The sequence below is a fragment of the Jiangella aurantiaca genome, assembly GCF_004349105.1.
GTDB classification, from domain to species: domain Bacteria; phylum Actinomycetota; class Actinomycetes; order Jiangellales; family Jiangellaceae; genus Jiangella; species Jiangella aurantiaca.
On record NZ_SMLB01000006.1, the window covers coordinates 1 to 115,343 of the forward strand.

The following is a 115,343-nucleotide window of genomic DNA, read 5'->3' on the forward strand; positions in this document are numbered from 1 at the left end:
TGCCATGACCGGTCCGCATGCCACGGTGAACGGCCGGCCGCCGGAGCGTGCGTCGGCCGGCCGTTCACCGTGGCATGCGGACCGGTCATGGCATGTCCCTTCGTCGTGGACCACCTAGCGGCGCCGACTGGAGCCCGTGCTCATCCTGGGGCGGGCGGTACCTGTCCCGGCGTGGCTCCGAAGATCTCGACCACTATCACCAGAACGATCGCTGCCACCGCGATCGACAGGACGACGGCGGGTGTCGGGTAGCTCCAGAAGACGAGCGCGAGCGCGCCGGCGATCACGACGGCGATCTCCACGGCGCGCTTGTGGCCGTGGAGCCACGTGGCGACCGGCCCGGTGCGCCAGCCGCGCTGGTCGGCCCGGGCGCCCATCCCGGCGATGCCCCGTCGAAGCGCGACTGCCTGCGTCGACGGACCGGTGAGAAGGGCGACGAGAGCCACGATCAGCCCTACGACGAGCACGGTGCGCAGCGTGGTGCGCAGGAACGTCACGACCTGGTCGAAGACGGCCGCGGCGGCGTCGCTGTTCACGGTGGTGGGCAGTGACTCGAGGTAGAGCGGTCTCACAACGGCGAGGGCGATGCCGATCACCAGCATCGCGACCGCCGTCCCGGCGCCGGCGGCGACGAGCGCGCGACGCCGGTTGCGTGCGACGAGCACGCCTGCGGCGATGAGCGTGACCGCAAGGATCGGCAGCCAGGTGCCGAGCTGGTCGACGGCCCGGAACCCGCTCTTGGCGGTGGTGATCCCGTCGGACTGGAAGAGGACGAACTCGGCGTCGACGGCCGGGATCTGCCCGGCGAGCGTGAAGCCGGCCCCCACGAGCGCGTCCTTGACATGAGTGATCAGCGGTTCAAGCTGGATGCTGACGGTGTCGTCACGCACGACGAGCCCGCTGTCCGCGGTCCGGCCGGTCAGGACGGCGACCAGGCTGTCATGCGCGGTGCGGTTGGCCTCCTCCCAAGCCGTGGCGAAGGCGTCGCTCGCGACGATGGTGGCGATCTGGCCGTGCATCCAGTCCTCGACGCCTCCCGCGATCGGCTGGGCCAGGCCCTGCAGCGACGCCGTCACGCGCGGCCGGGCACCTTGCTCGGCGAGCAACTGCGCGGCCTCGTCGACGATCTGCGCCACGTCGAGCCGGGTGAAGATCTCGTTGGTGATCCGGTTCGTCACTGCCGCCTGGACGTCGGAGTCCTCGGCGAGCGGACCGACTGTATCGACGTATCTGTCGGTGTCGGTCACGACCGACTGCAACCACACGGCCGCCGTCGCCGGGATCAGCGTGAGACAACCGAGGGCGATCAGGACGACGGAGACGATCGAGCGCCAGCGGCCGCCGCTGCGTGGTTCGTCACCTGGCGCACGCTGGGCGCGCAGCGCTGCGACTTCGGCGCGTAGCCGCGCCACCTCGCCCTGCTCGGCGGAGTCCGGACCGGTGCCTGCCTGCATGTCGTTCACCGCCTTGTGACCCCATCCGGAGTCGAGAAGTCAACGACATGATCCGTGCGGAGAGAAGGGCCGCGGATCACCCGACGCGGGTGATCCGGCCGGGTCGCCACGAGAACTCGCCTGGGAACGTCGCGACGACGGTGGTGAGCCGGTCCGGGACGCCGCTGCGGCCGGCGCAGGCGATCCTGCGAGCGGTCATGTGCCACCCTTCCGGTGGGCTGTTGTGGGTGCTCGTCAGCCGGCACAGCATGTCGCTGCATGACATCGTCGTCGGAACGGCAGAGGTCTACGACTGGTCGTGCGCTCCACCGGGCGCCGGCGACGACGGCGGACGCCATGGCTGACCGGGGTGCCGGCCTGCTCATCGCCCGGACTATCCGTTCCAGCCGTCGTGGTGTTCTTCGCCGTCTCCTACTACCTGATCGAGCGGAACACACCGGGCGAGTTCGAAGGGCTGGCGACCCGGACCGACGCGTTGTTTTACACCGTCGTCACCTTGAGGACGGTCGGCTACGGCGACGTTCACGCCGCCGGCCAAGCCGCTCGGGCGGGGACGACGGTGCAGATCACTTTCGACCTGGTGGTCGTCGGCGCGCTGTTCGCTGTCGCTTCGGCGCAGATGGTCGACCGGCTGCGGGCGCACTCCGGCAGGGCAGACGGCCGGAGGTGATGCGCCGACGACCCGGTTGCGAGCCCTCGAGGTTCACCCCCTGTGGGTGAGGAGGAAGGGCGCACGTGTCGGCACCGTTGAGATCGGCCGCATCGTCGTGACGCGGACCGTTCGCACACGCCGTGCGATCAGACCGAAGGAGTCCCGATGGACGACTATCCGCTCATGAACCTGTTCCTCACGATGATCTGGTTCTTCCTCTTCGTCGCCTGGATCTCGATGCTGGTCTCGCTGCTGGGCGACATCTTCCGCAGCCGTGACCTGTCCGGCTGGGGCAAGGCGCTCTGGACGCTGCTCATCATCGTGCTGCCGATCCTCGGTGCGCTCATCTACATCGTCGCCCGCGGTGAGGGCATGACCGCCCGTACGCTCGAAGACTACGAACGTCGCGAGCGAGAGTTCGATTCTTATGTCCGCAGCGTCGCCGCCGACTCCCGTCCGAGCGGCGCGGACGAGTTGGCCAAGCTGGCCCGGCTCCGTGACGCCGGCACCATCACGACTACCGAGTTCGAAGGTCAGAAGGCGAAGCTGCTGGCGTGAGTGGCAGGGGAAAACGACGGTCCCGGGCCACCTGCCCCGCTGGGCCGGGGGCCCGGGTCAGTCGGGCAGCTTGCGCATTTCGACGACGCTCAGGCCCAGGTCGTCGAACCGCGCCAGGACGCCGCGCAACGCGGCCTGGTCACGGACGCGGCCGTAGATCGCCGTGCCTCCGGCCGGTCCCTCGACCACGTCGAATTCCGGAAACGCTGCACGGACCGTGTCAGAGACACGGCCCCCGATGAGAAACTCGTAGCGCATCCGCATGGTCCTTCGATGGGGTGTTCGCCTGATCCGAGACTCGCCCCTCGCGCGCCGAAGCGCCTCACCCCGGATGGGTGAACCGGGTTGCGGGGCCGGATCCGCCGCCCACGTCGATGGATATACCTAAAGCGGTCACAAGCGGACGAAGCATCCACTATGGTGGTTCGGGTGGTTGCCAGCGCTGGCAGTAGGGGGCGTGCGCGGGTACAGGAGGCGAAACTTCGGGTACCTCGTTTGCCGGCGAGCGCCGTGCCCCGAACCCGGCTCCTGGCCAAGGTCGACAGCGCCGCGGCCCGAGGGGTCGCCGTCACACTCGTGTCGGCGCCTGCGGGGGCCGGTAAGACCATGCTCCTGGCGCAGTGCTGGCGCTGGGTGCATCAGCGCGGCGATGCCGTCGCATGGCTCTCGCTGGACGACTACGACAACGACCCATTCGTCATGTGGTCGGGCATCCTGCGCGCCTGCGGGCGCGCGGTGCGCGGACTCGACCCACCGGCCGAGGTGCGCCTGGGCGCCCTGCGACCGCCGTCCGAGGCCGGGAACAGCGGGTTTCTCACAGCGTTCTTCGATGCACTCAGCTCTCTGCCCGGCACGCTGTGGATCATTCTGGACGACGTCCATGTGATCACCTCTGCTGCTGGCCTGGCCACCCTGGCGGCACTGATCAGGACCGAGGACCCACACGTACGGTTCATGCTGGGCAGCCGGTTCGATCCTCCGTTGCTCACCGCCCGGATGGTCATGGACGGGCAGGCGTGGGACCTGCGGGCCGCCGACCTGGCCTTCGACCATGCCGAGGCCGATCAGCTCCTGCGCAGTCACGCCATCGACGTCAGTGAGAGGGACCTCGCGCTGTTGCTGGCTCGCACGGAGGGCTGGGCGGCCGGCCTGCGCCTGGCGGCACTGTCCATGGCGTCGCAGGACGACGTGGGCGCGTACATCGCCGACTTCGCCGGTGACGACCGGCCTCTGTCGGACTATCTGGTCGCCGAGGTCCTCACCGCGCTGTCCGACGACACCGTCGACCTGCTCCTCGCCACGTCCGTAGCCGAGACGCTGACCCCCGAGCTGGCCAGCAAGCTGTCCGGGCGCCAGGATGCCGGAGCGGTCCTGGCCCGGCTGGCGCGGGACAACGCGCTCGTCTATCGGGTGGGACCGGCTCCTACGGCGTACCGGCTACATGGGTTGCTGCGCGGTTACCTGCTGGCCGAGGGGAGCAGACGAAACGCGGACGCGCAACGCCTGCACCACATCAAGGCTTCGGAGTGGTTCGCCGAACACCGCCTGCCGGCCCTCGCGCTCGACCATGCCGCTCAGGGTGGCGATTGGCAGCGCGTCGTCGATCTCATCGACACGCACGGCCTGCAGCTGCTGCTGGCCGGCGACGGGTCCTCCCTGTGTCGCATCGTCGACCTGCTGCCCGAGGGATGGCTCGCCAGGCCCGGGACGACATTGATCGCTGCCCTGGCGGCGTTGGAGAGCGGCGCGCTGGCCTCCGCGCGACGCCTCATCGACCACGTGGGACGGCGGCCGGAGGTTCACTCCGATCGTCGCCTCCAGCTGCTGCACACTACGGCGCTGCTCTACGAGGCCAGGCTGCGCGGCGACCGCAGCGACCGCCTGGCGGAGCTCATCGCGCTCAGCGACGTGCCGGTCTCGGGTGAGTCCGATCTGGCGCTGCTGGCCGCCGTCAACCGTGGCATCCTGCGGATCTGGCTCATGGAGTTCCAGCGCGCGAACGCCGACCTGGAGGCGGCGTTGCGGATGGCTCGGCGCGACGCGCGCGACGCTCTCGCGCTCGAGTGCATCTCCTACCTGGCGGTCTGCGCCGCCGCGCTCGGCGACTTCGACGCCGTCGAGCGGCGTGGGGACGAAGCGGTCGAGCTCGCGTCGCAGCGCGGGTGGTCGGCAACGGCGCGAATGGCGCCGGTCTACCTGCTCGCGGCGGGCGCGGCCTGGCAGCGGCTGGACAGCGAGGCCGCCGCGAAATACGTGTCGCTGGTCTCGACCATCGACGCGGACCTCGAGCCGGAGGTCGAGCTCTCGGCTCGGTTGCTCGACGCCTCGATCGCCTTCGAGACCGGCACCAACCGCCGCGACGCCGTCAGGAACATGCGCCAGGCATGGCCGCACGACAAGCCTCAGCTGCTGCCGGTGAGCATCGCCTACTTCTGCCTGAACGAACTGCAGATGGCGCTGTCGGTGGGCGACGGCTTCGCGACGGCGGAGGTCGTGGCCAGAGCCGAACGGCTGCTCGGTGAGACGGGCGACACGTTCGTCATGCGTGCGCTGGTGCACGCTCACCACGGCCGGAAAGCCGCGGCCCGCAACGTGCTCGCGCCGGTGCTCTCCGGCGCAGCGACCTGCGTCGTCGTGAACTGCGAGATCACGGCCTGGTTGCTGGCGGCACACTTCGCGGCGGAGTCCGACGAGCCGGCCCGTGCCCACGACGCGCTCCTGCAGGCCCTCGACCTCGCCGCGCCCCGGCGGATGTACCGGGAACTCATGGCTGCGTCTTCCCGGGTCAAGTCGCTGCTCGTTCGCGGCGAGGGGCGGTTCGGCGAGCACAAGAAGTTCGTCGGCGGCTTCCTCGCGGCCGCGACGGCGACACGAGGCGCGGACATCCTCCCTACCGTCTCCGGCGAGGCGCTGACCGCCCGCGAGCTCGATGTGCTCCGGGACCTCCCGTCCTTGCTGTCGCTGGAGGAGATCGCCGCCGCGCATGTGCTCAGCGTGAACACCGTCAAGACCCATCTGAAAGCGATATATAGAAAGTTCGACGTGAGTAACCGGCGTCAGGCCGTCGATCGGGCACGAGAGCTCGGCCTGCTCTAGCCGGGTCACCCGGTGCGGGTGAGGCGAAGTGGCCGGCTGATACGCATGGTGGAGCAACGACCAAGCTCGGACCAGGGGGTGGCCATGAGCTGTCGTCATGGGGGCTCGGCATGAGATGGGGGCCGGTCGAGGTTCTGATTCTCACGTTTCCGGGTGATCGTGTGGAGCCCGTTGCCGTCGAGGTGCTCAAGGACGTGATCGGCAAGGGCGACGTGACGCTGCTCGATCTGGTTCTGGCCACGCGGGAGCCGAACGGGGACCTGCGGGTGGTGGACTTCGACGAGGATCCCGCCGATTTCGGCTTCGGCGGACTCGAGGTGGTCGGCGGGCGCCTCGCGAACGACGAGGACATCGCCGTCGTCGCGGACGCCCTGGAGCCGGGGATGTCGTGTGCCCTGATCGTCTATGAGCACACCTGGGTGCGGCGGGTATCCGACGCGATCAGCACCGCCGGCGGACAGCTGGCCCTCCGGGCACGCATCCCGGCAGAGACCGCCGAGAGTGCGCTGGGCACGGACACAGAGGGCGACTGAGGCAGGGGAGGCAACGATGGACGGACGGTTCAAACGGCCCGGGTTGCTCGGCGGCGTCACACGGCCAGCGATCATCGACGGCACGGCGCGGGTGATCGCGAACGCACTCAACGGCACGACCGGGCGACGCCTGGCCACGCCGGCCGCAACGGATCCGGAGAGCACCCGCCGGGCTCGCTCCGCGCATTGGTGAGCGGCACAGCTCACCCCCTGCGTGTGAGGCGCCCGCCCGGCCCGAGCCGGACACTCTGGCATGAGATCGGCCTCGCATGGCGCGAATCCTGCGAGTTCGAGCGCCTACAAGACAGGAGACCGCTGTGTCCAGACGAAGAGACCGAACACGGCGCTCGCGGTCGAACCGGCGTCGGCTCATGGCCGTCTCGGGCATGGCCGCCACTGTCGCCGCTGTGCTCGTCCGATTTCGCAAGCGATCCGCCACCAGCAGCACGGACGTCGGCCCGGCCGAGAAGCGCTCATGGCCGACAAGGGCCCGTGCGGCCGTCTCCGCCGGCAAGGAGCGGATGGCGTCCGCGGCCGGGCGGCGGCGCCGCGAACACGACACCGTCGGTGGCGATGCCGGTCCTACCCCGGCCGAACCCGAGGTGTCCCGGGTCAACAGCTGACTGGGCTGCCCGGCCGCTGCTGACGTCCTCACCCGAACAGGGTGAGGACCAGCAAGGACTCGCCCGGCAAGAGTGTTCGCATGCCCAGCCTCGGCACGGCCACGGCTCGCGCCGTGCGAGCCGCCCGGGCGTGGGCGCGCTCGATCAGGCCACGGCGCCGCGAGTTGCGGGCGGACACGCTGGCGGCCGTCCCGAGCGCCGTCGGGAGCATCCCGGACGGCATGGCGTCGGCGGCCCTGATCGGCGTGAATCCGGTGTACGGGCTCTACGCGAGCATCGTCGGCCCGATCGTCGGCGGGCTGCTCTCGAGCACCCGGCTGATGGTGGTGGCCACGACCACTGCGGCCGCCCTGGCCGCCGCCTCCGCGGTGAGCACCGTCGACGGTGCGGATCGCCCGGCGGCGCTGTTCCTGCTCACGCTGATCGCCGGCGTGCTCATGATCCTGGCCGGCGTGTTCCGGCTGGGGCGCTACACCCGGTTCGTCTCGCACTCCGTCATGACCGGGTTCCTCACAGGCGTTGCGGTCAACATCCTCCTTGGCCAGCTCGGCGACCTGACCGGCGCGGCCGTCGACGGAGCGACCAATGTGGCCAAGGCGGCCGACCTCGTGCTTCATCCGGGCCGGATCGATGCGGCCACTCTCGGGGTCGGCATCGGCACGCTGGTGATCCTCGTCTCGCTGGCGCGAACCCGGTGGGCCGCGATGAGCGCGCTAGCGGCGCTCCTGCTACCCACCGCGGCCGTCATCGCCTTCGGCCTGGATACCGTGGAGCAGGTCCGCGACTCCGGTGACATTCCGCGCTCCATTCCGGTGCCCGCGCTGCCGGACCTCGGGTTGCTCTCGTTCGAGCTGGTGGCCGGCGCGGTCGCGGTGGCGATCATCGTCCTGGTCCAGGGCTCCGGAGTCGGTGAGCAGGCGGCCAATCCGGACGGGTCGCCGTCGAACATCGACCGCGACTTCCTCGCGCAGGGCGCGGCCAACGTCGTGACCGGTCTCTTCCGCGGTCAGCCGGTCGGCGGTTCAGTGAGCGGAACCGCCCTGAACGTCTCGATGGGTGCGCGGACGCGGTGGGCCGCGATCCTGTCCGGGGTGCTGCTGCTGCCGATCGTCGTGCTCTTCTCGGGACTGGTCGGCCTCGTTCCGATGGCGGTCCTGGCCGGCGTCCTGGTCTTCGCCGCGGTCGGTTCGATCAGGCCGGGCGGCATCGGCGACATCTGGCGCACGGGCCTCACCTCGCAGATCGGCCTGGTGACGACATTCGTCACGACCCTGTTCCTGCCCGTTGCGGTGGCCGTCGGCATCGGGGTGGCGCTCTCGTTGCTGCTGCAGCTGAACCAGGAGGCGATGGACCTCACGGTGGTCGAGTTGGTGCCGCGGGACGGCGTCCTGGTCGAGCGGCCGGCACCTCGCGTCCTTCCCAGCGGTCGTGTCACCGTGCTCGACGTCTACGGCAGCCTGCTGTACGCCGGGTCGCGCACCCTCGCGGCACGGCTGCCGGACCCGTCGGCCTCGCGCGATGCGGCCGTCGTGCTGCGGTTGCGCGGACGTACCGCGCTCGGCGCCACCTTCTACCGAGTGCTCGCCCGTTACGCGGGCCAGCTGGAGCGCAGCCATGGACGGCTGTACGTCTCCGGCCTCGACGACCGGCTGCAGGAGCAGTTGCGGCGCGTCGGTGCCGTCGATCTCACCGGGCCGGTGCGGGCGTACGGGGCCACGGAGGTGATCGGCGAGTCCACGGACGCGGCCGTGCGGGCCGCCGGTTCGTGGCTGATCCGCACTCGTGCCGCCAGCGCCGGTTCACCCGCATCGCGTGAAGATCCGCCGGCGTGAAAGGCCGACGATGACGCCACGCCGCAGCTCTCGGGGCGGCCGTCGGTGCGCTCAGTGGCTCGCTCGCCGACGCCGGCATCGACGACGACTTCATCAAGCAAACGCGGGACCAAGTGACACCGGGCACCTCAGCCCTCTTCGCCCTGACCAGCGAGGGAGTCGGTGACAAGGTCAAGGATGCCTTCGAGAGCCAGGGTCTGCACCCGACGCTCATCGCCACGAACCTGTCGCACGACCAGGAGAACGCGTTGCGTGAGGCGTTCGCGGAGTGAACCCTCGATCCTCGCCATGGTGTGCGCCGGCAGCGAGACCTCGGCGCCGGCGGAACCGGCGCCGCCGAACCTGCCGGCGCCGGATCTGAGCCGTCACGCGAGGGCGGGCAAACACTGGCCCGCAGGTCGTTCCTGAGGGGCCAGCGTCGGGCATCGACGACCGCATGTGCCACTCGGTATCCCGGACGGCTAGGCCGGCGACATCGGCTTCCGCTGCGCTGCACCGGTCCGACGTCGCACGCGGGGCGTCAGGGCATCGGCTCGGGACGGGGGCCGGGCTGCGGCGGCAGCCGCCTCGCCGCACGAGTGGCGCTGCGCGCGACCCCGGCGATCAGCGTCCCGATGACAAGCCCCACAGCAAGGATGATCAGAGCCGTCGCGAGCCGGGACCCGGCAGTCGCGTCCGACGTGAGCGGAATCAGCGCCGCGATCACCGTCGCGAGCCCGACGACCCAGCTGAGAAACCGGATCGGCTGCGGCGTCGTCAGGATCAGCACATGCGCCAGGCCGGTGGCGACGAGCGCGGCGAGAGCGGCACCGCCGGCGTACCCCCAGGTGCTCGCGTCGCCCCAGACACCGTGGCCCTCCGGGGCCAGGACCGGCACGTCGAAGACGCCGCGCGCGACGACGATCCCGAGCACGGCCGTCAAGGCGGCCACGAGGGCCGAGGCGCAGCCGCCGGCCCACAGGCGGCCGGCGTCGACAGTCGGCCGGGATCCGGCCGCCGATTGGCTACTCATGGCTCATGCCTCCTGACCGACTGACAGTGGCGTAGTGCTCGCCTCATGGTCGTCGGCATCAGCAATGAGAGCATCACCCACGGTGGGTGAGAAGCATGGCACCCGGTCAACTTGATGCTCGCAACCGTGCGGCCGCGACGTCGGGAGGGTTCGGGGCTCGCTCGGCGCCCGACCTCTGGCCGACGCCGTCCAGGTCCGTATCCGCCAAGGTGGGGCCCTTGACGGGGCTTGGTGGCGGGCGTAGCGTCGCGGCAAGATCGCGACGTGTCGCTCCGGACCTCGGCGGCAGCTCAGCTGCAGCGAGGGTCGTCCGGGCGAACAATGAACACGTCGTCTGTTCGTCCCTCGTTCGTGGCCGCCGGGGCTCGCGCCTCAGTGGCGGATGGGTCTTGGCCGGCCGCCATCAGCGGGCGGGCGCGGGCAGCGGGCGGCCAGCGGGGGACGCGCCCGAAGGCGGGCGGCCGGCCAAGACCTGATCGGTTCCGTACCAAGAGCACAGCCTGAAGGCGTCACGGGTCCGAGCCGGGAGCTTGCCCCGAGCTCAGCAGTGCCATCACCGCAGCACGTTCCGGTTCCGGCTGCAGCGGCGGAACCAGTCGCGACGCAGCCCAGAGCTCCGTCGACGCGCAGCAGCACCCGTCCGCCGTGCCAGCCGTCGGGAACGGTGAACGCGCGCCGGTACTCGCCCGTCGGGTTCTCGTCGGGGACCCGGGGTGGGTCAACGGGGAACGGGTAGCGCACGTTGGTCAAGCGGGGGAGGCGTATCCGTGCAGCTGCCAATGGCCGGGAACGGTGATGATGGCCCAGCCGGCCCCTTGGTCGGCGGGGTTCGCGCCGGGTGATGCCGGGGACGGTGACCACGCCAACCGCCAGTCGCCGTCCAGGGCGACGACCATGCACCGGTGGTCACCCGCGCTCGGGGCGGCAGAACGCCGCACGGGGGCGGATCTCTTCGAACGGTCGCGTCGGGGTGGGCGGCCGGAGACGGTGCGCCGGGTAGCGATGAGGTCGCGCTTTCGTCAGAGCATGCCGCCGTTCGGCCGCAACGCCAGTTCCCCTGGCGTCGGATCGAGGACACAGCATGCACAATACTTGCAGAGATCGGACACCATCGGGAGTCGCGAGGCAGGGGAATCATGGCGAAGGTCGGGATCGGAGACGTGGCGAAGGCCGCCGGAGTCAGCGAGGCGACGGTCAGCCGAGTCATCAACAACCGTGGCGTGGTCGCGCCTGAGACCCGCCGAGTGGTCGAGGACGCCATGCGCGCCGTCGGCTACTCACGCGTGTCGCTGGGCAACCTGGTGCTGCTGCTCACGCCGGGCCTGGAGGACCCGTTCTTCGCGAAGCTGGCCGATCGCATGTCGGCGGCGCTCGGCCTGCAGGGCTACCGGGCCGTGATCGCGTCGGCGCCGGTGGGCGGGACGCAGGAGCTCGACTACGTCTCGGCCATGGCCGACGCCGGGGTGCTGGCCACCGTCTTCATCTCCGCCAGCAACACCCTGGCCGACGTCGACCCGGCGGCCTACCGCCTGCTGGCCCAGCGGCGCATCCCGTTCATCTGCATCGACGGACCGGTCGCGGGGACGAACGCGCCAACGTTGTCGACGAACGACCTGCTCGCGGCAGAGCTGGCGGTCGACCACCTGTGGAACCTCGGTCACCGCCGGCTCGGCCTGATCGCCGGGCCGATCGGCAACCGGCCCAGCGACCTCCGGGTCCAGGGCTTCCTCGCGACGGTCGAGGCGAGGGGCGGGAGTCGCGACGATGCCGTCGTGATCCGGCACGAGTACAGCATCGAGGGTGGCACGTCGGCCACCGGGAAGCTGCTCGAGGCGGGCGTGACCGGCATCGTCGCCGCGAGCGACGAAATGGCCCTGGGTGCGATCCGGGCCGTGCGGCGGGCCGGCCTCGAGGTACCGCGCGACGTCTCGGTCGTCGGCTATGACGACGCGTTTCCGCTCGAGTTCCTCGACCCGCCGCTCACCACCGTCCGCCAGCCCATGGAACGGCTGGCCCAGGCGGTCGTCCCGGTGCTCACGCGGCTCGTCCAGGGCCGCCCCGTCGACACCAGCGAGCTGCTTTTCGACCCGGAGCTGATCGTCCGCGGCTCCACCGCGCCGCCGCCACCGTGACGTGTCCGATGACGGCCCATTGAAAGTTCTTGTCGGACACCGGACTTTGTGCTTACATATGCCGCATGACGGCAGAGCGGCTGGGCGTTCCCGGCATCGAGCGTGACCTTCCGGAGTTCCGATCGTCGGAGCCGGACCTCGAAGAGGGTTACGGCTGGGCCGTCCAGCGGGCGCTGAGCTGGGTGCGGGACGACGCCGCCATCGTCCCGTCGTACTGGGCCGGGCTCACGGACCGGCCGATGTTCTACTCCCGCGACGTCGCGCACCAGGCGCTCGGCGCCCACCTGCTGGGCCTGGACCGCGAGAACCAGGCGATGCTGCGGCATTTCGCGGAGTCGGCGACGCCGGCGCGCCGGTGGTACCCGCTGTGGGCGTTCCACTTCGACGGCCGTCCCGCGGAGATCGACTTCCACTCGGACGACGACTTCGTCAGGGAGATCCCCGCGCCGTTCGAGCTGGTCGAGAAGTGCCTGGAGCAGTACCGCTGGACGGGCGACGAGCGCTACCGCACCGACCCCGTCCTCACCGGCTTCTACCGGGCCGTGACGACCGACTTCGTCGCCCTGCACGACGTGCTCGGCACCGGCGTCGCCGGCGAGGCCGGCACCGGCGACATCTTCGCCGGCAGCCCTACCTACAACGAGGGGTCCGCCGCCCCGGGACTACAGGTCGCCGGCGACGGCATCGCCAGCCAGTGGGCGGCCGTGTCGGCGATCCGCGATGTGCTGCCCGGCAGTCCGCTCGCCGAGCACGCGGCCGCCGAGGCGGACCGCCTGGCCCGGCACTTCGCGGACGCCTGGTGGGTCGAGGAGCTGGGGCGGTACGCCACCGGTCTCTCGTCCGCCGGGCCGGTGACGGCGTTCGGCTACGAGCCGTCCTGGTTCCCGGCCGTCAAGGGCCTCGCCGAGTCCGGCCCGCGGGCGTCGGCGCACCTCGACTTCGTCTCACGTCAGCTCGAGATCGCCCCGCCGCCCAACATCGAGGCGTTCACCTACCTGCCCGAGGCGTACCTGCGCTACGGGCGCGACGACGAGGCGCTGCGGTGGATCCGCCACCTCATCGCCTCGCGCGCCGCCTATCCCGAGGTTTCGTACACGCTGGTGGCCCACCTGCTCACCGGCCTGACCGGCCTCGACGTCGCCGCCGACGGCACCGTCACGACCCGCAGCCACCTGACCGGGGGCTGGGTCGAGGTGGCCGGCATCCCGGTCCGCGACGCTCTCGTCAGCGTCCGGCACGACGGCGGCGACGCCGCCACCCTGCGCGTCACCGGGCCTCGCCCGGTCCGCTGGATCGCCGAGGTCGGCGGCGGGAGGGTCGAGCAGGTCGTCCACCCGGGAACCGAGGCCCACGCCGCCGTCTGACACCCCGCGCCGCAGTCGCACACCATCGAGAGTCAAGGAAGAGTCCGATGAAGAGAATCGTGCCCCTCGCCACCATGGCCACCGCGGCCGCGCTCGTGCTCACCGGATGCGGTGGCGCGGCCGACGAAGCCGGCGGCGGCGACGACACCACCATCACGTTCGCCCACTGGGGCAACACCCAGGAGGCCGACACCCTGAAGGCGATGGTCGCCGCCTTCGAGGAGGAGCACCCGGACGTCGACGTCGAGCTGAACTGGATCCAGAGCGACTACGAGCAGAAGCTCCAGGTGTCGATCGCCGGAGGGCAGGCGCCTACGGTCTCGCAGATCTCCAACACCTCCCTGGCCGGCTTCGCCAACGCCTACCAGGAGGTCGACGTCGACCCGAGCGCGTACTACTCGGAGAACATCCCGAACAGCATGATGATCGACGGCTCCTACTGGGCCGTGCCGTTCGTGGTGAAGACCAAGGTGATGGCCGTCAACGGCAACGTGTTCGACGCCGCGGGCGTTCCGCTGCCGCCGTCCGACACCCCGATGACGACGGACCAGTTCGCGCAGGTCGCCCAGCAGCTGACCTCGGGGGAGCCGCCGGAGAAGGTCTACGGCTCGGCCCGGCTCTGGTACGACGGCTGGCTGATCGCCGAGGGCGGCAGCTTCTACGACCAGACCGGCACGCAGTGCATGCTCGACAGCGACGTCGCCATCGAGACGGCCCGGTTCGTCATCGACGCGCAGGCGCCCGACGGGTACGCGCCCACGCAGATCGACGCCGAGGGCCAGGACATGTTCGACTGGCTCAGCATCGGCCGGCTGGCCATGCAGCCCGACTTCGGCCCCTGGGACATCGCCAAGCTCGTGGCCGTGACCGACTCGAAGCTGGCCATCGTGCCGGTGCCGGGCAACGGCGAGCCGATGGAGATCAACGGCCTGGGCATCTCGAAGGACGCCACACCCGAGGAGGCCGAGGCCGCCCGCACCTTCGCCGAGTTCATGAGCACGTCGCAGGCCGCCCAGGACCTGCTGACCACCACCGAGTCCTCGCTGGGCGTCCCGGTCGTCGAGGCGTCGATCGAGACGTTCAAGGCGGCGGCGCCGGAGCTCGACCTGCAGGCGTTCGTCGACGCCGTCGACCAGTCGCAGATCCAGCCGTCGGTGGCCAAGGACGCGCAGATCCGGTCCGACTTCAGCAACGCCCTGTACTCCCGGACCGCACTCGGCTCCGGCACCGAGGATCCGGCCGACGTGTTCCCCGAGCTCGACGAGCAGTGCCAGTCGACGCTGGACTCGCAGTAGGCGCGGGCACCGCGGACCGGAGCGGATCGAGATGAGCGAGATCATCACCGCCATCGAGCAGGTGCTCGGCCGCCTGGGCATGTCGCCGGACGTGCAACCCCTCGGCGCGTTCCTCGTCCTGCTGGCGGCGATCTACGTGCTCTTCCTCGGCCCGCTCTGGTTCGCGGTGCGCCGCCAGTGGGTGCACCGGTCCACAGCCGCGTTCTGGGTGTTCATCTCGCCCTGGGTGTTCGGGTTCCTGCTGTTCACCGTGGGGCCGATGGCCTACTCGCTGGTGCTGTCGTTCTTCGACTGGAACCTCATCGATCCGCCGTCGTTCACCGGTCTCGACAACTACACCGAGGCGGCGTCGGACCCGCTCGTGGCCAAGGCCGTGCAGGTGACGCTGACCTACGCCGCGCTGAGCGTGCCGTTGCAGGTGGCGCTGTCGCTGGGTGTGGCCCTGCTGATGAACGTCCGGGTCCGCGGCATCCACGTGTTCCGGACCATCTGGTACCTCCCCAGCCTGGTCACCGGCGTGGCGCAGGTCGTGCTCTTCCTGTGGGTGTTCAATCCCGGCTACGGCCTGCTCAACGGCGTGCTGCGGGTGTTCGGCATCGAGGGGCCGGCCTGGTTCGCCGACCCCGGCTGGGCGCTGCCTGCCGTGGTGATCATGAGCCTGTGGACGGTCGGCGGCAACATGGTGATCTACCTGGCCGGACTGCAGGACGTGCCGACCGAGCTGTACGAGGCGGCGCACCTGGACGGCGCCGGCGCGGTCCGCCGGTTCTGGAGCATCACGCTGCCGCAGATCAGCCCGGTGATCTTCTTCAACGTCATCACCGGCCTGATCGGCGCCATGCAGACCTTCACCCAGGGCTACGTCGTGACCCAGGCCGGCGGCGGGCCGTCGCACTCCCTGCTCTTCTTCGTCCTGTACCTCTACCAGAACGCGTTCGAGTACTTCCGGATGGGCTACGCCTCGGCGCTGGCCTGGATCCTGCTCGTGATGATCCTGCTGCTGACGGCGCTGATCTTCCGCGGCAGCGCCTTTTGGGTCTACTACGAGAGCACCCGACCGAAGGAGGCCCGTTTTGCCCGCGCCAAGTAGCGCCGGGACGGTCGCGGCGCCGGACACCCGGTCCGCCCGGGCATCCGCCCCGCGGCCGTCGCGCGGCCGTCGCGCGTCCCTGCGGGCCGGCGGCGGTCCCATGGCGCCGTCGCGGCTGCGCCAGACCGGCTCGCTGGTCGTGCTGGTCATCGGCTCGTTCGTGTTCGCGTACCCGTTCCTCTGGATGATCGCGACGTCGCTGCGCACCCGGCAGGGCGTCGCCGAGGCGGGCGTCTCGCTCTGGCCGGTGCAGTGGCACTTCCAGAACTACACCGACGGGCTGTCGTCGTTCCCGTTCTGGCAGTACCTCGGCAACTCACTGCTGACGACAATCCCGCCGGTGATCTTCACGGTGCTGTCGTCCTCCCTCGTCGGGTTCGCGTTCGCTCGGATCCCGGCCCGCGGCGCCGGCGTGATCTTCGGAATCGTGCTGGCCACCATGCTGCTCCCCGGCGAGGTCACGATCGTGCCGCAGTTCATCCTCTTCCGTGAGCTGGACATGATGGACACGCTGTATCCGCTGATCCTCCCCAGCCTGTTCGGCTCGGCGTTCTTCATCTTCCTGTTCCGGCAGTTCTACCTGCGGCTGCCGCAGTCGCTCACCGACGCCGCCATCGTCGACGGAGCCGGCTGGTTCCGCATCTGGTGGTCGATCTACCTGCCGCTCTCGCAGCCGATCATCGTCGCGGCGGCGGTGCTGCAGTTCATGAGCTCATGGAACAACTTCCTCACGCCGTCGATCTATTTGAGCTCGGAGCGGTGGAAGACGCTGCCGTTGGCGCTGGCCGGGTTCACGTCGGCCAACAGCACGGACACGTCGCTGCTCATGGCGACGTCGATCGTCGTCGTGCTGCCGTGCATCGTGATCTTCTTCCTCGCGCAGCGGCACATCGTCGGCGGCATCTCGTTCACGGGGTCGAAATGACGTCGGCGGAGATCATGGCGCCCTGGGCGCCCGGCGCGGCGCGTGACGCCCGGTTGGTGCCGGTCGCGGTGGCCACCGCCCGGGTCGAGATCGCACAAGGGCTGGACGAGCACACCCGCCCGGCGGTCGTCGAGTCCGACGACGGAGGTGTGCTCACGGTGACCGTGCGGCGGTCCGCGCCCGGCCCGGCCCGCGTGCTGGTCCGCCTGGCCGCACCGGACGCCGTCGTGCTGTGGCGGCCGAGCAGCGACCAGGAGCGGGTGCAGCTGCCGCCGGCCTGGGAGGCGGCCCGCGACGTCGGCCCGTTCAGCGGGACGGCGCTGGGCAGCCTGGTCGGGCGGCACGACCGCACGCTGCTGACGTACGGCGCCGTCGCCGGCGACCATCCCGTGCGGGTGCGGGCCGGCATGGTGGAGGAGACGGCCGAGTTCATGCTCGACGTCGATGCGGACCTCGCGGACGGGGCGCCGCTCACGCTGCACCTGGACCTCACCGGCGCCGCGTTCGTCGACGCCGTCGCCGACATCGGCCGGCGGCTGGGACTGACCCGTCGCGCTGTCGCCCTGGAGAACGAGCAGCCGGTGCTGTGCACCTGGTACTCGTTCCACCAGGATCTCGACGCCGCCGCGCTCGACCGCGAGCTCGAGCTGGCCGGCCGGCTGGGCTTCGGCACGCTGATCGTCGACGACGGCTGGCAGACCGCCGACGCCGAGCGCGGCTACGGTTCATGCGGCGACTGGCGGGTCGAGCCGGCCAAGGTGCCCGACGCGCGGGCTCTGGTCGAGCGGGCGCGGGCACTGGGGCTACGGACGATGTGGTGGATCGGGACCCCGTTCCTCGGCTACCGGTCGCAGGCCTACCGCGAGGCGGCCCTGGCGACGCTCTACGACGAGCCGGCCATGGAGGCCGCCGTCCTCGACCCGCGCTCGCCCCGGGCACGGCGCCACCTCGTCGGCCGCGTCACCGACCTCGTCCGGTCCTCCGGTGCGGACGGGCTGAAGCTGGACTTCCTGGAGCGGTTCGCGGCCGTGCCGCCGGCGCCGGGGCCCGCCGACGGCGACCGCCCGGACTCGTCGGCGGGAGCCCTGGCGCTACTCGCCGAGCTGGTCGACGCCGTTCACGCTGTGCGCCCTGAGGCGATGATCGAGTTCCGCGAGCCCTACGTCTCACCGGCCTCGATCCGCGCGGCCACGATGGTCAGGGTGGCCGACTGCCCGCTGAGCCCGGCGCAGAACAGGCGCGGCATCGTCAGCATGCGGGCGGCCACGTCCGGGGTGGCCGTCCACAGTGACCCGATCATGTGGTCGCAGGTGGACAGCCCGGAGCGCATCGCCCACCAGCTGCTCAGCGCGCTGTTCGGGGTGCCGCAGGTGTCGGTGCGGCTGGCCGGGCAGTCCGCGGAAGCACTCGAGGTGCTGTCGCACTGGCTGACGTTCTGGCGCCGGCACGCGCCGGTCCTGTTGCACGGCTCCCTCTCCGTCCGGGGCGTCGCCGACGGCTTCACCACCGTCGAGGCGGCCGGCGGCGAGACTGTCGTCACCGTGCGCTACGCCGACGTCGTCGTGCCCGTCCCGGCCGGCGACTGGTCCGAGTGGCACCTCGCCAACGGCGGTGAGGACGCCGTCGTGGTGGCCGCTGGACCCGAGACGGCGTGCGACGTGGAACTCTATGACTGCCGCGGCCGGCTCGCCGCCCGAGAGTCCGGGACCGGGTTGACCCTGCGAGCACTCCCGATACCGGCCGGCGGCCGAGGGCTGATCCGGCGGTTCTGACCCGCCGCTCGGCGCGGAAGCCGTGCTCGGAGCCGGCGGCCGAGCCCGATGGCGGCGAGCGGTCATGTTCCTCGGCGCCGGCATCCGGCGGTTGTCAGGTCACGAGGTCGCGCACCGTTCTGGTACGTCGTCTCGTCCAACCCGGATTGAGTGGGGTCGTAGTCGACCTCGCCGACGTCGTACATCGTGGTCATCCAGTGATAGAAGTTGTCGCCCCGATCCCGGAGCACCTGGTAGAGCCGCTGCATCATCCGGAGGCGCACATCGGTCATTTCCGGGTGGACGTAAACGTTGAGCAGTTCGTCGGGATCGGTGGCGAGGTCGTACAACTCGTTGGTCGAGTCAGGATTCACGACGAGCTTGAACCGGTCCTCGCGGAGCATGCGCTGCGGGTACGGGAAGTGGTGTCCGTGGAACTCGCAGACGATGTCGTCCGGCCAGGGGACGTCGCGTCCCTCGACGAACGGCACTAGGCTCCGTGAGTCGATCGCGGGCGACGTGTCGATCCCGGCGATGTCGAGGATCGTCGCTGTGCAGTCCAGCAGGCTCACGAACTCGGTGCGGACCTGGCCCTGCGGTGCCCCGGGGATCCGGATGATGCCTGGCGTGCGGTAGATGTCCTCGTACATCGCCGGGCCCTTGTCGTGTAGCCGGTGTGAGCCGGTGAACTCGCCGTGGTCGCTCGTGAAGAACACGGCGGTGTCGTCGACGAGCCCGAGCCGCTCCATGGCGTCCATGACCCGGCCGATCTGCTGGTCGATAAGCGTGACGTAGCCCCAGTAGACGGCGATGAGCTTGCGTGTCGCCTCGATCGGCATCGTGTCGAACGTCCAGTGGGCGCTGTAGTTGCGTTGCACCGGTGGTTTGCCGGCGAAGGTCTCGGCGATCGACCGGGGAAGTGGGACGACGTCCGGGTCGACCAGGTCGAAATAGGCGTCCGGGACGATGTACGGCAGGTGCGGTCCGAAGAAGCTGAGCTGGAGGAAGAACGGCGTGGCCTGGCGGGCGGCATCGTCGGCATACCGTTCGAGCAGTTCGATCGTCCGCGTCGCGAGGTAGTACTCGAACGTCGCCGCGACCGGTTGATGGAGCCGGGCTGCCAGCAGATTGCCCGGCCCGCCATTCGGCAGCGTGCCACGAATGCGATCGCTGATCTCGTACGGCGGCAGGTCGTGCTCACGCAGATACTCGAGGTAGTCCTGGTTCGTGACCGGGTTGTGCCAACCCGGCAGGTCGGGGCCGTCGAACCCGAACACTGCGGCGTTCTTCTCGGTACCGGCATGCCATTTGCCCACGAGCCCGGTGTTGTATCCGTGGTCGCGCAACGCTTCGGCGAACGTGAACGTCCCGTCGGGCAGATCCTCCAGGTAGCCGACATTGCGTTCATGGTTGGCCAGTACCCGGTGCCGGAACGGCGCCTGCCCGGTCAGCAGGCTGGCCCTCGCCGGAGTGCAGATCGCCGTCGGGGTGTACCAGCGGTCGAACCGGGTGCCCGTGCGCGCGAGTTCGTCGATCGCCGGAGTGGTCGCGATCGGGTTGCCGTAGGCCCCGATCGTGTCGGCGCGGTGCTGGTCGGTCATCAGGAAGAGGACGTTCCTCGGTTTCACGTGCGTCACTCACCAGCCGCGAGGAAGAGATCCCCGGTGTAGAAGTCCGCCGGGTCGACCGGATTCTCCAGCTTCCCGGCTTCGACGAAGTAGTCGACCATGCCGGTCAGCCACGTGTCGATGGTGCCGTCCTCGGTGAGCTGGTCGATCTCCTCGAGGGTCAGAACCTGCACGTTGCTCGCGTCGCCCTCGACCTGTGCGACGTCCAGGTCGTTGAACTCGGCCGTCAGCTCGATGGCCTCGTCCATGTTCTCGGCTCGGTAGGTCATCGCGTCTCGGAGTGCCTTGAGCACTCGGTCGACCTTCTCGCCTTCGTTGGCGACGACGTCATTGCCGGCCACGAACGCCGTGGGAAACGCGACGGTGTCCTCGAAGTCGGTGTTGTCCGCGAGTTCGACGAGGTCGGGTACCGACTGCTTGACGGTCGCCAGCGCCGGATACCAGAATCCGGCTCCGTCGACCTGCTTCGACGACAGGGCAGCGACGATGGCGGACGGCTCCATCGGCACGACCTCGATATCGTCCTTGGTCATGCCCGCCTCCTGAAGGGCGAGCGTCAGGATCATGTCGCCCGAGGTGCCCTCGGGCACGGCGACGATCTTGCCCCGGAGATCCTCGATCGATTCGTTGCCGGCCTGGGCGACGACGCGGTCGGCCTGGCCGAGGGTGTTCATCGCGACGATCTTGGCCTGGCCGGTTGCGGGCAACCAGAACGCGCCGGGCCCGATGTAGCCGAAGTCCAGGTCACCGGTGCCGAGCGCCTGGATCTGCAGCGGCCCGTTGGTGAACGACGACGTCGTCACGTCCAGTCCGTACTTCTCCCACAAGTCCTGGTCCTCGGCGATCGCCAGCAGACTCGTCCCGTTGAAGTCCGGGATGAAGCCGAACTCGACCTCGATGACGTCCTCCGAGGAATCGTCCGCACCATTGCCATCCGTCGTGGCGTCGTCACCGGAGCAGGCGGTGGCGAGCAGGGCGACCGCCAGCGTGGCCGTGGCGGTGCCGGCCAACCTTGGGGTGATTCGCATTGCAGTCCCTTCGTCGGGCTGGATCGTGCTCAGGACGACGCGTGACCGGCGGCAACACCGGGCGTCTGGTGGTACACCGAATGCCATACGCGGTTGCGCAGCTCACCGAATTCCGGGCTGAGCCGCACCTCTTCCGTGCGGGGGAAGGGCAGGTCGACGTCGACGATGTCGTAGATGCGTCCTGGCCGGGCGGCCATCACCACGACGCGATTCGCGAGGAAGACGGCCTCGTCGACGTCGTGGGTGATGAACATGACGGTGCGCTTCTCGCGGCTCCAGGTGCCGAGGAGCTGCTCCTGGAGCGTTACCCGGGTGAGCGCGTCGAGCGCGCCGAACGGCTCGTCCATGAGCAGGATCGACGGATTCACCGCATAGGCCCGCGCGATCGCGCAGCGTTGTTTCATGCCGCCTGAGAGCATCTTCGGCAGGGCATCGGCGAACTGGTCGAGTCCGACCATGTGGATGAAGTACTCGGCACGCTGACGTCGCTCGGCCGCGCGCAGGCCCGCGACCTTCAGACCGAACTCGATGTTCTTGCGCACGGTGAGCCACGGGAACAGTGCGTACTGCTGGAAGATCACGCCGCGCTCAGGGCCGGGTCCCCGGACGTCCTTGCCGTCGACGACGGCGTGGCCCGACGTCGGGGTCTCCAGCCCGGCGAGGATGTTCATGAGAGTCGACTTGCCGCAGCCGGAAGGACCGACGACCGTCACGAACTCGTTGTCGGCGATGTCGAGCGACACGCTCTCCAGCGCCACGAACTCCGAGTTCTTCAGGTCGAAGGTCTTGCGGACGCGCCGCACCGAGATCTTCGCGGTGTCTGTCGGTGTCGTGGTCATCGGCGCTCCTGCCATCCGGTGAGCTTGGTGTCCGCGAAGAGCAGCAGCCGGTCCATCACCAGGCCGAGTACGCCGATGACGACGATGCCGACGAAGATCGTCGCAGTGTCGTAGTAGTACTGGGCCTGCTGCATGCGGTACCCGAGGCCGGCCTGCGCCGCGAGCAGCTCGGCGGCAACCAGGGTCGCCCAGGCAGAGCCGAGGCCGACCCGCATCCCGACGAGGATGAACGGCGTTGATGCAGGCACGACGACCCTGAGGAAGATCGTGCCGTTCCTCGCACCGAGCACCCGCGCGGCGTTGATGAGCGTGCGATCCACGTTGACCACGCCCTGATAGGTCGAGATGACGCAGGCGAGGAAGGCGGCGAGGAAGATCACGAACACCTTCGGCAGCTCGCCGATGCCCATCAGGACCAGGACGACCGGAAGCAGGGCCAGCGGCGGGATGGTCCGGAAGAACTGGATCCACGGCTCGAACAGGCCGCGCGCGACGGTGTACCAGCCCATCAGGAACCCGACCGGGATGGCGACGGCCGAGCCGGCGATGAATCCGGCGAGGACGCGCGTCAGACTCGCGACGACGTCCTCCTGGAGGATCCCGTCGTTCCACAGTTCGATGGCCGTCTCGACAACCTCGGGCGGAGTCGGGAACTCGAAGCCGCTCACCGCGAGGGCCCACCAGATCGTGATGCCACCGACGATCGAGACGGCGTTGAGGATGCGCAGTCCGGTGCGTTTGCCTGGCCGGCGCTTGGTGGACCTCCCGCCCGGTGGCGAGGGTGGCTCCGCGGAGTCGGGCGGCTGCGTAGCGGTCGCGCGCGCGTCCTGTGCGGGTGGCTGGGACGCGGGATCGGCGGCCGAGGCCGCCGGGTTGCCGACGGCGCCGTTCCGCGACGTTCTAGGGGTCGAGGCTGTCACCACGTGCTCCTTTGCTGGGTGGCACCGTCGTCGGACTCCGCTGGTTCGGGATATCCGGCGAGGAGTGGGGACTGGTGGAAGATGGCGGCGAGCGCGCCCAGCGCGCCGTCGCTGTCGCGGAGCTGAGACCGCCGTACGACGAGGGGCTTCTCGGCTGGGATGGAGTACAGCTCGTACCGCAGCGCTGCCGCCGCCTGTTCGACGATGACAGGGGCGACGTGGACCACCTCGCCGCCGATGACCACTTCGTTCGGATTCAGCGCCATCGCCGCGGCGCCGAGGACACGACCGAGGGTCGTGCCGACGTCGCGCAGCACGGCGTCGGCCACCGGGTCGCCCTTGGTGACGGCCGCGGCGAGATCGTCCAGGTTCTCGACGTCGACGCCGCGAGCACGACAGCCGGCGAGGATCGCCGGGACGGATGCGACCGTCTCCAGGCAGCCCCGTTTGCCGCACCGGCACTGCGACCCGCCTGGGTTGGCGGTGACGTGCCCGAGTTCGCCGGCGTAGCCTCTGGCGCCAGTCACGAGTCGTCCCGCTACCACGAGTCCGCCGCCGACGCCGTCGGACAGCCGCACGTAGACGAGGTCGCTGACGGGCTCGGGTTCGTAGATGGCCTCGGCGAGGGCGGCCAGCCGGGTGTTGTTGTCGGCGACGACGGGCGTGCCGAACCGCCCGGCGAAGGCCAGGTCGACGCCTTCCGGTGCGGCCTGCGGCCGCCACGTCACCCGCGGTCCGCGGGCACCGGCGCCGGTGTACGGCCCGGGAACTCCGATCCCCACCGCCTGCAGGGCGCCGAGATGAACTCCGCGCGCCGTGCACAAGCCGTCGATCAGGTCGAAGGCCACCCCCAGGCGCACCGACCAGGGCGCGTCGTTGTGGTAGGGCTCGAGGCCGGCAGCGATGATTTCGTGCGCGGCGTCGGCAATCACCACGTGAACGCGTCGATGACCGAAGTCCACGCCCAGGAACTGTCCAGAGGCCGGATCCAGGGCCAGGCGCTCCGCTGGCCGGCCGCTTCCGCTCCGCGTGGCGGCGTCGGTGTCGGCGACGACGATCGCGCCACGCTGGAGGAGGCTGGCCGTGATCTCCGACAACGTCGTCCGTGAGAGTCCGACACGCTTGGACAGTTCGCCACGGCTCATGGCGCCGCCGGCACGGAGAGCGGCGAGAACGCGCTCCTCGTGGGTTCGGCGTACGAGCGCATGAGTCCCTGTCGTCATCGACATGCGGGCGACGCTAAATTCGCGGAATTTTTCCGTCAACAGTTCGACAGAAAAGCTGCCGACTTCTGTTCGTGCTACGTAAGAAAACGCGGGACGCCGACGGGGCGGAACACCAGGTGGCATCCCGCCCCGCCGGTCAGGTCTCTCCTTACGGCGCCCGGTTCGGTCGGTCCACGGCGTACGTCCGCACGTAGTCGAACTGGGCCGTGGCTCCGGCCGTGTTCATGGAGATGACGCCGATACGCAGGTCGGCGCGGCGCGGCAGCGTCCAGACCCCGCCCCAGTCCCACTTCTCGCCGTCGGTGCTCGAGGCCATCCGGACCTCGTACTCGGCGTTCGCGACATCCTCGCGGACGTACAGGCGGAACCACGTCGTCTCGGCGGGCGCGGCACCCCACATGGGCGAGGCGTACACGGCCGTCGGCGGCGTCGTCGTCGGGCGCGGGCCCTCGCGGGTGAACTCGACCTGGTCCGCCACGCTTCCCGGCCGGCGGGCGAGGCCCAGGTGCGAGTGCACGAGCTTGACGAACCGGTCGTCGTTCTCATAGAGGATGAGGCCGGCCTGCTGGTTGACGCGTGTGCCGTCGAAACGCAGCCTAGTCTCGACCATGTAGTCGCCGTCGGGCGCATCACGGAGCAGCACGGAGGCCGTGTTGCCTGCCAGGTAGAGCTCAGCGGCCTGGGTCGGGAAGACGAACGCGCCGTCCTCCACGCGAGCGCCGGGGGCCGGTCCGCGGACCCACGACCACGCCGAGCCCTCGGTTCCGGGTTCGAGAGCGCCGTCGAACTCGTCGGAGAAGTCGGCCAGCAGCCTGTCGGGCGCCGGCTCGTCGACGCGTTCCGTGACGGGGGAGGCCAGTCGCACCAGGCTGATGTTGTCGGCGTCGGCGACGCCGTCGGCGAACACGGCGACGGGCCCCGACGCCCGCGCCCCGGGAGGTGCGTCGACAGAGACGGTGGCCAGCGGCTCGAGGATGTTGTCGGCCGAGACGGCAGCGGTGAGCACGCCGCGGCGCCAGTCGAGCGTCATTACGTGCCAGGTGTCGTACCGGAACTCGTCCGGCAACGGTGCGGCGACCGTCTCGGTCCGCCGGTCCTTGGTGACCTCGACGCGCAGCTCACCCGCGGCGCGGTCGATCCATGCCGCCGCGCGGCTCCGGCGCGCCACACCGATGGCGAGCCCGGCGGCGGAATCCGTGTCGACGAGCCGCAGATCGGCCTGGGCTCGCAGGTCTCCGGTGCCATTGGCGCGACTGGTCAGGGTCGCGTCGTCGAGCCGGATGTGCCGACCGGTGTCGAGGTCGTTCGCGAGGCTGACATCGCCGTCGGGCACCCAGTGGTCCAGCGATGCGTCGGCGAACGTCGTCGTGACGAACCCGGAGGTGACCGGGGCGGGCCGTGGGCCTTCGGACGGGCCGGCGCCGGCGTTGACCACGGGCCACCCGTTGATCCAGTCCAGGCGGTCGATCATGAGCGGCCGCTTCGACAGCCGCAGCGTGCCGCCGCCAGGACCCGTGAACGGCGGGAAGTCGGCGTCGTCCCTGGGGATGGCGTGGTAGACCATCCAGTCCTGGCCCGCCAGGTCGGTGACCACGGAGTGGTGACCGGGCCCGGTGAACCGGTTTCCGTTGCTGGCCAGGACGATGCCGCCCTTAGACGACTCGGCCATGAGGTCGATACCGCGGTCGTCGACGAACGGGCCGCGCGGGTTGTCCCCACGCCCGACCTTCACGGTGTATCCGCTGCTCTCGCCCTCGCAGCAGCCAGCGTCGGAGTACATCAGGTAGTAGTACTCGCCGTGCCGCACGACATAGCCACCCTCCATGCGGCGGCCCTGCGCGACCTGAGTGACAGGGCCGATGAGTTCGGTGCCGTCGGCACTGAGCTCGGAGACGCAGATGAGGTCGTAGCTGCCCCAGTACAGATACAGCGTGCCGTCGTCATCGGTGAACAGCGACTGGTCGATGTTGCCGGTGGGACAGCCCTCCACGGGAGCCGACGGCACGATGAGCTCGTCGTGGTGCGTCCACGGACCGGTCGGCGTGGGTGCCATGGCCAGGGCGAGCCCACCGGTCGAGAGCCCGTAGGTCAGTAGGTACTCCCCGTTCACGTAGCGGATGTCGGGCGCCCAGGCTCGGGAGCTCGACTGCCATGTCGCTGGGGTGGCGCCCGGGATCACGTCACCGACGTAGGTCCAGTCGGCCAAGTCCTCCGAGCGCAGGATCGGAAGGATGTGCTCGCCCTGCTCACCGATGCTGTTGAAGATCGGGTTCTGCGTGCCGTAGGCGTACCAGGCCCCGTCCTTGCCGCGGATCACGGCAGGGTCGGGGAAGGTGTCGACGACTCCCGCGCTCACCGGGTTCGTGTACGTCGGCTCCCCGTGGGCGGGTGACGATGGACTCCGTTCCTGGTTCGACGCCTGCGCTGGCACTATGCCCGCAGAAACCAGGCAGGTCGCGGCCAGGGCCACAGCGGTCCGGGTTCGTGCTGATCGCCATCTCATGATGAACTCCTTCGCCGTTGAAGATCACCGCGCCGGTGACCGGACCGGTCATTGAAGCCGACGGAAGTCATCGATCCAGGCGTAGCCCGGTGTCGCCAGCGCCTGGCCGCGGTGCTGGACCGTCAGCGGGGCGAACACGCTGTTGAGCAGCCAGGGTGCCTTCGTGGGGCTCCAGTCGGCCGTCATCGAGGGGATCTGTCGGAAGCCATACGTCGCCACGGCGAGCCGGCCCGTGCTCCTCAGCAGCCCCATAACGTCGCGCAGCAAGTGCTTCTTGGACTCGAACCATGGGCTCAGCGCGAGCAGGTCGTTCCACTTGTGAGAAGGGAAGGGGTCCTCGATCGCCTCGCCGATGACCTCCCACACCTGAGTCTCAGGGGCATAGCCGTAGCGCTGCGCAAAGGCGGCCGGGATTCGGTCGGTCATGTGCTGTTGCCAGTACCAGACCAGGGAGAACTCCGTCGCCAGGAAGGTCTGGTCGGGACGGAGCCGCGGAATGGTGTAGTCCAGGAAGTCCTGGATACGGGCCTCGTCGGGAACGTGCGGATGGAGATCGACGCCCTCGATCTCAGGCGTGTCGCGCACGAAGGTGAGGTACCGTTCGACGGCGGCGGTGCGGTTCTGGCGTAGGTCCAGCCGGTTCAGTGCCCCCATGTATAGGTGGGTGGGGCAATCCGCGCCGCAGAGGTCGGCCCTGGCCTCGATGACGTGGCGCGCGACGGTCTCGTAGAACTGGTTGAGCCGCTCGTCCCGCTCGGAGGGCATGCTCTCGATGAACGGCTCGTTGCCGATGGTGACGATTTCGACCGTTCCGAGCACGAGCGGCAGCACGCGGTCCAGTCGCGCGAGCTCGGCGGCCATCGCCGCGCTGCCCGGCGAGGGGAAGGAGGTGCCGGCCTTGGGGAACTTCAGGCTCAGCACGGTCCGGAATCCACGGTCGTGGGCCTCGCGGATTCCCCGGAGGGTGGCACTCTGTGCCGGCGGAACCTCGTCGGCCTCAGGCATGGTGTAGAAGCCGCGCACCCAGCTGGCGCGCGCCTCTCGCAGCTCTCGATGATTCAGCTGGTCGAGGTTCTCGTTGTAGTTGGCGCCGAGCGCGCCCAGCGCGGGGAGCTGCTTGCTCTGGCCGCCATTCTCGCCGGCCGCCGGAGCGACGCCAGCGGGAGAGAGCGCGAGCGCCGCGGTGACCGCACCGGCGACGATGCTCCGGGCGATGAGGCGATGACGTGGCACGAGCTGGCTCCTCATCTGTGAGTGGGCGTCATTGCAGGACCGGCGGCCGCATGAAAGGGTCAACCGCTGATCGCGCGACCCCGGCGGCGCTGGACGTAGAGGCGGTTGTTCGTCGGGCCGGTCCACTCCATCCGCACGATGCCGGCGACGGCGGCTTCGTCGATGCGCGACGGATCGGACCAGTAGCCGAAGTTCGGATTCCGGAAGAAGGTCGCCCACACCCGGCCGCCGTGGTCCACGAAGAAGTTGTTGTGACCCGCGCCGACACCGGCGGTCCAGCGCTTCGAATACGGGCCTTCGAGGCGGTCCGAGACGGCGACGACCGCGTCGTACTGGTACTGCGTGCGGCCGGGGCCAGGCGGGTCGTATGCGTACCGCACACTGCCGCCGGGGCTGACCGACGTGCGGTCCCACGCAGCGTGCAGCAGGTAGTACTTCCCGCCGTGCCTGAACACGTACGCGCCTTCCAGATACGGCTCGGGGGCGTACGGCGCCTGCTGGAACCTCGGGAGGTTCGTCGTCGGGACGATGTCCTCCATGTCGTCCTGGAACTCCGCGTACAGGTCGTTGTGCAGCACGAGCCACGCGTCGTCGCCCTCGGTGTAGAGACTGCCGTCGATGTGGTGGTAGGCGCCGGGCTCGATGAACGCGGGCCCGCCGACGATCGGGTCACCGAAGGGCTTGTCGACGTTGCCCTCGATCAGCCGGTACGGTCCCTCGATCCCACCCTCGCTCACCAGCAGGAACGACCCGACCTTCCGCGAGTGGTCGCCCATGCACGCCGCGATGTACCAGGTGCCGCGGAAGTAGTGCACCTCCGGGGCCCAGACCTGACCGCGCTTGCCGAACCGGTCGTCGTACCAGTACTCCTGCCACGGTGCGACGACCGTGCGTCCGGGGCGGTTCTCCCCGACGAACTCCGGCGACCACACCTTGCCCCGCTCGGCGTCGGCGCGGATCCCGGTCGTGTCGACGAGCCGCCACGGTCCCCGCAGGGACGGGGCCACCCACACGAAGATGCCGTCGTTCCACGGCGCCGCCCGGTCGAGCTCGGGCACGCGGCTGGTGCCCGTGGCGACGTACACGGGACGACCGTCGACGACGAAGCAATTGACATAGGTGTCCCGCATCCAGACCCGGCCGCTCGCCTCGTCACGGGGACGCAGCTCGAGCGACAGGATGAAGGAGTTGTCCTCACGTGGCCACAGGTCCAGCCGAGTGTCCGCGAGGCCATAGGGGTCGAGTTCCGGCCAGTTCGACGGGTATGGCCCATTCGGCGAGGCCTGCGCCGGAGCCGACTGCGTGGCATGTGCAGGAAGCGCCACGGTTGCCAACGAGCCGGCCGCACCGACCAGAAAAGACCGTCGGTTCCAGGTGAATCCGTTGTGAAAGCCATTCATCGATCACTCCTGCTTCGACGCGCAGCGCGCGGAAAGGGACGACGTCTCGACGAAGCTAGGCAGGCGAGGTTTTTCCGTCCAGACTCCGGCAGAAAGACTCCTGAAATCGTCCGAAACCTGTGCGATATGGCGAGGTCGTTGGTGATCGACGTGACGATCGGCCGCTCGTGTGGCCTGCGTGTTCGAATGGCGGCGATCGTGGCGATGGCGATGACGTCGGCGCGCACCATGACAGGGTCAGGCCGAACCTCCGATCGAGAGCGCCCCTGAGAGTGCGGCTCTACCCGAACTACTGGCATAGCCGAACGAGCGGACGATCAGAGGCTTCGGCAAGTAGCACGTACTTGCAGGAGCGTCGGAAGGAGCTGGGGCGATGAGCCGGTACCGGAAGTGGCGCGACACCGACCACCTCGAGCGTGCTGTGGAGACCGCTGGTGGTCCGGAGATCTTCGACGACGAGGTTCGGCAGCTACACGACCAGGCTCGCGGCTGGCGGCTCGCAGAGCGACGCAAACGTCGAGGGCTGACGCAGGCCCAGGTCGCCGAGCAGATGGGCACCTCGGTGTCCAGGGTGTCGCAGATCGAGAAGGGCGAAGTCTCAACCCGAGACGTCATGGACCGCTAGGTCGCCGCCCGCGGCTGAACCCTCAACCTCGTCGCTGACTTCGGCGACGAGCAGCTGAACGTCGGCCTATAAGCCGCCACCGCCAGCCCCTTCGCCTTCATCCAGCCTTCCGACGAGATGCGCTCATGTTTCATGTCGGAGCGGCAAGAGCACATCGGGCACCTGATCTGGGGGAAGTCTTGGCGCATCTTGCGTCCTTCGCGGCGATATGACGCACTCCAGGCGCACGCGCGGATCGCGGAGGATGAGGATGGTCGCGCCTACGATCTCGCATCTCGTGCCGAGCCGGTCATGACGGGCTGAGCTTGCGCCGGGGCAGGTCGCGGTGGCCACCATAAGGGATGGCCACAATGGCGCGGCACCGCGGTCGGATGCTGCGGGTGCTCGTGGTGTTTCTGCTGATCGGCGGAGTGGTGGTCGGGATGTTGTGGTGGCTGCAGCGGGAGCTGATCTACTTCCCTGACGCGTCGTCCGTGCCGACGGCCGGTGAGGTGATCGAGGGAGCGCGCGACGTCACGCTGTACACCGCGGATGGGCTCGAGCTGGGTGCGTGGTTCGCACCGGCGGCGTCCGGGCCCGCAGTGTCCGGGCCGGCAGTGGCCGGCTATCGGATGGCGGTTCTGGTCGTGCCGGGCAACGGCGGGAACCGAGCCGGCCGGGCCGGTCTGGCGGAGGAGCTGCGGCGTCGCGGGCTCGCCGTACTTCTGATGGACTATCGCGGGTACGGCGGCAATCCGGGCAGCCCGAGCGAGGAGGGCCTGGCGCGCGACGCGATGGCCGCCGTGGAGACGCTGGAGGACTTGGGCTACCCGGCCGAGCGCACGATCTACTTCGGGGAGTCGCTGGGCAGCGGCGTCGTGGCGGCGCTGCAGGCGCTGCGGCCGCCGGCCGGGATGCTGCTGCGGTCGCCGTTCCCCGAGCTCGCGGATGTCGGGTCCCGACACTACCCATGGCTGCCGGTGCGGCTGCTGCTGCGCGACCGGTTCCGCGTGGTGGAGCACCTCGCAGGCAGCGAGGTGCCGGTAACCGTGGTGTACGGCGACCGGGACTCGGTCGTGCCCCCAGACCTCAGCGCACGGGTGGCTGACAAGGCGCCGGCGCTATCCGAGCGGGTGGTGATCGCGGGAGCGGACCACAACGACGCCGTGATGTTCGGGCCTCGCGTGGCGGCGGCGGTGGCACGTCTGGCAGACAAGGTCGGCTGAGCTTCGCCAGCAGTCGGCGCGGCTCCACCATCCCCGGCCGCTCGGCGACCGAGGCCAGGACGTCTGCTCGCGGCGGTGAGACGCGCCGCTGCCGGTGCGTCGGCGATCAACCCTCAAGCGCGCTGTCATGCGATGAGCGTGCGCCAGTTCGTCCCGCACGTTTAGAGGTTGCCCAGGCACGCAGCAACTGGCGTTGCCGAGTGAGAGCATGACCACGTGGCTGAGTGAACGGCGAAGTGGACGCCTCCGTGGAAGCGGAGCGAGGCTGGTGACGACATCGCAGTCCGACGAGGGGAACACACAGGTCGCATCCGCCTCGGCCTGGATGCAAGAGGCACTCCTCGCCTGGTCCGAAGACGAATTCAAGAAGGTCTCCGCGCTTGCCCCGCTTGGTGTCGAGCACCTCGGCAAGGCCGTGTTGTGGCGGACGGCGCCCACCTTGCTGGTGCCGTTGAGTCGTGACGCAGAGCCGGCCTTGTTCGCGCTCGCCACGAAACCGGACCTCGACGACCCGCGACTGAAGACCATCGGTCTGTCGGGTGTTTTCGAACGCCTCATTGAACTTCTTCCCGACTTCCCGATCGACGACAAGGCAAGGAAGCGGATGGTCGGCGTCCGCAACGGTGCAATGCACGTAGGCACCGTTAGCACTTCCCGTCACGTATTGCTGGACTCGCTCGCGGTCTGCCACACCCTCCTAGAGCACCTTGAGCATGACCTTGGCGTGTTCTACGGAGAGCACCTGAGAAGTGCACAAGGGCTGATGGACCAGAAGCGCACGGAGGTCGGTCACAGGGTTGCGGCGAAGCGCGCGAAGGCGGCCCGCGACCTGGCTACCTCGAGGAACGGATGGGCCACCGTTTCGACGAATGGTCGGCGCGATCATCGACGCGGTCACGGCGAGCGGACTGACGTACATGATGGGTGAGACCAGCTACTACTATCCGTCGTCGGTCTTCTGCCGGAGCAAGCTCGCGGCCGGGGAGTTCGGCCGGGTCTTCTACGCCGAGGGCGACTACGTCCACGACATGGACCAAGGGCTTCTACCGGGCCCACCAGTACTCCGGTGGGGAGAACTGGAAGCGGACGGCCAGCTTCCCACCGATGCTGTATCCGACCCACGCGGTTGGAAACGCCTTGTCGGTGACCGGCGGGCATGCCGTCTCGGTGTCGTGCATCGGTGTGCCCGACGATCGCGGCGACGGCGTGTTCGACCGGGACGTCAGCCTCTGGGGAAACGACATCAGCAACGCCACCGCACTGTACGAGCTGTCCGACGGTGGAATTCTGCGGACGAACGAGTTTCGCCGGGTCGGCTACCCGGCCCATACACGGGAGTCGCGGCTGCGGGTCTTCGGCACCGACGGCAGCTTCGAGCAGACCGCGACGGCCAGTGTGTGGCAGACGCGCAACGGGGTCGTCGACGTCAGCGATGTGCTGAAGTCGCGCAGATCCGTCTCGCTGGACGACCCGGAACTGGCCGACATCGATCCCGCGCTGCGCGAGGCATTCGTTTCCGGGTGCGCGGAAGTGCACGAGACGGAGCGCAAGCGGCTTCCGGCGACGTTCTCCGGCCTGCCGAACGGCCACGAGGGTTCACACCATTTCCTCGCCGACGACTTCGTCCGTGCGGTCGTCGACCGTACGGCGCCGCCGATCGATGCATGGACGGCAGCCAGGTACACGCTGCCGGGGATCATCGCGCACGAGTCGGCCAAGCAGGGAGGCATCCGGCTGGATGTGCCCGACTTCGGTCCTGATGCTTGACGATCTCCAGGCCTGAACACCACCCCGACCGCTCCATGAGAAAGGGCCCAGCCTTGACCACCTTGAACCACTCCGCCGGCGGTTCGGCGATGACTTTGCTGACAGCCGTCTTCACCCCGTTCGGCCCGGACGGCAGTCTGGACCTGGACGTCGTCGTCGACCAAGCCGACGCCATCTCGCACTGGGGCTCACGCGGCGTGTACGTGGGCGGCACGGCCGGTGAGGGCGCGTCGATGACCACGGCCGAGCGGATGGCTCTTCTGGAGCGGTGGTGCGAGGTCGCGGCCGGCCGGTTCGACGTCATCGCGCACGTCGGGCACACCAGCCTGGCCGAAGCGCGCGACCTGGCCGCGCACGCCCGGCATGCCGGTGCGCACGCGATCTCGGCCGTGCCGCCCTACTTCCACCGACCGGCGGACGCCGCCGCCGTCGCCGACTTCTTCGCACGGGTGACGCAGGCTCGATGCGCTCGGGCTCCTCGCGGTCGCGCCGAGCCGATGACCGTCCGGCCCAACGTCCTGGTCATCCAGGCCGACCAGTTCCGCTGGAACTGCACCGGCGCGGCCGCCAACCCCGACGTCGAGACTCCGATGTGACGGATACCTGTGGCGGGAGCGCTCGTAGATGCGTGCTCGACGACGTACCTGACGTTCACGACCCGGCGGGCAAATTCCGCAAGGCGACTACGCGCTTAGGGAGCGCAGACGAGATCGGGCGACTTGAACCCTCACCAACATTTCCGCTGGTGAGGGGCATCCTTCAGCGTGTCCGAGGAGGGAGTTGTCCATATTCCCCCCGCGCGCGGTCCTCACGTTGTGCGCCTGACCCGGACTTTCCGCATGACTGACGTCGATACCTCAACCGTCGCGCTGCCGCTGGTCAGTGGCCGCGCCGGGGAGGGGGTTCCAGTGGTGCTCGGGGACCTTCGGATCGTAGGCACCACGCGGGTGGGTGTCCTGCAGCCGCAGCGTCCACTGCAGCATCAGCCAGGTGAGTTTCTCCCGGAGCCGTGCGTGCCGCGGATCGTCGAATAGGTCGACGACCTCGGTGGGGTCGGCGCGCAGGTCGTAGAGCTCGCCCTCGCCGGTGCTGTGGACGACGAGCTTGTGGTCGCCGCGGCGCACCATGCGTGAGGCGCCGCTCTGGGTAACCGTGTTCAGCTCGTCGAAGGTCCGTCCCTTGTAGGGGAAGTGCAGAGGCGGCCGTTCGTCCGGCCCGTAGGTCAGGCCGCCGTACCCACGCTCGGCGTAGATCGACGAGAACACGTCCGACGGCGCCGGCTCGCCGCGCAGCAGCGGCTCCAGGCTGCGTCCCTGCACGCCGTCAGGGATGGGGACGCCGACGATCTCGCAAACGGTGGGCAGCACGTCGACGAGCGAGACGAGCTCGTCGCGGACCTGGCCGGACCGCACGCCGTCACCGTGGAAGATCATGGGGATGCGCATGAGGACCTCGGGCAGGCCGGCGCCCTTACGCTGCAGCCCGTACTCGCCGACGTAGTCGCCGTGGTCGCTGAGCAGCACCACCAGCAGGGGACCGTGGAGCGCGGACCGGGCATGGTCGACGAGCCGCCGGATCTGGTCGTCGATCAGCCGGAGCATGCCGCAGTAGTTCGCCCGGTAGCGCCGCCAGTGCTCGTCGTAGTCCGGGCGCTTCTCCTCGATCAGCCGCTGCAGCCAGAGCCAGTGGCCGCCCTTCGCGCGGGCCGCCTCGGCGCCGTGCGCGCGGGGCGGCACGTCCTCCTCGGCGAACATGCTGAAGTACGGCTCCGGCACCTGGTACGGGTTGTGCGGCTCGGGCATCGACACCCACAGGAACTGCGGCTCGTCCCCGGCGGAGTCCAGCGCGTCGAGGGCCCGGTCGACGATGCGGTGCGGCAGCTGGCACTCCAGCGGGAACGGCGTCGGCGCCATGGCGACGCCGTGGTCGAGCTCGTCGAGCCAGGCGTCGAAGGCCCGCTGCTCGTCCGTCTCGGCCGGCCCGGCGGTGTGGTAGTAGGGCCCCGCCCAGAAGTCGAAGTCGTCGGGGCCGCGGTGCATGTGCGGCTTGCCGGAGAAGCTGAGCCGGTAGCCCGCCGAGCGCAGCACGTCGAGCAGGTCGTGGTCGTAGTACGCGTGCTCGGCGTTGCTGTTCTGCGTCACCTTGTGGCTCGACGGGAACCGGCCGGTCAGCAGGCTGGTCCGCGCCGGAACACAGGCCGGCGAGCTGGTGTACGCGCCGGGGAAGCGCAGGCCGTCGCCGGCCAGGCCGTCGGTGTACGGCATGGTGTCCAGCTCGAACCCCGATCCGGCGGTGAACCCGGCGCGGTGCTGGTCGGTCATGATCAGCAGGACGTGCGGGCGTCGCGCGGCGGTCACGGCCGCTCTCCGCGGACGATCGCGGCGACGTCCTCGGCCGGGATCTTCGGCTTGCGGTTCTCGTCGCAGATGCCGTTGATCTCCTGCCGGGTGTCGGTCAGCTGGGTGTAGCAGAAGCCGGAGAGGTGGGGGGATTCGCGCACCGCGCTCACCACCGCCTCGAACCGGCGGCGGAAGTCGTCCTCGTCCTCGGCGCCGGAGTAGCCCCACGCGCCGTCCACGGTGGCGCCGGTGGCGAAGGAGATGCCGCCGAACTCGGTGACCATGACAGGGCGCGGCTCGCCGTCGGCCGCCCCGGCCAGCAGCATACGGTGCCCCGTCGGCCCGATGCCGCCGAGCATCTCACGCAGCCGTGCCGGGTCGCTGTAGCGCTCGCGCAGCACGTCGCCCGAGGCCTCGTAGTCGTGGAAGGTCCACAGGTCGGAGTCGGTGTGCTCCCAGCCGTCGTTGGAGAGCACCGGCCGGGTCGGGTCCAGTGCGCGCGTCAGCCGGGCCAGCCCGCTGGCGAAGGCCTGCTGGGCGGGGTCGTGCGCGACCTGGTGGATGCCCCACGACTCGTTGAGCGGTACCCAGGTCACCACGCACGGGTGCGAGCGGTCGCGGCGCACGAGGTCGGCCCACTCGTGCGTGAGCCGGCGCACCGCCGTCGCGTTGAACGCGTAGGCGGCCGCGGTCTCGCCCCAGATCATCAATCCGAGCCGGTCGCACCAGTACAGGAACCGGGGGTCCTCGACCTTCTGGTGGATGCGGGCGGCGTTGAAGCCCAGTGAGCGGATCAGCTCCACCTCCGCACGCAGCGCATCGAGGTCAGGTGCCGTGAAGTGCGACGTCGGCCAGTAGCCCTGCTCGAGCACCGAGCGCATGACGACGGGCCGGTCGTTGAGCAGGAACCGGCCGTGCGCCAGTCCGACGCTGCGCAGGCCCAGGTAGGACGTCACGGTGTCGACGGCCGTGCCGGAGTCGGTGACGGTCACGACGGCGTCGACCAGCGCCGGGTGGTCCGGCGACCAGAGCAGCCGGCGCTGTCCCTGGCCGTTGGCCAGCGCCGGGACGGTGATGACGGCGTCGGCCCGGTCGGCTTCGACGGTCAGGCGGTGACGGGCGACCGGTTCGCCGTCGTGGGTCAGCTCGACGTCCACCTCGACGGGACGGGCCGGCCGGCGGTTCAGCTCGAGCTCCAGCCGGACGGTGCCTACGGTGAGGTCGGTGCTCCACGCGAGGTCTGTGACGTGCAGCCGCGGCACGGCCTCGAGCCAGACCGTGCGCCAGATGCCGGTGGTGCGGTGGTACCAGATGGCGTGCGGCTCCGGGAGCCAGTCCTGCTTCCCGCGCGGGACGGTGAGGTCGTGCGGGTCGTCCTCGGCGCGGATGACCACGACGTGCGTCGCGCTCCCGGCGTCGACGGCATGCGTGACCGGCACTGTGAACGGGGTCTGGCCGCCCTCGTGCCGGCCGACGTGCACGCCGTCGAACCATACGTCCGCCGTGTGGTCCACGGCACCGAAGTGCAGCAGCAGCGTGTCACCCTGCCGCCCGAGGCCGGAAGCGGCCAGGTCGTCCGCCGTCACCTCGATGCGGTACCAGACGACGGGGTGGTAGCCGGTGTCGCCGATGCCCGAGGCGGGGGACTCCGGTGCGAACGGCAGCCGGATCCGTCGCGTGAACACCTCCGCGCGGTCGTGCCAGTGCTCGTCGAGCCCCTCGTCGTGGTCGTCGTAGGCGAAGCCGCACTCGCGATCCAGGGCCTGGTGGTCCGGGCGGAGGAGCTGAGGACGGGGATGGGTCCCGTCTTGCGCGCCGGCGGAGATCATGGGTCCTTCCTGGGACAGGTCATTTGATGCCGGTCGTGGCGATGCCGCGGACGAGATAGCGCTGGCCGAACAGGAACACCACGAAGACCGGGAGCAGCGACACCACCGACATCGCGAACATTGCGCCCCACGAGGAGCTCGACGCGGAGTCGACGAACGATCGCAGCGCCACCGGGACGGTGTAGACGCTCGGGTCGGTCAGGTAGATGAGCTGGCTGAAGAAGTCGTTCCACGTCCAGATGAACGTGAAGATCGCGGTGGTCGCCAGGGCTGGCGTCATCAGCGGCAGGATGATGCGCAGATAGATCCTGGCGTGCCCGGCCCCGTCGATGCGCGCGGCCTCGTCCAGCTCCCGGGGGAGGCCGCGGATGAACTGCACCATGAGGAAGACGAAGAACGCGTCGGTTGCCAGCAGCTTCGGCAGCACCAGCGGGACGAACGTGTTCGTCAGCTCGAGCTGGCTGAACACGATGTACTGCGGCACGATGATCACGTGGATCGGCAGCATGATCGTCATCAGCATGATGGCGAAGAACAGCCGCCGGCGCCGGAACTCCAGCCGCGCGAACGCGTAGGCCGCCATCGAGCATGACACCAGGTTGCCGACGATGCAGCCCACGGCTACGAGCAGCGAGTTCAGCACGTACCGGCTGAACGGCTGGCCCAGCGCGTCCCAGCCGTCCTCGTAGTTGCTCAAGTCGACGTCGGTGAGCAGCAGCCCGGCCTGGGTGAAGATCTGCTCGTCCGGCCGCAGCGAGCTCACGACCATCCACAGCAGCGGGTAGAGCATCACCAGCGCAACGGCGGTGAGCAGGACGTGTTTGCCGGCGCGGACGGCGACGCGGCGGCGGTGGCGCTCAGTCATCGTAGAAGACCCAGTACTTGGAGACGGCGAAGTTGATCGCGGTGAACGCGGCCACGAGGGCGAGCAGCAGCCAGGCCATCGCGGCGGCGTAGCCCATGTCGAAGTTCCGGAAGCCCTGCAGGTACAGGTAGAGCGAGTAGAACATCGTGGAGTCCGATGGCCCGCCGTCGCCGCCGGAGATGACGAAGGCGTCGGTGAAGGCCTGGAAGGCGCCGATGACCTGCAGCACCAGGTTGAAGAAGATGATCGGCGTGAGCAGCGGCAGCGTGACGGAGCGGAACTGGCGGAACCGCGAGGCGCCGTCGACGGAGGCGGCCTCGTAGTACATGTTCGGGATCTGCCGGAGGCCGGCGAGAAAGATGATCATCGGCGCGCCGAACGTCCAGACGTTCAGCGTCATGATCGTGCCGAGGGCCGTCGACGGGTCGGAGATCCAGCTCCGGCCCTCGATGCTCCCGAATCCGAGCACCTGGTTGACCAGGCCGTCGTGGCCGAACATCTGCCGCCAGAGCACCGCGATCGCGACCGAGCCGCCGAGCAGCGAGGGCAGGTAGTACGCCGATCGGTACAGCGCGAGGCCGCGCATGCCCTGGTTGAGCAGCACCGCCAGCCCGAGCGACAGCAGCAGTTGCAGCGGGACGGAGATGGCGACGTAGCGGGAGGTGACCCACAGCGCGTTGTGCATCCGCGGGTCCTGGAACAGCCGCTGGTAGTTGTCCAGGCCGATCCAGCTGGGCGCTTGCAGGAGGTTGTACTCGGTGAAGGACAGCCACAGCGACGCGGCCATCGGGACGATCGTGATGACCAGCAGGCCGGTGATCCAGGGTGCGAGGAAGACCCAGGACGCCCGCTCGTCCGCCTTGCTCCGCGCGGTCGCGGGACCGTGCGGAGCAGGCTGGCGGCGCAACCGGGCGAGCTCACCCAGTGCCGACATCAGAATCCTTCGAGCACGCGGTCGGCTTCGGAGAAGAACTGCTCGGATGCGGCGCCGATGTCGGTGGAGCCGAAGGCGATGTCCTCGCCCAGCTTGGTGAACAGCGCCAGCAGCTCGCCGTAGCCGCGCGGCCAGGGCCCCGGCGGCGGTCCGACTCGGTCGTCGCCGAGCGACTCGACGTAGGCGATGGCCTTGCCCTCAGGCGTGGCTGGGTCGGTGTCGAGCTGGTCGCGGGCCTCCTGCGACGGCGGCACGCCGAGGTTCAGCCCGATGGTCTGGATCGCCTGGGGGTCGTTGACCAGGTAGTCGATGAGCTCGGCCGCCTCTTCGGGGTGCTCCGACGTCGAGGAGATCGACCAGAAGTCCAGTGCCTTGAGGAACTGGCCGGGGTCGCCGCCCTCGGTCGTCGGCATGGGCTGCAGCTCGAGCGGGTGCTCGTTGAGGGCCTGGAAGAACATGATCTGCTGGACGAAGACGTAGGTCGACGGCGCGAGGCCCTGGGTGAGCACGGACGTCTCGAAGGTGTCGGAGTCGGCGGTGATGTCGGCCGGCGGCGCACCACCCTCGTCGCGCATCGACTGCCAGTACGTCCACCAGTCCTCGAGCACGGACCGGTCGAACGCGAGCCCGGTGCCGTCCTCGGTGAACAGCTCCGAGCCGTGCTGGCGGACCCACACCTCGAAGGCCTGCAGCTGCCCGCCCATGTCGGAGGAGCCGTAGAAGCCGGGGTTGGCCTGGCCGATGGCCTTGGCCCACTCGGCGTACTGGTCCCACGTCCACTCCGGCGACGGCGGCTCGGCGCCGAGCGTCGCGAGCAGTTCGGGGTCGATCAGCAGGGCGTGCGAGATGACGCTCTGTGGCACGCCGAAGTACTCGTCGTTCAGGACGCCGCTCTCTTGGACGTCCTCGTCGAGGCCGTCGACGACGATGGTGTCGCCCACCAGGTCGTCCAGCGGCTGCAGGGCGCTGCGGCCGGCGTAGTCGGCGAAGTAGCTCATGGACATGCGGGTGACGTCGGGGCCGGACCGGCCGGCGGTCTCGGTGGCCAGCCGGTCGAAGTAGTCGGCGAAGGCCGCACGGCTCACCTCGACGGTGACGTCGGGATTGTCCTGCTGGTACTGGTCGAGCGCCTCCTCGAGTGCGGCGTGCAGAGGGTCGCCGCCGTACCAACCGACGCGCAGTGTGATCGAGCCATCGCCTTCGGCGTTGTCCGAGCCGCCGCCGCACGCGGCGAGCAGCAGGCTCGCCGCCGCAGCCGTGGCGGCGTGGGTCAGCCAGCGCCTGGGCCGAAGCTTGCCAGTAGACACGTGCATCACTCCTGATCTCGTCGTCGAACTCGGGGATGGGGCTCGCGGTCAGCCGGGATGGCTGCGGCCCTCGAGGCGGGTGACCTCCTGGATGCCGGCGTTGGCGCGCAGGCCGGTGGCGTAGTGCCAGCCGTCGAGCGCACCCGGCTGGGTGAAATCGATCCGGTTCTGGGCCGAGGCGGTCATGATCTGCGCCCAGCCCAGCCCGCGGTCGACCCAGATGCCGATCGCGTTGCCGTCGAGCACGAACGCCCAGCGGTCGCCGGGATCGAGTGGCGCCGAGCCGCAGCAGGCGTTGGTGAGCTGCCCGTCGATCCGGAAGTCGATGCCGTGTTGGCCTCGGATCCCGGTCCAGGCCACGACATAGTTGCGTTCGTCCTTCACCAGGCCGACGAACTGGGAGTCCGGGACCTTGCCGTTGTTCGCGAACCGGCCGTGCTCGACGATGACGACTGCCCGGTCGCTCTGCGGACCGGACTCGTGCGCGACGAGCCCGTGGTAGGCGCCGGGCCCCGTGGCCTGGAGCCGGCCGCCGCCGAAGCTCAGCTGGGGTGCCGCCTCGGTCGCGGACGGCCGGATCACCGTGTACTCGGCGCTGGCGTCGGTGTCGAAGGTGTCGTCGACGCCGACCTCGGGGTAGGCCTCGGGGTCGAAGCCGACCGTCGAGTTCGCGATGGCTTGGATGGCGTGCCCGGCCCAGCTCGCGGTGGCGGTGAAGACGGCGGTCTGCCCGGTGGTGACGGGCGCGGCTGAGCGTACGTCGAACGCGACGTGCCGTGCCTCGCCCGGCTCGAGGGCGGCGATGCGGGTCGGCTCGGCGCGGGTCGCCGTCCAGCCGTCCGGCGCCGCCAGCGCGACGGCGACGTTGCGCGCCGTCGCGTGGGTGTCGTTGACGACCGAGACGACGACCGTGCCGGTGCCGGTGGCCGGCGAGATCGCCGCCGGCGCCTGGTACACGGAGAGGCGGTCGTCGACGGCGTCCGGCTCGGGCCGCTCGTCCGGGACGAGGATCCGGCCAGCCAGCAGCGCTGGCGGGATGCCGTGCTTGCCCGAGCGCGCCCCGAACAGCGACAGCCCGCCGCCGTCGGAGGCGAAGCGTAGCGTGACAGTCTCGGCGCCGCGCAACTGCCGGGCGTCGACCGGGATGGCGACGCGGTAGCCGGAACGGTTGCCGAAGTCACCCGGCACCGAGCCCCGGGACCGGCCGGCCAGCGCCGTCGGTCCGTTGGGGTCGTCGGGCAGCGTGATGGCCGGCAGCGCCCTGCCGTCCACCGACACGGTGAGCGCGGTGGGGTAGCGGCGCGCGCTGGTCACGTGGTTGGGGTCGTAGACGCCCGGGGCCTGGGCGGCCGCGACCTCGGCGACCAGCGTCGCTTCACGCACCGCGCCGGTGCGGACATCCTCCGGCACCTCGACTTCGTACTCGAAGTACCCGAGGCCATATCCGGTGACCCAGTCGGCGCCGCCGGTGGTCAGGGCCAGCGCGCCGCCGGTCCACTCCTGCGCCACGACGTCGCCGGGGGAGAAGCCGGGCTCACCGTCGGGGCCCGGGGTGTCGAAGGTGAGATAGTTCTCGGCGACGGTCTCGCCGCCGGCCTCGAGCCAGACCCACACGTAGCCGTTGCGCAGCCCTTCGGGTGCGGTGACGGAGACGGTGCCGGCCTCGATCGAGGTGTAGCGCGTCGGCTCGACCGGCCGGGAGCCGCCGCCCGCGTCGGCGACCCAGCGGCCCGCGTCGTCGTAGCCGCCGACCTGCCAGCGCAGCTCGGCGCCTGAGAGGTCCTCGTCGCTGAAGTGGCTGATCTTGACCGGCACGCTGATGGTGTCGCCACGTTCGACCGTGCGCGCGCCGCGCCCCATGAGCGAGACGGCGTCGTCGCCCTGGAGCATCTCGATTGTCCGGGCCCGGCCGAGGTGGTCGACGAACTCGGGCGAGTTGGGCTGCCGGTCGAACCGGAACGGGCTGTGGATCTCCTGCTCGGTCTCCGCGAGCTGCACGCCGACGTACCCGTTGAGCTTGGGATAGGCGCGGAACAGGCTGACGACGTGCGGGAACTGGCCCCACCGGATGGAGAACTCGGAGTTGAGCCACGGCTGCCCGGACTGGGCGCCGCTGTTGAAGTTCCATGTCGAGCCGGGTGCAACCTGCGGCGCGAACCGGTCGAGGAGCGCCTTCCAGTCGGCGTAGGTGTCCAGGTAGTAGTGGAAGTCGTTGAGGTCGGTGTCGCCCAGGTGGCCGTTGTTGCAGCAGGCGGAGTTGTCGACGACGAGCCGCGACGCGTCGAGGTCGCGGGTGAGCTGGACCATCCGGCGCACGTACGGGAACGCCTGCTCGGGGATCGGGTCCTGGAACGGCCGCTCGTTGATGCCCCACGACTCGTTGAAGACGTTCCAGATGACGATCGACGGGTGGTTGTGGTCACGCTGCAGCGCGTTGCGCAGCAGTCCCTCGAACAGCGGCTCCGCCTGGGGGTGCCCCAGGGAGTGCCAGCCGGCGTTGGGCAGGTCGTACCAGATCATCAGACCGAGCTTGTCCGCCCAGTGGTAGTACGCCGGCTCGTTCACCTTGAGGTGGTGCCGCACGACGTTGAACCCGAGGTCCTTGGCGTTCCGGAGGTCGAGCAGCATCGAGCCGCGGCCGGGGTCCTCCTCGGTGCCCGTATGCAGATCCGGCCCGGCGGTGACGCCGGTGTAGGTGTAGATGCCCCAGGGGTTGTAGCCCTGGTCGAGGACGCCTCGAACGTAGATCGGCCGGTTGTTGAGATGGATGTACTGGTACTGCCCGTCGCGTCCGGGCGCCCACTGCCGGTCGATGGTGCGCATCCCGAACGAGGTGCGGATGCCGTCGGCGTCACCCAGCCGGAAGTCCGCGGTGTAGAGCGCGGGGTCATCGGGCTCCCACAGGTGCGGGTCCTCGATCGGCAGGCGGGCCGTGCCCGTGCCGTCCGTGAGCGGGACGTCGACGGTACCGACCGGGTTCCCGTCAGGGTCCGTGACGGTGACGGTGGCGGACGTTCCGCCGGTGGCCTCGACGTCGATGCGCGCGGCCGCGGTGGTGGGCGTGCGGCTGTCGCCCTCCCAGGTCATCTCGGGGGTCACCTGCGTCTGCGTGAGCCGGACGTCCTCGTAGGGCTCGATCCACACCGACTGCCAGATACCGCCGATGTCGCTGAACCAGCCGGTGTTCTCGCCGTCGGGCTCGCCGGTCTGCTTGCCCTGCGGGTAGGGGGAGTCGGGAGTGGTCGGTGGCGCGACGACGCGGATGGTCAGCGTGTGCGTGCTGCCCGGCTCAAGTGCGCCCAGGTCGGCGCTGATCTCGGTGTAGCCGTCACCCGAGTAGGGCAGTACCGGTTGGCCGTCGAGCCACACCGCCGCGCCCCAGTCTGCCGCGCCGATGCGCAGGCGGACGTTCTGGCCGGCGAAGTCCTCGGGCACGGTGAACGAGCGCTGGTACCAGACGGTGCCGCGGTAACGGGAGAAGGCGCTGCGGAAGACCTCCGAGGTGGCCAGTTCCTCCTCGCCCCAGGCGGCCAGCGACTGGTAGCCGAACGGCACCCGGATCGCCTTGTCGAACTCGTGGGCCGGGTCGAACCAGCCCTGGCTCTCACCGACGTCGTCGGGGTCGAAGCCGAACGACCAAGTGCCGTTCAGCGACTGCCAGAGGTCGCCGGTGAACGGGCGGCGGTCGGCGTCGGGGCGCGGGTACTCCGCCCGGGCCGGCTCGGTGTCGCGGGCCAGCTCGAGGGTGACCGAGCGCCCCACTGTCGTCGAGGCGAAGGCGTAGCCCTCCTTGGCCGCGACCACGAGGGCGCTGCTCTCGGGCACGCCGGTCAGGACGAAGGTGCCGTTGGCCGACGTGGTGGCGAACACGTCGGTGCCCGAGGCGTGGACGCTGGCGCCCTCGACGGAGGCGCCGGTCTCGGCGTCGACGACGCGGCCGCGGACGTCCATGGCGGGTGCGGTGGTGGGCGCGGCGACGCGCGCCGGGACGGCATCGGCCGCCGTGCGGGCGACGGCGGGCACGGTCGTAGTGAGCAGCGCGCAGATGGCGAGGAGCGCGGCGGCGAACGTCGAACGCTTCGTTGCGGCTCGGGTCGGCATGGGCGGCACAGTAGCCATGCCGGCGGGGTGAGCGCAAGAGATGAGTTTGACGTTGTACGTTCTGACGATAGGACTATCTATGCAGTCCAGGGCCATGTAGCTGCAGGTAGGTGGTAGGATGCGTGCAACGTTAAACTGAGGTGTTCCGGTCGCCGGGATGCTCTGGGAGGATGTCTCTGTGCTTGATCCCTCGACGCAGCGTCCCGCCGTCGGCATCCGCGACGTGGCGGCGCTGGCGCGGGTGTCGCCCACGACGGTGTCGAACGTGCTGTCCGGAAACCGGCGAGTCAGCGCGGCCACCCGCGAACGGGTGCACTGGGCCATCGACCAGCTCGGGTATCGCCCCAACCTGTCCGCTCGCAACCTGCGGGTCCGCCGCGCCGGCCTCATCGCCGTCGCCGTGCCCGAGATCGGCGTGCCCTACTTCGCGGAGCTGATCGGCCACGTCGTCCAGGCCGCCCGCGAACGCGACTACACCGTCCTCATCGACCAGACCGAGGGCCGCCTCGAGGCGGAGCGGTTCGTGCTGAGCGGCATGAACCCGGGCATGGTCGACGGCATCCTCTTCAGCCCGCTCGGCATCGAGCGCGTGGAGTATGAGAACCGCCGCGACTCCACACCGCTGGTGCTGCTGGGTGAGCGTATCTCCGGGGGCGGCGTCGACCACGTCGCCATCGACAACGTTGCCGCCGCGGCCGACGCCACGCGGTACCTCATCGAGCGCGGCGGCCGGCGCATCGCCGCCATCGGACACCAGGAGCGCGAGGGCGGCGGCACAGCGCCGCAACGCACACGGGGGTACCGGCAGGCGCTCGATGCCGCCGGCATGTCTTACGACCCGGGTCTCGTCGTCCCCACCAGCAAGTACCACCGCCGCGACGGCGCGCTGGCCATGGCGGCCCTGCTCGACCGTGGGACCCGGCCCGACGCCGTCTTCTGCTACTCCGACCTGGTCGCTCTCGGCGCGATCCACACGCTGCGCGAGCGCGGACTCCGGGTGCCCGAGGACGTCGCGGTCATCGGCATCGACGACATCGACGAGGGCCGCTACAGCACGCCCACCCTGACCACGATCACCCCCGACAAGGTCGCCATCGCCCGCACCGCGCTCGAGCTGCTCTTCGACCGCATCGCCGACGGCTCACGCGAACCGCGTCAGATCGTGGTCCCGCACAGCCTGACGGTCCGGCGCAGTGCCTGACCGACTAGGGACCAGCCCGGCTCAGGAACGTCTCCGTGTCGCGCTCGTGCTGCCGTCAACGACCGTGCTGATGTCATGGCCGAGCTGCTTGCCAGCCTCGACGAGCCAGCCGACGCCGATCGGCAGGCTGTCGACGAGCATGGGCACATCCACACCGCGATCACTGCCGCGGATTCGACCGCCAAGGCGGAGATCTATCGCCTCTGAACCTGCGGTTGACCTACCAGCCAGAGGACCGGCTCGTCCGAGCGGACCACATTCCGCCTTGGAGCGTGGGGCTCTGGTGAGTACGAGGGGGAACTTGCCCACCTGGCCTCACCCTCGGAACCACCCTTGACTTGGATCGATAGGTGTTGCGTATCAGCGATTACGGAGATTTCGCAGGCCTTGCTTGGGGTCACCATGTCCACTCGTCCGCATCCCGCCATCATCGACACGGTCCGACCTTCTATCCGCGGTGCAGCGGCACGAACGGGTCCTCGAAGCCGCTGGCGGACAGCAGCTCGCCCGTAATAGCAGCGGATCATGGCAGCCTCACACAGGTCAGGGAGAACAGTGGGTGTGCGAGTCGGAGGCGGCCGTCCTCGACGGCTCTTTGGCGTTCGGAAAGGGGAACGGCGCCGGGTGGGCAGGGGCGCAGGCGGCGATGTGCGGATGCGCCAAGGTGCTGACCCGCGCGAGCGGTGCCCGGCCGGTCGCCAGCGGACAGAGCTCGATCAGTACCGGCAGGGTGTCGGTGAGGTGTCGTTGACGACGGCGAGGGCGAGCCGGCCGCCGTCGGGGGAGTGGACCGCCAGGGCGTCGAGGTACGGCACATGCTGTTCAGAGGTGCCGAGGTCCGCCGGAGTCGGCTTGGTAATGGATGAGGTCGAACCGCGGGTCGGTGTAGACCCGGCCGGCGACGGCTCAGTCCCCAGAAGTGGGCTGGCCGCGCCGACAGAGTCACGGACGACGATGTGCCTGCCGAGGGTGACGTGCTGGCTGACCCCGTCCTCGTGCCGATGCAGTGCCTGGCGTACGGCGGTGCGGCCCAGCTCGCGGTGAGGCACGTGGACAGTTGTCAGGCCCGGGAGCAGCTCGCCAGCCAGCGTGATGTCGTCGTAACCGGCTACTGACACGTCCTCTGGGACCCGCCGGCCGCATTTCGCGCAATGCCTGCATCGCTCTCGCGGCCACCATGTCGGTCCCGGCGAGGATCAATTCAGAACGCACTGTTCGAGTAGCCGCCTTGTTCGAGTAACCGTCCCCTCGCTCTGGCAGGCATATGTAGGCCTGTGGGCCCGTGCCGGTCCCCGTCCCTGCCGAGAAGGAGTTCCGTATGCGCACTCGAACAGTTGCCGTGGCGACGGCGTCCGCCCTGACAGTCGCACTTGGCTCGTCTTTGCTCGCGGCCGGCGCCGAGCCCGGCACCGGCCCCGGCAATGGTCCCGGCAGCGGGACGTCTGCGGCCTCGTTGTTCGGCGGGAGTCTGCCGCTGAGCACGGAGCCGGTGACGACCACGGTCGCGCCTGGCGTCACCGTCACCGCGCTGGAGCTCGGCCGCAAGGACGCTGACGACGTCTGGACGGTGCATGTCTACCTGCCCGGCTCTCCCGACGGCCCGCTGGCCACCGCCAATACGGCACTGGGTGAGCGGGCCATCGCCGACCGGGTCTTCGCCGCCGTCGCCGCGGCGGGGTTCGAGCCGCGGCTGCAGGCCGTCGAACGGCCGGAATTCGCCGACTACCCTGGTGGGCTGCTCGGCTGGACGGTGCGGGTGGGCCGGTACCCAACCGAGGCCGAGGCGCGTAGCACGCTGAACCGGCTCCGCGCCGCGGGCTTCACCGGTGGAACCCGCTACACCGCGCAGGACGGCACGGACCCGCGAGCCCCGCAGCGAGTCCACGTCATGCGCATCGACTTCGACGAGTTCAGCGGCACGGTCGACACCGACTTCGGTCCGGCCCTCAACGGCACCGAGACGCTGACGGACCTCATCGACGCCACCGGAGCGCTTGCCGGCGTGAACGCACAGTGGTTCTACAACAAGGCACCCGGCGGGCTCTACGTCGTGGACGGGAAGCTGATCGGGTCGGCCACCCAAGGCCGCGGCGCGGTTCGGATCGAGCGCGGCGGGCGGCGGCTGGACGTCGACGCGTACACGGCGAGCGTCACGGTGCACGTCCGGGGCGCGTCGATGCCGGTCGACGGGGTGAACCGGTTGCCGGGTGAGATCTGGAACTGCGGTGGCCTCGGCGGCGACCAGCCGACCGAACATCCGCAGCACGACCTCAAGTGCACTGACGACAGTGAGCTCGTGCGGTTCACCCCGGACTGGGGGCCTGCCACGCCGGCAGGCCCGGGCGTGGAGGCTGTGCTCGACGCCCGCGGCACGGTGCTCGCAGTCCACGAGACTCGCGGCACCACGTTCCCGGCGGGCGGCTCGACGTTGCAGGCCACAGGCGAGCTTGCCGATCGGCTGCGGGCGGGCGTCGCGGTCGGCGACCGGTTGAGGATCGTCGAGGACGTGCGCGACAGCCGCGGCCGCCGGGTGCCGCTGACGCGCGACACCACGATCCTTCAGGTGGGGCCGACGCTCGTCGACGACGGCGAGGTGTTCGTGAACGGGTATGCCGACGGGCTGGTCCGGGAGGGTGCGGACCAGACGTTCACGTACAACTGGGCGGTACGGTCGAACCCCCGCTCGATGATCGGCATGGACGGTGAAGGCCGGCTGATGTTGGTCGTGGTCGACGGCCGGCAGGCCGGCGTCAGCGAAGGCCTGAGTGTGGAGGCGGCTGCCGAGCTCATGCACCTGCTCGGGGCCGAGGAAGCGATGAACCTCGACGGTGGAGGCTCCAGCGTCATGGCCACAGCTGAGGACGGCATCCTCAACCGCCCCTCGGACGCAAGCGGTCAGCGATCTCTCGGCAACGTGGTGCTCGTCCGTCCCTGAGCCATGATCCCGGGTCACGGCCAGTTGGTGCCCGGATCTGGCGGACACCACAGGCCTGGATCATTGGGCATTCCGGCGCGGTCGGGAAGTTGATTCACCTGCGTCGGCCGTCTCCGCGGGGCGGCCGACACGCCGTTTGCCATCGTGCCTTTCCGTGCCCAGGCCTTGCGGCGGTCCGTACTTGGCGTGGACAGGAGAAGCGCCAATGGATGACCAGCGGTCCGTAGAGATCCTCACCGGCCTGGTGAACGAGTGCCGGTCGGCGTGGCTCGACATGGCAGCCTCTTGGACCGCGGTCGACGACGACGCCGGCGCGGTGCTGCCCGCCCTCGGGTCGTGGACGCAACACATCATCTACGCCGCCGAGGCGGTGGGCGTACTGTTCGCCAACGGCTACGGGCACGCCGCACATCCGCTCCTGCGGCAGATCCTCGAACACTCCGTGGCAACGGCCATCGTGGCGAAGAATCCCGCCCGCTATGAGGACTACTTCCGCCACCCCTGGGCGGGCCTGGGCCGCGTACAAGAAGCGCGTGCGGCCGCGGGCTTGGACCAGTACCCGGACGTCGCGGAGTTCCTCGCCGCAGCCGAGGAACCGACCTCGCAACACACTGGCTCCAAGACGCGGTTCGCATCGCTTGGCGACGACGGGCAGCGGCTCTACGCGTCGTGGCTCGACGAGACCCAGCAGGTCGCCGCGGACCGGCTGATCGCCGCCGCGGATTCGCCGGAACGGACGCTCGCCGCCGTCCGGTCCACGTCCCGCGGCGCCGCGGACGTCGAGCTGCTCAGCGCCCGGGTCGGCGTACGTCCCATGCCGGCCGACGGCGAGCCGATCGTCGGCCCGGTCGCCGCGGTGCCCGGCCTCTACGTGGCGGTGCTGCACTCCGCAGTCACGCTCGCCCCGGCCGTGGGCCGCCTGGTCGCGCGGAAGCTGGTCGACGGCGCCGTCGCGCCGGAGCTGGCGGGCTGCAGCCTCGACCGCTTCTAGAGGCTGGTCTGCGCGGCGCGCATCTCCGCCAGCAGCTCCTTGCTGCCGATGTGATCGACGACCCCGCCTCTTGGAGACGCCGGTTCAGCCGCGACGTCGTCGAGGATGGCGAAGAGGCCCTGCTCGAGGAAGACAGGGGCGTCGAGGACGAGCCGCCGCCCACGAGGCTGCCCGGCGGCGGATCTCGACTCGCCGCCACCGCTTCCTCAGCCCAGCCGCCCGCTCGGGGCTATGGACCACAGTCGTCGTCTGCCAGCCGGGACGTTCAGGTCGGCCGGACCGCCTGCGGGCCGTCCTCAGACTCCGCCGGTTTCTGGACGCGCCGCCGACGAGCGGAGCGCCAGACGTAGACGAGCGAGAGGACGATGAGCGCCCAGAAGACCAGAGACGCCGGCCGGGTGAAGAAGATGGTCCAGTCGCCGTGGGTGATGGTCATGGCGCGGCGGAAGTTCGTTTCCGCCATCGGCCCGAGGATGAGCCCGAGCACCAGCGGCGACACCGGGAACTCGTGGGTGACCATGACGTAGCCCAGGATCCCGAAGACGATGGTGACGGACACGTCGGCGATCCGGTTGTTGATCGCGTACGAGCCAACCATGCAGAACAACAGGATCACGGGGACGAGAACCTGGTTGGGAACCCGGACGACGTGAACGAACAACCGCGCCGCCAACGTCCCCAGCAGGAGGATCATGACGTTGGCGACGATGAAGCTGGCGAAGATCGTGTAAACCAGCGACGACTGGCTACCGGTGAACAAGTCCGGCCCCGGCATCAACCCATGGATCAGGAGCCCACCAAGAAGCACCGCGGTGCCGGCTTCACCGGGAATGCCGAGTGTGAACGTCGGAATCATCGACCCACCGACGACGGCGTTGTTCGCCGACTCCGAGGCAGCCACGCCCTGTGGGTTGCCCTCGCCGAACGGGATCCGGCCTTTCGGCCGGCGCCTCGCTTCGGAGTACGAGAGGAAGGCGCCGATGTCGGTTCCCGTACCCGGGATGGCTCCGATGCCGCTGCCGATGAGCGATCCCCGCACCAGCGTGCCGGAACTCGACCGCAGATCGTCCGCCGAGACGAGCGTACGACCGGAGATCCGCGGCCGCTCCGTGACGCCGCTGGATTCGCGCACCATGACCAGCGCCTGGGTGATGCCGAACACCCCGATGAGCACCGGGATGAGGGAGATCCCGCCGTAAAGCGCCTGCGAGCCGAACGTCAGCCGCAACTGCCCAGCGATCGGGTCGAGGCCGACCATGCCGACCACGAGACCGATCAACCCGGCAATGTAGCCCTTGAGCAGCGACTTACCCGCGACCGCGGCGATGATTGTCAAACCATAGATCGCGAGCACGAAGAACTCGGGAGCCTGGAAGTTGAGCGCGAACCGGGCGATGACCGGCGCGAGAACACTCATCAGCAACGCCGAGACGAGACCGCCGACCGCGGACGCGAACATGGCCATGCTCAGGGCCTCACCGGCCCGGCCCTTGCGCGTCATCGGATATCCGTCGAGGAGGGTGGCGGCCGACGCCGGAGTCCCCGGAACGTTCAGCAGGATCGCCGGAATCGAGCCGCCAGCGATGCCACCGGCGAAGACGCCCATGAGCACGGCCAGACCGGTCGCCGGCTCCATCAAGAACGTGAACGGTAGGAACAGGGCCATCGCCATCGTGGCCGTCAGCCCGGGCAGCGCCCCCACGACCATCCCGGCCACCACCGCACCGGCGAGCGCAGCGATCAGGTGAGGGCTGGAGAACAGTGTCCCGAAGCCACCGAGAAGGGACGAGAAGATCTCCATGTCAGCCTCCGAGGAACACGTCGATCGGGCCCGCAGGCAGCGGGACGGCGAACAGCCGCCCGAAGAAGATCATCACGACCCAGGTGATGACCACCGCGCCCCCGAGGCTCGTCCACCATCGGCGCGCCCCGGCCAGCAGGCCACCGGCGAACGCCAGACCCGTGAAGGTGACGAAGAAGCCGATCTGCTCCAACAGCAGGCCCGCAGCGGTCAAGGTTGCCACGGTCGCGATAACCCGGACGGGAAACACCGATGGCGCGCCCTCGCCCGGGGGCGCTGTGGAACGCAGCGTCTGGAACACGAGCGCGATCGCCGCCGCGGCGCAGAGAAGCGCGACCAGGATCGGGATCGCGGCGGGACCAGGCTCCCCACCCGCTCCCTCCCGGTATCCGCGCACGTCGACAGCGATGGCCACCGCGGCACCGAGTAGCAGGACCGCCATGCCCAGCGGCACCGTCAGCGGTCGGCCGGCCGCGTCGGCACGAACCACGGCGGCCGGCTGCTCGGGGGTCCCTCGACCAATGTCTCCGGCCATGGGCTACTCGCTCTCACGCAGCAGGTCGACGTAAAGGTCACGGGCGTCCTCGAAGAACGCCTGGAACTCTGCGGTCTCCATCACCCGAATGCCGAAGCTGTTGTTCTCCATGACGTCGGCGAACGTGTCCTCCTCAGCCATCTCCACGAACGCGTCGTTGAGTGTCGCCACGATCTCCGGGTCCATGCCGGCCGGCCCAGCGATCCCCCGGAACGTACCGATCTCCACGTCGTAGCCCTGCTCGACGAAGGTCGGCACGTTCGGCAGCGCCTCGAGTCGTTCGGCCAGGGCAACACCGAGTAGCTTCATCTCGCCGGCCTCGACCTGAGGATGGACCTCACCGACGGAGAACGCCATCGCGTCGAGTGTTCCGCCGAGCACCGCCTGGGTAGCCGACGCGGCTCCGTCGTACGGCACGTGAGTCAGCTCGATGTCGGCGGCCCGTTCGATCGCGGTCGTGGCGAGGTCCCACGCGAGACCTGGCCCGGAGTTGCCGACCGAGATCGCTCCAGGATCCGCCTTCGCGTCGGCGATGAACTCCTCGAAGGTGTCCCAGGGCGCGTCCGCCCGCACGGCGAGCGCCGCGGGATCCTCGTTGAGCAGCGTGATGAGTGTGAAGTCGTCCAGGCCGAAGTCGTACAGCCCCTGTTCGTCCAGGAACCCGATCTCAGGCGACACCATCGTGAGCGTGTAACCGTCCGGTTGCGTCGCGTGCGCGATCTCGCCCCAGCCGACCGCGCCGGAGCTGCCGGGCTTGTTCACGACGTTGATGGGCCTCCCGAGGTGGTCCTCAGCTGTCTGTGCGAAGGCCCGCATCATCACGTCGGTGCCGCCGCCGGCACTCCAGGCCACAACGGCCGTGATCGGTTTGGTCGGGAAGTCCGACTCCCCGCCGGCACCGCTTCCGCCCGTTGCCGTATCGGCACAAGCCGACAACAGCAGACAGGCCGCGGCGGCCAAAATGAACTTCGTACGCATGGTGATCCCTTCGTCATTGGAGGCTTGGGATGCGTTTGGGACGGTGATCAGACGAGGCCGGCACCGCACAGGTGGACGGAAGCGCGCTGAAGGCCACAGCGGTACGACGCGCCCGACGACGCAGCCCAGTGGGTGTGACTCGGCCGTCTGCGCCTGGCTGTGATCTGGACCATGGTTCCGCTGAGCGCGACCGCGCGGCTGCGCCGGGTCAGTCTCATGGTCTGCTCCGATGCCTTGGCTAACGGGGGGACAGGAGACGCACGGCTCACCCGAGTTCTCGCCGAGGCCCTGGCCGACGGTCCGGTGTCCATGGAGTCTCGCCTCGACTTCACGCTGACGACGCTGTTGGCCGGCTTCGAGGCGCTGCTGCCCGCACGGTGACGCCGTCGCGTGCGCCGAGCACCCCGCGGCGGCGCAGCCGGTCTTGCAGCTGCGGCACGTCGAGCGCCGCGACCGTCGTGCCGCCGTCTGCGGCCAGCGCCGCCGCGACACCGGCGGCCTCGCCGGTCGCGAAGCAGGTGCCGGTGATGCGCACCGAGCCGTTGCCCTCGTGGGTCGACGACACGCACCGGCCGGCCACCAGCACGTTGTCGAGGTCGCGCGGCACGAGGCAGCCGAAGGGGAGGTCGTAGGACGAGGCGATGGTGTCGGCGTGCTCCAGTCCGGGTGCGTTCGCGTCGTGGATGTCGATCGGGAACGCGCCGGTGCCGATGCTGTCGGGGTGACGGCGCCCCGACACGACGTCGTCGCGGGTGAGCGTGGCCAGTCCGACGACGCGGCGCGACTCGCGCACGCCCAGCCGGTCGGCCACCGCTGCGAGGTAGGCGTCGCGGCCGCCCGGCACCAGCCGCCGGAACCAGCGCACGACCTCGAGGACCTGTGTCGACAGCCGCAGGTACGCCGCGCCGGCGTCGAGCCCGGCGCCGGGCCACGGCACCCGCGTGACGTTGAGGACGGCCTCGCCGCGCCGCGGCCAGCCGGCCAGGTGCAACTCGGTGCGGCGCAGCTCCAGCAGGCCCTGGCGGTGGCCGGTCTCGAGCAGCGTCCCGAAGCCCCACAGGTTGACGCACTCGTCGTCCGGCGACCCGACGGCGTTGCCCGGCCGCAGGTCGTCCGGGTGATCCGCGGCGTAGGCGAGCAGCGCCGCGAAGTCGACGCCGCCGAGCTTGAGCAGCAGTGACGCCGGCTGCCGGTGCGGCACGTCGTCGTGTACCGCCGCGCCGGCCAGCGCGGCCAGCACCGCGTCGCCGCTGGCATCGACGAACATCCGCGCGGTGATGCGCCGCCGCCCGTCGGGCGCCTCGACGTCGAGGCCGCGGACCCGGCGCCCGTCAGTGTCCACTGCGACCACCGGGCAGTGCAGCAGCACCTGGACCCCGGCGTCGGCCAGCAGTGTCGCCTCGGCCATCGCCAGCTCGGCGTGGTTCACCGGCGTGCGGGTGGCGGTATAGCCGACGTCGTCCGGGATGTGACCCGGGGTGCCGCCGTACTGGCGCAGGCGGTCGACGATGCGCTGGCCGACGCCGCCGACCACCTGGTCGCCGCGGACGTCGTGGAAGCCGGCGCTGTGCTCCAGCAGCTGCCAGGCCAGCGTGCCGCCGACGTGGCCGGAGGCCTCCGCCAGTACGGTGCGGGCGCCGGACTCCGCGGCGGCGACCGCGGCCGCGACGCCGGCCGATCCGGCGCCGGCCACGACGACGTCGGCGTCCAGGGCGGACGTGGGGTCGGTCATGCGAGCGTCCTCTCCAGTCGTCATCCCTTCACACTCCCCGACGTGATGCCCTTCTCGAACAGCCGCTGCAGCAGCGAGAAGATCACGACGATCGGCAGCGTCACCAGGGTGCCGAGCGCCATGATGGCGCCCCAGCGGATGTCGAACGACGTCACGTAGCCGGCGATGGCCACCGGCACGGTCATGGTGTCGCCCTGGGTGAGCACGCTGGCGAACAGGTACTCGTCCCAGGACAGGATGAACACGAACAGCGCGGTCGTGGCCAGGCCGGTCCGCAGCAACGGCACGGTGATCAGCGCGAACGCCCGCAGCTGGCTGCAGCCGTCGACAAGCGCGGCCTCCTCCAGCTCACGCGGCACTGACTCGACGAACGACTTCATCAGCCAGATCGCCAGCGGCAGCGTCGTGGCCAGGTGCGCGACGACGAGGCCGCTGAGGTTGCCGACCAGCCCGAGCACCGAGAGCATGAGATACACCGGCACCAGCAGCAGGATCGCCGGGAACAGGTACGCCACGACCAGGCTGCCCAGCAGCGTTCGGCGGCCGGGGAAGTCGAACCGGGTCAGCGCGTACGCGGCCAGCGTGCCGATGGTGACCGCGATCAGCGTGGTCGCGACCGAGACGGTGAAGCTGTTGGCGAACCAACGCAGCACGTCGCTGCCGGCGAAAACCTCCTCGTACCACCGGCCGGTCCAGCCGCGCGGCATCACCTGCGGCGGCTTCTGGAACAGCTCCGCCGGCGGCCGGAACGAGCTCAGCACCATCCAGACGATCGGCCCGCAGGCGAACAGCACGATCAGGGCGAGGGCGACGACCCGCCAGACGCGGCCCGCGGTCGTCGTCAGGGTGCTGCCGGCAGTGGTGGTGGCGCTCATGCGGCCCTCCGAAGCTTGCGGACGACCACGACGACCGCGGCCAGCGCGAACAGCGTCAGGCCGGTGACGGTGGCGACCGCGGCCGCGTAGCCGAGCCGGAACTCGCCCATGACGATCTTGTAGATGTAGGTGGGGATGATGTCGCTGGAGTTGACCGGTCCGCCGCGGGTGGTCAGCCAGATCAGCTCGAAGTACATGAGCGTCCAGATGCCACGCAGCGCGACCAGCGCGATCACCGCGCCGCGCAGGTTCGGCAGCGTGATGCTCCAGAACTCGCGCAGCGGCCCGGCGCCGTCGACCTTCGCGGCCTCGTACTGCTGCTGGTCGATGCCCTGCAGGGAGGCCCAGAAGACCAGCATCGCGAACGGGAACCCGCGCCAGACGTTGATGACGATGACCGTCCACAACGACGCCGACTCCATGCCCAGCGGGCTGGTGCCGTCGGGCACGACGCCGAGACTCTGCAAGCCCGAGCCGAGGATGCCGTAGCTGCCGTCGAGCATCCACGTCCAGATGAGCGCGCTGGCGATGACCGGCACGACGTAGGGCAGCAGGAGCAACTGGCGGATCCAGCGCATGCCCTTCCACGGCTGGTCGATCAGCAGCGCCGCCAGCAGGCCCAGGCCCAGCTGCCCGGCCAGGCAGGCGACGGTCCAGAGCAGGGTGCGCCCGACGGTGCTGCGCAGCGTCTCGTCGCCGGCCAACTCGCGCAGGTTGGCCAGCCCGACGTACTCGGTGCGGCCGGTGAGCAGGTCGACGGAGAAGAAGGTCGTGCGGATGTTCTCGAAGATCGGGTAGGCCAGCACGGCGAGGAAGAGCAGTGTCGCCGGCAGCGCGAACATGATGCCGAGGCGTCGCTCCCGGGCCCGGATCGAGCCGTGCCGCCGCTGCCTGCGAGGCACGGCGCGCGCCGGCGGTGCCGTCGACGTCGTCGTCATGGGCGTCTCCTCGTGGCGGAGGTCGGATCGGGTCATTGCTGGCGGACGAGACGGCGCAGGTCGGCGTCGATGGCGTCGACGGCCTCGGCCGCGGTGATGCGCCCGGCGGCGGCGGACTGCAGATGGTCGCCGATGAACGTGGTCGCCTCGATCTGGCCGGCCAGCGGGTTCAGACCGGCCTCCATGCCGTAGCGGTACCAGCGCGGGAGCTCGACCTCGCGGATGGTCTCGATCTCGGCCGCGAACCGCTGGACCATCGGGTGGGACCGGTAGGTCGGCGAGTCCGCGGCGCTCTGTGTCGCAGGCAGCGCGAAGACCGGCCGGGTGTTCGTGCGCTCTGCCACCAGCTCGGGCTGCAGCAGGCAGCCGACGACGTCCTTCGCGGCGGCCTCGCGGCGCGGGTTGCTGGCGCCGATCATGTAGTAGTAGCCGCCGCCGAGGATCCCGCCGGGCTCGTCACCGGTCTCCGGCGTGGGCAGCGGGAAGGAGCTGATCTCGTCGAGCAGGTCAGGGTTCTGCTCGGCGGCCATGCCGACCACGGCGCCGAAGTCCATGACCATCGCCAGGTCGCCGTCGGCGAACGCGGTGCGGAACTCGTTCCAGCCCCAGGTCCGCGCCTCCGGCGGCGAGGCCGCGTCATAGAGATCGAGCATGTACTGGGTCGCCTCGACGGCCGCCTCGCGGTCGCGGTCGAAGGCGTACTCGCCGGTGTCAGGGTCGAACGTGTACACGCCGTTGGCGTAGAGGAACTGGTAGTACGTCTGCGGCGCCACCAGCGCCGAGCCCAGCGGCACGGCGAACCCGCGGGTCTCGCCGTCGACACGATCGACCGCCCGGGCCACGTCCAGCAGTTCGTCCCACGACGTCGGGACCTCGACGCCGGCGGCTTCGAACAGATCCTTGCGGTACCAGACCTCCTGGTGCAGCGCCCAGTCCGGCACACCCCACACGTGGTCGTCCTTGGTGGCCGCGTGCAGGAACGACGCGATGAAGTCGTAGCGGCCGTGCTCGTCGATGACGTCGTCGACCGGAGTGAGGTAGCCGCCGGCCTCGCCGAAGGAGATGGCCCCTTCGATGGTGTTCATGATGTCCGGTCCCTGGCCGCCGCGGAACGCCGTGACCATGCGGGCGTACATGCTGTCGAACGGCACCGCCTCGAACTCGATGCTGACGTCGTCCAGCTCTGCCACGCACGAGCGCGCCTGCTCCTCGATGACGCCGGCCTGCGCGTCGACGGTGAGATTGGTCCAGAACCGAAGCTCGATCGGCCCGCTCTCCGACGTCGGGTTGTTGTTGCCGACCTGCGGGCTGGGCGGACTGCATGCGGCCGCGATCAGGACCACGGTGCCGCTGAGCGCCAGTGCGCAGGCGGACCGGGTCAGTCTGCTCATCGTGTGACTCCGATGCTCGGGTGAACGGCGAGGGCGGCGACGTACGGCACGCCCCGAATTCAGGTCTCCGTCTCGTGGACGGCAGATGTCACCGGTGACACGACTTTGAAGCCATGGCGGCGATCTGTCAAGGCCGGCCCGAGGGAGTGGTCCGGACGGTCGAGCGGCCGCCACCCTCGTCATATCAGTGAAATAGCAGGTCACGACGAATACTGCGCCTGTGGCATTGACAAGTGCCGTGCTTCCCGGTGACCATGGCAGCGATGTCACCGGTGACATTCATCGCTCTGATCCATGCTCGACGAGAGGACCCGCCTCCATGTCGTTGAATCTCCACGGCGTCATCCCGCCGCTGGTCACGCCGTTCGACAGCGACGAGAACGTCGACGTCGACCTGCTGCGCGCCGAGGTGCGTCACCACCTCGACGCCGGTGTGCCGGGACTGTGCGTCACGGGCAGCACCGGTGACGGCCAGATGCTGTCGGCCGAGGCATCGGTGGCCGTCGCCCGGGCCGCGGTCGAGGAGGCGGCTGGAGCGGTGCCCGTCATCGCCGGCATCATCCGCGATTCCACCGCCGAGGTCATCCGCTACGGGCTGGCGCTCAAGGAGACCGGTGTCGACGCGCTGCAGGTCACCCCGGTCCACTACCTCTTCCAGCCCGACGAGGCGACCACCGTCGACTACTACCGGCGCATCGCCGAGGCCACCGGGCTGCCGATCGTCGTCTACAACGTCATCCCGTACGCGCTCATCCCGGCGCCGACGGTCCTGCGGGTGCTGAACGAGATCCCGTCCGTCGTCGCCGTCAAGCAGTCCGGCGGCAACATCCACCAGCTCGCCGACCTCCTGCACGCCGACCCCGCGGGCGGCACCGTCCTGACCGCCGTCGACGACCTGCTGTACCCCGCGTACCTGCTCGGCGCGAAGGGCGCCATCAGCGCCACGTTGACTGTGGTGCCCGAGCTGGCCGTGGCGCAGTGGGACGCCGTCCAGGCCGGCGACCACCGGACGGCGCTGGCGATCCACAACAAGCTGCTGCCGGTCTGGCGATCCATCGACGGGCCCAACATGACCGTCCGCATCAAGGCGGCGCTGCGGCTGCAGGGCCGCGACGGCGGCCTCGGCGCGAGCCCGCTGACCCCCGTCGGCGATGCCGAGCGCGAGGCCATCGCGACGGCGCTGACGGCGGCCGGGGTCGCGGTCGTCTGAGCGAGCCGGCCCGGTCCGGTGCGCCGGTACGATCCGGTGATCATCGGGCCGGACGGTCCCGCTCACGGCAGGTACTGGAGGTCCCATGGCCAGCATCCGGCAAGTGGCAGAGCACGCGGGCGTGTCCACCGCGACCGTCGCGCGGGTCCTGTCCGGGCGCATCACGGTGAGCCCCGAGCTCACCGAGCGGGTGCGCCAAGCCGTCGACGAGCTGAACTACGTGCCCAACGATGTCGCACGCAGCCTGTCGCGGGGGCGGACGAACATGCTCGGCCTGCTGGTCTCCGACATCGGCAACCCGTTCGCCGCCCAGGTGGCCCGCGGCCTCGAGGACGAGGCGGCCCGGCTCGGCTACCAGGTGCTGGTCGGCAGTTCCGACTTCGAGCTGGAGCGCGAGACCCGGCTGCTGGACTCCTTCGCGGCCAAGACGGTCGACGCCGTCGCGCTGGTGTCGGCGCGCGGCTCGACGCCGGCCATGGCGCGGCTGGCCCGCACCGGGCTGCCGGTCGTCTACATCGACCGGCGGCCCGACGGCGACACCGCGGCGCCGCTGGTGCGCACCGACAACGAGACGGCGGCGCGGCAGGCGGTCGGCCACCTCATCGAACTGGGTCACCGCGACCTCGCGATGATCTCCGGTCCGTCCTGGTTGCCGACGGCGTCGGCCCGGCTGCGCGGGTTCCGGGCGGCGTGCGCCGAGCACGGGCTCACCGTACGCCGCGAGTGCGTCCGCGAGGGCCACCTCGGCGTCGAGGGCGGCGTCCGGGCGATGCGCGACCTGCTCGACCTCCCCGAGCGGCCGACCGCCGTGTTCTCCTTCAACAACCTCAGCGCCGTCGGCGCCCTGCGGGCCCTGCGTGAGCGGGGCGTCACGGTGCCGCGCGACATCTCGCTCGTGACGTTCGACGACATGGACCTGTTCCCGTTCGTCGACCCGCCGATCACCGCCATCGCGCAGCCGGCGTACGAGATCGGGGTCGAGGCCGGCCGCACGCTGCTGGCCATGCTCTCCGGCGCCGCCGTCGTGCCGCGCGAGGTCGTCCTGCCCACCGAGTTCCGGATCCGCTCGTCCTGCGCGGAGCCGCCGCACCGAGAGAAGGTCTGATCATCAAGAAGCTGCTGAACGACCCGGCCGACTTTGTCGACGAGGCCCTGGAAGGGCTGCTGCTGGCGCACCCCGGACACTTCGCGGCCGACGAGCAGAACCCGCGCGTGCTGGTCCGCAGCGGCGGCACGCCCGCCGGCCAGGTGGGCATCGTGACCGGTGGCGGCTCGGGTCATCTCCCGCTCTTCCTCGGCTACGTCGGACCCGGCCTGGCCAGCGCGGTCGCTGTCGGGAACGTGTTCTCGGCACAGTCTTCCGACGCCGCGCTGGCCGCCATCCGGGCCGCCGACAGCGGCGCCGGCGTCCTCGTGCTGATCGGCAACTACACCGGCGACCGGCTGAACTTCGAGCTGGCCGCCGACCTCGCCGAGGCCGAGGGGCGCACGGTGCGCATCGTCCGTGCCGCTGACGACGTCGCCTCGGCGCCGCCGGAGCGGGCCGGCGACCGTCGCGGCGTCGCCGGCATCGTGTTCGCCTACTCCTGCGTTGGCGCGGCCGCGGCACGCGGCGACGCGCTCGAGGACGTCGTCGCCGTCGCGGAGCGGACCATCGCCGCAACCCGCACCATGGGCGTCGGCCTGTCCGCCACCGTCCTGCCGACGACCGGCCGGCCGTCGTTCGAGATCGGCGCCGACGAGATGGAGATCGGCATCGGCATCCACGGCGAGCCGGGCCGGGTCCGGGGACCGTTGCGTCCCGCCGACGACGTCGCCGACGACCTGCTCGACAGCGTGGCGGCCGAGCTCGGCCTGGTCGCGGGATCGCGGGTGGCCGTCCTGATCAACGGGCTGGGCGCCACGTCGCCGGAGGAGCTGTACATCCTTGCGCGGCGGGTGCACCACCGTCTGGCCGCGCTGGACGTCGAGGTGCACCGCACGCTGGTCGGTGAGTTCGCCACCAGCATGGAGATGGCCGGCGCCTCCATCAGCGTCCTCGCCCTGGACAACGAGCTCACCGCCCTGCTCGACGCCCCGGCCGACTCCCCGCTCGTCCCGAGGGGGTTGTGATGCGTGCTGCCGACACCGCCGCCTGGATCGCGGCCGCCTGCGACCGGATGGCCGACGCCAAGGACGAGCTCACCGAGCTGGACGCCGCCGCCGGTGACGGCGACCTCGGGGTCACGGTCGCGGCCGGTGCCGCCGGAGTGGCCGCCGCGGTGCGCGGAGTCGGCCCCGACGCCGACGTGGCCGGCGTGCTGCGCGCGGCCGGCGCCGCATTCGCGCGCGGCAACCCGTCGTCGTTCGCCGCGCTGGTCGGCGGCGGGCTGGTGGCGGCCGCACGGGCCACCGGTGACGCCGTCGCGTTCGACCCGGCCACGGTACGCGCGCTCGTCGCCGCCGCGACGTCGACCATCGCCGAACGCGGCGGCTCCGCGCCGGGCGAGCGCACCGTCCTCGACGTCCTCGTCCCGCTGGGCGACGCGCTGGCGGCGTCGCCGTCCGTGCCCCTCGCCGAGCTCGTCGCCACCGCGAGCGCCGGCGTCGAGGCCACGACCACCATGGTTCCGGCGCGCGGCCGCGCCGCCTGGGTCGGCGAGCGCGGCCTCGGCGTCCCCGACGGCGGCGCCACCGCCGTCCTGCGGTTCCTGCAGGCGCTGCAGAGCACCCGAAGTGAACAAACGGTCTAGCGAGGTGTCCGCCGCCATTGGTCGGTGACGATGGGTCGTCGCTGATGTTGACGATCTGGGATGGACAACCGGTGCGATGTCGGATGGGTCGTCTCCGCCGTCAGCGTGCCGATGAATGGGCGGCCGCATACGGCAACCAGGCCCGGGTACGCCCTTGGCCGTGGAGAGGGTCGGCTCGGAGTCGCGGGATACCCGGCCTTCTCCGATGATCTGTCGGTGGCGGGCGGCGATCCCGGGCTCCAACCGGGGCGGACGCTGCTGGCTTGGCGGCGGACGTGCCTGGCGCTGGCGGTGGCGACGGCCGTGGCGACGCGGTTCCTGGCGGAGTAGGCGGAGCGGGCCGCCGTGCTCGTGGGCTCGTCGCCTTGGCCTACGTCACGGCTGCCCGCCGGTACCGTCGCGTGCACGTCCCACTCCGCACGTCGAACACCCTCGATCGCGATGTAGACGAGCACGGATCTCGGCTTCATCCGTGCGACCAACTCGTTGCTCACCAGCTTTGGCGCGGCCGCTCCGGGGATCAGCGCGGCGCCGATGACGAGGTGGGCCTTCTTGACCTGTTCCTCGATGGCGAGCTTCGACGAGGTGAGGCCGTGCACGCGGGTGTCGTAGCGTCAGAAGGACATCCGCAGCTTGTCGAGGTCGGTGTCGAGGAGCGTCACGTCGGCGCCCATGCCGAAGGCGATGTTGGCGGCGTTCTGGCCCGAGGCGCCCGCACCGATGATCACGACCTTCGCCTGGGCGACGCCGCCGAGCAGGACGCCGCAGCCGCCCTGCGCTCTCATCAGGCAGGCGCGCGGCCCGCCGGCGCCGGGCGTCCGGCCGATCCTGCCAGGCCTGAGTGCGTGCGGCAGGTGCGGCGCGCCAGGCGTGATGCCTGGCGCGCCGCGTCTGCCGGTGGGTCCGGTGATTCAGCTGAGCGCGTCGATCAGATCCAGCAGCGCTTCCTTGAGCGTGGCCTGGCCGGCAGAGTCGTCGACTCGGCTGACGGCGTTGTTCAGCTGATTCAACGCCGAAGCGGTCTCTCCCTTGTCGGCCAGCTTCTCGGCCTTGTCAACAGCCTGTCGGACCTTGTCGGCGGTCTTGGCATCGATGTCGGCGGCCCGGACCACCTGGTCGAGGTTGGCAAGCACCACGGCGAAGCTCGGCGCCGCGACCAGCTCGGACATCAGCTGGGAGTTGAACTGGTCCAGCTGTACCTCGGAGGCCGCCTCGATTTCGTTCGCGGTCAGCTGCTCGTTCGCCAACAGCCCGTACGTGTCGAAGCCACGGGCGATCTCGGTGCCGTAGATGTAGCCGTTGTACCAGTAGGTCGACCACAAGCCACCGAGATTGAGCCCAGAAGGGTTCGGGGAATTGATCGGGCCACGGTCGAAGAAGGCGATCTCGACCGGGTTCGCGGTATCGGTGAAGTCGACGACCGAGATGCCGCCCTGGTACCAGGCCTGTACGTAGATGTCGCGATTGGGGACTGGGATGACGGACGAGTTGTGCGCCACGCAGTTCTCCTGCGACGTCTGCGCCGCGGGCATCTTGTAGTAGCTCGCGAACTCCATCTTCCCGTCGACGATGTCGAACAGTGCGTCGGCACCCCACTCCGGCAGGTCGGTCACCCGGCAGCGGGCGGCGGTGCCGCCACCCCACTCGTCGGTGAACATGACCTTGGTGCCGTCGTTGCTGAACTGGGCCGAGTGCCAGTAGGAGAAGTTCGGGTCGGAGACCGCGTCCAGGCGCACCGGGTGCACTGGGTCGGAGATGTCCAGCAGGATGCCGTTGCCCTGGCAGGCGGCGGCGAGCAGCCCGACCTCCGGGAACGCGCTGACGTCGTGGCAGGTGTTGGTGTTGGGCAGCGGTGAGTAGGGCGTACCGGACGGGTGCAGAGCGCCAGGAAGGGTGTTCTGCAGGCCGTTGAAGGCGCCCGTGGCGGGGTCGGTGAAGATCCGCGGTTGGCTGACGACCTCGGCCTCTTCGGGAGCGTCCAACGGGACCTTGATGACGTCGATGCGCCACTGCGTCGGGTTGCCGCTGGTCACCGGTGCCTGAGTGAGAGCAGCGTTCTCGCACCCCGGCAGCTCCAGCGGCGACCGCACCCCTGCGGTGCCCGAGTTGTAGATGTAGAGGTTGTGCGGGTCGTCCGGGTCGGTGACCAGCGTGTGGGTGTGCGAGCCGCGGCAGAGCTGCACGCCAGGCAGCTGGACCGGGTTGTCGAGGTCACTGATGTCGAAGATGCGCACGCCGCGGAACCGCTCCGGGTTCACCGCGCCGGGTGCGCCCTGCGTGCCGCAGTCGATGCGCCCACGCGTCTCCTCGACCGAGATGAAGAGCAGGTCTCCGAACACCGAAGGGTCACCCTGGCCGCCCGGGCAGACGAACGAGCTGCGCAGGACCGGGTTGGTCTGGTCGGAGATGTCGTAGATCTGGAAGCCGTTGAAGCTGCCGACGATCGCGTGGTCGCCGGTGAATGCCAGGTCGGAGTTGACGAACCCGAAGTTGCCCGGCGGGGCGTCGAACGGTGCTACCCGCGGGTCGTTGTCGAGCAGGTCAAGGTTGCTGCTGGCTTCTGACCAGGGGAAATACCCCGGCTCGAGGCCGACCCGAGGGTCGTCGTCCTGCGCGGAAGCCGCCGCGGGGAGAAGGCCGCCGAGCAGGACCATGGCCCCGATGACCATGACGCTGCGGCGGCGCCTGATGCGCGGTTTCCGTGTGGGAACTGCTGGCTTCATTGCCACGGGCTCTCCACCTCCGAAGTACCGATCCGGGCATAAGCTGCGAAGGCCTACTATTCTCTGATTCCAGACATTTGGGGAGATCACTGTCGATGTTGATCGCTCGCCGAACGCTCATCGCCGTGCTGGCGGTCGGCGTCGCCGCGGGGTGTACGTCCGACGACGAGGCGGACCCACCTCCGGTCGTCCAGCTCGGCGCGCCGGGCGAGACGGGCACACCGCTCACCGACGGCGAGGTCTCTGGGCTGGACCAGCCCGAGCACACCGATGCGGACGTCGCTTTCGTCCATGGCATGATCCAGCATCACGCGCAGGCGTTGGTCATGACCGACCTCGTGGCAGACCGCGCCGGTAGCGACGACCTCTCCCTGATGGCCGAGCGCATGGACGTCTCCCAGCGCGACGAGATCGCCCTGCTGGAAGAGTGGCTGGTAAACCGGGGCGAGGACGTCCCCGACGCGTCCGGCGAGCACGGTCAGCACGGTCAGCACGGTCAGCACGGCGAGGATGGCCAGTCGATGCCCGGCATGCTCACCGACGCTGACCTGGCCCGGCTGGAGGCCGCAACCGGCCGGGACTTCGACGAGCTGTTCCTTCTGTACATGATCCGCCACCACGAGGGCGCATTGGTCATGGTCGGCGAGCTGCTCTCCGGCGGTGAAGGCGGCCAGGAGTCCGCGCTGTTCCAGCTCGCCCAGCACATCGACTCCGACCAGAGCATCGAGATCGCCCGGATGAAGAGCCTGCTGGCAGAGATAGCGGCATCCCCGGGCTCTTGAGCGACCGGCTACTCAGGCTCAGACCTCGCGTTTCGCGCCGAGGCACTCGATCAGGTTGCAGGCCGCGGCAGAGGTCGGCAGACCCATCTGCCACGCGGGCGGCCGCTGCATCGAGCATCGCCGGCTTCTCGGGCGTGAACAGCCAGACCTCGAGGTTCCGTCGTACCCGCCGTCGGCGCACCCGTCCGTGACCCACTTCAGCAGGTCGAACCGCGCCACGGTCAGGTAGTCAGGTGCACGTCCCATCAGTCTCCCCTGGGGTCCGTGACGGTCCGCAGGTCATCCTGACATTGATCCGTTCAAGGCATCACGTTGCCTCCGACTTCGTGTCGAGGATCGGGCGCTGCACAGCTGGCGTCTCGCTGCGGCCGGATACGAGCGATGGGAAGGCTCGCGCGACGCGACGTCGAGAACGTACCTGAGGAATAGCCACCCTGCAGGGGTTGCCGCAGGGGCGCTCACCGGCAGAGGGCGCGCGGACCATCAGGCTAGTTGAACCATCACCAACATTTCCGCTGGTGAAGCGTATATTCCAGAGTGTCCGAGGAGGGATTTGCCCACCTGGACTCACCCTTCGGGTCACCCTTGACCTGGCTCGATGACCTCGCGGGATGCGCCTTGTGCACGTTGCCTCGTACACAGCCGTCGACGGCGAGGGGTGTCCGTGACTGGGTCAGCGGCCATGGCCCAGGCGAGGACGGGACGGCGCGCACGAACCCGCCGGCCGGCGTGCACGACCCCGGCATGCCCACAGGCCGTTGTTCACCTGGCTGGCGCCGCGCCTTGGTGCTCCGCCGGTCAGGGGGCGGGGCGCACCGGAGTGGACAGCGCCTGGCCGATGCGGGCCAGCACGGCTGCCGGCGCCATGCCGTAGTTGTAGAAGTCCACCGCGTCGGCGCCGCATGCGGCGGCTGCCTGCAGCTTGGCAGTGAGGTCGGCGGCGTCCGGACTGTCGGGCGGGCCGGGGCGCAGCACGACGCGTAGCGGGACGTGTGCGCCCAGCGTCCTGGCGTACGAGCGGACGTCGGCCTCGAACCGGAGTGGATCGCGGACGTAGGCGAGGACGGCGTAACCATCGACGGCGCCGGCGAGGGCGGCGGGGTCGATGCCGAGCTGCCAGGCCTGGGCGGCGGCGGCGGGGCCCTCGGGTCGTCCGTCGTCGTAGCCGAGGGCGGCACCGGTGAGGTCGAGGAAGATCAGCGATCCGCCGCCCCGCTGGACGGCGGACCGGACATGATGGACCAGGTCGGTGACGATGGCGATGCGTGCGGCGACAGCCCGTTCGAGGTCGGCGCCTACGACGTCGCAGAGTGCGTCCAGGCGGGTGGGGGAGCCCGGCCGCTCATGCGCCACCACCGCGTCCACGTGCGTGCGGACGGCGGTGGCGAGCCGGTCGGGGTCTGCCCCGGCGCTTCCCATGCCCCTGCGGCACCGGTCACAGAAGCAGATTCCGAGCAGGATCCGTTCAGCGGCGGGCAGGTCGGCGAAGTAGCGCTCGTGGTGGTCGCCGTGGGTGAACGGCAGGAAACCGAGCGCCTCGGCGACCACCGGTACGCCGGCGCCGGTGACCGTGCTGGCCAGCGCCGCGGCGTACGACGCAACGTCGGGGTGCGCCGGGCAGAGGTTGGACCGCAGCCGGTCGCCGAACGCCGTCTGCATCGTGACCTCGGGGTGGGCCGTGCCGAGCGTCGAGTTGTGCAGGAACACCGTCCAGCCGGAGACCGGGACCCCCGAGCTCAGCAGAGCCTTCACCGCAGCACGTTCCAGTTCCGGCTGCAGCGGCGGAACCAGTCGCGACGCAGCCCAGAGCTCCGGGTCCGGGTCGAGGAACACGCCGTCGTCGCGGTAGACCAGCCGGCCGTCACGACGGCGGGGGCAGAAGTCCCGGGCCCGGTGGTAGGCCAGCGCCACCGTCAGTTCGTCGACGCCGAGCTTCGTCATTGTCTCGACGACGTGGTCCACACCCTCGTCGACCAGGTCGGACGGGAAGGTGTACAGCGATGTCCTCACGAATGGCCCCTCTCGACACGGATCCGCCGGTACGTTACCGGGACGTGAAACCTGGTCCGTCTATATTGACAGGTTGACCGGTCAAGTTGCATCGTGTCCGGCATGAACCGACTCCAGCGCATCGCCGCACCGATCATCGCGCTCACCGTCGCAGCGGCCGCGGCCGCCTGCGGGTCCTCCGGGGACGAGTCGTCCACGACGGGCGGCGACGAGAGTTTCGTCATCGGGTTCGACGCCTACTGGCTGGGCAACAGCTGGTCGCAGCAGCTCCAGGCCGAATTCGAAGCCGCCGCTGAGCAGTACGACACGATCGACGACGTCATCTACACGCAGTCGGACAACGACGTGCAGCGCCAGATCTCCAACGTCGAGTCGATGATGGCGCAAGGCGTGGACGCGATCGTCCTCACCCCGATTTCGCCGGACGCCGTCGTGCCGGTGATCAGGCGCGCCGAAGACGCCGGCATCAGGGTGGTCCTGGCCGGCAACCCGGCAGCCGAGCCCGTGTACACGGCGATGGTCAACGTCGACGACCACGAGTTCGGCCGCGCCGGCGCCGAATGGCTGGTCGAGAAGCTGGGCGGCCAAGGCAGCATCTTCGTCCTCAACGGGCTGGCCGGCAACCCGACCAGCGAGGCCCGGTTCGCCGGCGCCAAGGAGGTGTTCGACCAGAACCCGGGCATCGAGATCGTCGCGACGGCGAACGCCGACTGGGACCAGGCCGCTGCGCGGACCACTGTCGACAGCCTGCTCGCCGCGCATCCCGACGTCGACGGCGTGTGGTCGCAGGGCGGTTCCATGACCATGGGTGCCATCGAGGCGTTCGAGGCCGCCGGTCACCAGCTCGTGCCGATGACTGGCGAGGACAGCAACGCGCTGCTGAAGAAGTGGACGGAGCTCATCGCGGCGGGCGACGCCGGGTTCGACTCCATCGGCGTGTCCAAGCCCACGTGGCTGACGGCGCAGGCGCTGGACGTCGCGATGGAGGCGCTGGCCGGCGAGGAGGTCGAGCAGGACCAGATCATCGAGCCGTCGCTCATCACCGCCGACAACCTGGAGGAGTACGTCCGGCCCGACTTGCCCGACAGCTTCTGGTCCAACACGCGCATGACCGACGACCAGATCATGCGGCTGTTCGAGGGCTGATCCGGTCGTGGACACCGTGCTGCTGGAGTGCCGCGGCCTCACCAAGGCGTTCGGCGCGACCCGTGCGATCGGCGACGTGTCGTTCACGGCACGGGCCGGCCGGGTCCTGGCGCTGGTCGGTGAGAACGGCGCCGGGAAGTCGACCTTGATGAACATGATCGCCGGCTCGGTCGCGCCGGACCGCGGTGAGGTCGCCGTCGGTGGCGAGCCGCTGCGGGGCGGGCCGGCCGCACACGCGGCGGCCGGCATCGCGATGGTCCATCAGGAGCTGAGCCTCTTTCCGAACCTCACCGTCGCGGAGAACGTCCTCCTGGGCCGGGAGCCCCGTGGCTGGCTGGGCATCGACGACGGCCGGCTGGTGCGCCGAGTGGGTGCACTGCTCGACGACCTCGAGCTGGACATCGCGCCGTCCGCGCCGGTGTCCCGGCTGTCGCCGGGCCAGCGGCAGCTGGTCGAGATCGCCAAGGCGGTCGCCGTGGCGCCGCGTGTGCTCATCCTGGACGAGCCGACGTCGTCGCTGGAGAACCCGCAGGTCGATCTGTTGTATCGCATCACCCGCAGGCTGACCGACGGCGGTGCCGCGGTGGTCCTCGTCTCCCACCGGCTCGATGAACTGTTCCGGTTCTGCGACGACGTCGTCGTGTTGCGCGGCGGCGTGAAGGTGGCGGAGAGCCGGATGAGCGACGTCACCCGCGACGGCCTGATCAGCGCGATGGTGGGCCGCGACGTCACGCAGCTGTATCCGCCGCGCGGACGCGGCGACGGGACGCCGGTGGCCGGCCTGCGCGGTGTCAGCGGCGACGGCCTGCACGACGTGACCTTCACCGCGCGGGCGGGCGCGATCGCGGGTGTGGCCGGACTGGAAGGACACGGCCAGGCGCTCGTCGCGGAGATCCTCGCCGGGGCACGCGCGCCACGGGCCGGGACGGTGACGATCGACGGGAACCCGGTCCGGCTGCGCAGCCCGCGCGCGGCGGTCGGCCGGGGCATCGGGTACGTGCCCCCGGAGCGGCGCACCGAGGGGCTTCTGTTCGGCCTCGGCGTCGACGAGAACGTGACGGTCGTCGCGGGGCGGGCCGTCAACGGCGGCTGGCTGCGCCGGCCGAAGCGCGAGGCCGCGGCCGTCGACCGGGTCGTCCGCCGGCTTCGCCTGACGGCGTCATCGCAGCGCCAGCCGGTCAGTGAGCTGTCGGGCGGCAACCAGCAGAAGACGCTGTTCGGCCGGTGGATGCTGCATCCCGCGCTGCGAGTCCTCGTCCTCAACGATCCGACCCGCGGCGTCGACGTCGGCGCCCGCGCGGAGATCTACGGACTGCTGCGGGAGTTGGCCGATCGGGGCGTCGCGATCGTGCTGGTGTCCACCGACATGCAGGAACTGCTGGGGCTGGCCGACGAGATCACCGTGATGTACGACGGCCGGGTGACCGGCGTCCTCGATGGAGCGTCAGCGACGGAGGAGCAGGTCATGCGGTTGGCAGTAGGGGAGGCGGCATGACGGTGATGCGGTTGCCGCTGGGCGCGAGCACCCGGTCCAGTCTGCGGGCCGGGTGGGGCCTCTGGGCGCTCGCGGTGCTGACGACCGCTGGGGCTGCCATCGCGCTCCCCGCCTTCCGGACGCCGACCAGCATGACGTCGCTGATGGCGTCGCTGGCGCCACTGCTCCTGGTGGCGACCGGGCAGGCCGTGGTCGTCCTGCTGGGTGGCATCGACCTGTCGGTCGGCGCCGTGCTGGGACTGGCGACGGTACTCGTGGCGACAACGGAGTCGGTGCCGGTGGCCGTGGCGCTCGCGCTGCTCGCCGGCTTGGCCGCGGGCGCGGCCAATGGCCTGGGCGTGCTGGCTGGCGTCAACCCACTGATCATGACGTTCGCGGCCGGTGGCATCGTCCAGGGCATCGCGCTGTTGCGGCTCAGTGCGCCGGGCGGCGCGGTGCCTGGCGCCGTCATCGACGCAGTCACCTGGCAGGCCGGCACTGTCCCTGTCGCCTTCATGGCGGCGGTGGGGGTGCTGGCACTCGTGTGGTTCGCGACCACTCAGGCGCGTTGGGGCCGGCTGCTCCAAGCCGCCGGCTTCGCCTCTGACAACGCTCGGCGGCTGGGCCTGCCGGTCGGCCGGGTGACGCTGCTGGCGTACTCCGCGGCAGGGCTACTCGCGGCATTCGCCGGGCTGGCGGTCATCGCGCGGACCTACTCCGGCGACGCGTTGTCGGGGACGCCGTTCGTCCTGGACTCGGTGACCGCGGTGCTGGTGGCAGGCATCGCCCTGACCGGGGGCCGGGGATCGGTGCTCGCGGTGTTGCCGGCGGCGGTCCTGCTCGGCGTGGTGGACCAGGTCATCAGGCTGACCGGGACGAACACCAACTACCAGTTCGTGCTGAAGGGACTGATCCTCATCGCCGCGATGTGGCTCTACCAGGCGGCCCGGCGACGGGAGCGCCCATGACGACCGCCGGCCTGCCGGCGCGACGCCACCGGCTCGACCCGCATCTCGCGGTGAGCTATGCCCTGGCCGCGGTCTGCCTGGTGCTTCTTGGAACGACGACATCGCGTGGCTTCGACCCCGACCGCATCCTCGGGCTGCTCGGCAATCAGGCCGCGCTCGGCATCGTCGCGCTCGGGCAGACGCTCGTCCTCCTGGTGCGCGGACTGGACCTGTCAGTCGGCTCCGTGATCAGCCTCTCGACGGTCGTGACGGCAGCCGTCATGGACGGCAACCCGGACCGGATCGCCGTGGCGGTGGCCGCGACGGTGGCGCTCGGCGCGGTGGTCGGGTTGGCCAACGGCCTGCTCGTGGCCTATGCGGGCATCGCCCCGCTGCTGGTCACACTGGCGGTCGGAACCATCGTGCAGGGTGCCACGTACGTGTACACCAACGGGCAGCCGCGGGGCGGTATCGCCGGCGGCTTCCGGGGGCTGGCCGACGACCGGATCGCCGGCACACCCTTGCCGTGGTCGCTCCTGTTGTGGCTGGGCGTGTGGGGAATCGTGGCGCTCACGCTGTATCGCACCGTCGCCGGGCGGAGGTACTACGCCGTCGGCGCCAATCCGCGGGCTGCCTGGCTGTCCGGGGTGCCGACGACGCGGCACAGCGTGGTCGCCTATATCGCGTCCGGCGTCCTCGCCTCGGTGGCCGGCCTGCACCTGGCCGCCTACACCGGCTCGCCGTCGCTGACCGTCGGGACTTCCTACACTCTGATGTCGATCGCGGCGGCGGTGATCGGGGGCGTCGCCCTCACCGGAGGCGGTGGCGGACCCACCGGCACGTTCGCCGGTGTTCTTGTCCTGGTGTTTCTCGGCACAGTGCTCGAGACGATGGACGTGCCGGCTGCGGTGCAGCTGATCGTCCAGGGTGGTGTCGTGATCGTGATGATGCTGGTGAACAGGCGGCTCGATCCCGCCCGAAGGAGCAGAGCATGACCGACTGGGCCGGCCTGACCTGGCCGGAGGTGGCCGAGGCCGTCGAACGGCAGCCGGTCGCGCTGCTGCCGTTCGGCGCCGTCGAGGAGCACGGGCCGCACCTGCCGCTGGGGACCGACGTCCTGGCAGCGGACGGGCTCGCGGAACGGCTGGCCAACACGGCAGGCCTGCTCCGGTTGCCCACCGTTCCGTATGGGCAGGTGTGGTCGCTGGAGCACTTCCCGGGCAGCCTGTCCGTGCGTGATGAGACACTCGTGGCGCTCGTGACGGATCTCGCCGGCGGCTTGAGCCGGGCCGGCGTCCGCGGCATCGTGCTCTTCAGCGCCCATCTCGGCAACGCCGCCGCCCTGCGCAAGGCGGCCCGCACACTTGCGGAGACCGGTGGCCTGCCGGCCATCGCTCTGACATACCCCGGACTGGCCGAGGTGGCGAAGGAGGTGCGCGAGAGCGCCGACAGCCACCCGTCGATCATGCACGCCGACGAGATCGAGACGTCGGTCCTGCTGGCGCTCGCGCCCGACCACGTCCGGATGGACCGGGCGGTCACCGAGTACCCGGTCTACCCGCAGGACTTCGACGCGGCACCGGTTCGGTGGGACACCGTCTCGCGCAGCGGCGTCTTCGGCGACGCGACCGCGGCCACACCCGGCAAGGGTGAGCGGGTCGTGGACCACGTTGTCCGGACCGCCGCCGACCTGATCGCCGGCTGGCGGAAGCGGGTGGGCGTATGAGCCGAGACGATCCTGACGCGCGCACCGGAACCGGCGCCGAGCTGCCGGTCAGCCGGCTCACACCGCTGTCACCGAGCAGCGGCGTGCCGCGTTACCGCCAGATCGCCGACCAGATCGCGGCGCTGCTGACCGAGCTCGGCGCCGGCGTGCGGCTGCCGTCGGAGCACGAGATCGCCAGCCACCTCGCCGTGAGCCGGGCGACCTCAACGCAGGCGCTGCGTGAGTTGCAGAGCCGCGGCCTCGTGTCGCGCATCCAAGGACGCGGCACGTTCTCCTCCGGCCCGCCGGCGGTACGGACGGCGGCCGCGCAGCGGTTGCCGTCGTTCAGCGACGACCTGCGCCGGGCCGGGCACACGACGGGTGAGCGGGTGCTCCGTTGCGAGCGAGCACCGGCGTCGAGCGCCGGTGATGCGGCCCCGGTGCGGCTCGGGGTATCCGGCGACGCGCTGCTGTGGCGGGTGGAGCGGGTCATCGTGAGCGACAGTGTCCCGGTGGCGCACGTGACTTCGTGGCTGCCGGAACGCCGCTACCCGCGGATGGACGCGGACGCCGTCGGCAGTGGCTCGCTGTACGAGTATCTCGAGCGCACGTACGGGGCGGACGCCCGGCCCGACCGCGCCGACGAGGAGTGGGCGGCGGTGCAGGCACCGCGCGAAACCGCGAAGCTGCTGGAGCTACCGCGCCACGCTCCGGTCATGCGGGTGTTCCGGCTGGCGATGCTGGGTGGCGGCGAGCCGGCTGAATACGGCGTGTCGTACGTGCGCGGCGACAGCTTCGTGGTGGCGTTGCGCGTCTCCGCCGACGCCGGGCTACGGCTGTCGCCCCGGCTGCGGACGGAGCCGTCCGCGTGAGCCCGCTGGCGGTGGGCATCGACGTCGGCACGACCAGCGTGAAGGTCCTGGCGCTGGACGCCGCCGGCGACGTGGTGGCCGTGGCCTCGGCTGCGCACGGCATCCTCGACCGTGCCGGTGTGGTCGAGGCGTCCCCAGCGCGATGGTGGGAGTCGACGACAGCGGCCCTGGCGGCGTTGGCGGACCGGCTGGGCGGCCTCGAGGCCGTCGAGGTCGTCGGGCTGAGCGGCAACATGAGCTCGGTGGTCCTCGTCGACAACAGAGGAGCGCCCGTCCGGGACGCCGTGCTGCTGGCCGACCCGCGTGGCGCCGGCCAGCTCGCCGCCCTGCCCACCGAGGTCCGTGACGCACTCACGTCGGCCACGCACAATCCGCTGACCACGGTCTTCTCCCTCGCCACGCTGTTGTGGCTGCGCGACGCGGAACCGGCGTCGCTGGACGAGGCCGCGGCCTGGCTCAGCGCGAAGGACTACGTCCGGCTCCGCCTGACCGGCGAGCTCGCGACAGAGATCACCGACGCCGCCAACAGCCTCCTGGTGCGCGCCGGCACGGGTGGCTGGGACGGCGACCTGATCGCGGCCGTGGGCCTCGACAACGGGATGTTCCCGCCCATCGTCGACAGCTCGGCCGTCGCCGGGCGCGTTCGGCCCGGGACGGCGCTGCGGACTGGAACACCCGTGGTCGCTGGGACGGGGGACATGGCCGCGGCCGCCCTGGGCGCTGGCGACCCGTCGCCCGGGCAGCTGCTGGTGTCACTCGGCACGTCGGTGACGGCGATCGCCCACCTCGGTGCCGAGCCGTTCGCGCCGGAGTGGTCGGGCCGGCTGACCTACCATCCGCTGCCGGCCGGCGACGGCGCATTCGCTCTCGCGTCGCTGCTGACCGGCGGGTTGGCCGTCAACTGGCTGCGCTCGCTTGCCGGAACCGCTGCGCTGTCCGCAGCCGCCGGGCGGCCCGATCCGGAGGACCCGCTCGTGTTCCTTCCGCAGCTCGCGGGCGGTGGCACGCCGGATTTCGTCGGCGCGCTGCGCGGCACGTTGTTCGGCGTCCGGCCGTCGACCACCGGTGCTGACATCGCCCAGGCCGTGTACGAGGCGGTCGCCTTCGAGCTGGCCGCCGTGGCCGACCTGCTGGGCGAGGCACACGTCCGCCAACTGCTGCTCACCGGTGGCGGCGCGAATCTGCCTGCGTGGACGTCGGTCATCACCGACGTCCTCAACCGGCCCTCGCGCACCCTGGCCACGCCCGACGCGTCGGCCATCGGCGCCGCCCGGCTGGCCTGGCGGGCGCTCGGGCACGACTGCCCGGCCGGGCTCGCGGCGGTGCGGCAGGACCCCCGGCCGGAACACGCCGCGGCTTGGGCGCACCGGCGGGCCCACTACGAGCGGGCGCGCCGGGCCGCTGTCTCGTACTACCTGTCCGACGAACAGAGAAGGTGATCCCTCATCATCCGCACGGTTACCGGTGACATCCGTCCCGACCAGCTGGGCTTCACGTACGCGCACGAGCACCTCGTGGCGTCGCCGCCGGCATGGATGGCCGAACGCGATCCCGACCTCGTCATCCTCGACGAGGAGAAGGCGGTCGCGGAGACCCTGCTCGCCCGCGACGTCGGCGTCGAGGCGATGTACGAGGCGTCGGCCTGGGACTACGGACGCGACCCGCTGGCGCTGCGGCGGATCTCCGAACGTACCGGGGTGCGGATCATCGGCTGCGCCGGGTTCAACAAGGGCCGCTGGTTCGACGACCTGCTGGCCGACTGGTCCGTGGACCGGCTCGAGGAGCAGATCGTCGCTGACATCACGACCGGCATGGATGGTACCGACGTGCGTGCGGGCGTCATCAAGTTCGGCACCGGCTACAACCACATCTCGCCGGTGGAGGAGCGCGTGCTCCGGGCCGCCGCACGTGCGCATCGCCGCACCGGCGCGCCGCTGCACGGGCACACGGAGACCGGGACGATGGTGCCAGAGCAGCTGGCGCTGCTGCGCGAGGAGGGCGTGGACACCCGCCGGGTCGGCTTCGTCCACGTCACCCGCAACCCGGACCCGTGGCTGCACCGGGAGATCGCCAAGACCGGTGCCTACCTGTGCTACGACGGCTTCTCGAAGATCAAATATCTCCCGGAGAGCGTCCGCATCGACCTGCTGATCCACCTGATCGAGGCCGGCTACGAGCGGCAGGTGGTGATCGGCGGCGACCTGGCCCGGCGAACCGACCTGACGACGTATACCGGCGGCCCGGGACTCGGCTACATCGCCGGCCCCTGGCTGCGCCGCTTCCGCACCGAGTTGGCTGAGCGGGGTTACGAGGAGGCGCGGGTGAAGGAGATCGTCCAACGGCTGTTCATCGACAACCCCGCCACCTATTTCGACATGGTCCCGTCCTACTAGCCGATTGGGCAGGCGAAATGATCACGTTACCTATGGGTCCGTTCGCTTGCCCAGGCATGCATGCGTGGTGGAGCGGGAGTACGCCTGGTGATGTGGCGTCGTCGCGCTGACGGTGCCTGGTCCTCGACGGCCGGTCCAGGTGTCGTTCGGGGAGCATGCCGGGCCACTCCGGGCCAGGGCGGCCGGTGATCAGGTGGCGTTCCGTCGCGAATCGGCGGGCCTGATGCACCTGATCGTTTCGTGTCCGCATGGTGGAGGGTTTTCAGGTGCACCCCTGGCGCTGTCGTCGTGTACGTCACCTGATCGTCCCGGGCGCGGGGATCAGGTGACAGTGACATGGGGACGGTGGAATGCCCGATTTCGCCGACGCGAACCGGGTGTCGCGCGCCCCGGACGGTGATCGGGCCGCCCGGCTCCGGGCAGGCCGCCGGCAGGTCCCGGACTCGCGCTCGTGAGATGCGTGCTCGACGAGGTACCTGAGGCTCAGGGCTCGGCGGGCGATTCCGCGTCGGCACCACGCGCTCAGGGAGCGGCACACGAGGACCAGATGACCTGCCCCTCACTCACATTTCCGCTGGTGAGAGGGATACTTCTGAGCGTCCGAGGAGGACTTGCCCACCTGGACTCACCCTCCACACCACGCTTGAACTGGAGCGATGAGCCGCCGCATCAGCTGATCCTCGGCACCGCGTGCGCGGTCTACGTCGTCGGGCGCGTGTGAGGCAGCAGGGCCGGCCGGAGCAGTTAGGAGGTCTCGTAGGCGAGGTAGTGGCGCTGCGTGATGATGTGGTCGGCCACGTACTTGGCGTCGTGCCAGACCCCCCAGATGAAGCTCGAACCGCGGCGCGAGAGCCACGGTAGCCCGAGGTAGTACACGCCGGGCTCGGACGAGACGCCACGTCGGTGCGCCGGCTTGCCGTCGTCGTCGAACGCGTCCACCTGCAGCCAGCTGTAGTCGAGCGCGAAGCCGGTGGCCCAGATGATCGACGTGATGCCCGCGGCGGCGAGGTCGAGGTCGCGAACGGGGTCGATCAGGCAGTCCGGGTCGGGCCCCAGCACTCGTGCCTCAGGCTCCTCGGGGAGATCGAGGCCGTTGCGCGCGACGTAGGCATCGGCCGCGTCGAGCAGCGACAGGTAGTTCGCATCGCCGTCGGCGATGTTGTCGGCGAGGTCCGGGGCGAAGCGCAGAACGCCATCATCGAAGGACGTCGTGCGGCCGACGAGGGTGACGCCGCGCGCGGCGAGGGCTCGGAAGTCGACGGTGTGACCCCCGTGTGCGCCGCTGACGGCGATCGTGACGTGTTCCGCGCCCAGGGGAGGGGTCTGGGCGTCCCACATGCCCAGCACGCCGAGCCACCAGACGAAGTCGCGTCCGCGATACCTGCGCGGGGGGCGGTCGTGCGGGCCGACGGAGAGGTAGACGCGCCGCCCGGACCGCTGGAGCTCGTCGACGATCTGCGCCCCTGACGATCCCGCTCCGACGACCAGGACGGCACCGTCGGGCAGCTGCGCCGGGTTGCGGTAGCCGCTGGAGTGGAGCTGCAGCAGTCCCGCGCCGTCGGGAACCAGTGGCGGGAAGACCGGGCGCTGGAACGGCCCGGTCGCGGCGACGACGAAGCGTGCGTCAACGACGCCGTCCGACGTCTCGGCGCGGAAACCGGCCCGGCCTGCGATCCTGCGTACGGACGTCACCTCCACTCCGCATCGGATCGGCGCGGCGATCTTCTCCGCGTATGCGACGAAGTAGTCGGCGACCTGCTCTTTCGAGGCGAAGGCGTTCGGATCGAGGTCGAGGAACTCCAGCCCGGGAAAGCGGTCGTGCCAAGCGGGTCCGTTCGCGACGAGGGAGTCCCACCGTTCCGAGCGCCACCGCTCAGCGATGCGGTGCCGCTCCAGGACGAGGTGGGGTACGCCACCTTCGCGCAGGTGCTCGCTCATCGCCAGCCCGGCCTGGCCGCCCCCGACGACGAGGACTTCGACCTCTTCGCTCGACATATCAACCTCCGCACCGAACGGCGATGTTCCTGTGTCGTGACGGTCACGCTTGCGTCACATGAATCCTCATCGGGTGGCAGTACACCTGTCCAACAGATGTTCCAGGCCTTCTGCATCTGATGTACTGATGCAGTGGCCTGCGAGGCGCCCATGGGTCAGTGACATGAGCAGGCGTCCGCGGCGGCCGTCGACTCGGTGGTGTGGCAGTGCGACGACCGTGGCGCCGGCACGTCGAGGGCCGGGTTCTGGTCGAAGAACCCGACCGGCTTCATCACGAACCCCGTGTGGTCGACCGGCATGATCGGCCAGTCCTCGGGCCGCGGGAAGTGGGTGAGCCCGAAGGTGTGCCACAACACCAGGTCCTGGCCGTCCAGGTCTCGGTCGGCCCGGATCCACGTGTCGATGCCGGTGGTGCCGGGGTTCTGGTTGACGTACTGCCCGGACGGGTAGCGCTCGGCGTCGTGCTGCGCCGTGACCCACAGATGCCGGGTGGTGAACGCCGCCCGCTTGGCGATCGACGACGACGGGTCGGCGAGCAGCGTGGGCTGCCCCTCCGGGATGAGCGCGTAGCCGACCGGCTGCCCCATCCGGTTCCGGCGCTCGGGGTTCACCACGTGCCAGGTCCGCCCGACGCTGCCGTCGGCCGTCCGGGCGCCTTCGGACTCACGGCGGATGCGCGTGGCTCTGCGGGTGAAGGCGTTGCCGTACGGGTTCTCCGGCCCGACCGGCACCCGGACGGCGTCGACCTCGTCGACGGCGTTCCCCACGCCGTCGACCATCATGTCCAGCCGCGCGGAGAACAGGTGCTGGTGGAACGGCGCTCCCACGCCCGGGGCGATCTCCGAGGCCCACGGGTACAGCGAGCCGTCGGCGCGCGGCCCGGGGTAGGCCGACGCGAACACGACGCCGGTGGCCTTGCAGTCCAGTTCGATGGTGCCGTCGAGGTAGAGGTACCAGTAGAACCCGTAGTCGTAGTTGCCCACGGTGATGAAGAACGAGATCACCAGCCGGCGCTGCCGGCGCGTGGAGCTGGAGCCGTTGTACATGTCTGTGTGCTTCCACAGCACGCCGACGTCCTCCTCGTGCATGCAGATCGCGTTGCGGATCGTCCTGGGGTTGCCGTCGTCGTCGGCGATGACGGCGTCGAAGTAGTGGATCTCGCCCAGGCAGTCGCAGCCGAGCTCGAGCGAGTTGGCCTCCTTGCCGAGCGAGTACTCCCCGGCGTCGAAGTAGTTCTGCCAGAACCGGACGGGGGAGGGGTCGCCGTAGGGGACCACCATCTCGGCCACCGAGGCGCGGTAGACGATCGGGCGCAGCCGGCCGCCGTCCTCGAAGCCGATCTGATGGAGGGTGAGCCCCTCGACCTGGTCGAACCCGATCCGGAACTGCCAGTTCTCCCAGCGCACGATGTTGCCGTCGACCGTGAACGACGGGCCCTCGGGCTGGCTGATCTCGATCGGCTTCTGGGTGTCGCGCACCGGGCGGTTCTCGGCGCGCAGTTCGAAGTCGGCCCGCTCAGCCGGCAGCGGGAAGATGCCGTCGTCGATCAGCTCGACCACGTCGCCGGTGATCAGGTCGACATAGGCGACGACGCCGTCGATGGGGTGCGCCCACACGTTGTCGCTGCCGTCGAGCTGCAGGAAGGACAGACACCGCACCAGCCGGCGGCCGTCCTCGCCCGGGATGTCGAAGCAGCCGGCGCTGAGCGCTGAGACGCGGATCCGCTCCGGCTCGTCGAGTCCTCGGCGGGCCATCGCCGCACGCCAGCCCGGGTCCTGCCAGAGGATCTTCTCGACGAGCTGGAACTCCTCACCCATGATCGGCGGCTGGCCCTCGGCGGTGACGTCGACGTCGCGCCGCGAGACGACCTTGTCATGGGTGAGTGAGGCGACCACCTCCGAGACGGCGCCGGTGTCGCGGTCCAGCAGGGTGGTGCGGACGCACCGGTTCCAGGGGTCGTCCTCCTGCCACGAGAGCACCTCGTGTTTCGGCGGCTCCACGAGCATGACCAGCGGGAAGCGCGTGGCGGGACCGATCAGGCCGGCTCGGTCGAGGATGTCGCGGTTGTGGGCGATCTCCTCGGCGGTGAGGCGGTCGAGCGGGTGAGCGGTCACGAAACGGTCCCTTCTGGAGTGACGGACGGTGTGGCGGGGACCGCCGCGGCGGTCACGGCGCGGCGGACCAGGGCGCCGCGGACGTAGCCGGCGACGCCGAGGACGAGCAGACCGGCGAGCGTGCCCAGCGTGAGTACCTGGAACTGCAGGTGGCTGACGCCCCAGATCTCCTGGAAGTCGTAGTCGAGGCCGAAGAGGGCTTCCAGCGTGCCGGGGAAGACGGCGACCCAGGAGCCGAGCAGCACCCAGGCGAAGGCGACGGCACCCAGCGCCGCGTACCCGCGGTCGGACACCGGCACCTTGAACGGCCGCTTCACGTGGGGGTACGCCGTGCGGAGCCGGACCGCGGCCGGGATCACGATCAGGTAGCTGAGCAGGAACGTCGAGATCGAGATGATGAGGACGACGGTGAACAGCGCCGCGCTGCTGCCTGTCACCTGCATCGCGGCCACCATGAAGGTCGTCGAGACGACGCCGGACAGCAGGTTGACGCGGACCGGGGTGCCGAGACGGGGGTGGAAACGGCCGAAGAAGCCGCCGAAGAAGGCGCCGTCCGCCGCGGCGATGGCCTGCATGCGGTCGGAGATGATCATCCACGCGGCGCCCTGGCTCATCAGGATGTACACGAACCCGATCGCGGTGACGGTGCCGAGCGCGTCCGCGGCCGGACCGTACACCGTGAACACCACGCCGACGGCCTCGAGCAGCCCGGAGATGCCGGTGATGTCGTCCTTCGGCACCACCAGCAGGATGGCCAGCACGGGCAGGATGTAGCAGAGCGCTGCGGCCGTCGAGGAGCGCGCGATCGAGATCGGCACGTCGCGGGCCGGGTTCTCCATCTCCTCCGCGGCGCTGTTGGACGACTCGAAGCCGAGGAAGGCGAACAACAGGACCGGGGCGAGGCCGAGCAGTCCCGCCAGGGTGGGGCTGAAGTCGCCGGCGTGGAGGCCCTCGACGCCGTGCTGGGCCGCGTAGACGACGGTGGTGAGCACGAAGAAGGCGAGCAGCGCGAGCTTGAGGATCGCGCCGCTGGTCGGCAGCCACTTGCCCTTGCGCAGGCTCACCACGGCGGCGAGCACTGTGCACCAGATGAAGACGATCTTGAAGATGTAGTCGGCCGCGGAGCCGTGGGGCAGGCCGACGAGATAGGTGTTCACCGTCTCCGCGGCGAGGAAGGCCATCGAGCCGCCGACCCAGATCGGCTGGGTGACCCAGGTGAGGAGCGCGGCGATCGCGCCCGCGACGCGGCCGAACGCGTTGCGGACCCAGGTGTAGGCGCCGCCCTCCTCGCTGAAGGCCGCGCCCACCTCGGCGAAGAGCAGCGCGTATGGGATGACGAAGGCGACGGCGAGGATCGCCGACCAGGTGAGCGCCTCGGCACCGAAGACGGAGACCTGGCCGAGGGTCTCGAGGCTGATGACCGCGGCGATGATCAGGAACAGGATGTCGAACCGCTTGAGTGCCTTCTGCAGATGACCCGTCTGCTCGTCGAGCAGCTCAGTGCGCTGGTGATCACTCATGGTCCCGGTGCCTTCCGGTAGCGGGCGGGGCGGCCCCCGACTATTCTTTGAGATTGGCATCAAATAATGGTGTGGTGTGCAGCACATGACCAGAGGCGGCTTCATGGCTTTTCTTGATGACCTGCATTGAAATCGCTGACATGGCCAGACCCCGTAACCAGACCGCACGCCGCCGCCAGCTCGTCGAGGCCGCGGCTCGGGTCATCGCCGAACGCGGCCTCACCGGCCTGCGGATCAAGGACGTCGCCGACGCGGCCGGGCTGTCGGCGGGCTCGGTGTCCTACTACTTCCCCGACCTGGACGACCTGCTGCTGGACGTCCATCACCATGCCGTGGACCGGTACTACTGGTTGCGGATGAAGGCCATCGAGGATGCCGCGGACGCACGCGACAAGCTGGTCCGGCTCGTCGAACAGGGAATCCCCGACGACGCCGCGGACGTGATGGGCCTGGTGCTCTACGAGCTGCACCTCAACGCGTCGCGCGACAAGGCGCATTCGGTGCTGATGTCCGGCCTGTACGACCGCGAGGTCTCGCTCTACGCGACGGTTCTCGCGCTCGGCGTGACCAGCGGTGTCTTCGCCCCCATCGACGATCTGCGCGGCGTCGCGATGAACGCGGTGGCCCTCGAGGACGCCTACGGCCTGCACATCGTCGGGCGCAACCAGTCGGTGGCGCCCAAGGAGGCGAGGAGGCTCGTGCGGGCGTATCTGTCCACGGTCACCGGCTGCGACCTCGAAGCCCGGCTGATCGAGTGAGCACGAAACGCTCGACGCCCCCGAGCGGGTTGGGCGACGATGCTCGGGTGTCCGACCTGGGCTTCACATTGGTGCAGCTGCGCTACTTCGCCGCTGCCGCCGAGCTCGGCAGCATGACCAGCGCCGCCCGCGAGCTGATGGTGTCGCAGTCCGCGGTGTCGACCGCCGTGGCTCAGCTGGAGAAGGAGCTCGGCGTCCAGCTGCTGCTGCGCCATCACGCGCGCGGGTTGAGTCTCACCGCGGCGGGGGAGGAGTTCCTGCGCGAACTGCGCGGCTACCTCGCCCACACCGAGGAGCTGGCCGAGGTGGCCCGGACGGCCGGCCAGACCCTGGTCGGCCGGCTGGCCATCGGGTGCTTCGCGACGCTCGGGCCGTTCCAGCTGCCTCGCCTGCTGCGGGCGTGCGAGCGGGACCACCCCAACGTCCAGGTGTCCGTGCTCGAGGCGGAGCACGCCGCGCTCAAGCAGGCGCTGCGGGCGGGCCGGTGCGAGCTGGCGCTGATGTACGGCTACGACCTCGACGACGACATCGAGTCGGTGCGTGTGGGCACGGCTCCAGCCTACGTGCTGGTCGCACAGGACCACGCCCTCGCCCGCCGGAAGAAGGTCCGGCTCGCCGAGCTCGCGGACGAGCCGATGGTGCTGCTGGACCTGCCACATAGCGGCGACTACCTCGCACACCTCGTGGAGTCGGCCGGGGTCACCCCGCAGGTGCGGCACCGCACGGCCGGGTTCGAGACGGTGCGGGCGCTGGTGGCCAACGGGCTGGGCTGGTCGGTGCTCAACCAGCGGCCGGCGTCGTCCATGACCTACGACGGCAAGAAGGTCGTCGAGCTGGAGATCCGCGACCAGCTGGAGCCGCTGGAGGTCGTGCTTGCCTGGATGAGAGGCGTTCGCCTGACCCGGCGTGCGCAGGCCTTCATCAGGTCCGCCGGTCGCGTGGCGCGCGAGCGCTGACGTCGCCGGTCGAGCCGCTGCATCGATCCAGCCGATGCCTTGCGCCGGCTTTCTGTCGTTGTCGCGCCGACGGGACGACGACAGACTGCGGGCAGCAGCCCGCACCCTGGAGGGACCCGCCATGACCGTGACCGTCGCGCTGACGCAGATGGCCTGCACCGATCGGCAGGCCGAGAACCTGCGCCGTGCCGAGCGACTGGTCCGCGCCGCGGCTGCCCAGGGCGCGGAGCTGGTGCTCCTGCAGGAGCTGTTCGCGGGGCCGCACTTCTGCCAGGAGAAGGACACCGTCCACTTCCGGCGGGGCTGCGAGCTGGATCGGTCGCCCGTGGTCGCGAGGATGGAGTCGCTGGCCCGCGAGCTCGGCGTGGTGCTTCCCGTCAGCTTCTATGAGCGCACGCCGGGCGGTCTGTTCAACTCCGTCGTGGTCATCGACGCCGACGGAAGCCGGCTCGGGGTCCACCGCAAGTCGCACGTGCCGAACGACCCGGGGTACTTCGAGAAGTTCTACTTCGCCGACGGCGACACCGGCTTCCGCGTCTGGGACACCGCGGTCGGCCGCATCGGCGTGGGGATCTGCTGGGACCAGTGGTTCCCGGAGGCGGCCCGGGTGATGACACTCCAGGGTGCCCAGCTGCTGCTCTACCCGACGGCGATCGGTAGCGACCCGCTGTATCGCGGTGGCAGTCCGATGGCGCAGTGGCAGCGCTGCATGCAAGGCCACGCCGCTGCCAACTTCGTCCCCGTGGTGGCCAGCAACCGGGTCGGTGAGGAGCACACCCGTGGCGGAGGGCGCTGGAGTTTCTCGGCCGCTCCTTCGTCGCCGACCACCACGGCGAGGTGCTGGTCCAGGCCGACGAGCGGAGCGAAGCCGTGCTGATCGCCCGGCTCGACCTGGAGCAGGCGGACCGCGAGCGCCGGATGTGGGGTCTTCTGGGCGACCGGCGGCCGGACCTGTACGAGTCGCTGACCGCGGGCTGACCCCTCGAGCCTGAGGGCTACCAGGCCTCGTGTACCGGGACGCCGTCGACGAACGTGGCCCGGACCCGCAGGGACGACAGGTCTCGCGCGTCGACGGCGAAGGGGTCGCCGTCCAGCACCACCAGGTCTGCGGCCTTGCCGATGGTGAGCGTGCCGCTCTCGTGTTCCAGCCGGTTCGCGCGCGCCGCTCCGGCGGTGTAGCCGTGGACGGCGGCCCGGACGCCGACCGCCTCGGCGGCCAGCAGCGGCACCGTCTGGGCGTGCTCGTCGGCGGCGTGCACGTCGGCCAGGGGAGCGGTCCGGTTGACCGCGACGTGGATGCCCCACACCGGGTCCGGGCTGGAGACCGGCCAGTCCGATCCCATCGCCAGCGGCACACCCGCCCGGGCCAGGCTACCGAAGGCGAAGTGCCGCGCCCGCTGATCCTCGGTGAGGAAGGGCAGCTTGGTCGCCACCAGCACCGTGTCCTGACGCGCCCACAGCGGCTGGACGTTGGCGATCACGCCGAGCCGCGTCATCCGCGCGATGTCGCCGCGGTCGATGAGGTCGATGTGCGCGATCTGATGCCGTGGGTCCCAACCCGCCGGGACCGTACCGGCCGCCTCGAGGGCATCGAGGCACTCGCGGACGGCGCGGTCGCCGACGGCGTGCAGGTGCAGGTCGAACCGCTCCGCGACCAGCGCCGCGACGACGGCCTCGAGCTCCTCGGGCGGGATGAAGCTCAGACCCGTCTCGCCGTCCAGGCCGCGGTACGGCGAGAGCAGCGCGGCGGTGTGGTTCTCGCAGACCCCGTCCTGCATGATCTTGACCGCCGTGGCCGTGAACCGCCCGGCGGACACGCGTCGCCGGCGGTCGCGCAGCAGCTCGAGCTGGCCCGGCCCGCCGTCGCGCCGCCACCACAGGGCACCGGTCACCTTGGCGGTGAGCCGGCCGGACTCCGCGGCGGACACGTAGGTGTCGTACGAGTCGTCGAACACCTCGGCGGTCCCGACGGCGGCGTCCTGCCACGCGGTGATGCCGAGCCGATGCAGCTCGGCCTGGGCCGTCATCAGCGCCTCGCTCAGACGTCGCGCATCCGGGCCGGGCAGGAGCGAGGTCACCAGACCGGCCGCGGCCTCGAACAACACGCCCGTCGGCTCGCCACCGGGCCCGCGCTGGATCCGGCCGCCCACGGGGTCGGGGGTGGTGGCGGTGATGCCGGCTCGGCGCAGCGCTTCGGAGTTCACCCACACGCTGTGGACGTCGTGGCTGGTCAGCACGGCGGGCCGGTCGGGGACCAGCTGGTCGAGGACGTCGCGGTGCGGGAAGCCGCCGGCGAAGACGTCGCCGTACCAGCCGGACCCCTGGATCCAAGTCGGCTCCGGATGGTCCGCGACGTACGACGCGATGAGCGTCCGGTACTCCGCTGCACCGTGCACCCCGGACAGGTCGCACCCGAGCAGCTGCAGACCGGCCGCGACGGCATGGACGTGCGCGTCCTGGAAGCCGGGAAGCAGGGCGGCGCCCTCGAGGTCGACGACCTCCGTGCCGGGACCTCGCAGCTCGTGCGCAGCGGCGCCCACCGCGACGATCCGCCCGGACCGGACCGCCAAGGCCGACGCCGGGTCGGTGCCGTCCATCGGGTGCACGGCCCCGCCATGGAAGATCCAGTCCGCATGCTCAGCGTCGACCACGCCGCGTCTCCTTCGCATCCGATGCTCGCAGGTACGGTCAGGCCACTATCGGGCTGGTCGTCGTGCCGAGGAAGGGCTCACGGCATGCCGATCGTCGATGCGCTGTATCGCCTCGGCGCATCGCTACCCGGCGACGTCGGCAGCCGGCGGATCGTACAGCTCGGGACGCACTCCTTCCCACAGCGGCGCCGAGCTCCGGTCCGCCGCCGCGATCCCGGCGGCCAGGTCCAGGTCGGCGAGGAGCAGGTGCTCGTCGCCGGCGCCGTCGCCACTGCGCGGTGCCGCCGCGACGACCCGGCCGCCGGGATCGAGCACCCGGCTCCCCCCGAGGGGGTCGGAGCCGCGGGTGCCGCCGGACTGGTTGGCCATCAGCCACCACTGCCCGCTGGCGAGTGCCTGGGCCGGGTGCAGCAGGTCCCACCAGTGCGCGGCGTCGGTCTCGTAGGCCGACACCGAGACCACGATCCGGGCGCCGCGGTCGCGCAGCGCCCGGGAGTAGCCGGGGTGGTCACCGTCGAAGCAGACGCTCATCCCGACACGTCCCCACGGCGTGCCGACGACGGTCACGGTCCCTCCCGCGGCGAAGAGCTTCGCCTCCCCGGTCGTGGGGTAGAGGTGCACCTTCCGGTGCGTCGCCACCCGGTCCCCGTCCGGGGAGTAGACCGGCGAGGTGTTGTAGACGGCGTCGGCCGCCTGCTCCGGGACGCTGCCGGCGAAGAGCCAGAGACGGTGCCGGGACGCGAGGTCGCGCAGCCGCGCGTCGCGGGGCCCGTCGAGCGGCTCCGCGGCCGCCTCGACGTCGGCCGCGAGCGTGCGGACGTCGTACCCGGACGGCCACAGCTCCGGCAGGATCACGAGCTGCGCACCTTGCTCGGCCAGGGCGGCGACGAGGCGCGTCGCGGTGCGCAGATTCTCGGTCGGCCGGCCGGGCGCCGGGTGCCATTGAGCGATGCCGACCCGCGCGCGAGGGAGGAGCATGACGCGAGCATGGCATGAACAACAGCGGGGGCCTCCGCCTGCAGCATCTGTTTTGTTGATGACTGGTGCCAAGATTCTGCGCTTTCGTGTCGTTCCAAACGCCGCCACACTGCTGCGAACGGCATGCGCCGCATCACGTGCACGTTCCCGAGGAGGCCGCTTCCATGGCTGAGCCCAGCAGCGTCGACTCGTTCGAGGTCGAGCGACGGACGATCGACCACATCCCGGAGACCGAGCGACACGGCAAGGCGCGGAACCTGTTCACCATCTGGTTCGGCTCCAACATCATGCTGTTGACCGTCGCGACCGGCACCGTCGCGACCGCGGTGTACGGGCTCCCGGTGTGGGCTGCCCTGCTCTCCCTGGTGCTCGGCAACGTGGCCGGTGGCGTGGTGATGGCGCTGCACGCGGCCCAGGGGCCGCAGATGGGCGTGCCGCAGATGTTGCAGACGCGGGCCCAGTTCGGCTCCTTCGGCAGCCTGCTGGTGGTCGTGCTGGTGGTCTTCATGTACGTGGGGTTCTTCGCCTCGAACATGGTGCTCGGCGGCCAGGCGGTCGCCAGCCTCTTCGACGCGCCCGAGACGCTGTCCATCGTCGCGATCGGCCTGTTGAGCGTGGCGGGCGCCGCCGTCGGCTACCGGCTGATCCACGGTTTGGCGTCAATCATGAGCCTGGTCGCGGGCGTGACCCTGGCACTGGCGTTCGTCTGGGGCCTCGTGGTCAACGGCCACCCGGCCGGCACGCTCTCGGCCGGTGAGTTCACCTGGCTGGGATTCATGGGCACGCTGTCGCTCGCGGCCCTGTGGCAGATCGCCTACGCCCCGTACGTCTCCGACTACACCCGCTACATGCCGCGTGACACCGGCGTCCGCCCGGCGTTCTGGGCCACCTACGGTGGTGCCGTGCTCGGTTCGCTGTTCCCGATGGTGCTCGGGGCGCTGGTCGGTGCGGCCTTCCCGCTCGCCGACACCGTCGCCGGCCTCGGCTCGTTCACCTCCGGCATCGGCACCCTGGTGATCGCCGTGTTCGCCGTCGGCATCGCCTGTACCAACTCGATGAACCTCTACTGCGGCGCGTTGTCGGCGATCACGGTGGGCCAGACGATCTTCCCGCGGTGGGTCCCACGTGCCGGCGTCCGGGCGCTGGTCGCGACGGTGTTGTTCCTCAGCGCGCTGGTGATGGCCCTGGCCGGGAAGGACAACTTCCTGGTCAACTTCACCAACTTCATGCTGCTCCTGCTGTGTGTGCTGGTGCCGTGGACGGCGGTCAACCTGGTCGACTACTACGCCATCCGGCACGGCGACTACGACATCGACTCGCTGTTCCGTCGCGACGGCGGCGTGTACGGCACCTACAACCCGATCGCCATCGCCTGCTACTTCCTCGGCATCGCCGTGCAGATCCCGTTCCTGAGCACCACGCTCTACACCGGCCCGCTCGCCGAGCGGATCGGCGGCGTCGACATCTCCTGGATCGTCGGGCTCGCCGTGATCTGCCCGCTGTACTACCTGTGGATGCGCAGAGCGGGACGGCTCCAGGTCCGCACCCCGGTGCCCGTGACCGAGCCGGCTCTCGGCGGAGGTGAGGTGGCGTGACGTCCACGGGGCACACGGCCGAGCAGTGGCACAAGATCGCGGCGGCGACGACGTTCCGCGACCGGCTGTGGATCGGCGGCGAGTTCGTCGACGCGCGTTCGGAACGGCGGCGGCCCACGGTCGACCCCGCCACCGGCCGGGTGCTGGCCGAAGTGGCCGACGGCGACGAGCAGGACGTCGACCGCGCGGTGGCCGCGGCGCGAGCGGCCTTCGCCGACCGCCGCTGGGCCGGACGGGCGCCGGCCGCCCGCAAGAAAGTGCTGCTCCGCCTGGCCGACCTGATCCGCGCGAACGCCGACGAGCTCGCGGTCCTGGACAGCCTCGACGCCGGCAAGCTGATCGCCGACACCTCCGCCGTCGACGTCCCCGGCACCGCGGCGATCCTGCAGTGGTACGCCGAGACCGCCGACAAGACCTACGGCGAGATCGCACCCACGGGCTCCGGCGACCTCGCCCTGGTCAGCCGCGAGCCGCTGGGTGTGGTGGCGGCGGTCGTGCCGTGGAACTACCCGCTCGAGATGGCGATGTGGAAACTCGCGCCCGCCCTCGTCACGGGGAACGCGGTCGTCCTCAAACCGGCCGAGGAGTCGCCGCTCTCCGCGCTGCGGCTGGCCGAACTCGCCGACCAGGCCGGGCTACCGCCGGGCGTGCTCAACGTCGTCACCGGCGACGGGCCGGTCGCCGGGAAGGCGCTCGGCCTGCACCCTGACGTCGACGCCGTCACCTTCACCGGCTCCACCCCTGTCGGCAAGCTGTTCCTCGAGTACGCCGGCCGGTCCAACATGAAGCAGGTCTGGCTCGAGTGCGGCGGCAAGAGCGCCAACGTGGTGCTGGACTGCAACGCCGACCTCGACGCCGTCGCCAACGGCGTGTGCTTCGGCATCTTCACCAACGCCGGGCAGGTCTGCTCAGCCAACTCCCGGCTCGTCGTGCACCGGTCGGTGAAGGACGAGCTCCTGGCCGAGGTCGTGAAGCGCGCCGCGAAGATCCGGCCCGGCGACCCGCTCGACCCGGCCACCGTCATGGGACCGCTGGTCAGCGAGCGGCAGGCCGACCGCGTCCGGGAGTACATCGAGATCGGCCGCGGCGAGGGGCTGTTGCGCCTCGGCGACGACGCCGTCGACGGCGCACCGACCACGGCGTACGTCGGCCCCGCCGTCTTCGACGACGTGCCGCCGACCGCTCGCATCGCCCGTGAGGAGATCTTCGGCCCGGTCCTCGCCGTGATCGGCGTGGACTCCGAGGAGGAGGCCGTCGCCGTGGCGAACGACTCCCCGTTCGGCCTGGCCGCCTCGGTGTGGAGCGACGACCTGCGCCAGGCACACCGGGTCGCGGGCCTGCTGCGGGCCGGGACCGTCTCGGTGAACACCGTCGACGCGCTGGACGTGACCACGCCGTTCGGCGGATTCGGCCAGTCCGGGTTCGGCCGGGACCTGTCGTTGCACGCCATGGAGAAGTTCACCGCACTGAAGACCACCTGGGTGAAGTACGGATGACCGAGCACTACGACTACGTCGTCGTCGGCGGCGGCACCGCCGGCTCGCTGCTGGCCGCCCGGCTCTCCGAGGACCCCGGCCGCACGGTCGCCCTCGTGGAGTGGGGTCCCGACGACCGCGGCGAGCCCCGCGCACGGGCGCTGCGCCGGTGGGCGGAGATGCTCGAGGGCGAGCACGACCTCGACTACCGCAGCGTCCCCCAGGAGCGCGGCAACTCCGCCATCCGCCACGCCCGCCTACGCATCCTCGGCGGTTGCTCCACCGCGAACACCATGATCTCCTGGCGGCCGCTGCCGGCCGACCTGGAGGAATGGGTCACGCTCGGTGCACAGGGGTGGGACCCCGCGACGGTGCTGCCCTACTACGACAAGCTCGAGGTGCCGATCCAGCCGGTCGCGCCCCGCGACCGCAACCCCTACGTCGCCGACGTCGTCGCCACGGCCGCCGCGGCCCTCGGCCTGCCGGTCCAGGACCGCTGGAACGACGGCCGGCTCGACGAGGTGGCGCACGGCGCCGGGTTCTTCGAGGTCGGCTACACCCCGGAGACCAACCAGCGCGGGGCGACGTCGATCCACTACCTGCATCCGGCGTGGGACCGCCCCAACCTGTCCGTGCTCACCGGCCTGCGCGCGGTCCGGGTCGTGGTCGAGGCCGGCCGCGCGGCGGGCGTCGAGTGCCGCGACGACGGTGGCGCGACGTCGGTCATCCGCTGCGGTCGCGAGATCGTTGTCAGCTGCGGGGGCATCGACTCACCGCGGCTGCTGCAACTGTCCGGTATCGGGCCCAAGCGGATCCTCGACGACGCCGGCGTCGAGGTCGTCGTCGACCTGCCCGGCGTGGGGGAGAACCTGCAGGACCACGCCGAGGGCCTGGTCGTGTGGGAGTCGGTCGAGCCCCCACCGGACATCTGCGCGAGCGGCTGGGACGCGGGCGCCATGCTGAGCGTCGAAGGCGACCCCCGCCAGCCGGACGTGCTCATGCACTTCCCGGTCCAGGCGTGGGCCGTCCACGCCGAGAACTACGGCGTCCGGCTGCCGGAGAACATCGTCTCGATCGCTCCGAACGTCGCCAAGCCGGCCAGCCGTGGCCGGGTCGCGATCGTCTCGGCCGACCCCGACGACCCGCCGCTGCTGGACCCGCGCTACTTCACCGACGCCGACGGCCACGACGAGCGGATCCTGCTCGCCGGGGTCCGGGCGGCCCGCCGGATCGCCGAGCAGGAGCCGTTCCGCTCTCATCTCGTCCGCGAGGTGTTCCCCGGACCGGAGGTCGTCACCGACGAACAGCTCTCCGCGATCGCGCGCGCGACCCACCAGACCGTCTACCACGTCAGCGGCACGTGCCGGATGGGCGCCGACGACGACCCCATGGCCGTCCTCGACCCGCAGCTGCGGGTGCGGGGTGTCGAGGGTCTGCGCGTCGCCGACGCCTCGGTGTTCCCCACCATCCCGTCGGTGAACCCGGTGGTCACGGTGATGCTGGTCGCCGAACGGGCGGCCGACCTGATCCGCGGTGCCAGCTGAGCCCGGCGAAGAGGAGGACGATTCGATGAGCCAGCGGATCACGACGGGCGGGCACGTCCGCATCCGGCCGTTCAACACCAGGGTCACCTATCCCGAGCAGAACCTGGACAACGACCTGTGCCAGGCCGTCGTGGCCGGCAACACCGTGTACGTCCGGGGCCAGATCGGGCAGGACCTCGACACCAGCGAGTCGGTCGGAATCGGCGACGTGGAGGCGCAGACAGAACGGGCGATGGCCAACATCGACCTGCTCCTGACCGAGGCCGGGAGCCGGATGGAGCACCTGGTCAAGCTCACCGTCTACATCGTCGACCCCCGCTACCGCGAGACCGTCTACCGCACCATCGGCCGGTGGACGAAGGACGTCCACCCGATCTCGACCGGCCTGGTCGTCTCGGCGCTCGCCAGGCCCGAGTGGCTGGTCGAGGTCGACGCCGTCGCCGTGATCCCGGAGGGGGAGCGGTGACGTTCTCCGTGCTCGGAACCGACGGCGTCGCCGTCGGCATCGCGATCAGCTCGTCCAGCCCCGCGGTGGCGGCGCGCTGCGTCCATCTCCGGGCCGGGGTCGGCGGAGCCGCATCCCAGAACGTCACCGACCCTCGCCTCGGCACCCAACTGCTCGACGCCCTCGAAAGCGGCCTGGCGCCGGAGCAGGCGCTGGTCGAGGTGGTCGCCGGCACACCCGAGGCCGATCACCGCCAGCTCACCGTGCTGGACCTCACCGGCGCCTCCGCGGTGTTCTCCGGCGCGCACGCGCTCGGCGTGGTGGGGGAGCGGCGCGGCCGGTCGGTCGTCTCGGCGGGCAACCTGCTGGCGGCGCCGAAGGTCATCGACGCCGCGGTGCAGGGCTTCGAGTCCGCGGAGGGCGACCTGGAACTGCGGCTGCTCGCCGCGCTCGAGGCCGGTCTCGCGGCCGGTGGGGAGGCCGGCCCGTTGCACTCCGCGGGACTGTCCGTGGTCCGCAAGGTGCCGTGGCGGGAGACCGACCTGCGGGTCGACTGGAGCGACGAACCGATCCGTGAGCTGCGGCGTCTGGTGGAGCTCTGGCTTCCCCAACGCGACGACTACGTGATTCGGGCGCTGCGGCCGTCGGACGCCCCCAGCTACGGGGTGCCGGGGGACGAGTGATGGTCAAGCAGGTGGTCGCCGACGCCGTCGCCGGCCGGCACGACCGGCTCGTCGCGCTGTCCGAGCGGCTCCACGCCCATCCGGAGACGGCGTGGGAGGAGCGCGACGCGGCCCGCTGGGTCGGTGCGGCACTCGCCGAGGCCGGGTTCGACGTGGCGACGGAGTACCTCGGGTTCGAGACCGCGTTCCTGGCCACCGCGGGCTCCGGCCCGTTCCGGCTCGGGATCTGCGCGGAGTACGACGCCCTGCCGGGGCTCGGACACGCCTGCGGGCACAACCTGATCGCCGCCACCTCGGTGGGCGCCGCCGCCGCGCTGGCCCCGTACGCCGACGAGCTGGGGCTGAGGATCGAGGTCTACGGAACCCCGGCCGAGGAGGGCGGCGGCGGCAAGATCGAGCTGCTCGACCGCGGCGCCTTCGCCGGCCTCGACCTGGCCATGATGGCGCATCCGGCTCCGGTGGACGTCGCCGAGGCGCGCCCGTTCGCGGTGTCGCACAGTCACGTCTCGTACCACGGCAAGGCGGCCCACGCCGCGGCGTACCCGGAGCAGGGCGTGAACGCGGCCGACGCCTTCACCGTCGCCCAGGTGGCGATCGGGCTGCTGCGTCAGCAGCTCCCGAACACCGTGCGGGTGCACGGGGTCGTGACCCGTGGCGGCGAGGCTCCCAACGCGATCCCGGAGCGCACCGAGGGCCGCTGGTACGTCCGCGCCGAGTCGCTGGCCGAGCTCGCCGAGGTGGAGCCGAGCGTGCGGCGGTGCTTCGAGGCGGGCGCGCTGGCGACCGGCTGCGAGCTCGAAATCGTCCCGGAGAGCCAGCCCTACGCCGAGTTCCGTGCGGACGAGGCGGCGCTGGCTGCGTACCGGCGCAACGCCGAGGCCCTCGGGCGGCGGTTCGCGACCGGTGGCATGGCGGCGCGGATGAACAGGGCCTCGACCGACATGGGCAACGTCTCGCAGGTCGTGCCGGCGATCCACCCCTACGTCGGCATCGACTCGCTGCCGGCGCTGAACCACCAGAAGGAGTTCGCCGCCCAGTGCGTGGGCGCCGCGGCGGAGCGGGCCATCCGCGACGCCGCCACCGCACTGGCGTGGACGGCGATCGACGTCGTGAGCGCGCGGGGAGCGGACCGATGACGCTGCCGGATGCGCCACCGACCCGCTTGGAACGCGACTTCCTGGGCGAGCGGCCGATCCCGGACGCCGCCTACTGGGGCGTGCACACCGCCCGGGCGCAGGAGAACTTCCCGATCAGCGGGGTGCCGCTGCACCGGCATCGGCGGCTGGTGGCCGCACTGGGCGTGGTCAAGCAGGCGGCGGGCCGGGCCAACCACGAGCTCGGCCTGCTCGACGACGACGTCGCCCGGGCGATCGACGAGGCCTGCGCCGAGGTGCGCGCGGGCACGCTGGACCAGCACTTCGTCGTCGACGTGATCCAGGGCGGCGCCGGCACGTCGACCAACATGAACGCCAACGAGGTGATCGCCAACCGCGCGCTGGAGCTGCTCGGATCCGGCCGTGGCGACTACGGCCGGGTGAATCCCAACGACCACGTCAACCTCAGCCAGAGCACCAACGACAGCTACCCGACGGCCCTACGGATCGCGCTGTCAGAGGAGCTCTCCCGGCTGGGGCTGACCGTGCGGCGGCTGGCGGACGCGTTCACTGCGAAGGCCCAGGAGTTCGCCGGGATCCCGAAGGTCGGGCGCACCCAGCTGCAGGACGCCGTGCCGATGACGGTCGGGCAGGAGTTCGCCGCGTGGGCGGCGACCATGCGCGAGGAGCTGCCCCGGCTGGAGGACTCGCGCCGGCTGCTGCACGAGGTAAACCTGGCCGGCACCGCCATCGGCACCCAGATCACGACGGTGCCCGGTTACCGCGAGGCCGTGCTCCGGCACCTGGTGACGCTGACCGGCCTGCCGTTGGTCTCGGCCGACGACCTGATCGAGGCGACCTCGGACGTCGGGTGCTTCGTCCAGGTATCGGCGATGCTCAAGCGCACCGCGGTGAAGGTCTCGAAGATCTGCAACGACCTGCGGCTCCTGTCGTCGGGACCGCAGGCGGGACTGGGCGAGCTGCGGCTGCCGGCGCGCCAGGCGGGGTCGAGCATCATGCCGGGCAAGGTGAACCCGGTGATCCCCGAGGTGGTCAACCAGGTCGCGTTCGCGGTCGTGGGCAACGACGTCACGATCACCATGGCGGCCGAGGCCGGACAGCTGCAGCTGAACGCGTTCGAACCGGTGATCGCGCACCGGCTGCTCGAGGGCATCGACTGGACGGCGCGGGCCCTGGACGTGCTGCGTCACCTGTGTGTCGAGGGCATCGAGGCCGACTGCGACCGCCTGGCCGTCCTCACCGGCAGCAGCGTCGGCGTCGTCACCGCCCTGACACCGCACATCGGGTACGCCACCGCCGCTGCCGTCGCCCGCCAGGCACTCGCCGGTGAGGGCACCGTCCGGGACCTGGTGCTCGCCCTGGGCGTGCTCACCGGTGACCAGCTCGACCAGCTCCTGCACGTCGACCGGCTGACCTGCGCTTCGGGCGACGTGTGAGTCTCGCCGCCCTGTCGTCACGGCGCTCGACGAATTCCGATCTGCGCCTGCGATCGACCCAGTTCATCGGCGGTGGAGATCTTCCTACCGCGGGAGTGGTGCCACAGGCCGGTGTGGCTGATGCGGGCGCGATGAAACGAACTCGGCCATCAGTGCTCCATGGAATACCGATGCGCCGAAGGTGAGCAGACAGGCGTCGAGGACGCCTCGGCGTAGCCTGACCGGCTACATCGAGTTCTACAACGAGCCCGACTGGCTGCACCACATCCAGCAAGTGATCTCCGGCCGGGAACCCCGAGTGCAGCCGGAGGAGCTGTATCAGTGGTACGTGCCGTACTACGAGGCAGCGAACGTGGTCAACGCGGAACTTGACGCAAGCGCTCGTATCAAGGTCGGTGGCCCGACGCTGGCGAGCTTCGACAATGAACCGTGGATCGCGACGTTCCTCGATGGCTACGCGGCTGATATCAACCCCGACAAGCGCCTCGACTTCGTCTCCTGGCACGCGTACGGGTTCTTCGACAGGGACAACGGCTACCGCTTCGAGCAATACAAGGAAAACCCGAGCGTGGTAGCCACGCAGCGCGCCCGGCTCTACGCAATGCTGAAGGAGCGGGACATCACCGAGCACATCCCGGCCTTTGTCACCGAGACGGGGATCTACCCGGGCGGGCTCGTCGACGAGCGGAACAACATGAACGACTGGCTCCGACAGGCCGCCGGTGTCGCTTCTCTCCACTACTGGTATGCCGACCAGCCGATGACGATTCCGTTCCACTGGACGGTGCGCCACGGAACCGCACGGCGCAAGGATCAGCTCGTCACGCTCCGCGGTGAGGGTGAGACCACCCCGCCCGACACGTTCACGCCGTACGGCAACCTGATGGTGATGCAGTCGATGATGAAGGACACGCGGGTGTCGGCCACGTCCGACAGCCTTGTGAACGGTCAGGGCGTGTACGCGATGGCCAGCAAGGACGCCTCGGGAGCGTCGGTGATGGTGTGGAACTACCAGACGTTCCGGGGCGGCGAGACCGCCTTCGAGGCCACGCTGGACATGACGAACCTCCCCGCAGACCTCCGGGACGGCGCCGTTCGCAAGCAGGTGTTCCTCATCGACTCGCAGACGAGCAACTACTGGGCGAATCCCGCGACCGCGAACCTGCAGCGGGTGGACGACCAGCTGCTGGACCTCGGCGCCTCGTACAGCAAGGTCCTCCAGCTCGACCCGAACGCGATCCACCTGATCCTCTTGGAGCCGGCGACCAAGGACCACTGCAAGGACGGCGGCTGGCGCGACTTCGAGTTCAGGAACCAGGGCCAGTGCGTTCGCTTCGTGACCACAGGCCAGGACAGCAGGGGCTGAAACACCGAGCCGGGCGCGACCGCGCCTCCCGTCGAGGCTCCTCACCCTCCGCTTCGGCGGATCGGGTGGGGAGCCTCGCCGCGTTCCGGGATCAGGTACATCGAGAAACGTGCGGCCGGCGGTGTCGTCGACGAGCCAGCGGGCAGCGAGCCGTCCGACGGCGGCGCCTCGCCCTCGGCCAGCGCCGGCCTCACCGGACCGCCCCTGACTGCGGGGCGGTCACTTGCGCGCCTTCTCCTTGCCGTCCTTGCCGCCCGCCTTCGTCAAGAGCGCCGCGATGGCGGACTCCTGCGGCACGTCGATCTGGCCGATCGTCCTCATGCGCCTTCTGCCCTCCTTCTCGAGGAGCTTGCGCTCGCTAGCGGGTCCCAGCCAGGTGGGCGAATTGTGGGTTCGTCGTGCGCGAGGACGCGATCCTCGAGCGCCTGGATGAGTGGATCGCGTCCTTCACCAACGCTGAGTGGCTGGCGGCCGGTCAGGAGGCGGCGCGCGGCGAGAACCCGGCCGCCGCAGCGTTGCATGAGCGGATCAAGGAGCTGGACCGCAAGATCGAGAACCTCCTCGGCGCGATCGAAAACGCCCCGGAGAGCGCCGCCCTCCTCGCCAAGAAGCTCTCGCAGCGCACCAGTGAACGGGACGAAGCAGGTGCAAAGCTCAAGCGCCTGACAACGGCCACTCAGCTCACTGTGGCCGACATCACGACGATCCTCGACCAGCTCGGCGGCATCGTGAAGGCCCTGAAGGGTGCGACAGCCGAGGAACGCGCCGAGATCTACGAGGCGTTGGCCTTGAAAGTGACCTACGAACCAGAACCGCGCCTGGTCACAGTAGAAGTTGACCAAGCGCGGGGGGTTTGGATGTGTCCGAGGGGGGACTTGAACCCCCACCCCCTTGACGGGGACTAGCACCTCAAGCTAGCGCGTCTGCCTATTCCGCCACCCGGACTTGCGGCGCTTCGTGGAGCGCCAGCGGCTGCGTAACCATACCAAACTCGCGGGGTCCTCTGTCCAACCAGGGGCCGCCCGGCTCGCCGACACGTCCGGGAAGGAGTTCGGCGGGATCACCCTCCGGCCGTCATGATCATGTCTATGCTCGATCCCAACGCCTCGCGCAGGGGAGGGCGGGGCTGCGACCACGAGGAATCGAGGTGGCAGATGGCCGCGCCGGCGCCGGGACCAGGGGTAGACGGACCGGCGTCGGCCGCCTTGCTGAAGGCGGGCCGTTTCTTCAGCCGCTGGGACGAGTCCGACGACGGCCGGGTCGTGTTCCGGGAGGGCGGCCGGCAGGGCGACGTGTTCTATCGGGACCGGTGGAGCCACGACAAGGTCGTCCGGTCGACCCACGGAGTCAACTGCACGGGGTCGTGCTCGTGGAAGGTGTACGTCAAGGACGGCATCATCACGTGGGAGACCCAGCAGACCGATTATCCGTCGGTCGGCCCGGACCGGCCCGAGTACGAGCCGCGGGGCTGCCCGCGGGGCGCGGCGTTCTCCTGGTACACCTACTCGCCGACCCGCGTGCGGTACCCGTACGTGCGCGGCGTCCTGCTCGAGATGTATCGCGAGGCCCGCCGGCGCCTCGGCGACCCCGTCCTGGCCTGGGCCGAGATCACCGGCGACGACGAGAAGCGCCGGCGCTACCAGCGGGCACGGGGCAAGGGCGGGCTGGTCCGCGCCAGCTGGGACGAGGCGATCGAGATCGCCGCCGCGGCGCACGTGCACACGATCAAGGAGTACGGGCCGGACCGCTGCGCCGGCTTCTCGCCCATCCCGGCGATGTCGATGGTGTCGCACGCCGTCGGGACGCGGTTCATGCAGCTCATCGGCGGCGTGATGACGTCCTTCTACGATTGGTACGCCGACCTCCCGGTGGCCAGCCCGCAGGTCTTCGGCGACCAGACGGACGTGCCGGAGTCGGGGGACTGGTGGGACGCGACGTACCTGATGATGTGGGGCTCGAACGTCCCGGTCACGCGGACGCCCGACGCGCACTGGATGGCCGAGGTCCGCTACCGCGGCACGAAGGTCGTCACCGTCAGCCCCGACTACGCCGACAACACGAAGTTCGCCGACGAGTGGCTGCCGGCCCAGGCGGGCACCGATGCCGCACTGGCGATGGCCATGGGCCACGTCGTGCTCAAGGAGCACTTCGTCGACAAGACCACACCGTTCTTCGCCGACTACATTCGCACCTACACCGACCTGCCGATGCTCATCCGGCTCGAGCCGCACGACGGCGACGGCGACAGCGGCGGGCTCGTGCCGGGCAAGTTCTTGACGGCGGCGGACCTCGGACACGCCGCCGACGAAGACGCATGGAAGACCGTCGTCCTGGACGAGGGCACCGGTGAGCCGGTCGTCCCGAACGGCTCGATCGGCTTCCGGTACGCCGAGTCCGGTAAGGGCCGCTGGAACCTCGACCTCGACGGGGTGACCCCCGCGCTCACCATGGCCGGCGCCCCGGGCGCCGAAGACGAGGTGGTCGAGGTGCTGCTGCCGGCCTTCACCGCACCGGACGGTTCCGGCGACGTGCTGCGCCGCGGCGTGCCGGTTCGCCGGGTCGGCGGCCACCTGGTGACGACGGTGCTCGACCTCATGCTCGCCCAGTACGGCGTGCAGAGAGCAGGCCTGCCGGGGGAGTGGCCGACCGGCTACGACGACGCCGCGACGCCGTACACGCCGGCGTGGCAGGCGGAGATCACCAGCGTCCCGGCGGAGCAGTGCATCCGCATCGCCCGCGAGTTCGCCACCAACGCCGAGGAGTCCGGCGGCCGCTCGGTGATCATCCTCGGCGCCGGCGTCTGCCAGTGGTTCCACGGCGACGCGACGTACCGCGCCATCCTCGCGTTGCTGATCCTCACCGGCTGCATGGGCCGCAACGGCGGCGGCTGGGCGCACTACGTCGGCCAGGAGAAGTGCCGCCCCGTCACCGGTTGGATCTCGCTGGCCAACGCGCTGGACTGGTCCCGCCCACCGCGCACCATGATCGGGACGGCGTACTGGTACATGCACACCGGCCAGTGGCGGAACGACGGCTACTCGACGGCGTCGCTCGCCTCACCGCTGAGTACGACCCGGGCCGACGAGAACGGACAGCACACCGCCGACGCCATCGCCCTGTCCGCGCGGATCGGCTGGATGCCGTTCTACCCCCAGTTCGACGTCAACCCCCTGCAGGTCGCCGAGGACGCCGTCGCCGCCGTCAACGCCGGCACGGCCCCTGACGCCGCGACCTACGTCGCCGAAGCGCTCCACGACGGCCGCCTCACGGCCGCCATCGAGGACGTCGACGCGCCGCGGAACTGGCCGCGGACGCTGGTGCTGTGGCGGTCGAACCTCATGGGGTCGTCGGCGAAGGGCAACGAGTACTTCCTCAAGCACCTGCTCGGCACCCACTCGAACGTCATGGGTACGGAGAACCCAGCTGCGCCGCGTCCCGAACACGTCCGCTGGCACGACGAGGCGCCGGAGGGCAAGCTCGACCTGCTGCTGTCGGCGGACTTCCGCATGACGTCGACGACGCTGCTCTCCGACGTCGTGCTGCCGGCCGCCACCTGGTACGAGAAGCACGACCTCTCGTCGACGGACATGCACCCGTTCGTGCACGCGTTCACCCCGGCCATCGACCCGCCGTGGGAGGCGAAGACCGACTTCGACGCGTTCCACCTGCTGGCCCGCAAGCTCTCCGACCTGGCACGAACCCACCTGGGAACACGTCGCGACCTCGTCAGCGTCCCGCTCCAGCACGACACCCCGGGCGAGACGGCCCAGCCCGGCGGCCGTGTCACCGACTGGCGCTCCAGCGGCCGACCCGGCACACCCGGCCGCACCATGCCGGTCTTCACCGTCGTCGAGCGCGACTACACCGCCATCGCGGACAAGCTGGCCGCCGTCGGCCCGCTCGCCGACACCCTCGGTTTCACCGTCAAGAACGTCACCTACCGGCTGGAGGAGCAGACCATCCGGCTCGCACGAAGCAACGGCGTCATGCTCGGCGGGGCGGCGGACGGGCGCCCGGCCATCGACACCGACGAGAAGCTGGCCCAGGCGATCCTCACCTACTCGGGGACGACGAACGGCGAGCTGGCCGTCCAGGGCTTCCGCACGCTGGAGGAACGCGTCGGCAAGCCGCTGGCCGACCTCGCCGAGGGCTCGGAAGAACGCAGGATCAGCTTCGCCGACACTCAGACCGCGCCGGTCCCCGTCATCACCTCGCCGGAGTGGTCCGGCTCGGAGACCGGCGGTCGCCGGTACGCGCCGTTCACCGTCAACATCGAGCGGCTCAAGCCGTTCCACACGCTCACTGGCCGCATGCACTTCTACCTCGACCACGACTGGATGCTGGAATACGGCGAGGCGCTGCCGATCTACCGTCCGCCGCTGGACCTGCACCGCCTCTTCGGCGAGCCGAGGCTGGGCCCCGACGGCTCCAGCCAGGTCACCGTCCGCTACCTGACCCCGCACTCGAAGTGGTCGATCCACTCCGAGTACCAGGACAACCTGCTGATGCTGTCGCTGTCGCGCGGCGGCCCGGTGGTGTGGATGAGCCCGGCCGACGCCGGTGCCATCGACGTCAGCGACAACGACTGGGTCGAGTGCGTCAACGCCAACGGCGTCTTCGTCGGGCGGGCCATCGTCTCGCACCGGATGCCGGCCGGCGTCGTCTACGTGTACCACGCGCAGGAGCGCACCATCGACGTCCCGAAGTCCGAGGCGACCGGGCGGCGCGGCGGCATCCACAACTCCGTCACCCGGCTGCTGGTGAAGCCGACTCACCTGATCGGCGGCTACGCCCAATTGTCGTACACGTTCAACTACTTCGGCCCGACGGGGAACCAGCGCGACATGGTCTCGACCATTCGCAAGCGGTCCCAGGAGGTGACGTACTGATGCGGGTGCTGGCGCAGCTGGCGATGGTGATGAACCTCGACAAGTGCATCGGGTGCCACACCTGCTCGGTCACCTGCAAGCAGGCGTGGACCAATCGGGCCGGCACGGAGTACGTCTGGTTCAACAACGTCGAGACCCGGCCGGGCCAGGGCTACCCCCGACGCTACGAGGACCAGGACCGCTGGCGCGGCGGCTGGACGCTGAACAAGCGGGGCAACCTCGAGCTGCGCACCGGTGGGCGGCTGCGGCGGCTGCTCGGCATCTTCGCCAGCCCGGTGCAGCCGGAGCTGGCCGACTACTACGAGCCGTGGACCTACGACTACCGCACGCTCACCGAGGCCCCGCTGGGCGACGACTTCCCGGTCGCGCGGCCGAAGTCGCTGATCACCGGCGAGGACACCAAGGTCACGTGGTCGGCGAACTGGGACGACAACCTCGGCGGCACCAGCCAGCTCGGCCACCTCGACCCCGTCGTCGAGAAGGTGCGGCGCGAGTCGGAGGAGAAGATCCGCTTCGAGTTCGAGCGGACGTTCATGTTCTACCTGCCGCGCATCTGCGAGCACTGCCTGAACCCGTCGTGTATGGCCTCGTGCCCGTCCGGCGCCATCTACAAGCGCAGCGAGGACGGCATTGTGCTGGTCGACCAGGACCGCTGCCGCGGCTGGCGGCAGTGCGTCACCGGCTGCCCGTACAAGAAGATCTACTTCAACCACCGCTCCGGCAAGGCGGAGAAGTGCACGTTCTGCTACCCGCGGGTCGAGGTCGGGCTGCCGACGGTGTGCTCGGAGACCTGCGTGGGGCGGCTGCGCTACCTCGGCCTGTTCCTGTACGACGCCGACGCCGTCACCGCGGCCGCGTCGACGCCCGATCCGCAGGACCTCTACGAGGCGCAGCTGGACCTCATGCTCGACCCGTCGGACCCCGCGGTGGTCGCGGCGGCGCGGGCGGACGGGATCCCGGACGACTGGATCGACGCGGCCCGGCGCTCGCCCGTCTATGCGCTGGCCAAGACGTACCGCGTCGCGCTGCCGCTGCACCCGGAGTATCGGACGATGCCGATGGTCTGGTACGTGCCGCCACTGTCGCCGGTGGTCGACCTGCTGTCGTCGCAGGGCCACGACGCCGAGGACCGCGCGACGCTGTTCGGCGCGATCGAGGCGCTGCGGATCCCGGTCGAGTACCTCGCCGAGCTGTTCACCGCCGGCCGGACGTCGACGGTGACGGCGGTGCTGCGCAAGCTCGCCGCCATGCGGGCCTACATGCGCGACGTGACGCTCGGCCGCGACCCCGACCCGTCCATCCCGGCGTCGGTCGGGATGACCGAGGAGTCGCTGTACGAGATGTACCGGCTGATGGCGATCGCCAAGTACGACGAGCGCTACGTCATCCCGACCGCTCACGCCGAGCAGGCACACGACCTCGAGGAGATCGGCTGTGCGCTCGACGTCGAGGATGGCCCCGGCATGTACGAGTCCGGCCCGTTCGGCGAGGCCAGCGGGCGGCCGGTGCCGGTCGCCGTCGAGACGTTCCACGCATTGCGGCAGCGGCAGACCAGCGACGCGCCGCCGGGCGACCTGCACGGCAGGGTCAACCTGCTCAACTGGGACGGCAACGGCCGGCCGGAGGGCCTGTTTCCGCCGCCGAAGGACGCTGCGTCGTGATCGGCCGCCGACGGGACCGCGCCGCCGACCATCGGGTCGTGCACCAGGTCGCCTCGTGGTGCCTGGACTACCCGGAAGCCACGCTGAGGAAGCGGCTCCCGCTTCTGGGCCGGGCTTTGGCCGAGCAGCCGCAGTCGGACGCCGTCGCGCACCTCGGGGTGCTGGTCGAGCACCTGGCCGGGCGGCCGCTCGCGGACCTGCAGCGCGACTACGTCGACGTCTTCGACCTGAGCCGGGACCGGGCGCTGCACCTGTCGTACTGGACCGACGGCGACACCCGGCGGCGCGGCGAGGTGCTGGCTCGGTTCAAGGCCGCCTACCGGGCCAGCGGGTTCGTCGTCGACCTGCACGGGGAACTGCCCGACCACCTGCCGACCGTGCTGGAGTTCGCCGCGATCGCCGACCCCGCCGCCGGCGCCGCGCTGCTCCAGGAGTACCGGCCGAGCCTCGAGCTGCTCCGGTTCGCGCTGCTCGACCTCGGCACGCCGTACGCCGACGGGGTCGCCGCCGTCTGCGCGACGTTGCCGGGGGAGTCGCCGCCGGACCGCGCCGCCGTCCACGCCCAGGCCGGTCCGCCGCCGGTCGAGACCGTCGGTCTGGAGACGGTGCAGCTGGAGCCGTACAGGAGCCGGCCGTGAACACCGTCCTGTGGGGTGTGCTGCCGTACCTCATGGTGGTCGTGCTGGTCGCCGGGTCCATCTGGCGCTACCGGTACGACAAGTTCGGCTGGACGACGCGGTCGTCGCAGCTCTACGAGTCGAGGCTGCTGCGCATCGGGTCGCCGCTGTTCCATTTCGGCATCCTGGTCGTGATCATCGGGCACGTCGGCGGGCTGGTGGTCCCGGAGTCGTGGACCGAGGCGGCAGGCGTCAGCGAGGGGCTGTACCACTTCAACGCGCTGCTGTTCGGCGGGATCGCCGGCGTCTGCACGCTGGCCGGCATCGCGATCCTGATCTACCGACGACGACGGACCGGGCCGGTCTTCATGGCCACCACCCGCAACGACAAGGCGATGTACGTCGTACTTGGAGCCGCGATCGCGCTGGGCCTGTGGACGACGCTGGTCAGCGTCGGCGCCGGGTCGGAGGCGCATGACTACCGTGAGTCGGTGTCGCCGTGGTTCCGGTCGCTGTTCGTGCTGCAGCCCGACGTCGACTCGATGGCCGCCGCGCCGGTGGAGTTCCACGTCCACACGCTGGTCGGCATGCTGCTGTTCGCGATCTGGCCGTTCACCCGGCTGGTGCACGCGTTCACCGCGCCCGTCCACTACCTGTTCCGGCCGTACATCGTCTACCGCAGCCGCGACGCCGGGCGGCGGCCGACCGCCGGTCCGCGGCGCCGCGGCTGGGAGCCCGTCGGCAGCCGCGACCGGGACCGCTGAGGGAGGCGCCGATGACCACCGACGACGTCCGGCGGGGCCAGACCCGCAACCTGGTGCTGGCGACCGTCGCGTTCGCCGTCAGCTTCTGGGCGTGGAACATGGTGGCGCCGCTCGGTGTGCGCTACACCGGCGAGCTCGACCTATCGGCCGGGCAGAAGTCGCTGCTGGTGGCGACGCCCGTGCTGGTGGGGTCGGTCGGCCGGATCCTGGCCGGCGCGCTCACCGACCGGGTCGGCGGCCGGCTGATGTTCCCCGTTCTCATGGTGGCGTCGGCGCCGTTCGTGCTGCTCGTGGCGGCGGCCGGCGAGGCGGAGTCGTACGCGCTACTGCTGGTGTTCGGGTTCTTCCTCGGCCTCGCCGGCACGACGTTCGCCGTCGGCATCCCGTTCGTCAACGCCTGGTACGAGCAGTCGCGGCGGGGCTTCGCGACCGGCGTGTTCGGCGCCGGGATGGGCGGGACGGCGTTGTCAGCGTTCTTCACGCCACGGTTCGTCGACTGGTTCGGCTACGTCGCGACGCACGTCATCGTGGCGGCCGCGCTGGTGGCGATGGCGGCGGTGTGCTGGGCGCTCATGCGGGACGCGCCGACGTGGGCGCCGAACGCCGCGCCCGTGGTGCCGAAGCTGGCGGCGGCGGTCCGGCTGCCGGTGACGTGGCAGATGTCGTTCCTGTACGCGGTCGCGTTCGGCGGGTTCGTCGCGTTCTCGACCTACCTGCCGACCTACCTCAATGACATCTACGACTTCGACCTGACGGCGGCCGGGACCCGTACCGCCGGCTTCGCGCTGGCCGCCGTCGTCGCGCGGCCGGTCGGCGGAGTGCTGTCCGACCGTATCGGCCCGCGGTCGGTCGTCGCGATCTCGCTGGCCGGCACCGTCGTGCTGGCGATCGTCGTCGCGTTCCAGCCGCCGGTCGAGGTGCCGGCCGGGATCGCGTTCGTCGCGCTCGCGTTCTTCCTCGGCCTCGGCACCGGCGGCGTGTTCGCCTGGGTCGCCACGCTGGCGCCGCCGGAGCGGGTCGGCACCGTCACCGGCGTCGTCGGCGCGGCGGGCGGGCTCGGCGGGTTCTTCCCGCCACTGGTCATGGGCGCCACGTACGAGCTGCTGCTGGCCGGCTACGGGGTGGGGCTGACGCTGCTGGCGATCACGGCCGCCGGTGCGCTGGCGTTCACGCTGCTCGGGGTGCGGGCGCGGACCCCGGCGCGGTCCTGAGCGCGGGACGGCGCCGCCCGGTTCGTCGTGGGCGGCGCCGTCGTCTTCCCTAGGGGGGCCGGGCAGACCGGCGATGAGAGGGGGCCGGAGGCCTCCTCGACATCGTCGGTGCAAGGCGTCGAGCTAGGGCGACCGTGGCTGCGGCCATGCCCGGGCCGACGACGCTCGAGGGCCTGGGAGAGCTCAGCAGTACGGCGGAGCGGAGCCGACGTTCGTCACGTAACGGGCCGACACCCACTGGCCGCCGCCGTCGCCGGTCAGCTGGTACCAGCGCCGGTTGCCGTCGATGCTCTGCGAGTCGACCTTGCAGACGATCGACAGGGTCGCGCCGCGCGGGGCGGAGCTGACCTTGGTGTTGGACGTGTGCGGGCCACTGCGCACGGCGAGCGACGTCGACGACGACACCCGGCCGGTGTACTCGTGGCCGTCGCCACAGAAGCGCGGCGCGGCGCCGATGTTGGCGACGTAGCGGGCACTCACCCAGCGGCCGTTCGCCAGCTTGTACCAGAGGCTGTTCCCGCTGACCGTCGGGCCGTACACCTTGCACTGGATGGTGATGGTGGCGCCCTTGGCGTAAGAGCCGACCTTCGGGGCGTACGAGGTGGGCGCGCTGCGGACGTTCACGCCCGTGGTGACGCGGCCCTTGTAGGTCGTGGCGGCCTCAGCGGGCGTAGTGGTGGCGAGCAGGGCGAGCGGAACGATGGTGGCCGTGGCGAGCGCGATCGCCGCCCGCCGGAGCCGGTGCCGGATGATCATGGTGGACCTCCTGACGTCGCCGCACGCGGCCCCCGTGGCCGGGTATCGGCTCTCACCATCAATCACTCCTCAGCGTGGCGATCGGTTGCACGCGGCGGGAAGAATCTGCGTGATTTGCCTTGTCGCGTCGGCGCAGGTCAGTGGACGTACCGTTACTTAGTGCGACAAGGCGGTCACGGACGCGGCGTTGATCATGGAGAAATCGGGCTTCCCAGCCGCTGGGAAGCCCGATTTCTCCATGATCAACTCGGGTGGCCGGTCGCGTGGACGGTGAGCCGGCGCGGTCAGGGTGGGTCGGCGGGTAGGCCGAGAAGGGGCAGCAGTTCGGGGTCGATGAACGAGCTGAGGTGCGTGACCAGCCCGTCCCGGATGCTCAGCACATTCACCGCGCTCAGCCGGAACATGCCGTCCGAAGGATCGCGCCGGTAGCAGGCGAACCCGGGCTGGCCGTTGAACCAGGCCGGCCGCAGCTTCCACGGCGTCTCGAACACCCGCTCGGCGAGGAACCGGCCGACATCGGCGCGGCCGTCGAACCAGGCGGGCAGCGGCGGCATGGTGAACCGGGCGTCCTCGGCCAGCAGTGCGAGCAGCGCCGGCACGTCGGCCCGCTCCCAGGCGGCGACGAACGCGTCGACAAGCTCCCGCCGGCCCTCCGCTCCGAGCGCGGACAGCTCGTCACGCTGGCTGACGGCGGGCAGGCGGTCGCCGACGGAGGCACGGGCGCGCTGCAGCGCGCTGTTCACCGACGCGGGCGTGGTGTCGAGCAGGTCGGCCACCTCCGCCGCGGAGTACCGCAGCACGTCGCGCAGGATCAGGACGGCCCGCTGCGTCGCCGGCAGGTGCTGCAGCGCCGCGACGAACGCCAGCTCGACGCCCTCGCGCTCGACGTACGCCTCGGCGGGATCCCACCCGCCGGCCGGAACGTCGCCGGCGGTCGGGAAGGGCTCCAGCCAGACCGGTCCGAGCACCGGCTCGCCCAGGTCTGAGGTGTCGCGGCGGGCCGGGCCGTGGTCAGGGGAGACCAGCCGTCGTGGCCGTTTCGAGTGCAGCCGCAGACTCGCGTGCGTCGCGATGCGGTACAGCCAGGTGCGCAGCGAGCTGCGGCCGGCGAACCCGCCCAGCCCGCGCCACGCGCTGAGCAGCGACTCCTGCACGGCGTCCTCGGCGTCCTGCACGGAGCCGAGCATCCGGTAGCAGTGCGCCGTCAGCTCCCGCCGGTACGGCCCGACCAGCTGGTCGAACGCCGTCGAGTCGCCGTCGCGGGCGGCCGCCAGCAGTCCGGCCTCGTCCAGCCGGTCCGGCACCTCCATGCTCCGGAGGGTAGCGGGACGGCAGGCGGCGTCGCAGTGCTGGCCGGGCCGGACGGCGGAGGCGTGACCGTGGTGACCGGCGCCGCACAGGCGGTCACTCGTGTGCTGCCAACGATCGCTGAGCCCGCAGCCGCCCAGCGTCGGGAGCATCGTCACGGTCACGGGACCTCGCATGGGTCGGCAACCCTCCGCCGATCCGGCCCGTGCCCCTATGACGCGCGCCGGTGCCGTCCGGTTCACACGATCGCTTGACATTTTGTGGCGCAGCCCATACTTTCCTGTATAGTTAATTAACTGGAGGGGAAAATGACGGTCGACGCCGATCCGCTCACCGCCACGTTCGCCGCGCTCGCCGATCCGACCCGCCGCGCCATCCTGGCCCGGCTGACCAGGGGCGAGGCCACCGTCGGCCAGCTGGCGGAGCCGTTCGACGTGTCGCTGCCGGCCATCTCCAAGCACGTGAAGGTGCTGCAGAAGGCCGGTTTGATCGAGCAGACGCGACGGGCGCAGTGGCGGTCCTGCCGGTTGCGGCCGGAGCCGCTGCGCGACCTCGCCACGTGGATGGAGCAGTACCGCGACTTCTTGGGCGACAGCCTCGACCGGCTGGACCAGTACCTGACGGACCTGCAGAAGGGAGATCGGTCATGACCCGACGCGAGCTGGGCGACGCCGCCACCACCGTCGTCGCCGAGGGATCGGAACTGCTCATCGAGCGCGTGTTCGCCGCGCCGCGCGAGCTGGTCTGGGCCGCCATGACGACGGCGGAGCATCTGGCGCAGTGGATCGGCCCGCACGGCACCACCACCGAGGTCGTCGAGCTGGACGTCCGGCCCGGCGGCCGGTGGAAGTGGATCAACCGGTACGACGGCGGCGAGATCGCGTTCCTGGGGGAGTTCCTCGAGGTCGACCCGCCGAAACGGCTGGTGCGGACGACGGCGCCGGACATGGAGCCGGCCGGCGGGCCGCCCGCCGTCGAGACCATCACGTTCGAGGAGGTCGACGGCGGCACCCGGGTGTACTGGCTGACGAGGTTCCCGTCGCCGGAGGTGCTCGACTACGCCGTCGACTCCGGCATGATCAAGGGCATCCTCGAGCAGTTCGACCGGCTGGCGGGGCTGCTGGCTCCGGGCAGTTGGTCGCCGGCCGCGAGGTCTGACGTCAGTCCCCGATGAATTGACGGCGCCGCAGCGCGCGGGGGAGCGTGGCGGCGACGGCGACGGTGGCCAGCGTGCCGCCCGCTCCGGCGACGACCAACGTCACCGGCGCCGACGTCGCGTCCAGCAGCAGGCCGCCGGCCACGTACGACAGGCCGGCGGACAGGCCGATCGCGCCGTAGAGGTTGCCGAACACCCGGCCGAGCATCGCGTCCGGCACCAGCCGGGGCAGCAGCGTGTTGGTCGCGACGTCCATCGCGGCGATGCCGAGGCCGCGCACCGTCTGCAGCACGAACGCCGCCGCGACCGCCCACGCCAGCCCCGTCAGCAGGTTCCCGACGCTGCTGACGGCGAAGCCGGCGACCAGCAGCCACAGCATCGATGCCTGCGCCGACCATCGGGCGAGCAGTGCGTAGCCGGCGAACAGCCCGATGCCGACGGCGGCCAGCAGCGCCGCGCTCGCGGAGTCGCCGGCGGCGAAGGTGTCCTTGGACAGCACGACCAGCGCGACGTCGTCGATGCCGTTGAACGCCACGACCGCGCAGAAGCCGAGCCCGATGATCCGCAGCGCCGGCTCCCGCCACAGGTGGGCCACACCGTCGCGGGCGCCGCGCAGCAGGCCGCCGGCGGGCACCTCGGAACCGGCTGACGGCGACGGTGGCAGTGCCGGCAACCGGACCAGCAGCAGCGCCGACAGCAGGAACGTCGCCGCGTCGACCAGCAGCACACCACGCACGCCGACGAGCGGGAACAGCGCCGCCGCGACCAGCGGGCCGGCCGCCTCGCCGCCGTTCGTCGCCAGCCCGAGTGCGGAGTTCGCGGCCGCCTGATCGCGCGGCGACACGAGCGTCGCGACCGCGGCCCGCGACGCCGGCAGGAAGACGTGCCCCGCCACCGCCCGCACGCCGACCAGCGCCAGCAACAGCGGCAACGGCGGCAGCGACAGTGCGATCGCGGCCAGCAGCCCGGCCTGCACCAGCTCGCAGCCGATCATCACCCGGCGCCGGTCCCACCGGTCGCTCACCGCGCCGGCCAGCGGGCTGAGCAGTGCCGGCGCGAGGTCGCCGACGAGCAGGAGCAGCGCGACGGCGAGCGCCTGGCCCGCGGTATCCGCGACGTGCAGCATCAGCGCGACCAGGCTGAGCGAGTCGCCGAGGAAGGAGATCGTGCGCGCGGCGAACAGCGACCGGAACGCCGGGTCGCGCCGCAGCGGGCTCCCGGCGTCCATTCGCGTCACGACCATGAGGATGGTCCATCGCGCGACGCCCGCTCAAGGCGGTTACCGGCGGCGGGCGAAACCGACCAGGGTGGCGACCAGACCGAGCACGGCAAGGACGGCGACGAGCGCGAACGCGGTGTGGAAGCCGTCGAGACCGGATCCGGCGACGAGCACGGCCGACACCGTCGCGACGCCCGCCGCGCCGCCGATCTCGCGCATGGTCTCGACCAGACCGGACGCCAGCCCGGACGCCGCCCGCGACACGCCGGACAGCGCGCCGATCTGCACCGCCGGCCCGCAGAGCCCGAAGCCGACACCGGCCAGCAGGAACGCCGGCAGCACGTCGGTCGCATAGGTGGCGTCCGCGGGCACCCGCGCCAACCAGAGCGCGCCGACGGTGAGCAGCGACAGGCCGATGACCAGCGGCGCCCGCACGCCGGCCCGCGCGACCAGCCGCTCACCGGCCATGGCCGCGACGACGATGGTGACCGTCGTGGCCAGCCAGGCCAGCCCGGTCGTCGCCGGCGAATAGCCCAGGACCTGCTGCATCAACAGCGATCCGATGAAGATGAACGCCAGCAGCGCGCCGAACGCCAGGAACCCGGTGATGTTCGCGGCGACGAGCGGCCGGTTCCGCAGCGTCGACGGCGGCACGAGCGGGTCGGCGCTCCGGCGCTCGATCTGGACGAACGCCGCCAGCAGCGCGGCGGCGGCCGCGAACAGCGCCAGCGTCGACCCGGCCAGCCAGCCGTGGCCGGCGGCGTGGTGCAGCGCGTAGACGAACAGCAGCAGGGCGCCGGTCACCGTGGCCGCGCCGGCGACGTCGAGCCGGCCGGTACGCTCGCCGGCCCGGTCGGTGGTGAGGAACACCGTGGCCAGCGCGATGAGTACCACCCCGACCGGGACGTTGAGCAGGAACGCCCAGCGCCAGCCCGGGCCGGCGGTCAGCAGGCCGCTCAGCACCACGCCGAGCGCCCCGGCCGCGCCGTCCACGGCACCGACCAGCGCGAGCGCGCGGTGCCGGTCGCGTCCCTCGGGGAACGTGACGGCCAACAGCGAGAGGGCGGCCGGCACAGTGAGCGCGGCGCCGAGCCCTTGCGCGCCGCGAGCCGCGATCAGCAGGCCGGCGCCGTGGGCGGCGCCGGCAGCCAGCGACGCCCCGGCGAACACGGCGAGTCCGGCGACGAGGACCCGCCGGCGGCCCAGCCGGTCCGCCAGCCGGCCGCCGAGCAGCAGGAAGCCGCCGAGCAGCAGGCCGTATGCGACGACGACCCACTGCAGGGTGCCGTAGCCGGCGCCGAGGTCGCGCTGGATGGACGGCAGCGCCACGTTCACGATGGCGGTGTCCAGACCCACCATCGCCGTGGCGGCGCAGGTCAGCGCGAGTACGAGCGCCGGCCTGCTCCGCCGGGTGGTCGCGGTGTCGGTGGAGGTCCTGGGCAGGGTCTCGGTGTGCGACATCGTCGTTCCTTCGTTCAGGGGGTCCGTCGCCCCACCGACGAAGAAGCCGGCCGCGGATCGACATTCGCGGAGAAGAAATTCGAAGAACTTGCGTTCCCGCAGGTCAGAGCTCGTCCAACCGACCGGCCAGATAGCGGCGGTCGGCCTCGGACGGCGCCAGCCGCAGCGCGTCCTCGTACGCCTCGCGGGCCTCGGCAGTGCGGCCGTCCCGCCGGAGCAGGTCGGCGCGGGTCGCGGGCAGCAGGTGGTACCCGTCCAGCCGCCCGGAGCCCGCGAGCTCGTCCACCAGCGCGAGGCCGGCCGCGATGCCGTCGGCCATCGCGACCGCCACGGCCCGGTTGAGCTCCACCACCGGCGACGGCGCCAGTCGGCCGAGCTCCGCGTAGAGTGCCGCGATCTGCGGCCAGTCGGTGCCGGCCGGGTCAGTGGCGGTGGCGTGGCAGGCGGCGATCGCGGCCTGCACCTGGTATGGCCCGCGGCGGCGCATCGCCAGCGCCTGGTCGAGGACGGCGACGCCCTCGTCGATCAGCCCGCCGTCCCACCGGGACCGGTCCTGCCGCTCCAGCGGGACGAGGACGCCGTCGTCGATCCGCGTCGCCCGGCGAGCCTCGTGCAGCAGCATGAGCGCGAGCAGGCCGCGCGGCTCCGGCTCGTCCGGCAGCAGCCGGGCCAGGACCCGGGCGAGGTGGATCGCCTCCGCGGCCAGCGCGCGGCGCCCGTCCTGCTCGTCGTACCCCTCGTTGAAGATCAGGTACAGCACCGCCAGGACCGCGGCGAGCCGTTCGGGCAGCAGCTCGGCCGGCGGAACGCGGTATGGGATGCCGGCGTCGGCGATCTTGCGCTTCGCCCGGACGATGCGCTGCGCCATCGCCGGCTCGGCGGTGAGGAACGCCCGGGCGATCTCGGCGGTGCTCAGCCCGGCGAGTGTCCGCAGCGTCAGGGCGACCCTGGCCTCGAACGGCAGGGCCGGGTGGCAGCAGGTGAAGATCAGCCGGAGCCGCTCGTCCGGGATCTCCTCTGCCGTCGGCTCGTCCGGCTCCCGCGCCAGCACGGCCAGCTGGCGCAGCTTCGCCCGTCCGGCGGTGTCGCGGCGCAGCCGGTCGGTCGCGCGGTGCCGCGCGGTCGTGGTGAGCCAGGCACCCGGCCGGCTCGGGATGCCGTCGCGCGGCCACGCCGTCAGCGCGGTCGCGAACGCCTCCTGCGCGCAGTCCTCCGCCAGGTCCCAGTCGCGGGTCAGGCCGATCAGGGTGGCGACGACCTGTCCCCACTCCTCCCGATATGCCGCGTCGACCGCGGCGCGCACGGCGTCGAGGTCCGCGGTCATTCCCAGACCGGGCGGATCTCGACGCTGCCCCATTGGGCGTACGGGTGGCCGGCGGCGATGGCGATCGCCTCGTCGAGGTCGGCGCAGTCGACGACCACGACGCCGCCGACGAAGTCCTTGGTCTCGGCGAACGGCCCGTCCGACACCAGCGTCTCGCCGTTCCGGAACCGCACCGTCGTGGCGCTGGCGGTCGGCCGCAACCGGGCGCCGAACACCTCGGCGCCGCGGCGCGCCAGGTCGGCTTCCCACGCCTGGTGCACCGGGTCGGCGTCCATCTCCTCGGTGCTCGGCGATCTCGTTTCGTCGTCGCAGATCAGCAGCATGTACTTCATGGTGGAGAGTCTGGCACCGCGCGCCGACAGTACAGAGGGTCAGCGCTCGGTGAGTCGGACGACCGGGTACTGGCGCTCGCTCTTGGCCTGGTACTTCGCGAACCGCGGGTTGGCGGCGACGATGCGCTGCCACGCCTCGTCCCGGTCGGCGCCGTCGAGCGTATGCGGCGTGACCGGCCGCGGCTGCTCGCCGGGCAGCTCCACCGCCGCGCGGTCCGGGTGCGCCGTCAGGTTGAGGTACCAGTTCGGGTCCGCGCTCCCGCCGCCCGAGGCGACGACCAGTCGTGCCCCCTCGCCGTCGGCGTACCACGCGATCGGCGTCTGGTACGGCTGCCCGCTCCGGCGCCCGTCGGTGTGCAGGATGAGGACGTCCATGCCCATCATCCGGCCGTGGCCCTTGCGGCGGATCTTGTCGACCGTCCTGGTGTTCATCCGCCGCTGGAACCACAGCGACAGGCGGCCGGGGGTGCCCTTCGGGCGGGTCTGCTTGGCGGTCTCGTTGTCCATGGCGATCACGCTAGAAGCGCGAGCACCTGGGCCGCTTCTCGATTCCTGACCGATCTCGGCGGCATGCTGGGAACGTACGCATCATGCCTTATCCGGTTGCCCGATAGGGAAGTGTGCGGAACTATAGGGACGGTGACCACCGGAACGCTCTACTCCGCCGACGAGGTCGCCGCCATGCTCGGCCTGCACGTCCGCACCGTCCGCGGCTACGTGCGCGACGGCCGGCTGCCCGCGGTGCGCATCGGCAAGCAGTACCGCATCGCCGCCGAGGACGTCGACGCGCTCACCGGCGGCCGCACGGCCGCGGGACACGCCCGCCCGCGGGCCGTGGCGCCGCGGGTGGAGGTGTCGGCCGTCGTGCAGGTCGACGGCGTCGACCGGCCGGCGATGGACCGCCTGACCACCCTCGTGACGGCCGCGGCCGCCAGCCGGCCCGGCGACTCCGCCCGCCTGCACGTCCAGACCGTCTACGACCCGCGGCGCCAGAGCCTGAAGATCGTGGCCATCGGCAGCGCCGACGACACCGCAGCGCTGCTCGGCCTCGTCGGCACGTTCACGGAGTCGGAACTGACGAACGGAGACCCTCGATGACCACCGACGTGCAGGCGCTGCGGACCAGGCTCCGCACGGACCTCGCCGCCGCGATGAAAGCCCGCCGGCCCGAGGTGGTCACGGCGTTGCGGACCGCGCTCGCCGCCGTCGACAACGCCGAGGCCGTCGACCTCCCCCAGGACCTGGCGGCGGCGAACAGCGAACACGTCGCCGGCGCCAACGCCGGGCTCGGCGCGGCCGAGGCGGAGCGCCGCGAGCTGTCCGTCGGCGACGTGCGGGCGATCCTGCGATCGCAGGTGGCGGAGCGGCGCACCGAGGCCGACCGCTACGACGCCCACGGGCGGCACGACGCCGCGGACCGGCTCCGCCGCGAGGCGGACGCGCTGGGCCTGTACCTGGCCTGACGATCGGCCGGCCGGCCGCTCGCGAGCCGGAGCGCTGATCGATCGAGACCGCGTAACGTGGGGTCATGGCGGACAGCGAGAGCGCCGTGACGACGCCCGGCGACCTGGCCGGGCGGCTCGACGCCGCGGGATATCTGGCCGACGAAGGGCTGGCGACGGCCGCGTTCCTGGCGCTGCGGATGGGCCGGCCGCTGTTCCTCGAGGGCGAGGCCGGAGTGGGCAAGACCTCGCTCGCCCAAGCGCTGGCCGAGGTGCTCGGCGCGCCGCTCATCCGGCTGCAGTGCTACGAGGGAGTCGACGCCGCGCAGGCGCTGTACGACTGGGACTTCCCGCGCCAGCTGCTCCACCTGCGCGCCGCCGAGGCGGCCGGCGTCACCGACGTCGACCGGCTGGAGCACGAGCTGTACGACCGCCGGTTCCTGCTGGCCCGGCCGCTGCTGCGGGCGCTGGAGACGACGCCGTCGGTGCTGCTGGTCGACGAGGTCGACCGCGCCGACGACGAGTTCGAGGCGTTCCTGCTGGAGGTGCTGTCCGACTTCACCATCTCGATCCCGGAGCTGGGCACCGTCCGCGCCGAGACGCCGCCGGTCGTCGTCGTGACCAGCAACCGCACCCGCGAGGTGCACGACGCGCTCAAGCGGCGCTGCCTGTACCACTGGCTGGCGCACCCGACGTTCGAGCGCGAGGTCGCGGTCATCCGGCGGCGGCTGCCCGGCGTGAGCGAACGGCTGGCCGAAGACGTCGCCCACGCGGTGCAGCGGCTGCGCACCGCCGACCTGCTGAAACCGCCCGGGCTGGCGGAGTCGATCGACTGGGTGACGGCGCTGACGGCGCTCGGCGCGACGGAACTGTCGCCCGACCTCGCCACCCGCACGCTCGGCGCCGTCCTCAAGTACCAGGAGGACACCGAGCGGATCATGGGCGAGGTCGCGGAGCTGGTCGGCCGGCCATGACCATCGATCCGGCCCGTGACGTCCTCGGGTTCGCCCGGCGGCTCGCGGCGGACGGCGTCGACGTCCCGCCGACGCGGGTGCACGCGATGTTCGAGGCGCTCGACGTGCTGGGCGCCGGCTCGCTGCGATCGGTCTACTGGGCCGGGCGGGTGACGCTGTGC

The 115,343-nt window shown here is 70.5% G+C and carries 96 protein-coding genes, 1 tRNA gene and 4 pseudogenes (1 of these 101 running past the window's edge); 57 read left to right on the forward strand and 44 right to left on the reverse strand.

The genetic code is table 11. The annotated features are described in order from the left end of the window. Positions 1 to 140 precede the first annotated feature (140 nt). Together E1262_RS06175 and E1262_RS31635 are read right to left on the reverse strand one after the other, a co-directional pair. Entirely contained in the window at positions 141 to 1,454 is a 1,314-nt protein-coding gene (locus E1262_RS06175; protein WP_132102275.1) for a hypothetical protein, read from the reverse strand. A gap of 76 nt (positions 1,455 to 1,530) precedes the next feature. Next, positions 1,531 to 1,653, reverse strand: coding sequence for a hypothetical protein (locus E1262_RS31635; protein WP_275261628.1), 123 nt, complete (start codon positions 1,651 to 1,653; stop codon positions 1,531 to 1,533). Between the two features lie 99 nt (positions 1,654 to 1,752). Between E1262_RS31635 and E1262_RS06180 the strand changes: the two genes are divergently transcribed. Continuing rightward, positions 1,753 to 2,124, forward strand: coding sequence for a potassium channel family protein (locus tag E1262_RS06180; protein ID WP_203453608.1), 372 nt, complete (start codon positions 1,753 to 1,755; stop codon positions 2,122 to 2,124). Between the two features lie 147 nt (positions 2,125 to 2,271). Continuing rightward, positions 2,272 to 2,664, forward strand: a complete 393-nt coding sequence (locus E1262_RS06185; protein WP_132102277.1) for an SHOCT domain-containing protein — start codon at positions 2,272 to 2,274, stop codon at positions 2,662 to 2,664. Between the two features lie 57 nt (positions 2,665 to 2,721). Here the strand turns inward: E1262_RS06185 and E1262_RS06190 are convergent, their stop codons facing one another. Further along, positions 2,722 to 2,928, reverse strand: a complete 207-nt coding sequence (locus tag E1262_RS06190; protein WP_132102278.1) for a hypothetical protein — start codon at positions 2,926 to 2,928, stop codon at positions 2,722 to 2,724. 246 nt (positions 2,929 to 3,174) lie between these two features. Here E1262_RS06190 and E1262_RS06195 point away from each other — a divergent pair, with 246 nt between their 5' ends. From E1262_RS06195 to E1262_RS06215, 5 genes and pseudogenes are all read left to right on the forward strand, one after another. Further along, a complete protein-coding gene (locus tag E1262_RS06195; RefSeq protein WP_162605794.1) occupies positions 3,175 to 5,760 on the forward strand; it encodes a helix-turn-helix transcriptional regulator in 2,586 nt (861 codons plus the stop codon). 110 nt (positions 5,761 to 5,870) lie between these two features. Then, on the forward strand, positions 5,871 to 6,293 hold the full coding sequence (locus tag E1262_RS06200; protein WP_238992852.1) for a DUF6325 family protein: 423 nt from the start codon (positions 5,871 to 5,873) through the stop codon (positions 6,291 to 6,293). A 407-nt stretch (positions 6,294 to 6,700) separates the two neighbouring features. Beyond that, positions 6,701 to 6,916, forward strand: a complete 216-nt coding sequence (locus E1262_RS06205; protein WP_132102281.1) for a hypothetical protein — start codon at positions 6,701 to 6,703, stop codon at positions 6,914 to 6,916. Between the two features lie 80 nt (positions 6,917 to 6,996). Then, positions 6,997 to 8,748, forward strand: a complete 1,752-nt coding sequence (locus tag E1262_RS06210; RefSeq protein ID WP_132102282.1) for a SulP family inorganic anion transporter — start codon at positions 6,997 to 6,999, stop codon at positions 8,746 to 8,748. Between the two features lie 35 nt (positions 8,749 to 8,783). Then, positions 8,784 to 9,020 (forward strand): annotated as a pseudogene (locus E1262_RS06215) (DUF1269 domain-containing protein); the annotation flags it as partial. Between the two features lie 248 nt (positions 9,021 to 9,268). Here the strand turns inward: E1262_RS06215 and E1262_RS06220 are convergent. Together E1262_RS06220 and E1262_RS31985 are read right to left on the reverse strand one after the other, a co-directional pair. Next, positions 9,269 to 9,760, reverse strand: coding sequence for a DUF6069 family protein (locus E1262_RS06220; RefSeq protein WP_132102283.1), 492 nt, complete (start codon positions 9,758 to 9,760; stop codon positions 9,269 to 9,271). A gap of 372 nt (positions 9,761 to 10,132) precedes the next feature. Next, complete coding sequence (locus tag E1262_RS31985) at positions 10,133 to 10,660, reverse strand: sugar-binding domain-containing protein (protein ID WP_420810510.1); 528 nt, start codon at positions 10,658 to 10,660, stop codon at positions 10,133 to 10,135. Between the two features lie 236 nt (positions 10,661 to 10,896). Between E1262_RS31985 and E1262_RS06230 the strand changes: the two genes are divergently transcribed. From E1262_RS06230 to E1262_RS06255, 6 genes are all read left to right on the forward strand, one after another. Then, entirely contained in the window at positions 10,897 to 11,892 is a 996-nt protein-coding gene (locus tag E1262_RS06230) for a LacI family DNA-binding transcriptional regulator (RefSeq protein WP_132102284.1), read from the forward strand. A gap of 65 nt (positions 11,893 to 11,957) precedes the next feature. Beyond that, positions 11,958 to 13,256: a hypothetical protein gene (locus E1262_RS06235; RefSeq protein WP_132102285.1), complete on the forward strand. Its 1,299-nt coding sequence runs from the start codon at positions 11,958 to 11,960 to the stop codon at positions 13,254 to 13,256. Positions 13,257 to 13,303: 47 nt separating this feature from the next. Then, positions 13,304 to 14,551 (forward strand): extracellular solute-binding protein, encoded by a 1,248-nt coding sequence (locus E1262_RS06240; RefSeq protein ID WP_132102286.1) that lies wholly within the window; start codon positions 13,304 to 13,306, stop codon positions 14,549 to 14,551. A 31-nt stretch (positions 14,552 to 14,582) separates the two neighbouring features. Further along, positions 14,583 to 15,641, forward strand: a complete 1,059-nt coding sequence (locus tag E1262_RS06245; RefSeq protein ID WP_203453610.1) for a carbohydrate ABC transporter permease — start codon at positions 14,583 to 14,585, stop codon at positions 15,639 to 15,641. Then, positions 15,625 to 16,566 (forward strand): carbohydrate ABC transporter permease, encoded by a 942-nt coding sequence (locus E1262_RS06250; RefSeq protein ID WP_132102287.1) that lies wholly within the window; start codon positions 15,625 to 15,627, stop codon positions 16,564 to 16,566. The genes E1262_RS06245 and E1262_RS06250 overlap by 17 nt, the downstream gene beginning before the upstream one ends. Then, positions 16,563 to 18,338, forward strand: a complete 1,776-nt coding sequence (locus tag E1262_RS06255) for an alpha-galactosidase (protein WP_132102288.1) — start codon at positions 16,563 to 16,565, stop codon at positions 18,336 to 18,338. Before E1262_RS06250 ends, E1262_RS06255 begins: the two co-directional genes overlap by 4 nt. A gap of 62 nt (positions 18,339 to 18,400) precedes the next feature. Here E1262_RS06255 and E1262_RS06260 read toward each other — a convergent pair whose 3' ends face one another. The 8 genes from E1262_RS06260 to E1262_RS06295 form a co-directional block, all read right to left on the reverse strand. Continuing rightward, on the reverse strand, positions 18,401 to 19,945 hold the full coding sequence (locus E1262_RS06260; RefSeq protein WP_132102289.1) for a sulfatase family protein: 1,545 nt from the start codon (positions 19,943 to 19,945) through the stop codon (positions 18,401 to 18,403). 5 nt (positions 19,946 to 19,950) lie between these two features. After that, a complete protein-coding gene (locus E1262_RS06265) occupies positions 19,951 to 20,973 on the reverse strand; it encodes an aliphatic sulfonate ABC transporter substrate-binding protein (RefSeq protein ID WP_132102290.1) in 1,023 nt (340 codons plus the stop codon). A gap of 29 nt (positions 20,974 to 21,002) precedes the next feature. Continuing rightward, the gene (locus tag E1262_RS06270; RefSeq protein WP_132102291.1) at positions 21,003 to 21,812 is read right to left on the reverse strand and encodes an ABC transporter ATP-binding protein; all 810 of its coding nucleotides are present in this window, start codon (positions 21,810 to 21,812) and stop codon (positions 21,003 to 21,005) included. Next, positions 21,809 to 22,732, reverse strand: a complete 924-nt coding sequence (locus E1262_RS06275) for an ABC transporter permease (protein ID WP_203453612.1) — start codon at positions 22,730 to 22,732, stop codon at positions 21,809 to 21,811. Before E1262_RS06275 ends, E1262_RS06270 begins: the two co-directional genes overlap by 4 nt. Beyond that, the gene (locus E1262_RS06280; protein ID WP_132102438.1) at positions 22,729 to 23,961 is read right to left on the reverse strand and encodes an ROK family transcriptional regulator; all 1,233 of its coding nucleotides are present in this window, start codon (positions 23,959 to 23,961) and stop codon (positions 22,729 to 22,731) included. Before E1262_RS06280 ends, E1262_RS06275 begins: the two co-directional genes overlap by 4 nt. Positions 23,962 to 24,106: 145 nt before the next feature. Continuing rightward, complete coding sequence (locus E1262_RS06285; RefSeq protein ID WP_203453614.1) at positions 24,107 to 26,314, reverse strand: glycoside hydrolase family 43 protein; 2,208 nt, start codon at positions 26,312 to 26,314, stop codon at positions 24,107 to 24,109. Between the two features lie 195 nt (positions 26,315 to 26,509). Further along, on the reverse strand, positions 26,510 to 27,694 hold the full coding sequence (locus tag E1262_RS06290) for a hypothetical protein (RefSeq protein WP_203453615.1): 1,185 nt from the start codon (positions 27,692 to 27,694) through the stop codon (positions 26,510 to 26,512). 59 nt (positions 27,695 to 27,753) lie between these two features. After that, entirely contained in the window at positions 27,754 to 29,094 is a 1,341-nt protein-coding gene (locus E1262_RS06295; RefSeq protein WP_132102293.1) for a family 43 glycosylhydrolase, read from the reverse strand. 373 nt (positions 29,095 to 29,467) lie between these two features. Here E1262_RS06295 and E1262_RS06300 point away from each other — a divergent pair, with 373 nt between their 5' ends. From E1262_RS06300 to E1262_RS06320, 5 genes and pseudogenes are all read left to right on the forward strand, one after another. Beyond that, the gene (locus tag E1262_RS06300; protein WP_203453617.1) at positions 29,468 to 29,719 is read left to right on the forward strand and encodes a helix-turn-helix domain-containing protein; all 252 of its coding nucleotides are present in this window, start codon (positions 29,468 to 29,470) and stop codon (positions 29,717 to 29,719) included. Between the two features lie 371 nt (positions 29,720 to 30,090). After that, positions 30,091 to 30,924, forward strand: coding sequence for an alpha/beta hydrolase (locus E1262_RS06305; RefSeq protein ID WP_132102440.1), 834 nt, complete (start codon positions 30,091 to 30,093; stop codon positions 30,922 to 30,924). Positions 30,925 to 31,192: 268 nt separating this feature from the next. Next, positions 31,193 to 31,852 (forward strand): hypothetical protein, encoded by a 660-nt coding sequence (locus E1262_RS06310; protein ID WP_132102294.1) that lies wholly within the window; start codon positions 31,193 to 31,195, stop codon positions 31,850 to 31,852. Next, positions 31,797 to 32,691, forward strand: a pseudogene (locus E1262_RS06315) (Gfo/Idh/MocA family oxidoreductase); the annotation flags it as partial. The gene E1262_RS06310 and the pseudogene E1262_RS06315, both read left to right, overlap by 56 nt. 89 nt (positions 32,692 to 32,780) lie before the next feature. Next, on the forward strand, positions 32,781 to 33,287 hold the full coding sequence (locus E1262_RS06320) for a dihydrodipicolinate synthase family protein (protein ID WP_203453620.1): 507 nt from the start codon (positions 32,781 to 32,783) through the stop codon (positions 33,285 to 33,287). Between the two features lie 261 nt (positions 33,288 to 33,548). On the opposite strand, the gene E1262_RS06325 is transcribed toward E1262_RS06320, so the two are convergent. The 6 genes from E1262_RS06325 to E1262_RS06350 are packed head-to-tail and all read right to left on the reverse strand — an operon-like array spanning position 33,549 to position 44,066. Beyond that, positions 33,549 to 35,048, reverse strand: coding sequence for a sulfatase-like hydrolase/transferase (locus E1262_RS06325; protein ID WP_203453621.1), 1,500 nt, complete (start codon positions 35,046 to 35,048; stop codon positions 33,549 to 33,551). Then, the gene (locus E1262_RS06330) at positions 35,045 to 36,859 is read right to left on the reverse strand and encodes a glycoside hydrolase family 2 protein (RefSeq protein ID WP_203453622.1); all 1,815 of its coding nucleotides are present in this window, start codon (positions 36,857 to 36,859) and stop codon (positions 35,045 to 35,047) included. The genes E1262_RS06325 and E1262_RS06330 overlap by 4 nt, the downstream gene beginning before the upstream one ends. A gap of 19 nt (positions 36,860 to 36,878) precedes the next feature. Then, positions 36,879 to 37,724: a carbohydrate ABC transporter permease gene (locus E1262_RS06335; protein ID WP_132102296.1), complete on the reverse strand. Its 846-nt coding sequence runs from the start codon at positions 37,722 to 37,724 to the stop codon at positions 36,879 to 36,881. Next, on the reverse strand, positions 37,717 to 38,658 hold the full coding sequence (locus tag E1262_RS06340; protein ID WP_132102297.1) for a carbohydrate ABC transporter permease: 942 nt from the start codon (positions 38,656 to 38,658) through the stop codon (positions 37,717 to 37,719). The genes E1262_RS06335 and E1262_RS06340 overlap by 8 nt, the downstream gene beginning before the upstream one ends. Beyond that, positions 38,658 to 39,965 (reverse strand): ABC transporter substrate-binding protein, encoded by a 1,308-nt coding sequence (locus E1262_RS06345; RefSeq protein ID WP_162605795.1) that lies wholly within the window; start codon positions 39,963 to 39,965, stop codon positions 38,658 to 38,660. Before E1262_RS06345 ends, E1262_RS06340 begins: the two co-directional genes overlap by 1 nt. 48 nt (positions 39,966 to 40,013) lie before the next feature. Continuing rightward, positions 40,014 to 44,066, reverse strand: a complete 4,053-nt coding sequence (locus tag E1262_RS06350; RefSeq protein ID WP_162605796.1) for a glycoside hydrolase family 2 TIM barrel-domain containing protein — start codon at positions 44,064 to 44,066, stop codon at positions 40,014 to 40,016. 178 nt (positions 44,067 to 44,244) lie between these two features. On the opposite strand from E1262_RS06350, the gene E1262_RS06355 reads away from it, so the two are divergent. Continuing rightward, positions 44,245 to 45,267, forward strand: a complete 1,023-nt coding sequence (locus E1262_RS06355; protein WP_203453623.1) for a LacI family DNA-binding transcriptional regulator — start codon at positions 44,245 to 44,247, stop codon at positions 45,265 to 45,267. 75 nt (positions 45,268 to 45,342) lie between these two features. Next, positions 45,343 to 45,474 carry a hypothetical protein gene (locus tag E1262_RS31640; protein ID WP_275261630.1) on the forward strand — a complete coding sequence of 44 codons (132 nt, stop codon included), beginning with the start codon at positions 45,343 to 45,345 and terminating at the stop codon, positions 45,472 to 45,474. Positions 45,475 to 45,983: 509 nt separating this feature from the next. Here E1262_RS31640 and E1262_RS06360 read toward each other — a convergent pair. Beyond that, complete coding sequence (locus E1262_RS06360; RefSeq protein ID WP_203453624.1) at positions 45,984 to 46,385, reverse strand: substrate-binding domain-containing protein; 402 nt, start codon at positions 46,383 to 46,385, stop codon at positions 45,984 to 45,986. A 200-nt stretch (positions 46,386 to 46,585) separates the two neighbouring features. On the opposite strand from E1262_RS06360, the gene E1262_RS06365 reads away from it, so the two are divergent. Further along, the gene (locus tag E1262_RS06365; RefSeq protein ID WP_132102301.1) at positions 46,586 to 48,202 is read left to right on the forward strand and encodes a phosphodiester glycosidase family protein; all 1,617 of its coding nucleotides are present in this window, start codon (positions 46,586 to 46,588) and stop codon (positions 48,200 to 48,202) included. 205 nt (positions 48,203 to 48,407) lie between these two features. Beyond that, entirely contained in the window at positions 48,408 to 49,193 is a 786-nt protein-coding gene (locus E1262_RS06370; RefSeq protein ID WP_132102302.1) for an FAD-dependent oxidoreductase, read from the forward strand. Positions 49,194 to 49,458: 265 nt separating this feature from the next. Here E1262_RS06370 and E1262_RS06375 read toward each other — a convergent pair whose 3' ends face one another. The 7 genes from E1262_RS06375 to E1262_RS06405 all read right to left on the reverse strand — a co-directional run bounded on the left by E1262_RS06375 (position 49,459) and on the right by E1262_RS06405 (position 57,443). Continuing rightward, the gene (locus tag E1262_RS06375) at positions 49,459 to 50,994 is read right to left on the reverse strand and encodes a tripartite tricarboxylate transporter permease (protein ID WP_132102303.1); all 1,536 of its coding nucleotides are present in this window, start codon (positions 50,992 to 50,994) and stop codon (positions 49,459 to 49,461) included. 1 nt (position 50,995) lies between these two features. Continuing rightward, positions 50,996 to 51,484 (reverse strand): tripartite tricarboxylate transporter TctB family protein, encoded by a 489-nt coding sequence (locus tag E1262_RS06380; protein WP_162605797.1) that lies wholly within the window; start codon positions 51,482 to 51,484, stop codon positions 50,996 to 50,998. 48 nt (positions 51,485 to 51,532) lie between these two features. Further along, positions 51,533 to 52,507, reverse strand: coding sequence for a tripartite tricarboxylate transporter substrate-binding protein (locus E1262_RS06385; protein ID WP_132102305.1), 975 nt, complete (start codon positions 52,505 to 52,507; stop codon positions 51,533 to 51,535). Positions 52,508 to 52,835: 328 nt separating this feature from the next. Further along, positions 52,836 to 54,239 carry an FAD-dependent oxidoreductase gene (locus E1262_RS06390; protein WP_162605799.1) on the reverse strand — a complete coding sequence of 468 codons (1,404 nt, stop codon included), beginning with the start codon at positions 54,237 to 54,239 and terminating at the stop codon, positions 52,836 to 52,838. A gap of 20 nt (positions 54,240 to 54,259) precedes the next feature. Beyond that, on the reverse strand, positions 54,260 to 55,114 hold the full coding sequence (locus E1262_RS06395; RefSeq protein WP_132102307.1) for a carbohydrate ABC transporter permease: 855 nt from the start codon (positions 55,112 to 55,114) through the stop codon (positions 54,260 to 54,262). Then, positions 55,111 to 56,052 carry a carbohydrate ABC transporter permease gene (locus E1262_RS06400; protein WP_162605800.1) on the reverse strand — a complete coding sequence of 314 codons (942 nt, stop codon included), beginning with the start codon at positions 56,050 to 56,052 and terminating at the stop codon, positions 55,111 to 55,113. Before E1262_RS06400 ends, E1262_RS06395 begins: the two co-directional genes overlap by 4 nt. Before the next feature lie 32 nt (positions 56,053 to 56,084). Next, the gene (locus tag E1262_RS06405) at positions 56,085 to 57,443 is read right to left on the reverse strand and encodes an ABC transporter substrate-binding protein (protein ID WP_162605801.1); all 1,359 of its coding nucleotides are present in this window, start codon (positions 57,441 to 57,443) and stop codon (positions 56,085 to 56,087) included. A 319-nt stretch (positions 57,444 to 57,762) separates the two neighbouring features. On the opposite strand from E1262_RS06405, the gene E1262_RS06410 reads away from it, so the two are divergent. The 4 genes from E1262_RS06410 (at position 57,763) to E1262_RS06425 (ending at position 61,385) form a co-directional block, all read left to right on the forward strand. Beyond that, the gene (locus E1262_RS06410; protein WP_132102310.1) at positions 57,763 to 58,653 is read left to right on the forward strand and encodes a dihydrodipicolinate synthase family protein; all 891 of its coding nucleotides are present in this window, start codon (positions 57,763 to 57,765) and stop codon (positions 58,651 to 58,653) included. Positions 58,654 to 58,756: 103 nt separating this feature from the next. Beyond that, entirely contained in the window at positions 58,757 to 59,758 is a 1,002-nt protein-coding gene (locus tag E1262_RS06415; RefSeq protein ID WP_162605802.1) for a substrate-binding domain-containing protein, read from the forward strand. A 107-nt stretch (positions 59,759 to 59,865) separates the two neighbouring features. After that, positions 59,866 to 60,765: a dihydroxyacetone kinase subunit DhaK gene (locus tag E1262_RS06420; protein WP_238992855.1), complete on the forward strand. Its 900-nt coding sequence runs from the start codon at positions 59,866 to 59,868 to the stop codon at positions 60,763 to 60,765. Further along, entirely contained in the window at positions 60,765 to 61,385 is a 621-nt protein-coding gene (locus tag E1262_RS06425; RefSeq protein WP_132102313.1) for a DAK2 domain-containing protein, read from the forward strand. Before E1262_RS06420 ends, E1262_RS06425 begins: the two co-directional genes overlap by 1 nt. A 431-nt stretch (positions 61,386 to 61,816) precedes the next feature. Here E1262_RS06425 and E1262_RS31995 read toward each other — a convergent pair. After that, a pseudogene (locus tag E1262_RS31995) lies at positions 61,817 to 62,173 on the reverse strand (NAD(P)-dependent oxidoreductase); the annotation flags it as partial. A 123-nt stretch (positions 62,174 to 62,296) separates the two neighbouring features. Continuing rightward, positions 62,297 to 64,039 carry a hypothetical protein gene (locus E1262_RS06440; RefSeq protein ID WP_203453627.1) on the reverse strand — a complete coding sequence of 581 codons (1,743 nt, stop codon included), beginning with the start codon at positions 64,037 to 64,039 and terminating at the stop codon, positions 62,297 to 62,299. 47 nt (positions 64,040 to 64,086) lie between these two features. On the opposite strand from E1262_RS06440, the gene E1262_RS06445 reads away from it, so the two are divergent. Next, positions 64,087 to 64,890, forward strand: a complete 804-nt coding sequence (locus E1262_RS06445; RefSeq protein ID WP_132102315.1) for a DUF305 domain-containing protein — start codon at positions 64,087 to 64,089, stop codon at positions 64,888 to 64,890. A 798-nt stretch (positions 64,891 to 65,688) separates the two neighbouring features. Here E1262_RS06445 and E1262_RS30210 read toward each other — a convergent pair. Continuing rightward, positions 65,689 to 66,900 carry a hypothetical protein gene (locus E1262_RS30210; RefSeq protein WP_162605803.1) on the reverse strand — a complete coding sequence of 404 codons (1,212 nt, stop codon included), beginning with the start codon at positions 66,898 to 66,900 and terminating at the stop codon, positions 65,689 to 65,691. Between the two features lie 102 nt (positions 66,901 to 67,002). On the opposite strand from E1262_RS30210, the gene E1262_RS06455 reads away from it, so the two are divergent. The 8 genes from E1262_RS06455 to E1262_RS06490 are packed head-to-tail and all read left to right on the forward strand — an operon-like array spanning position 67,003 to position 75,437. After that, complete coding sequence (locus E1262_RS06455; protein ID WP_132102316.1) at positions 67,003 to 68,046, forward strand: ABC transporter substrate-binding protein; 1,044 nt, start codon at positions 67,003 to 67,005, stop codon at positions 68,044 to 68,046. Positions 68,047 to 68,053: 7 nt separating this feature from the next. Next, positions 68,054 to 69,541: a sugar ABC transporter ATP-binding protein gene (locus tag E1262_RS06460; RefSeq protein WP_132102317.1), complete on the forward strand. Its 1,488-nt coding sequence runs from the start codon at positions 68,054 to 68,056 to the stop codon at positions 69,539 to 69,541. Next, complete coding sequence (locus E1262_RS06465; RefSeq protein WP_132102318.1) at positions 69,538 to 70,488, forward strand: ABC transporter permease; 951 nt, start codon at positions 69,538 to 69,540, stop codon at positions 70,486 to 70,488. Before E1262_RS06460 ends, E1262_RS06465 begins: the two co-directional genes overlap by 4 nt. After that, positions 70,485 to 71,462: an ABC transporter permease gene (locus E1262_RS06470; protein WP_132102319.1), complete on the forward strand. Its 978-nt coding sequence runs from the start codon at positions 70,485 to 70,487 to the stop codon at positions 71,460 to 71,462. Before E1262_RS06465 ends, E1262_RS06470 begins: the two co-directional genes overlap by 4 nt. Continuing rightward, positions 71,459 to 72,193, forward strand: coding sequence for a creatininase family protein (locus tag E1262_RS06475; RefSeq protein WP_132102320.1), 735 nt, complete (start codon positions 71,459 to 71,461; stop codon positions 72,191 to 72,193). Before E1262_RS06470 ends, E1262_RS06475 begins: the two co-directional genes overlap by 4 nt. Further along, the gene (locus tag E1262_RS06480) at positions 72,190 to 73,044 is read left to right on the forward strand and encodes a GntR family transcriptional regulator (protein ID WP_132102321.1); all 855 of its coding nucleotides are present in this window, start codon (positions 72,190 to 72,192) and stop codon (positions 73,042 to 73,044) included. Before E1262_RS06475 ends, E1262_RS06480 begins: the two co-directional genes overlap by 4 nt. Next, positions 73,041 to 74,483 (forward strand): FGGY family carbohydrate kinase, encoded by a 1,443-nt coding sequence (locus E1262_RS06485; RefSeq protein ID WP_132102322.1) that lies wholly within the window; start codon positions 73,041 to 73,043, stop codon positions 74,481 to 74,483. Before E1262_RS06480 ends, E1262_RS06485 begins: the two co-directional genes overlap by 4 nt. A 45-nt stretch (positions 74,484 to 74,528) precedes the next feature. Beyond that, positions 74,529 to 75,437, forward strand: a complete 909-nt coding sequence (locus E1262_RS06490; protein ID WP_275261643.1) for a phosphotriesterase family protein — start codon at positions 74,529 to 74,531, stop codon at positions 75,435 to 75,437. 744 nt (positions 75,438 to 76,181) lie between these two features. Here the strand turns inward: E1262_RS06490 and E1262_RS06495 are convergent. The 3 genes from E1262_RS06495 to E1262_RS06505 form a co-directional block, all read right to left on the reverse strand. Beyond that, on the reverse strand, positions 76,182 to 77,432 hold the full coding sequence (locus E1262_RS06495; protein WP_132102324.1) for a flavin-containing monooxygenase: 1,251 nt from the start codon (positions 77,430 to 77,432) through the stop codon (positions 76,182 to 76,184). A gap of 155 nt (positions 77,433 to 77,587) precedes the next feature. After that, positions 77,588 to 79,546, reverse strand: a complete 1,959-nt coding sequence (locus tag E1262_RS06500; protein ID WP_132102325.1) for a primary-amine oxidase — start codon at positions 79,544 to 79,546, stop codon at positions 77,588 to 77,590. Further along, positions 79,543 to 81,066 (reverse strand): APC family permease, encoded by a 1,524-nt coding sequence (locus tag E1262_RS06505; protein ID WP_132102326.1) that lies wholly within the window; start codon positions 81,064 to 81,066, stop codon positions 79,543 to 79,545. Before E1262_RS06505 ends, E1262_RS06500 begins: the two co-directional genes overlap by 4 nt. A 140-nt stretch (positions 81,067 to 81,206) precedes the next feature. Between E1262_RS06505 and E1262_RS06510 the strand changes: the two genes are divergently transcribed. The 3 genes and pseudogenes from E1262_RS06510 to E1262_RS06520 all read left to right on the forward strand — a co-directional run bounded on the left by E1262_RS06510 (position 81,207) and on the right by E1262_RS06520 (position 83,758). Then, the gene (locus E1262_RS06510; RefSeq protein WP_132102327.1) at positions 81,207 to 81,824 is read left to right on the forward strand and encodes a TetR/AcrR family transcriptional regulator; all 618 of its coding nucleotides are present in this window, start codon (positions 81,207 to 81,209) and stop codon (positions 81,822 to 81,824) included. 47 nt (positions 81,825 to 81,871) lie between these two features. Then, complete coding sequence (locus tag E1262_RS06515) at positions 81,872 to 82,780, forward strand: LysR family transcriptional regulator (RefSeq protein WP_132102328.1); 909 nt, start codon at positions 81,872 to 81,874, stop codon at positions 82,778 to 82,780. Between the two features lie 121 nt (positions 82,781 to 82,901). Further along, positions 82,902 to 83,758 (forward strand): annotated as a pseudogene (locus E1262_RS06520) (carbon-nitrogen hydrolase). A 17-nt stretch (positions 83,759 to 83,775) separates the two neighbouring features. Here the strand turns inward: E1262_RS06520 and E1262_RS06525 are convergent. Continuing rightward, positions 83,776 to 85,431 (reverse strand): amidohydrolase, encoded by a 1,656-nt coding sequence (locus E1262_RS06525; RefSeq protein ID WP_203453628.1) that lies wholly within the window; start codon positions 85,429 to 85,431, stop codon positions 83,776 to 83,778. A gap of 123 nt (positions 85,432 to 85,554) precedes the next feature. Continuing rightward, the gene (locus E1262_RS06530; RefSeq protein ID WP_132102330.1) at positions 85,555 to 86,409 is read right to left on the reverse strand and encodes a carbon-nitrogen hydrolase family protein; all 855 of its coding nucleotides are present in this window, start codon (positions 86,407 to 86,409) and stop codon (positions 85,555 to 85,557) included. Positions 86,410 to 86,573: 164 nt separating this feature from the next. Between E1262_RS06530 and E1262_RS06535 the strand changes: the two genes are divergently transcribed. From E1262_RS06535 to E1262_RS06570, 8 genes are all read left to right on the forward strand, one after another. Continuing rightward, the gene (locus tag E1262_RS06535; protein WP_132102331.1) at positions 86,574 to 88,004 is read left to right on the forward strand and encodes a purine-cytosine permease family protein; all 1,431 of its coding nucleotides are present in this window, start codon (positions 86,574 to 86,576) and stop codon (positions 88,002 to 88,004) included. Beyond that, positions 88,001 to 89,500, forward strand: a complete 1,500-nt coding sequence (locus E1262_RS06540) for an aldehyde dehydrogenase family protein (RefSeq protein ID WP_238992858.1) — start codon at positions 88,001 to 88,003, stop codon at positions 89,498 to 89,500. Before E1262_RS06535 ends, E1262_RS06540 begins: the two co-directional genes overlap by 4 nt. After that, positions 89,497 to 91,023 (forward strand): GMC family oxidoreductase, encoded by a 1,527-nt coding sequence (locus tag E1262_RS06545; RefSeq protein WP_132102332.1) that lies wholly within the window; start codon positions 89,497 to 89,499, stop codon positions 91,021 to 91,023. Before E1262_RS06540 ends, E1262_RS06545 begins: the two co-directional genes overlap by 4 nt. A gap of 25 nt (positions 91,024 to 91,048) precedes the next feature. After that, positions 91,049 to 91,489: a RidA family protein gene (locus E1262_RS06550; protein ID WP_132102333.1), complete on the forward strand. Its 441-nt coding sequence runs from the start codon at positions 91,049 to 91,051 to the stop codon at positions 91,487 to 91,489. After that, a complete protein-coding gene (locus tag E1262_RS06555; protein ID WP_132102334.1) occupies positions 91,486 to 92,151 on the forward strand; it encodes a DUF1028 domain-containing protein in 666 nt (221 codons plus the stop codon). The genes E1262_RS06550 and E1262_RS06555 overlap by 4 nt, the downstream gene beginning before the upstream one ends. Further along, positions 92,151 to 93,287 carry a M20 family metallopeptidase gene (locus E1262_RS06560; protein WP_132102335.1) on the forward strand — a complete coding sequence of 379 codons (1,137 nt, stop codon included), beginning with the start codon at positions 92,151 to 92,153 and terminating at the stop codon, positions 93,285 to 93,287. The genes E1262_RS06555 and E1262_RS06560 overlap by 1 nt, the downstream gene beginning before the upstream one ends. Further along, positions 93,284 to 94,702: an aspartate ammonia-lyase gene (locus tag E1262_RS06565; protein WP_132102336.1), complete on the forward strand. Its 1,419-nt coding sequence runs from the start codon at positions 93,284 to 93,286 to the stop codon at positions 94,700 to 94,702. Before E1262_RS06560 ends, E1262_RS06565 begins: the two co-directional genes overlap by 4 nt. 181 nt (positions 94,703 to 94,883) lie before the next feature. Further along, entirely contained in the window at positions 94,884 to 96,068 is a 1,185-nt protein-coding gene (locus E1262_RS06570; protein ID WP_132102337.1) for a hypothetical protein, read from the forward strand. Between the two features lie 317 nt (positions 96,069 to 96,385). Here E1262_RS06570 and E1262_RS06575 read toward each other — a convergent pair whose 3' ends face one another. After that, positions 96,386 to 96,910, reverse strand: a complete 525-nt coding sequence (locus E1262_RS06575) for a hypothetical protein (RefSeq protein ID WP_132102338.1) — start codon at positions 96,908 to 96,910, stop codon at positions 96,386 to 96,388. 18 nt (positions 96,911 to 96,928) lie between these two features. Then, positions 96,929 to 97,013 (reverse strand) — tRNA-Leu (locus tag E1262_RS06580). 209 nt (positions 97,014 to 97,222) lie between these two features. Between E1262_RS06580 and E1262_RS06585 the strand changes: the two genes are divergently transcribed. Genes E1262_RS06585 through E1262_RS06605 form a run of 5 tightly spaced genes read left to right on the forward strand, consistent with a single transcriptional unit; the run spans position 97,223 to position 105,210 of the window. After that, on the forward strand, positions 97,223 to 100,957 hold the full coding sequence (locus E1262_RS06585) for a nitrate reductase subunit alpha (RefSeq protein ID WP_132102339.1): 3,735 nt from the start codon (positions 97,223 to 97,225) through the stop codon (positions 100,955 to 100,957). Then, positions 100,957 to 102,618 carry a nitrate reductase subunit beta gene (gene narH / locus E1262_RS06590; RefSeq protein WP_132102340.1) on the forward strand — a complete coding sequence of 554 codons (1,662 nt, stop codon included), beginning with the start codon at positions 100,957 to 100,959 and terminating at the stop codon, positions 102,616 to 102,618. Before E1262_RS06585 ends, narH begins: the two co-directional genes overlap by 1 nt. Continuing rightward, on the forward strand, positions 102,615 to 103,256 hold the full coding sequence (gene narJ / locus E1262_RS06595; RefSeq protein ID WP_132102341.1) for a nitrate reductase molybdenum cofactor assembly chaperone: 642 nt from the start codon (positions 102,615 to 102,617) through the stop codon (positions 103,254 to 103,256). The genes narH and narJ overlap by 4 nt, the downstream gene beginning before the upstream one ends. Continuing rightward, complete coding sequence (gene narI, locus E1262_RS06600) at positions 103,253 to 103,999, forward strand: respiratory nitrate reductase subunit gamma (RefSeq protein WP_132102342.1); 747 nt, start codon at positions 103,253 to 103,255, stop codon at positions 103,997 to 103,999. The genes narJ and narI overlap by 4 nt, the downstream gene beginning before the upstream one ends. 11 nt (positions 104,000 to 104,010) lie before the next feature. Continuing rightward, positions 104,011 to 105,210, forward strand: coding sequence for an MFS transporter (locus tag E1262_RS06605; RefSeq protein ID WP_132102343.1), 1,200 nt, complete (start codon positions 104,011 to 104,013; stop codon positions 105,208 to 105,210). A gap of 183 nt (positions 105,211 to 105,393) precedes the next feature. Here E1262_RS06605 and E1262_RS06610 read toward each other — a convergent pair whose 3' ends face one another. Further along, positions 105,394 to 105,966: an SH3 domain-containing protein gene (locus tag E1262_RS06610; protein ID WP_132102344.1), complete on the reverse strand. Its 573-nt coding sequence runs from the start codon at positions 105,964 to 105,966 to the stop codon at positions 105,394 to 105,396. Between the two features lie 284 nt (positions 105,967 to 106,250). Beyond that, a complete protein-coding gene (locus tag E1262_RS06615) occupies positions 106,251 to 107,276 on the reverse strand; it encodes an RNA polymerase subunit sigma-70 (RefSeq protein ID WP_132102345.1) in 1,026 nt (341 codons plus the stop codon). 306 nt (positions 107,277 to 107,582) lie between these two features. Between E1262_RS06615 and E1262_RS06620 the strand changes: the two genes are divergently transcribed. Together E1262_RS06620 and E1262_RS06625 are read left to right on the forward strand one after the other, a co-directional pair. Continuing rightward, positions 107,583 to 107,924 carry an ArsR/SmtB family transcription factor gene (locus E1262_RS06620; protein WP_132102346.1) on the forward strand — a complete coding sequence of 114 codons (342 nt, stop codon included), beginning with the start codon at positions 107,583 to 107,585 and terminating at the stop codon, positions 107,922 to 107,924. After that, positions 107,921 to 108,448 carry an SRPBCC domain-containing protein gene (locus tag E1262_RS06625; RefSeq protein ID WP_132102347.1) on the forward strand — a complete coding sequence of 176 codons (528 nt, stop codon included), beginning with the start codon at positions 107,921 to 107,923 and terminating at the stop codon, positions 108,446 to 108,448. The genes E1262_RS06620 and E1262_RS06625 overlap by 4 nt, the downstream gene beginning before the upstream one ends. Here E1262_RS06625 and E1262_RS06630 read toward each other — a convergent pair. The 5 genes from E1262_RS06630 to E1262_RS06650 all read right to left on the reverse strand — a co-directional run bounded on the left by E1262_RS06630 (position 108,435) and on the right by E1262_RS06650 (position 113,273). Then, entirely contained in the window at positions 108,435 to 109,658 is a 1,224-nt protein-coding gene (locus tag E1262_RS06630; protein WP_132102445.1) for an MFS transporter, read from the reverse strand. The genes E1262_RS06625 and E1262_RS06630 overlap by 14 nt on opposite strands. Positions 109,659 to 109,709: 51 nt before the next feature. Then, the gene (locus E1262_RS06635) at positions 109,710 to 111,110 is read right to left on the reverse strand and encodes an MFS transporter (RefSeq protein WP_132102348.1); all 1,401 of its coding nucleotides are present in this window, start codon (positions 111,108 to 111,110) and stop codon (positions 109,710 to 109,712) included. Positions 111,111 to 111,213: 103 nt separating this feature from the next. Next, the gene (locus E1262_RS06640; protein ID WP_132102349.1) at positions 111,214 to 112,434 is read right to left on the reverse strand and encodes an RNA polymerase sigma factor; all 1,221 of its coding nucleotides are present in this window, start codon (positions 112,432 to 112,434) and stop codon (positions 111,214 to 111,216) included. After that, positions 112,431 to 112,766, reverse strand: coding sequence for a YciI family protein (locus E1262_RS06645; protein WP_132102350.1), 336 nt, complete (start codon positions 112,764 to 112,766; stop codon positions 112,431 to 112,433). Before E1262_RS06645 ends, E1262_RS06640 begins: the two co-directional genes overlap by 4 nt. Positions 112,767 to 112,805: 39 nt before the next feature. Further along, positions 112,806 to 113,273, reverse strand: coding sequence for a nitroreductase family deazaflavin-dependent oxidoreductase (locus tag E1262_RS06650; protein ID WP_132102351.1), 468 nt, complete (start codon positions 113,271 to 113,273; stop codon positions 112,806 to 112,808). 132 nt (positions 113,274 to 113,405) lie between these two features. Here E1262_RS06650 and E1262_RS06655 point away from each other — a divergent pair, with 132 nt between their 5' ends. From E1262_RS06655 to E1262_RS06670, 4 genes are all read left to right on the forward strand, one after another. After that, positions 113,406 to 113,864 (forward strand): helix-turn-helix domain-containing protein, encoded by a 459-nt coding sequence (locus E1262_RS06655; protein WP_203453630.1) that lies wholly within the window; start codon positions 113,406 to 113,408, stop codon positions 113,862 to 113,864. Further along, a complete protein-coding gene (locus tag E1262_RS06660; protein WP_132102353.1) occupies positions 113,861 to 114,229 on the forward strand; it encodes a GatB/YqeY domain-containing protein in 369 nt (122 codons plus the stop codon). The genes E1262_RS06655 and E1262_RS06660 overlap by 4 nt, the downstream gene beginning before the upstream one ends. A gap of 65 nt (positions 114,230 to 114,294) precedes the next feature. Then, positions 114,295 to 115,182, forward strand: coding sequence for an AAA family ATPase (locus E1262_RS06665; RefSeq protein ID WP_132102354.1), 888 nt, complete (start codon positions 114,295 to 114,297; stop codon positions 115,180 to 115,182). After that, on the forward strand, positions 115,179 to 115,343 hold the start of the coding sequence (locus E1262_RS06670) for a vWA domain-containing protein (RefSeq protein ID WP_132102355.1). The gene runs 1,041 nt beyond the window's last position; the window shows 165 of its 1,206 coding nt (coding positions 1-165); it begins with the start codon at positions 115,179 to 115,181; its stop codon lies beyond the right edge, outside the window. The genes E1262_RS06665 and E1262_RS06670 overlap by 4 nt, the downstream gene beginning before the upstream one ends.

Bases quoted from the DNA above. Each gene is read 5' to 3' on its own strand.
- E1262_RS06395 (WP_132102307.1), bottom strand. From the start codon at position 55,114: ATGAGCGCCACCACCACTGCCGGCAGCACCCTGACGACGACCGCGGGC.
- E1262_RS06565 (WP_132102336.1), top strand. From the start codon at position 93,284: ATGACGCTGCCGGATGCGCCACCGACCCGCTTGGAACGCGACTTCCTG.
- E1262_RS06350 (WP_162605796.1), bottom strand. From the start codon at position 44,066: ATGCCGACCCGAGCCGCAACGAAGCGTTCGACGTTCGCCGCCGCGCTC.
- E1262_RS06560 (WP_132102335.1), top strand. From the start codon at position 92,151: ATGGTCAAGCAGGTGGTCGCCGACGCCGTCGCCGGCCGGCACGACCGG.
- narH (WP_132102340.1), top strand. From the start codon at position 100,957: ATGCGGGTGCTGGCGCAGCTGGCGATGGTGATGAACCTCGACAAGTGC.
- E1262_RS31640 (WP_275261630.1), top strand. From the start codon at position 45,343: ATGGCCGAGCTGCTTGCCAGCCTCGACGAGCCAGCCGACGCCGATCGG.
- E1262_RS06255 (WP_132102288.1), top strand. From the start codon at position 16,563: ATGACGTCGGCGGAGATCATGGCGCCCTGGGCGCCCGGCGCGGCGCGT.
- E1262_RS06335 (WP_132102296.1), bottom strand. From the start codon at position 37,724: ATGACTGAGCGCCACCGCCGCCGCGTCGCCGTCCGCGCCGGCAAACAC.
- E1262_RS06330 (WP_203453622.1), bottom strand. From the start codon at position 36,859: ATGATCTCCGCCGGCGCGCAAGACGGGACCCATCCCCGTCCTCAGCTC.
- E1262_RS06615 (WP_132102345.1), bottom strand. From the start codon at position 107,276: ATGGAGGTGCCGGACCGGCTGGACGAGGCCGGACTGCTGGCGGCCGCC.
- E1262_RS06400 (WP_162605800.1), bottom strand. From the start codon at position 56,052: ATGACGACGACGTCGACGGCACCGCCGGCGCGCGCCGTGCCTCGCAGG.
- E1262_RS06480 (WP_132102321.1), top strand. From the start codon at position 72,190: ATGAGCCGAGACGATCCTGACGCGCGCACCGGAACCGGCGCCGAGCTG.
- E1262_RS06495 (WP_132102324.1), bottom strand. From the start codon at position 77,432: ATGTCGAGCGAAGAGGTCGAAGTCCTCGTCGTCGGGGGCGGCCAGGCC.
- E1262_RS06440 (WP_203453627.1), bottom strand. From the start codon at position 64,039: ATGGTCCTGCTCGGCGGCCTTCTCCCCGCGGCGGCTTCCGCGCAGGAC.
- E1262_RS06300 (WP_203453617.1), top strand. From the start codon at position 29,468: ATGAGCCGGTACCGGAAGTGGCGCGACACCGACCACCTCGAGCGTGCT.
- E1262_RS06475 (WP_132102320.1), top strand. From the start codon at position 71,459: ATGACCGACTGGGCCGGCCTGACCTGGCCGGAGGTGGCCGAGGCCGTC.
- E1262_RS06660 (WP_132102353.1), top strand. From the start codon at position 113,861: ATGACCACCGACGTGCAGGCGCTGCGGACCAGGCTCCGCACGGACCTC.
- E1262_RS06305 (WP_132102440.1), top strand. From the start codon at position 30,091: ATGCTGCGGGTGCTCGTGGTGTTTCTGCTGATCGGCGGAGTGGTGGTC.
- E1262_RS06175 (WP_132102275.1), bottom strand. From the start codon at position 1,454: ATGCAGGCAGGCACCGGTCCGGACTCCGCCGAGCAGGGCGAGGTGGCG.
- E1262_RS06390 (WP_162605799.1), bottom strand. From the start codon at position 54,239: ATGACCGACCCCACGTCCGCCCTGGACGCCGACGTCGTCGTGGCCGGC.
- E1262_RS06340 (WP_132102297.1), bottom strand. From the start codon at position 38,658: ATGTCGGCACTGGGTGAGCTCGCCCGGTTGCGCCGCCAGCCTGCTCCG.
- E1262_RS06405 (WP_162605801.1), bottom strand. From the start codon at position 57,443: ATGAGCAGACTGACCCGGTCCGCCTGCGCACTGGCGCTCAGCGGCACC.
- E1262_RS06220 (WP_132102283.1), bottom strand. From the start codon at position 9,760: ATGAGTAGCCAATCGGCGGCCGGATCCCGGCCGACTGTCGACGCCGGC.
- E1262_RS06455 (WP_132102316.1), top strand. From the start codon at position 67,003: ATGAACCGACTCCAGCGCATCGCCGCACCGATCATCGCGCTCACCGTC.
- E1262_RS06375 (WP_132102303.1), bottom strand. From the start codon at position 50,994: ATGGAGATCTTCTCGTCCCTTCTCGGTGGCTTCGGGACACTGTTCTCC.
- E1262_RS06545 (WP_132102332.1), top strand. From the start codon at position 89,497: ATGACCGAGCACTACGACTACGTCGTCGTCGGCGGCGGCACCGCCGGC.
- E1262_RS06425 (WP_132102313.1), top strand. From the start codon at position 60,765: ATGCGTGCTGCCGACACCGCCGCCTGGATCGCGGCCGCCTGCGACCGG.
- E1262_RS06385 (WP_132102305.1), bottom strand. From the start codon at position 52,507: ATGCGTACGAAGTTCATTTTGGCCGCCGCGGCCTGTCTGCTGTTGTCG.
- E1262_RS06410 (WP_132102310.1), top strand. From the start codon at position 57,763: ATGTCGTTGAATCTCCACGGCGTCATCCCGCCGCTGGTCACGCCGTTC.
- E1262_RS06665 (WP_132102354.1), top strand. From the start codon at position 114,295: ATGGCGGACAGCGAGAGCGCCGTGACGACGCCCGGCGACCTGGCCGGG.
- E1262_RS06185 (WP_132102277.1), top strand. From the start codon at position 2,272: ATGGACGACTATCCGCTCATGAACCTGTTCCTCACGATGATCTGGTTC.
- E1262_RS06505 (WP_132102326.1), bottom strand. From the start codon at position 81,066: ATGAGTGATCACCAGCGCACTGAGCTGCTCGACGAGCAGACGGGTCAT.
- E1262_RS06280 (WP_132102438.1), bottom strand. From the start codon at position 23,961: ATGTCGATGACGACAGGGACTCATGCGCTCGTACGCCGAACCCACGAG.
- E1262_RS06245 (WP_203453610.1), top strand. From the start codon at position 14,583: ATGAGCGAGATCATCACCGCCATCGAGCAGGTGCTCGGCCGCCTGGGC.
- E1262_RS06235 (WP_132102285.1), top strand. From the start codon at position 11,958: ATGACGGCAGAGCGGCTGGGCGTTCCCGGCATCGAGCGTGACCTTCCG.
- E1262_RS06610 (WP_132102344.1), bottom strand. From the start codon at position 105,966: ATGATCATCCGGCACCGGCTCCGGCGGGCGGCGATCGCGCTCGCCACG.
- E1262_RS06230 (WP_132102284.1), top strand. From the start codon at position 10,897: ATGGCGAAGGTCGGGATCGGAGACGTGGCGAAGGCCGCCGGAGTCAGC.
- E1262_RS06270 (WP_132102291.1), bottom strand. From the start codon at position 21,812: ATGACCACGACACCGACAGACACCGCGAAGATCTCGGTGCGGCGCGTC.
- E1262_RS06530 (WP_132102330.1), bottom strand. From the start codon at position 86,409: ATGCTCCTCCCTCGCGCGCGGGTCGGCATCGCTCAATGGCACCCGGCG.
- E1262_RS06605 (WP_132102343.1), top strand. From the start codon at position 104,011: ATGACCACCGACGACGTCCGGCGGGGCCAGACCCGCAACCTGGTGCTG.
- E1262_RS06190 (WP_132102278.1), bottom strand. From the start codon at position 2,928: ATGCGGATGCGCTACGAGTTTCTCATCGGGGGCCGTGTCTCTGACACG.
- E1262_RS06645 (WP_132102350.1), bottom strand. From the start codon at position 112,766: ATGAAGTACATGCTGCTGATCTGCGACGACGAAACGAGATCGCCGAGC.
- E1262_RS06200 (WP_238992852.1), top strand. From the start codon at position 5,871: ATGAGATGGGGGCCGGTCGAGGTTCTGATTCTCACGTTTCCGGGTGAT.
- E1262_RS06550 (WP_132102333.1), top strand. From the start codon at position 91,049: ATGAGCCAGCGGATCACGACGGGCGGGCACGTCCGCATCCGGCCGTTC.
- E1262_RS06625 (WP_132102347.1), top strand. From the start codon at position 107,921: ATGACCCGACGCGAGCTGGGCGACGCCGCCACCACCGTCGTCGCCGAG.
- E1262_RS06320 (WP_203453620.1), top strand. From the start codon at position 32,781: ATGACTTTGCTGACAGCCGTCTTCACCCCGTTCGGCCCGGACGGCAGT.
- E1262_RS06295 (WP_132102293.1), bottom strand. From the start codon at position 29,094: ATGAATGGCTTTCACAACGGATTCACCTGGAACCGACGGTCTTTTCTG.
- E1262_RS06510 (WP_132102327.1), top strand. From the start codon at position 81,207: ATGGCCAGACCCCGTAACCAGACCGCACGCCGCCGCCAGCTCGTCGAG.
- E1262_RS31635 (WP_275261628.1), bottom strand. From the start codon at position 1,653: ATGACCGCTCGCAGGATCGCCTGCGCCGGCCGCAGCGGCGTCCCGGAC.
- E1262_RS06265 (WP_132102290.1), bottom strand. From the start codon at position 20,973: ATGCGAATCACCCCAAGGTTGGCCGGCACCGCCACGGCCACGCTGGCG.
- E1262_RS06465 (WP_132102318.1), top strand. From the start codon at position 69,538: ATGACGGTGATGCGGTTGCCGCTGGGCGCGAGCACCCGGTCCAGTCTG.
- E1262_RS06620 (WP_132102346.1), top strand. From the start codon at position 107,583: ATGACGGTCGACGCCGATCCGCTCACCGCCACGTTCGCCGCGCTCGCC.
- E1262_RS06650 (WP_132102351.1), bottom strand. From the start codon at position 113,273: ATGGACAACGAGACCGCCAAGCAGACCCGCCCGAAGGGCACCCCCGGC.
- E1262_RS06370 (WP_132102302.1), top strand. From the start codon at position 48,408: ATGGATGACCAGCGGTCCGTAGAGATCCTCACCGGCCTGGTGAACGAG.
- E1262_RS06640 (WP_132102349.1), bottom strand. From the start codon at position 112,434: ATGACCGCGGACCTCGACGCCGTGCGCGCCGCGGTCGACGCGGCATAT.
- E1262_RS06635 (WP_132102348.1), bottom strand. From the start codon at position 111,110: ATGTCGCACACCGAGACCCTGCCCAGGACCTCCACCGACACCGCGACC.
- E1262_RS06585 (WP_132102339.1), top strand. From the start codon at position 97,223: ATGGCCGCGCCGGCGCCGGGACCAGGGGTAGACGGACCGGCGTCGGCC.
- E1262_RS06470 (WP_132102319.1), top strand. From the start codon at position 70,485: ATGACGACCGCCGGCCTGCCGGCGCGACGCCACCGGCTCGACCCGCAT.
- E1262_RS06535 (WP_132102331.1), top strand. From the start codon at position 86,574: ATGGCTGAGCCCAGCAGCGTCGACTCGTTCGAGGTCGAGCGACGGACG.
- E1262_RS06240 (WP_132102286.1), top strand. From the start codon at position 13,304: ATGAAGAGAATCGTGCCCCTCGCCACCATGGCCACCGCGGCCGCGCTC.
- E1262_RS06630 (WP_132102445.1), bottom strand. From the start codon at position 109,658: ATGGACGCCGGGAGCCCGCTGCGGCGCGACCCGGCGTTCCGGTCGCTG.
- E1262_RS06365 (WP_132102301.1), top strand. From the start codon at position 46,586: ATGCGCACTCGAACAGTTGCCGTGGCGACGGCGTCCGCCCTGACAGTC.
- E1262_RS06210 (WP_132102282.1), top strand. From the start codon at position 6,997: ATGCCCAGCCTCGGCACGGCCACGGCTCGCGCCGTGCGAGCCGCCCGG.